Source organism: Pseudomonas sp. NMS19W (genome assembly GCF_051554255.1).
Lineage (GTDB): Bacteria > Pseudomonadota > Gammaproteobacteria > Pseudomonadales > Pseudomonadaceae > Aquipseudomonas > Aquipseudomonas kribbensis.
The window spans coordinates 4,759,530-4,873,038 of the sequence record NZ_CP136718.1 but is presented as its reverse complement, the minus strand read 5'-3'; the positions used below and the strand labels follow the sequence as shown (position 1 = coordinate 4,873,038).

The window sequence follows — 113,509 nt, the reverse complement described above, 5'->3', positions numbered from 1 at the left end:
AAGAATCTGGGGGAAGGCTGGCAAGGAATAGTATTGCCGGACAAGCCGCGGCCGAAGGCGGACAAGGCGGTTTACTGGCTGTATTTCTTGTACGAAGTTACAGGGCTCCTTCCTGGCGCGCACGGAACTGTCCGGATCACTGGCGCCGAGTCAGGCCAGACGAATCTCGAGCTCGTCAATTCACTCAGAGTGCCGACTGAAGAAGAACCTCAAGACGTCTATTTGAACAAGTGGGAGGAGAAGCTGAAGCTCGTCGAGAGTGAAACGCAACTCGAAGTCCGTGTCATGAGCCCTTCAAATGGAGGTATCGGGCCAGGTGCTGTACGTTTCACGCATGCAGAGGTGCTATTGCGGCTGGAGGATCTGGAGCTGTCGTCTTTGACGGTCGACGGAGTGACTCAGGTTCCGGGTGAGATCCCCCTGTGCATTGGTGGCATCCAGGAGCTCCGGTTTTCGGTGGCGGATGGAAACGCCTGGGAGGGGACAGAAGCAGGGCTGGTCTCGATCGCCGATACCGAGGACCTGTTACGGGCAGTCCCGGCGATGGAGCAGGAGCAATCCATCGACAATGCCTGGCAACTTTCCTGCAAGGATACGGAGGCTGATGCGCAAGTCACTGCAACTCTGGCCATACGCAGTAAATACACCGCTGAACTGTATGAGTTAACGGTGATTTGTGGTCATTTCTGGCTGGACGTCATTGCGGTGGAGGAACCTTGGTTTTTTCCGGTTATCGACCTGGCTCAGTCCGTTAATCTGATTGTGCAAGTGGTCAGCCACTTCACCCGGATGCCCTTGGCCCATCGCAAGGTCACTTTCAAACTGGATGATGCGGTGTTGCTGGAGCAGGACTCGGGTGCGGATGGCAAGGTTTCTTTGTCATGGCTGCCGACGACCTCGGGCAACCACGAAATCAAGGCATCGGTCGTTAGCTACTACCGGCCGGATGAGGCCCAGTACACGTTCAGAATCCACGCCATCCAGAGCGATCCTTGGAAAAGCTTCAAGATTCAACTGGACGAACTCCCTGAGGTGATCTGGGGGAGTGGCACAACCTACCTCAACCGTGGTGCAAGCCATGTGTTGAAAGCGATGTTTGCTGATCACGTCTTGGACGAAACATTGTTGACGATGGAGTTTCAGGGAGACGAGACGCCCGGGGACGTGGGCATCACGATCACCCCTGAGGTCCAACCTGTCGTCGGGGGTGAAGTGAAATTGAACGCGGTTTGTGAAAACCGCAGAAACGGTAAAGTCTCATTGTTGTTCAAGTGTTCGAAGTTGCTGCTGGCGTCTCCATTGCTGGAACTGGATCTGGGGCATCACTGGCTATCCATCGTCGATCCGAAGGTTTTAACGAAATTTCCTGTGGCGGGCGGGCCCGATGTACGGTTGTCTGCACGAATTGAATCGCGAGTGCCCGGTGTAGGTGGTGTTCAGAATGTCACCACGTATTGGAGTGACAATGGCGAACCGGAAACCACGGAGCCGACGGGGCCCGGCGGCAATCTTCAGACCTCGTTCGAGCCAGGTCCCGAAGGCGACTCCGAGGTCATTTTGAGAGTTGCCAATCCTTACGATGGAGTGGATGGCCGGCACGCGTACAAATTTCTGGTCTTTGGAGAAAGTCCTTGGGCCCGATTGGCGAAAGTGACGCTCGATGGGCGAGAGCAAGGGCGTGTGGGGCTGATCTGTTTTCGCAATGCCGAGGCAGTGCCACTGAAGATCGAACCGAAAGAAAATCTTCTGGTAGGCGAATTCATTTCCATAAAGGTTTCATCTGAGGATGGGCGTGATCTTGAGTTTCACGCTGAGCCTGATCTGACCACCCCACGTCAAGTGACCGAGGACGGCCTGATCTATAGAGTCCGTTCCACGTCGCCCATCGGTTCCTTTTTCCAACTGCAAGTACTCCACCACTCAGAAGATCCGGATTCCGGGCTTCCACCCAATGACCTTGAGGGGCGATTGTTATCCGCCATTCTGTCGGAGGAAGGGGAACTGAAATTCGATGACCGGCCGTTGGCTCCCGGGGAGTCGATACCGGCCTGCCTCGGAGCGCTCCATTCGCTGCGATTTACACCATTCGAGCAAAGCCCCATGGTCGGGCTTGCCATGTCGGCGACATTGCAGGATGGCGACGATCTGGGAATGAAACTGACGGCCAAAGATAACGAACCTGTCCCGATCTCCGGAAAAGAGTGGGCGCTCGATGCCCGTGCCAGCACCGAAAAGGGTGCGCAAGGCATTGTGTTTACCCTCAATGAAGCCGGGTTCAGCTACCCGTCGATAAAAGTCCCGTTGAATCACAATCGAATCCTGGCCGAGGCCGACGGGCCTGATGTCGATCTGGAAGTGGGGCAGTCAACACGGTTGTATCTGATGGCTCGTTCGTTTTACACCAACGCACCCGTTTCGACGCTGCCAGTGACCTTTGAAAATGCAGACGATGTAAAGACCGAGCTCACCGATGAGTCGGGTGAGGCCCGATATGTTTTCACGGCTACGGCACCCGGCATATTTCCGGTTACCGCTACTGCCGAGAGCCCCTACGACGCAGTTCCACAGGTCAAAACCTTCAGCGTATTGGTTATTGGCTCCCGCACTCGGGACGCCGATCAAATGGGTGAGTCATCCATTCCAACTTTACGGAAAAGGGACTGAATCATGTCTAACACAATCATGCAGACAACCGTGGCTGGCGAGATTGTCGAAGTAGAGGATGCCTCGTACGATCCGGAGGTTGGACAATCGGTGCGACTGGCCGTCCGGGTAGCTGTTGTTGGCACGGGTGTAGCCCTGGCCAACGCGAACGTTGTATTTGAAACCCTGCCTGGGCCGGAGCAGGTGCGAGTGGCGACAGACAGTGAGGGGTGGGCGCCGTTTGTCTACAAGGCCAGCGTGCAAGGGCGCGTTCAGATAACGGCAGTAGTCGAGGGGAGTCCGGCGAAAACGGCGTCACATACTTTCGATGTCGCGGTCGTGAAGGCTGGAGTCTGGGACGATGCCACGATGACTCTCAATAGCGTCGCCGAGAGCGACGCTCGCTGGGGGAAGGAAGCAAGTTTCCCCGAACCACTCCGGCAGCTCACACCATCACTTTGAAGGCTGCCGCCGGAAGCGCTTTGCTCAATCGTAATGTGCAACTGGGCGTCCTGAGCGAGTCATCTCTGGCTGAGCTGGGTATCACGGATGTGAGCCCGGCATTGGGTACCGCTCGGTTACTCACTGCCGCCGGACTCAGTTGGACATTCACCGCCCGTACAACGGCCGGGGGGTATTACTTCCTGGTTCTGGCGGCGAGCCGCCTGATCAATCAATCGGCAGAAAACCATATGTCGCTGGGTCCGAATCCACCGTCGCCGGGTTTGGCAACCTAAAAAACACCCGTCTTCTTCCAGGCAAGATACCGCGTTACGACCCCGGCCCCCAGTTCTTCGGGTCGGGCCTGCACTACTGCAACACCTTGGGTGCTCAAGCGCTCATGGTGTTGCGCGCTGGCGTTGAGGTAATCCACGGCCGCGCAATAGGTCAGCGCTTCATCCTGCGTTTGTACCGATCGATGGCGCAGCTCATCCAGCGTGGTTTCGCGCAGACTGGCGACCAGAACCCGGTGTTGGTGGCTCAAGCGCTGCACGGCATTCAGCAGTTCCTCATCAAATTCATCCCGCAAGTTGGTTACCAGCACCACCAGCGCCCGACGCTTCTGCCTCGCCAGCAACTGATTCACCGCCGCCGGATAATCCGCCGAATGTCGCGTGCTATTTAGATCGTAAACACCGTTGAGCAACACCTTGAGCTGCCCCGCACCTTTGACCGGTGCAATGAACCGCGGCTGATCGCTGGCAAAGGTCATCAATCCCACCGCATCTCCCTGTCGCAGCGCCACATAGCTCAACAGCAAACAAGCATTCAACGCATGATCAAAATGCGACAGCTCACCATCCTGACTGCGCATCTGCCGTCCGCAATCGAGCATGAAAATGATCTGCTGATCCCGTTCGTCTTCGTACTCCCGGGCAATCGGCGTGCGATGGCGGGCGGTGGCTTTCCAGTCGATCTGGCGAAGGCTGTCGCCTTCGCGAAATTCCCGCAGCTGATGGAATTCCATCCCCTGGCCACGGCGTTGGCGCTGGCGTACGCCGAGCTGACTGAGCCAGTTGTCCACCGCCAGCAACTGGCCGCCGTAGAGGCGCGCGAAGTCGGGGTAGACGCGGGTGTGGTCGGTGAGGTTCAGCAGGCGTTTGCCGGACCAAAGGCCCAAGGGGCTTGGCAGGTTGAGTTCGCAGGTGTCGAAGGTGAAGTGGCCGCGGTTGAGCGGACGCAGGCGATAGCCGATCAGGCTGCGCTGGCCGGGTTGAAGCTCGGTGTCGAGTGGCAGGTTTTCGTAGCTGAGGCCGTTGGGTACATGGTCGAAGAGTTGAATGGCCAGTGATTGGTCGAAATCGTGTTCGACCTCCAGCCGCACTTCACTCCAGCGACCGAGGGCCAGGCTGCCGGGCATCTGTCGTTGCACGCGGGGCGAGGGCAGGCGCCTGAGGCGCAGGGCGTCCAGCAGGCTCAATGCAAACAGCGCCAGCAGCAATCCCCAGTTGATCGACAACAGGCTCGAAGGCACTTCCACATCCAGCGCCTGCAACGTGCCCAGCACAATGCCGATGGCCAGCAGAATCGCCAGCCAGATCAACAACAGACGCGAGGGTTTCACAGGCGCGGCGCCGGGATCTGGTCAAGCAGTTGCTGGAGCACCTGATCGACCTGCAGCCCTTCGATGTCCAGCTCCGGTGCGAGGCGCACCCGGTGACGCAGCACCGCCAGCGCGCAACCCTTGATGTCGTCGGGGATTACGAATTCGCCACCGCGCAACAAGGCCCGGGCGCGGGCGCAGCGCACCAGTGCGATGGAAGCCCGTGGCCCGGCGCCGAGGCTCAGCCCCGGCCAGGTGCGGGTGCTGCGAGCGAGGCGCACGGCGTAATCGAGCACCTGATCGTCCAGCGGCAGATCGCTGGCGATGCGTTGCAGGGCTTGCACGTCCTTCGCCTGCAACACGGTGCGCAGTGGTTGCACGTCGAGCATGTCGGCGCGGGTCGAGCGGCTGACCTGGCGCACCATGTCCAGCTCCTGATCGGCGTCGGGGTAGTCCATGCGCACCTTGAGCATGAAGCGGTCGAGTTCGGCTTCGGGCAGCGGGTAAGTGCCTTCCTGTTCGATCGGGTTTTGCGTGGCGAGCACCATGAACGGTTGGGCAATCGGCAGGGCGCGGCCTTCGAGGGTGACCTGACGTTCCTGCATCGCTTCGAGCAATGCGGCTTGCGTCTTGGCCGGGGCGCGGTTGATCTCGTCGGCCAGCAGCAGGTTGGTGAACAGCGGGCCTTTGCGCAGTTTGAACTGCTCGGTCTGCAGGTCATAGACCGCGTGGCCGGTGACGTCGCTGGGCATCAGGTCCGGGGTGAACTGGATGCGCGCGAACTCGCCGCCGAAGCATTTGGCCAGGGCCCGTACTAGTAAAGTCTTGCCGAGGCCGGGAACGCCTTCGAGCAGCACGTGGCCGCCGGCGATCAGCGCGGTCAGCACATCGTCGATCACCGGGTTCTGGCCGATCAGCGCCTTTTGCAATTCACCGCGTACCGCTTGGGCCAACTGACTGGCTCGGTGGCGTTGCTGGGCGGCATGGCTGGGCGAGCCGGGTTCGATGTGTTCGGTCATAACGAGTTCCTCAGGGCTTGCAGGTGGGCGACCTGACGGCAGAATTCGGCGCTGGACAGGCGCCGCTTCGGTGCCGGGCTCAGGGCCTGGCTGATGGCACGGGTCGGCTGGCGGGTCAGGCGTGACAGGGCCAGCCATTGTTCGGCGACGTTCAATTGGTCGAAACCGGGATGACGGTGACGGGCGCGGCGCAGGACGTCTTGCTGCAAGGCTTGCAGCAAAGTCTGTTGACCGTTGTGACGCAGGATGAAATCGGCGCTGGCGCGCAGGTGTTCCATCAACTGACGACGACCGCTCGGGGCAGGAGCCTGCACCGGCCCGTGACGCACGCCGACATGCCACAACCACAGACCGATCAACGCAAGCAGGGCGACGATGGCTTGCGGGAAGTAGCGCCAGAGCAAGGTCAGCAGCCCGTCGTGTTCGGTGTTGTACAGCAGCGTCACGGCGGTGTCGGCGCTCAGATACCAGAGCAGCCACGCGTTGTCGTGTTGAGCGATGGCCGGGGTTTTCCACAGATCGGCATCGGTGACCACGGTGATCGTGCCGACGCCGTAGGGCAGTTGCATCATGTGCGTGGCGCGGGCGCTGTTGGCCCAGGCCTGGGCGAGGTTTTTCGGGTCGTCGAGGTGGAACGCGGTGTCGAACCCGGCGTAGGCGGGGGCGTCTTCGTCTTCCAGATAGAGCTTGGTCAGGTTGGGCCAGGGATCGTCGTCGGCATCCGGTGGCGGGTCTTTCAGATCCTTGCTCAGGGACTGATGCAGTTGCACACGGTCGAGTAGCAGGTCGTTGCTTTGGCCGGTCTTTTCATCCCACAGCGACTCGGCAACGAACACCAGCCGCCCGCCGGCCCGGGCCCAGTTCAAGACCTGATCGACCTGACGCGGCGTCATTTTCGAACGGTCGTTGAACAGCAGCAGCGTGTGTCGTCGAGGGTCGATTTCGGGCAGCACGGCGAGGCTTTCAGCATGGCCGACGGTAATCCCGTGACTGCGTAAAAACATCTCAGCCGCCAGATAAGGATTGGCTTGCGCGGCGGGGGAAGGGCCGTGATCGACCACGGCCTGGTAGGGCGTTGCCTTGAGGTACAGATAAACGCCCAGCGCACTCAGCAGGGCAACAATCAATGCGCCGATCAGCCAGAGTGCGCGCCGGTTCAACGGGCAGCTCCGTGGCCGAACAGAGACCGCCAGCCATCGCACAATTCCTGTTGCAGATGCGCCGCCGGAACGCGGTGCCCATAGGCTATGTTCTGCCAGTGGCCGGTGAGATGACGGCTGTAGGCGAGCAGGTCGGGACGCTGCAAATGTTCGATCCGCGCCAGTACTTCGCTTTCGGTATCGGCCGGTTTCAGGGTCAGGTTGAAGTCGTGCAGCAGATGACTGAGCAACGCCCGATACAGCAGGCCGAGCGCCGCACGGGGCTGGGTCTGCCAGAGCTGTTCGGCGCTGGCGGCGATGTCGTCGGGCAGGGTTTCCTTGCTCAGGTCGAGGCCGAAGGCTTGCTGTGGCACGGGGCGTTTCATCCGCTCGGGCAATCGCGGGCGACGGCTGACGAACGTTTGCAGAAACTCGCGGTAGCGCCAGATCAACCAGCCGACCGCCCCGATCACCACGGCCCACAGCAACACTTCAATGGCCTTGGCCAGCCCGTTGAGGTGTTGACCATTGAGCCAGCCCAGCAGGGTTTTCAGCCATTGTGGGGTTTTGCTGTCCTTGGTCTTTTCGACGGTGGCAGGATCTTCGCCGAAGCGATAACGGGTGACGGTTTCCTTGTTCTTGAACGGCGGTTGTTCCAGCAAGGCCTTGATGCTGTCGCGGGATGCCTGACTGGTCAGCGGCTGATTCAAAAGCCGGGGCGCATCCGGGGCGGTGGCAGGGTCGGCGGCCCATGCCGAGGGCAATCCGGGCAGCAGCAGACAGACCACCAGCAGCAAACCGAGTGCGCTGCTGTTCAGGCGTTGGCGCAAACGGCGGAACACCAGTTCGATGTCCCACGCTTCCAATACCGTGCGCCGGTTCAGATAGAGGCTGAAACCGCAGGCGACGTAGATCGGTTCCCAGATCACCAGTATCAGGGCATAGAAGGCATTGGTCAGGTGTTCGAGCCAGCGCCACTCGTGGTCGGCGGCGAAGATCAGGCTTTGCCAGTCCCAATCGGTTTCGACCTGTTGCGGCAGAAGCAGGTAGAACAACACCATCAGGCCGATCCACAGCGCCGTTTCCAGATGCACGCCAATGATCGTCAGCCACTGGGCCGCGCCGGCATTGCGCTGCAGCAGTACCCGCAAACGCTGCTGGCGTGGGAGACCGCCCAGCCCTTCGAGCTGCACCACCGGCATCAGGAAACTGCGACTAAAGCTCAGGCGTCGCCAGGTCAGACTCGCCAGCAGTTGAGGTTTGAGCAGTTTTGGCCATTGGCGCAATGCCTGTTTCAGCGTGGGTGTTTCGGCGAACAGCGCTTTGGACAGGATGTACAGCGGCAAGCGTTCGTACGCCGGTTTCAGCCACCAGAAGATGAACACCGCGAGCGACGGCGAATCCCAGAACAACAGGCTGAGCAGCACGAACAGCGGCAGGGTGACGATGGCCCAACTGGTCATCAACAGACGCCGGTGCTGCTGGCTCATGCGCACGCCCAGGTCCATGGCCTCCCAGGTGGTACGCGGGCGGATCACCACGGTGGCGTCACTCAGGCGCATGGCGGGTCCTTCCGGCAAACAGCAGATAGATCGCGACGCAGAGCCAGAGCCCGGCGCCGACCAGGTATTTGGACTGCGGCGTGACCCCGGTGCGTGATGACCAATAAGCCTCGATAAACGCGGCGATCAACAGGAACAGCATCACCCCGCAGATCAGCAAAACACTCTGGCGCGCGGCATGTCTCAAGGCCTCGCCGCGTGTCAGGCGACCCGGCGCAATCAACGCCCAACCCAGTTTCAGTCCTGCCGCACCGGCCAGGGCAATGGCGGTGAGTTCGAAGGCACCGTGCCCGATGACGAAGGACCAGAAGGTCTGGCCGTAGCCGATTTCACTCAAGTGCCCGGCCACTGTGCCGATCATCAAGCCGTTGTAGAACAGGAAAAACGCACTGCCCACCCCCAGCAGCAAACCGCTGGCAAAGGTCTGAAAGGCGATGCCGATGTTGTGCATGATGTAGTAGCCGAACATCACCCAGTCTTCGCTGGCTGCGCGTTCGGCGGAGCGCCCGAGGTGGCCGGCGGCGGGGTCGTACATGCTCTGCATCTCGCGCACTTGATCGGCGGGGATCAGGTTGTAGACCAGCTCCGGAAACAGGTACACCAGTAATCCGAACCCGATCAGGCTGCCGAAGAACAGCAGCCCGGCGGCCAGCACGAAACGCCATTCGGCACGTACCAGCTGTGGAAATCCGGCCAGGATGAAGCCCAGCACGTTAGCGCCGAGCTGGCTTCGGTGACGGTAAAGCTGTTGATGGCCGCGCAGTACCAACTGTTGCAACGAGTCGACGAGGAAACTGCTGTAACCACGTTCCTGCGCCAGGGCCAGATGCTGGCAGAGTCGCCGGTAGGCCTTGGGAAATTCAGCCACCTGCGAAGTGTCCTTGCCGCGTTCCAGACGTTCGAGGGCGAGCGTGAAGCGCTCCCATTCGGCCTTGTGACGGGTTTCGAAAAGGCTTTGCTTCATGTCGGCCCCAGCAGGCCGCGGGCGATGCCGTTGAGTTCACCGACGGCTTTCGGCGCGCTGATGTGCAGTGGCTGGGCGAGCAGCGCAGCGAGTTCATTGACCCGCGCCGTCGACAGTTCACCCTGACGTTCGGCGAAAGCGAGCAGGGCCCGTTGTTCCGTCAGGGTCAGCGGGATCGGTGAGCGGCGGGGTTCGGCATCGGGCAATTGCGGGCGCTTGAGCGGGCGTTCGCTGTAGATCACCAGCGTGCCGGCAGCGATGTCGCCGAGGCGTTTGAAGGTCGGATGTTGCAGACAACTGATGGCGCCAAGGAAATAGCCGAACGGCATCAGGTCAACGAAACGCAGCAGATTGCGCAGCAAGGAGGCCGACCAGCCAACCGGGGTTCCATCGTCGTGCACTACCCGCAGGCCCATCCATTGCTTGCCCGGCGAACGACCCTGACGCAGCACTTCGAACAGCACCATGTACCACCAGCTCACCGCAAACAGTAGCAGCGATCCCAGGCCGATGCCGAGCTTGCCGAGCAGCGCCAGCAGCATGAACAGCAGCCCGAGGATCATCCCGCGCAAAACCAAGTCGATGGTGAACGCCACGGCACGCACCATCAGGCCGGCGGGACGCAGCGGCAGGTCGATGCCTTCCGGCGTTTCGACCTGATGCCGTGTGTCCAGCGGCGGGGCCAGCGTTGCTTTCCTTGGCGGTGCTGTGGTCTCGAGCATGGGCTACCTGATGTTGCCGGATCGGGATGCGAGTGAATCCGATGCTAGCAGCCTCTCGGGGGAAAACGACATAACTATGTCATTCACATCCTTCAACCAAAGGTGACTGAATGATGCGGTGCTGGCCGCGACGGCGTTCGAGCGCCTAGACTTTGCCGATCTTCAGTTCAGGAACCGCCCGTGACTTCCATCTTCTGGTACGACTACGAAACCACCGGCATCAATCCGCGATGCGACCGCCCGTTACAGGTGGCCGGGATTCGCACCGACTACGATCTCAACGAAATCGACGAACCGGTCAACCTTTACTGCCAACCCAGCGAAGACATCCTGCCGCACCCGGCGGCGTGTGCAATTACCGGAATCACCCCGAGCCGCCTGGCCGAGCAGGGCTTGAGCGAAGCCGATTTCATGACCCGGGTCCACGCGCAGCTTGCGGCGCCCGGCACTTGCGGCGCGGGGTACAACACTTTGCGTTTCGATGACGAGATGACTCGTTACAGCCTGTACCGCAACTTTTTCGATCCTTATGCCCGGGAGTGGCAGGGCGGCAACAGCCGCTGGGATCTGATCGATGTGGTGCGCGCCGCTTATGCGTTGCGTCCCGATGGTCTGGTCTGGCCCACCGATGACGAAGGCAAGGTCACGCTGAAGCTCGAGCGCCTGACCGCCGCCAACGGCATCGATCACGGCAATGCCCACGAGGCGTTGTCGGACGTTCGCGCCACCATCGCCCTGGCCCGGTTGATCCGCGAGAAGCAGCCCAAGTTGTATGACTGGCTGTTCCAGTTGCGCAGCAAACCGAAGGTCCTTGACCAGATTCGCCTGTTGCAGCCAATGGTGCACATTTCCGGACGCTTCTCGGCGGCGCGCAGTTTTGTCGGTGTGGTGCTGCCGCTGGCCTGGCATCCGCGCAACAAGAACGCCTTGATCGTCTGTGATCTGCATCTGGACCCGCAGGGCCTGCTCGATCTGGATGCGCAGACCTTGCGTCAGCGCCTGTATACCCGTCGTGATGACCTGGCCGAAGGCGAATTGCCGGTGCCGCTCAAGCTCATCCACATCAACAAGTGCCCGGTGGTGGCGCCGATGTCAGTGCTACGGGCCGAGGACCAACAGCGTCTGGGCCTGGACATGGCGCTTTATCAGGCCCGCGCATTGCGACTAAGTGACGCACAACAAGTTTGGAAAGATAAAGTCTCGGCGATTTATGCCAGTGAAGATTTCACTCCGAGCGAAGATCCGGAACAACAGTTGTACGACGGATTTATCGGTGATCGCGACCGGCGACTATGTGAGCAAGTGAGGATGGCAGATCCTGCACAATTGGCGCGAGAGCAATGGCCGTTCGATGACGAACGTTTGCCCGAATTGTTGTTTCGATATCGAGCGCGTAACTTTCCGGATACGTTGAATTTCGAAGAGCAAGAACGCTGGCAAATCTTTTGCCGGCAACGCTTGTCCGACCCTGAATGGGGTGCACCTAATACCCTGGAATCTTTTGCAGAAACCGCAGAGCAGTGGTTGCTTAGTGCGACGCCGATGCAGAGTGAGGTGCTTGCTGAATGGCAGAACTATGTCCAGGCATTACGCAAACGTTTGAATCTTTGAAATCGAACATGTCTGCCACATGAATGACAGGCATAAAAAAACGCCAGCGGATGCTGGCGTTTCTTTTTGTCGCGGGTGGTCTGCGACGGGGATTGCGGCTTAGCCCAGCAGGGTCGCCCAGCCTTCAACCACGTCAGCGCCCCACTTGGCTTTCCACTCTTTCAGCGTTTTGTGGTTGCCACCTTTGGTTTCGATGACTTCACCGTTGTGCGGGTTTTTGTATTGTTTAACTTTGCGTGCACGCTTGGTGCCGGTAGTTTTTACTGCGCCGCCACGTGGAGCCTTGGTTTTGGATTCTGGATCCAGCAGCGCGATGATGTCACGCAGGGACTTGGAGTATTCGCCCATCAGGGTGCGCAGTTTGCCTTCGAATTCCAGCTCGGCTTGCAGTTTGTCGTCTTGCGACAGGTTCTTCAAACGGGCTTGCAGCTCTTTGATTGCTTCTTCGGTGGCACGATATTCGTTGATCAAGGACATGATTACTACCTTATGTGGGAGTGCGCGATGGCAGGGGACAGTGCGGCAATAATAGTCAGGCTGTTTCATCAAGTAAACATTTAACCGGGGTTTTTATTTGAATTAGTTACGGTGAAAAGCCCTGAATTGAATGTTCAGTTAAATAATGTGATGCAGTCTTCACAGATATTCATAGCCAGATGTTCGAACATGATCATTGCTGCGCCATCGTCCTGACGTTTGGCTGCGTCAAAAAAAACTCCAGCGAGGCGCGACGAGGCCCGCAGCTCATCATTACTGCAGTTTTGTGGCGCAGTCGCTAGAATGGCCGCCTTTGCGAAGTTCTGGAGTTTCCCCCTCATGCGCACTTTTCGGTTGGTGATTTCTTGCCCGGACCGCGTTGGCATCGTTGCCAAAGTCAGTAATTTTCTGGCAGCCCACAATGGCTGGATCACCGAAGCGAGCCACCACTCGGACAATCAGGTCGGCTGGTTCTTCATGCGTCACGAAATCCGTGCCGATTCCCTGCCTTTCGGTATCGAGGTATTGCGCGAGAAGTTTGCACCGATCGCCGAAGAGTTCTCGATGGACTGGCGCATCACCGACACGGAGCAGAAGAAGCGCGTGGTGTTGATGGCCAGCCGTGAATCCCACTGCCTCGCCGACCTGTTGCACCGCTGGCACAGCGATGAACTCGATTGCGAGATCTCCTGTGTGATTTCCAACCACGATGACCTGCGCAGCATGGTCGAGTGGCACGGCATTCCTTATTACCACGTCCCGGTCAATCCGCAAGACAAGCAACCGGCCTTCGACGAAGTGTCGCGCCTGGTCAAGCAGCACGATGCCGAAGTGGTGGTGCTGGCGCGCTACATGCAGATCCTGCCGCCGGACATGTGCCGCGAATACGCGCACAAGGTCATCAACATTCACCACAGCTTCCTGCCGTCGTTCGTCGGTGCCAAGCCGTATCACCAGGCGTCGCTGCGCGGCGTGAAGCTGATCGGCGCAACCTGCCACTATGTGACCGAAGAGCTGGATGCCGGCCCGATCATCGAGCAGGACGTAGTGCGCGTCAGCCACAGCGACAGCATCGAAGACATGGTGCGTTTCGGTCGTGACGTCGAGAAGATGGTGCTGGCCCGTGGCCTGCGTTATCACCTGGAAGACCGCGTGCTGGTGCACGGCAACAAGACCGTGGTGTTCTGATCGAACCTTTCGGTTGAAAAACCAAGGGCCTGGGCGTTCAATCGCTTCAGGCCCTTTTTTGTTTCAGCCCCCGGAGAAAACGCCCATGAGCGATCCACTGGACAAAGCCACCTCCAGAGCGCCCGCCACCCTGGGCGAGGGCTGCCTGAGCCGCTATGACCCGGATGACCTGAGTCCGGAGGATGGCACGGACTTCCCCGACGCCGCCGCGTTGTGGGAGCAGCTCAACGAAGAGAAGCCGGACGATACTAAGCCTGGCGCACCTTCATCAGCTTCCTGAGCAGCGGACGTCCGAGCATCAGCAGGAAAATCGGCCCGCCGACCAGCAGGTAGAAGTAGAACGTCATCGCCCGCCAGATCAGGATCGCCGCCGCAGCGGTCGAAGCCCCCACCATGGGCGCCAGCAGTGCCGCCGACGTCAGTTCCGCCGCCCCGGCACCACCCGGCAACAGGCTGAATTGTCCCGCCCCCAGCGACAGCATCTGAATCAGAAACGTCCAGGCCCACTGCACGTCCGCCCCCAGCCCGCGCAGCGCCAGATACAGCACGCTGTAACGCAGCGACCAATGCACGCAGGTCAGGGCAAACACCTTGAACAGCGTTTGTCGCGGCAGTTTCAAAGCATCGGTGAACGCCGCAAGAAAATGCAGCAGCTTGCGGGCCCAGCGCCATCCCGTGGCGGGTTGCACGTTCATGCGCGCCAGCAGCCGGCCACTCAGGCGAATCAGCGTCCGGTGATAACGCGCCACCAGCACACAACCGAACAGCCCGCCGAACAACGAAATGGCGCTGACGATCAGCAGCCACTCCATCCGGTCGCTCAGGTGCTGGAACAAGGCATAAATCAGAATCCCGCCCAGTGCGCAGAGAAAAAACAGCAAGTCGCTCAACTGATCCATTGCAAACACCGCGCTGCCCCGGGCCGGTCGCACCCCGCTGCGAGCCAGCAGCGCCATGATTGTCAACGGTCCGCCAGTGCCGCCGGGTGTGGCGCACCAGGCGAATTCGGCGGCCATGACCACGCCAAGGCTCTTCAGCGGCGTGACCCGTTCACGCTGATCGCCGAGCAGCAGTCGCAGGCGCAACGTATTGATGCCCCAGCACAGCAGAACCATGGCCAGCAGGATCGACAGCCAGTGCAGGGGAAAGGCTTGCAGGCGCGTCCAGGTTTCCCCGCCGCCCAGTAACGAAGGGATCAGCACGGCGGCCAGCAGACCGATCAGCAACAGAATGCCGCGACTCATGCGCGATGTCCGTGCTGGCGCGTCAGCGTGATTTCAGCGATATGCACAGTGAACGCCCCTTCGCTCGTTGATGTCCCGTGTTGACCTTACTCCAGAATAGATGTTCGGTCGGGATGTGCGGGGGGAGGTTTTGCGGCAGGTGAGATGTCTTCGCGGGCTGACCCGCGAAGACAATCGGGGAGGGCTTAAATACGGAAGCTGCCGACCAGTTGCTTCAAACGCGAAGCCTGTTGCTCAAGATCGGAACAGGCGCGTAAGGTCGCCTGCAAGTTCTCGACGCCTTCCTGGTTCAGCGTATTGATCTCGGTGATATCGACGTTGATCGACTCGACCACGGCAGTCTGTTCCTCGGTCGCGGTGGCCACCGACTGGTTCATCCCGTCGATCTCGCCGATGCGCTGGGTCACGCTGTTCAGGCGTTCGCCGGCGAGGTTGGCGATCTCTACGCTGTCCTGGCTGTGGCGCTGGCTGTCGCTCATGGTGCTGACCGATTCGCGGGCGCCGACTTGCAGCTCCTCGATCATGGTCTGCACCTGCTGCGCCGACTCTTGAGTGCGGTGGGCGAGGTTGCGCACCTCGTCCGCCACCACCGCAAAACCGCGACCGGCTTCACCGGCCCGCGCAGCTTCGATGGCGGCGTTGAGCGCCAGCAGGTTGGTCTGCTGGGAAATGCTGGTGATCACTTCGAGAATCTGGCCGATGTTCACGGTCTTGCTGTTCAGCGATTCGATGTTGCTGCTGGACGCGCTGAGCATGCTCGACAATTGATTCATCGCCTTGATGCTGCGATCCACCACTTGCTGGCCGTCTTCGGCCAGGCCACGGGCGTCGCTGGCCTGGGTCGAAGCTTGTGCGGCGTTACGGGCGATTTCCTGAGCGGCGGCACCGAGCTGGTTGATCGCGGCGGCCACGCTGTTGGTGCGCGAGGCCTGCTGGTCGGAGTTGTACATCGACGAGTTGGACGCCGCGACCACGCGCAGGGCGACTTCGTTGACTTGCCCGGTGGCGGACGACACTTCGCGGATCGAACCGTGAATCCGCTCGACGAAGCGGTTGAATGCCGTTCCCAGCACGCCGAATTCGTCCTGGTTCTGGATGGTCAGGCGTTTGGTCAGGTCGCCTTCGCCGTCGGCGATGTCTTCCATGGCGCGGGTCATGACGTGCAGCGGCTGGATCAGGATGCGGATCAGCATGCCGAGCAGGGCGATGATGATGGCCACGGCAATCACGGTCGCGATCACCGCCGAGGTGCGGAACTGGCTGAGCATCGAGAAGGCTTTGTCCTTGTCCACGGACAGGCCGATGTACCAGTTCACCGACGGCAGGCCCTTGATCGGGGCGAAGGTGACGATGCGGGTCTTGCCGTCGACAGTGATTTCACTGAAGTCGCTGCTGATGCGCGGGGTGTCCTGCGGATAGGCTTCCTTAAGTGACTTCATCACCAGCGCTTTGTCCGGGTGCACCAGGATCTTGCCGTCGGCGCTGACCAGGAATGCGTAGCCCATGCCGGAGAAGTCCCGGGCGCTGAGGGTGTCGATCAGGGTTTGCAGGCTCAGGTCACCGCCCACCACGCCGACGCTCTGGCCGGCCTTTTTCGCGGCGGTGGCGATGGAGATGATGGTCTGGCCGGTGGCCGCGTCGATGTACGGTTCGGTCAGGGTCGAGGTGCTGCTGCTTTCGGCACCTTTATACCAGGGGCGGACCCGCGGATCGAAACCGTCCGGCATCTTCGCATCCGGACGGATGGTGAAGTGCCCGGTGGCGTCGCCGAGGTAGGACGCCATGAAGGTCGACGTCAGGGCTTTCTGTTCCAGCAGGCTGGCGACGGCGGACGGCTCGGGGTTGATCGCAATGTTCTGTGCCGCGTTCTCGATCAGCAGGATGCGCCCGCTGAGCCAGGTCTGGATGTTGTCGGCAGTGACCTCGCCCATCTCGTTGAGGTAGTTGTTCAGGTCGTCGCGGATTGCATTGCGTTGCAGCCAGTCGTTGTACAGCGTGAACGAGGCGAAGGCGGCAATGACGATGAGGGCGGCGGCAAGCAAGATTTTATGGCTGAAGCGTAGATTTTTGTTCATGGCTTGGGGTTCCGCTAAGGTCTTAATGTCCAGGGCGTGCTTTTATAAAGGCGCGCAAAATGGGCAGGGGTGAAAGCTCACTGATATTTCCGTCTCTCCTTAGGGAAATCTCAGACCGGACTTTTGATCGGGTCTCTCACTCCTCTCTATCGGCCATGCTCGACAAAGATTAACTATTGGGTGACCAAATGCCTGACTCCTCGCAACTCGTTATCGGCGCCGACCTCGCCGGGCAACCGATCGCCCAGGCGATGCGCCTGGCCAACCGTCACGGACTGGTGGCCGGCGCGACCGGCACCGGCAAGACCGTCACTTTGCAGCGTCTGGCCGAAGCCTTCAGCGACGCCGGGGTCGCGGTGTTCGCCGCCGACATCAAGGGTGACCTGTGCGGCCTCGGCGCTACTGGCAATCCCCAGGGCAAGGTCGCCGAGCGCATCGCCGGCATGCCATGGCTCAATTACAAGCCCCAGGCTTATCCCGTGACCTTGTGGGACATTCACGGGGAGTCCGGTCATCCGTTGCGCACCACCCTGAGTGAAATGGGGCCGTTATTGATCGGTGCGTTGCTGGAGCTGACCGACAGCCAGCAGTCGGCGTTGTACGCGGCGTTCAAGGTCGCGGACCGTGAAGGGCTGTTGCTGCTGGACCTGAAAGACCTGAAAGCACTGCTCAATCACCTCAAGGACAACCCGCAGCTGCTCGGCGACGACGCGGCGTTGTTCACCACCGGCTCCAGCCAGGCACTGTTGCGGCGTCTGGCCATCCTCGAACAGCAGGGCGCTGAGGCCTTGTTCGGCGAACCGGCGTTGCAACTGGAAGACATCCTGCAACTGGCCGCCGACGGTCGCGGGCGCATTCATTTGCTGGATGCCAGTCGTCTGGTGCATGAAGCGCCGAAGGTCTACGCGACATTCCTGCTCTGGTTGCTCGCCGAGCTGTTCGAGCAACTGCCGGAGCGGGGCGATGCCGACAAGCCGTTGCTGGCGCTGTTCTTCGACGAAGCGCACTTGTTGTTCGGCGATACGCCCAAAGCCTTGCAGGAACGTCTGGAACAAGTGGTGCGCCTGATCCGTTCCAAGGGCGTCGGAGTGTATTTCGTCACCCAGTCGCCGGGCGATCTGCCGGACAACGTGCTGGCGCAACTGGGCTTGCGGGTGCAGCACGGTCTGCGGGCGTTCACCGCCAAGGAGCAGAAATCCCTGCGGGCGGTGGCGGATGGTTTCCGCCCGAATCCGGCGTTCGATACGTTGTCGGTGTTGACCGAACTCGGGATTGGCGAAGCGCTGGTCGGCACCTTGCAGGAAAAGGGCACGCCGGAAATGGTCCAGCGCGTTCTGGTGGCGCCGCCGCAGTCGCGGATCGGGCCGTTGACCGAGACTGAACGCACGGTGCTGATTGCCGGGTCGCCGTTCAAGGGGCGTTATGACAAGCCGATCGACCGCGAGTCGGCTTATGAAATCCTCACCGGGCGCAAGAACCTGGGTCCTGAAGCCGAGGCGATACCTGGCAAACCGGCGCCTGAAGAGCCAAGCCTGGCGGACAAGGCCGGGGAATTCCTCGGGACCGCGGCGGGGCAGGCGTTGAAATCGGCGATGCGTCAGGCGGCGAACCAGTTGGGCCGGCAGTTGGTGCGGGGATTGATGGGCTCATTGCTCGGTGGCAGCAAGCGCCGCTAAGAGTTGTGACGGGCGGGCCAGGGTCAGGATTTGGCCTTGGCGTGCGCTGCCAGACGCTCCAGCGCCGCCCGCAGGCTCGGATCGCTGATCCCGTCGGCGGTGGACTGAATGGTCGCTGCGGCATCCGTCGACAGATCCATCGTGTGCCCCGCTGCTCTTGGCGGGGTGACAGGTGGTCGCACCGAGAACTTGATCCGCGTCAGACCGGCGAACTCGTCGAACATCTGCAATTGCCGCAGCAGGCGTTTTTGCTGGTAACGCAGTCGCGTGGCCCAATGACCGTCGGTGACCACCAGCGACAGTTCGCCTTCGCGCCACTTGGCCACATGGCAGTGCTCGCGGGCGGCGGGTTGCAGCTGGCTGTCGAGCAGACGCTGCAGATGGGCCAGGCGTTGAGCATGGCCGAGGATGGCTTTCAACGGCCTGGCTTCGCGTAGCAGAACGGCGGGCGCTCTGGCTGTAAGAGGGCGAAATGCCATGATCCAACACCTGAAGTTGCAAAGGCGCCATGGTAGCAGATGGGCCCCATTTCACTCGCCCATTGCTTTTGTCCCTGCTTTGCCCATTAAATCAACGATTAACTTCTGCCGCCAACGGCTTGAAGTTGAGCAAAACGCCCCTATTTTAAGTGAGCCCCGTCAAAGCGCAGTGCCAGCATCGTGGAATATCCCCACTTTCCTCACCACCGTTTCCGGGTAGAATGCTCGTTCGCATGCGGCCATGAGGGCTGCACGGGCGACTCACGGGGCCGCCCTCCATCCCTTTAGTGTGGAAGATCCTGCCGATATGTTTGCGCCTTTGTTAAAGAAACTTTTTGGAAGCAAGAACGAGCGTGAAGTCAAACGCATGCTCAAGACGGTGCAGCTCGTCAATGCCTTCGAAGAGAAGATGGTCGCCCTCTCGGACGATCAACTGCGCGCCAAGACCGCAGAGTTCAAGGACCGCATTGCCAAGGGGGAGACCCTCGACAAGCTGTTGCCGGAAGCCTTTGCGGTCGCCCGCGAAGCCGGCAAGCGTGTCATGGGCATGCGCCACTTCGATGTCCAGCTGATCGGCGGCATGACCCTGCATGAAGGCCGGATCGCCGAAATGCGTACCGGTGAAGGCAAGACCCTGGTGGGTACCCTGGGCGTTTACCTCAACGCGCTGTCCGGCAAGGGCGTGCACGTTGTGACCGTGAACGACTACCTGGCCCGCCGTGACGCCAACTGGATGCGCCCGCTGTACGAATTCCTCGGTCTGACCGTCGGCATCGTGACGCCGTTCCAGCCGCCGGAAGAGAAGCGCGCCGCCTACGCCGCCGACATCACCTACGGCACCAACAACGAATTCGGCTTCGACTACCTGCGCGACAACATGGCGTTCAGCATGGAAGAGAAATTCCAGCGCGAACTCAACTTTGCCGTGATCGACGAAGTCGACTCCATCCTCATCGACGAAGCACGTACCCCGCTGATCATTTCCGGTCAGGCCGAGGACAGCTCCAAGCTGTATATCGAGATCAACAAGCTGATCCCGAAACTCAAGCTGCACGTTGAAGAAGTCGAAGGCGAAGTCACCCAGGAAGGTCACTTCACCGTCGACGAGAAGACCCGTCAGGTCGAACTCAACGAAGCCGGTCACCAGTTCATCGAAGACCAGCTGACCAGCATCGGTCTGCTGGCCGAGGGCGAGAGCCTGTACTCGGCGCACAACCTGAGCCTGCTGACTCACGTCTACGCCGGCCTGCGTGCGCACAAACTGTTCAACCGCAACGTCGAATACATCGTGCAGGACGGTCAGGTCGTACTGGTCGACGAACACACCGGTCGTACCATGCCGGGCCGTCGTCTGTCCGAAGGCCTGCACCAGGCCATCGAGGCCAAGGAAAACCTGAACATCCAGGCCGAAAGCCAGACCCTGGCATCGACCACGTTCCAGAACTACTTCCGTCTGTACGAAAAACTGTCCGGCATGACCGGTACTGCGGACACCGAAGCGTTCGAATTCCATCAGATCTACAACCTGCCGGTCATCGTGATCCCGACCAACAAGCCGTTGGCCCGTAAGGACTACAACGACCTGGTGTTCCTGACCGCCGAAGAGAAATACGCGGCGATCGTCAACGACATCAAGGAAAGCATGGCGGCCGGTCGTCCGGTGCTGGTGGGTACTGCGACCATCGAAACTTCCGAGCACATGTCCGCATTGCTCGTGAAGGAAGGTATCGAACACAAGGTTCTGAACGCCAAGTTCCACGAAAAAGAAGCCGAGATCATCGCGCAGGCCGGTCGTCCGGGCGCCCTGACCATCGCCACCAACATGGCCGGTCGTGGTACCGACATCCTGTTGGGCGGCAACTGGGAAGTTGAAGTGGCGTCGCTGGAAAACCCGACCCCTGAGCAGATCGCGCAGATCAAGGCCGACTGGCAGAAGCGTCACCAGCAAGTGCTGGAGTCCGGCGGTCTGCAGGTGATCGCGTCCGAGCGTCACGAATCCCGTCGTATCGACAACCAGCTGCGTGGCCGTGCCGGCCGTCAGGGTGATGCCGGTTCCAGCCGCTTCTACCTGTCGCTGGAAGACAGCCTGATGCGCATCTTCGCCTCCGACCGGGTGAAGAACTTCATGAAGGCCCTGGGCATGCAGCCTGGCGAAGCGATCGAGCACCGCATGGTGACCAACGCCATCGAAAAGGCCCAGCGCAAGGTTGAAGGTCGCAACTTCGACATCCGTAAACAACTGCTGGAGTTCGACGACGTCAACAACGAGCAGCGTAAAGTGATCTATCACATGCGCAACACGTTGCTGGCCGCAGACAACATCGGCGAAACCATCGCTGATTTCCGTCAGGACGTCCTGAACGCCACCGTCAGCGCGCACATTCCGCCACAATCGCTGCCTGAGCAGTGGGACGTGGCCGGTCTGGAAGCCGCGATTGCCAGCGACTTCGGCGTGAAGCTGCCGATCCAGCAATGGCTCGACGAAGACGATCACCTGTACGAAGAAACCCTGCGCGAGAAGCTGATGAACGAGCTGATCGCCGCGTACAACGAGAAAGAAGACCAGGCCGGTGCCGACGCACTGCGCTCCTTCGAGAAGCAAATCGTGCTGCGCGTGCTGGACGACCTGTGGAAAGACCACCTGTCGACCATGGATCACCTGCGTCACGGCATCCACCTGCGTGGTTATGCGCAGAAGAACCCGAAGCAGGAATACAAGCGCGAGTCCTTCACGCTGTTCTCCGAGCTGCTGGATTCGATCAAGCGCGACTCGATCCGTGTGCTGTCGCACGTTCAGGTTCGCCGCGAAGATCCGGCCGAGGAAGAGGCGCGTCTGCGTCAGGAAGCCGAGGCACTGGCCGCTCGCATGCAGTTCGAACACGCCGAAGCCCCGGGTCTGGAGCAGCCGGAAGCACTGGTCGGTGAAGAGGTCGATGTGGCCCTGGCCACCGCACCGGTTCGCAACGAGCAGAAGCTGGGCCGCAACGAACTGTGCTACTGCGGTTCGGGCAAGAAATTCAAGCATTGCCACGGGCAGATCCAGTAAACCCCGTTTCAATCGCTGAAATACCCGCGCCGCGACCGGCACCAGCCGTCGCGGCGTTTTGCCATTTACACCACCGCCACTACGCTTGGCGGTGCTGACATCATTGAGTAAGGAGCGCATTCATGGCTGTTGGTCTTGGTCCTTTGCCAACGTTGCACCCGGTTGCCGGTTTTGAACTCGGTATCGCTTCGGCCGGCATCAAGCGCCCTGGGCGCAAGGATGTCGTCGTGATGCGTTGCGCTGAAGGTTCGACCGTGGCGGGCGTGTTCACGTTGAACGCTTTCTGTGCAGCGCCGGTGATCCTGGCCAAGAAACGCGTGCAGAACGCTGTGCGCTACCTGCTGACCAACACCGGCAATGCCAACGCCGGCACTGGCGAACCGGGCCTGGCCGCCGCCGAGCGCACTACCGCCAGACTGGCTGAACTGACCGGCGTGGATGCCAGCCAGATCCTGCCGTACTCCACCGGTGTGATCGGCGAGCCGCTGCCGGTCGAGAAGATCGAAGGCGCCTTGCAGGCCGCGCTGGACGACTTGTCGGAAAACAACTGGGAAGCCGCCGCCACCGGCATCATGACCACCGACACTTTGCCAAAGGGTGCGAGCCGCCAGTTCCAGCATGACGGCGTGACCATCACCGTCACCGGCATCAGCAAGGGCGCGGGCATGATCCGTCCGAACATGGCCACCATGCTCGGCTACATCGCCACCGACGCCAAAGTCTCCCGCGAGGTGCTGCACAACCTGATGCTGGACGGCGCCAACAAGTCGTTCAACCGCATCACCATCGACGGCGACACCTCGACCAACGACTGCTGCATGCTGATCGCCACCGGCAAGGCTGCGCTGCCGGAAATCACCCGTGCCGAAGGCGAGCTGTTCGCCAAGCTGAAACAGGCCGTGTTCGAGGTGTGCATGGACGTGGCCCAGGCCATCGTGCGTGACGGCGAAGGTGCGACCAAGTTCGTGACCGTTGAAGTCAACGGCGGCGGCAATCACCGAGGAGTGCCTGGACGTCGGCTACACCGTGGCCCACTCGCCGCTGATCAAGACCGCACTGTTCGCCTCCGACCCGAACTGGGGCCGGATCCTCGCCGCTGTCGGCCGTGCCGGCGTGCCGGATCTGGACGTGAGCAAGATCGACGTGTTCCTCGGCGAAGTGTGCATCGCCAGCCGTGGCGCCCGCGCCGCGACCTACACCGAAGCACAGGGTTCGGCAGTGATGCAGCAGGAAGAAATCACCATCCGTATCGAGCTGGGTCGCGGCGATTGCAGCGAAACCATCTGGACCACCGACCTGTCCCACGAGTACGTGAAGATCAACGCCGAATACCGCACCTGATCCCTGCCGAAGAGGGAGGTCTGCGGACCTCCTCTTCTTCTGTCCCATGAAAGGACCCGAACATGAGCCTTCACCTGATCATCGGCGACAAACTGCTTTCCTCCTGGTCCCTGCGCGCGGCACTGGCGCTTGAGCTGACCGGCGCACCCTACACCGAAGAATTGATCAAGCTCGGCAAGCCCGACACCCGCGAGCGCCTGCTCAAGCATTCGCCCACCGGCAAGGTGCCGTTGCTGACCACCGCACGAGGCACCATCGCCGACTCTCTGGCGATTGCCGAATACCTGGCCGAACAGTTTCCATCCGAACAACTCTGGCCGACCGATATTGCGGCTCGCGCCCAGGCGCGTTCTGCCTGCGCGCAGATGCACAGCGGTTTTTTCGCCATGCGCAATCACATGCCGTTCAACCTGAGCCACGACGCACCGCTCAATCCGGTGCCGCCGGAAGTGAAGGTTGATGTCGAGCGTATGCTGGCGCTGTGGGCTGAATGCCGTGCCGTTGCCACCGAGCCGGGGCCGTTCCTGTTTGGTCGCGTGTCGTTGGCGGATGCGTTCTTCGCGCCGATTGCCGTGCGTCTGCGTACCTATCAGGTGCAGCTGCCGACCGAAGATGAAGCCTATGTTGAAACCGTCTACCAATGGCCGGCCTTCAAGGCCTGGCAAAAGGCCGGACTGGAGGAGTTGCAGTCGTGAAACGTGTACACGTCGCCGCTGCCGTCATTCGTGACGACAGCGGCAAGATTCTCATCGCCCGCCGGGCCGATACCCAGCATCAGGGTGGTCTCTGGGAGTTTCCCGGTGGCAAGGTCGAAGCCGATGAGTCGGTGCAAACCGCGCTGGCTCGTGAGCTGCACGAAGAATTAGGCATTGTCGTCGGCGCCGCCCGACCGCTTATCAAGGTGCGCCACGATTATCCGGACAAGCAGGTGTTGCTGGATGTCTGGGAAGTTTCGAGCTTCACCGGCGAACCCCACGGCGCCGAAGGCCAACCGTTGGCCTGGGTGTCGGCGAAGGAACTGACGAATTATGAGTTCCCGGCGGCCAACCAGCCGATCGTCGCGGCGGCGCGTCTGCCCGCTGAGTACCTCATCACCCCGGAAGATCTGGAAGCCCCGGCCTTGTTGCGCGGCATCCAGAAGGCGATTACCGGCGGCATCAAGCTGATTCAGCTGCGTGCGCCCAATGGCTATGACCCGAAATACCGCGATCTCGCGGTGGACGCGGTCGGCCTGTGTGCCGGCAAGGCTCAGCTGATGATCAAGGGCCCGTTCGAGTGGCTGGGGGATTTCCCGTCCGCCGGTTGGCACATCACCTCGGCGCAACTGCGCAAGTATGCGGCAGCGGGGCGTCCGCTACCGGCGGAGCGCTGGCTGGCGGCGTCCTGCCACAATGCGGAAGAACTGGCGCTGGCCGAGCAGATGGGCGTGGATTTCGTCACCCTGTCGCCGGTGCAGCCGACCCTGACTCACCCGGATGCGCAGCCGTTGGGCTGGGAGCAGGCTTCGACACTGATCGAAGGCTTCAGCAAGCCGGTGTTCCTGTTGGGCGGCGTCGGCCCCGCGGAGCGCGAGAAAGCGTGGAATGCCGGGGCTCAGGGTGTGGCGGGGATTCGGGCGTTCTGGCCTGAGGTCTGAATGGGTATCTGATCACTCCCGCGCCACGCGTGGGAGTGATCAGTTTTCGGGTTTCGCCGCCGGTTGCCACAGGATTTCGGCAATGCCCTGGCGCCGGGCAATCAACCTCGCCGCCACAAACAACAGATCCGACAAGCGATTGATATAAGCCAGGCCAACCCCGGCCAACGGTTCGATCGCATTTAAATGCTGACAACGACGCTCGGCACTGCGCGCCAGGCTGCGACAGACATGGGCCTGGGCAATCAACATCGAACCGCCGGGCAGAATGAAATTCTCCAGCGGCCCCAATTCCTCGTTCCACACATCGATGGCGGCTTCCAGCCGTTCGATTTCTGCCGCGTTCAGCGCCTGATATTCCGGCATCGCCAGTTCGCCGCCGAGATCGAACAAGCGGTGCTGGCAGGGCGCCAACACGTCGATCAATTCATTGAGTCCGGGGCAGTTCTCGCGTTCGGCGATCAGCCCCGCCAGCAACACGCCGACCTGGCTGTTCAGGGTGTCGACCTCGCCAATGGCCTCGATGCGGGGATGATCCTTGGGAACGCGGCGGCCATCGCCGAGGCCGGTTTCGCCTTTGTCGCCGGTGCGGGTGTAGATCTTCGACAAGCGAAAGCCCATGGTTTACCTCGGTAGTTGATTGGTTTCGGCGGCAATGGGTGCAGGTTGCGCGAGCGGCAGGCGCAGGGTGAAGCAGGTGCCTTGGCCCGGTGCCGACTGCACTTCCATCTGCCCTTTGTGATTGTTGGTGATGATGAAGTACGACACCGACAGCCCGAGCCCCGTACCCTGGCCGATTTCCTTGGTGGTGAAGAACGGCTCGAAGGTGCGTTTGCGCACGTTCTCGCTCATGCCGATGCCGTTGTCTTCAACCTGAATCTCGGCCCATGGCGGATTGAGTCTGGTGCGAAGGATGATTCGCCCCGGCTCGCTGTCGTCTTCGCGCAGATGGATCGCCTGCGCGGCGTTTTTCAGCAGATTGAGCAGTACTTGTTCAAGCTCGTTGGCGGTCCCTGGCACAGGTCCCAACGCCGGGTCGAACTGGCGGATGATCGCCTGACCCTTGAAGTCGAAGCCGATGGCCAGGTCGAAGTCGTTGCCGGCGATTTCCACGGCTTGATCGATCAGCGCTGGCAAGTCGCACGGCGCCATCTGGCGGGTGCTGCGGCGGCTGAAACTGAGCATGTGGGTGACGATTTTTGCCGCCCGGGCCCCGGCCTGCTGAATGCCGTCGAGCAGTTGCGGGACTTCCCGGCCTTGCAGGTAGCGATTCACGGTTTCCAGTTCGATCCCCAGTTGCTCGGCCTGTTCGAGGTTCTTCGGCAGGTCGGGCGACAGACGCCGGCGAATGTTCTGCACGTTGTGCAGGATCGCGCCCAGCGGGTTGTTGATCTCGTGGGCCATGCCGGCCGCGAGGCCGCCGACCGAGAGCATTTTTTCCGACTGCACCATCATGTCTTCCAGCGACAGGCGCTGAGTGATGTCGTCGATCCGGATCACCACACCACGTCCGGCACCGCCCATCAGCGGGTAAAAGGTCAGGGCGTAATGCTTGGGCTCGTCGTCCTTGAACCAGGTCACCCGCTCGATTTTCGCCACGGTGTGTTGTTCGACGGTCTGCTTGAGCTGCGGCAGGAACGGCTTGAGCGGTTCGAACGCGAGGAAGATCGGCTGATTCAGTGCTTCGTCCAGCCGGGTGCCGGAGAGGGCGCTGGCTTCCTGGTTCCATTGCGTGACGTAGAGCTGCTCGTCGAGGGCGATCAGCGCCGAGGGCATGGAGTCGATGATGCTGTTGAGGTAGTTCTGGAACCCCGTGAGCTTCTTCTCGATCTTGCTGCGCACCTGGACTTCCAGCTCCAGTTTACGGTTGGTGTGGCGGGTTTCTTCGGCCAGCCCCTGAGCCTGATCGTAGGCGGCTTGTGAGTCATCGCGGGCGCGCTTGAGCTGCTGCTCCCGGGCCTCGATGCGTGAAAGCATGGTGTTGAACGCCTCGGCCAGACTGCCGATTTCGTCGTGGTTGCCGCGCGAGGCACGCAGGGCGTAGTTCTCCTCGCGGGTGACCTGGCGGGACAGCTCTTCGAGTTCGTGGATCGGCCGGGTGATCAGGCGCTTGATCTGCCGGGCGATCACCAGCCACAACAGCACGCTGAAAATCAGGATCCCCAGACTCGCCGTCAGGGTGCCGGTGTAGAACGCCATCGGCAGTTCGCTGCTGGCCACCAACAGCAGATGACCCGGCGCAGTGCCGGGGCGGGGCAGGGTGATCAATTGATTGCTGCGAAACTCGGTGAGTTGCCAGGCTTCGATGTGCCGGTAACGCTCCGGCAGATTGAGCTTGTCGCCGCGTTGTACCTGAGCGATGCGGTCGCCCTTGCCGTCGTACAGCGCGGCGGCCCGCAGCGGCGAGTAGCTGTCGAGTTCCTTGAGCAGGCGTTCGGCGCTTTGCGGTGATTGCAGCGCTTCGGCAATCAGGCTCGGGTTCGCCACCAGACGGCCAATGGTCTGCAGCGCCTGAGGCGCCATGCTTTCCTGGGAAATGTAATAGGCGGCGCTGATGAAGGTCAGGTTGGCGACCAGTAACACGGTGGTCAACAGCACCAGCAGGGCGGCCAGCAGTTTCTGGCCGACCGGCAGGTTTTCGAGGCGCTGGCGCAATGGCATCGGGCTTATCGCAACAAAGGAACAAGTGGGCAGCGTAGCCGCTGCTCAGTCCACGGGCAATCCGAGACTGTGCAGATGGGCTGTCAGCCGTTGCTGCAATTGTTGCAGATGCGGCAGGTTGAGTTGATGCCGCTGCGCAGCCTTGCAGGCATGGCCCAACAGATAGCTGATTTCGGTGCGGCGCTTGCTGGCCACGTCCTGATACATGGACGAGAAATTGGCGGCGGTGGCCGAAATCACTCGTTCGACTTCCTGTTGCAGGTTGTCTGCCGCCGCAGGCTGGCCGCAACGCTCCAGCAACTCGGTCAGTTCGGCGCAAAGCGTGGCGACTTCGCAGTGATGGTCCTGCAATCCGCCGTTACGGCAGTCGTGCAACACAGTCAGCGGATTGATCGCACAGTTGAGCGCCAGTTTTCGCCACAGTCGGGTGAGGATGTCCGCGCTCCATTCATGGGGAATCTTTGCCGCTTCAAGATCATCCAGCCAGAACGGTGCCACGGGATGGCCGGCATCACCGAGCCAGGTGTAACCGTGGCCGGCAAAGACCACGCGCCAGTCGCCGTCGCGAAACGCGCCTTCGGTGCTGGAGGCGCTGATGCAGCGGGCCTGCGGGACTTGTGCGGCAACCGCTTCCTGACTGCCGAGGCCGTTCTGCAGAAGAATCAGTTCTGCGTCCGGCGCCAGACGATGCGCGACACCGGCCACGGCGCTTTCGGCATCGTAGGCCTTGCACGCCACCAGCAGGCGCCGGATCGGTTCGGGGCTGTCCGGCGTTTCGCCGGGGATGGCGTAACTGCTGGCCACGCCTTGTTCCACGAGCGTCAGGCCGCCCGCCGTCGCATAGTCATGCAAGCGGTCGATGTCGCGCAGGATCAGCCGGACCGGCAATCCGGCCCGGGCCAGACGCGTGGCCCAGAGGGTGCCGAGACTTCCGGCGCCGAGGATGTGCCAGGGGGTGGACATCAGTTTTTCACTCGGTAAGGTACAGGCATGCAAGGCTCGCCGTGTGGGTGGGAAAAGACCCGTTATAATGAGCCCGATTTTAACCGCAAGCCAAGCGCGCCGCGTCCTGAACGAGCGCGCCTTTTTATTGGAGAGATTACATGCCGTCGTTCGACGTGGTATCCGAACTGGACAAACACGAACTTACCAACGCGGTCGAGAACGCCGTGAAGGAACTCGATCGTCGTTATGACCTGAAAGGCAAGGGCAGCTTCGAATACAAGGAAAAGGACCTGACCGTCCACCTGACCGCTGAGGCCGATTTCCAGCTGGAAGCGATGATCGAGATCCTCAAGCTGGCCCTGGTCAAGCGCAAGATCGACGTGCAGTGCCTCGAGGTCAAAGACTCCTTCGCCTCGGGCAAGCTGATGAAGCAGGACGCCGTTCTCAAGGAAGGCATCGACAAGGAGCTGGCGAAGAAGATCGTCGGCCACATCAAGGAAGCCAAACTCAAGGTGCAGGCTGCCATTCAGGGCGAGCAGGTACGTGTCACCGGCAAGAAGCGTGACGATCTGCAGGAAGCCATTGCGGCGCTGCGTGCCAAGGAATTCGGCATGCCACTTCAGTTCAACAACTTCCGCGACTGAGCCATCCGAGTCGGGAACCTCTCGGCGTTTTCAGCGTCCGAGGGCCAAGCAGCGGCAGAAACGATTGAGCCCCAATGGGCTCGGTCTTTCTGCCGTTGATCTTTCATAGCCCGGGTAGCCGGAAATCAGGAGATAAAAGATGGATTTGAATGCAGAGGTGGACAACCTGGTCAAGGCGTCCCAGGCGTGGATTCCGATGATCATGGAATACGGCAGCCGTGTGCTGCTGGCGGTGATTACCCTGGCGATCGGCTGGTGGCTGATCAACAAGGTCACGCAAAAGCTCGGTGGCTTGCTGGCCCTGCGCAATGCCGACCTGGCGCTGCAGGGTTTCATCAGCAGCCTGGCCAACATCATTCTCAAGGTGCTATTGATCGTCAGCGTGGCGTCGATGATTGGTGTCGAAACCACTTCGTTCGTGGCGGCAATCGGTGCGGCCGGTCTGGCCATCGGTCTGGCGTTGCAGGGCAGCCTGGCGAACTTCGCCGGTGGCGTGCTGATTCTGCTGTTCCGTCCGTTCCGTATCGGCGACTGGATTGAAGCGCAAGGCGTGGCGGGTACTGTCGACAGCATCCAGATTTTCCACACAGTGCTGCGTACCGGTGACAACAAGACCATCATCGTGCCGAACGGCAATCTGTCGAACGGCATCATTACCAACACCAACCGTCAGCCAACCCGCAAGGTTGTGTTCGATGTGGGTGTCGATTACGAAGCCGATCTGCAAAAGGCCCGTCAGGTGCTGCTGGATCTGGCCAAGGATGATCGCGTTCTGCAGGATCCGGCGCCTCAGGCTGTCATTTCGACGCTGGGTGATAGTTCGATCACTGTTTCCCTTCGTGTATGGGTTAAAACCGCAGACTATTGGGATGTGATGTTCATGTTTAACGAACAGTCCCGTGATCGTTTGAAGACTGCCGGTATTGATATTCCGTTTCCACAACGCGTGATTCGTGTGGTTCAGGAGTCGGCGGTGTAATGATAGGTTGCTAATTAATTGCCTGACTTATCGGTCAGGCATTTATTACAAGTGACAGATAACAAAAAGGCCCATCCGAAGATGGGCCTTTTTCATTCAACCAAACTAACCACTGACGATTACAAGATGTTCAGTGGGTACTCGGTGATCAGACGGAACTCTTTAACGTCGCCTTCGCCTTGGTCGGCGTTGGCGGTGTGCCAGGCTTGACGAATGCGGAAGGACAGATCTTTCGCAGGGCCGGACTGAACTACGTATTTGGCTTCGAAGTTGGTTTCGTGGTGTTTGCCGTCTTCACCGTACAGCGGTGCACCAGTGCTGGTGCGGTATTGGCTGTTTGCAGCCAGACCGGTACCGTCGATATCCCAACCTTTAACGTAACGAACCATGAAGCTCAGGCCAGGAACACCGTACTCAGCCATCTTCAGGTCGTAACGAGCTTGCAGGGATTTCTCGCCTGGGCCGTTGAAGTCAGAGTACTGGATGGAGTTGGCGAGGAAGATCGAGTCGCCGCCACGGTTGTTCTTGCCCACGCCGACGTAGTCGAACGGAGTGTCACCGTTGACCTTCTGGAAGGCCAGGGTGAAGGTGTGTGCTTTCAGGAACGACAGCGCAGTTGCCAGGGAGAAGGCAGTGTTGCTGATGTCGCCAGCCAGCTTGTCACCGGTGTCGGTGGTGCGATAGATGTTGAAGTCAGTGTTCAACGAAGTGTCACCACCGAATGGAGTGGTGAGGTTCACGTTCGCGTAGTACTGGTTCCAGACGTCTTCCAGCTTGGCACCATAGAGCGAGGCGCTCAGGTTGTCGGTGATGCCGTACTTGCCACCGAAGTAGTCGATGGTTTTGGCTTCTACGCCGGCATAGTTCGCGAACAGGCCGCCATCACGGGCGTTCTTGTCCTGGCTGGTCGCCGAGTAGAAGTGACCGGCTTCGAGGTCAAGGTCTTTGACTTCGCTGCTCTGCAGCTGGAAGCCGCTGGCAGTTTGCGGAATGATACGGGAACCGCCGACAGCGAACACTGGAGCAGTGCTTGGCTGTTGGTCGCCGATTTTCAGCTCGGTTTTGGAAATGCGGAACTTGATGGCAGCGCCGGCTTTGCCTTGGCTGTTGTCAACGTCGTGGGCGTAACCGTTGGCCTTGACGACGTCGCTGCGGCTCATGTTGCCTGTGCCGGTGGTGCCATCGCCGCCATCCAGTTTGATGGCCAGGTAACCGAATGCATCGACACCAACGCCGACGGTGCCTTGGGTATAACCGGAGCTGAAGTTGCCGAGGAAGCCCTGGGTCCAGTCTTTCTGGTCGTGACCGCCGTTCTTGTTGTCGCGGTTGAAGTAGTAGTTCTTCAACGTCTCGGTCAGTTTTGCGTCTTCAACAAAGCCTTTGGCTTCAGATTGATCACTAACAAACGGTGCGGCCGTAGCCAACTGAGTACTGGCTGCTGTAACGGCCAGTGCGATCATGCTCCACTTCATCACGCGCATCGTGATTTGCTCCTTTGGTTTTAGAAGAGTACTGCCGTCCCACCTGTTTTATTATCTGGGCGGCTCTTTCTTTTTGTGTCGGCGCAAACTTATATCACGCCGACAATGTTGGCGATACTTGCACATACAACCTTTCATGTTCTTTACGACGCTGTCGCAAATGGCTTGGTCGATGTCGCAAATTCACAGTACCCACGCAGTCGGGCTGACAACTTTAACGCTGTTTCTGGGCCTTTTTGCATCGGTAAAAAAGAGTCCCTGGCAAAACACTTGAATCTCCATCGGGCAACCCTGCCACTGTTTTTTTCGGGGTTTGAGCCACCACTTCCCGTGGCGGGTTCATAGCCCATATGAGTACGAATGCAACAAGCGTGCACAAACCGCAAAATGGATGCGGTTATTTTTCCCGGGCCCCGCTTGTGGCTGTAAAAACCTTGTAAATGCGGGCTCGCGCGCCCCTTTTTGATCAGGGTTGACGCGCTTCCTCGCTTGGTGTTGCCTCGCTCGATTTTGCGCATGACAACCAAAAACGTTACCGGTTCACCCTGTCAGTGAGTATTTGGCGGATGCCCGAGCCATTGAGCGTAGACCCACTGTACGGTTTTGGTGCAAAAAATTTTTCCGGCTGTACTGAATTCAAACACTTGAGCCCTGTCATGACCCTGAACGCGGTAGTGAGTCATGGTCAATTCGGCGTGTTGCCTGGCACGGCGGGTCTCGTGCTGGTGCGCGATCGCCAGAAATGTTCCATGGCGGGGCGCCGCTTCATCGTGAAGGGCAGGGCATTCGAAGGTATGCTGCCGTCCTGTCGTTTAGTGCGCCGTCCACCGGGCTGGCCCACTAAGCTGAATATTGTCGATCAGCCGGGAGTACACCCAGTGTTTGCTTTAGATTCACGCCTTCAACAGGACACGCTGACCATCGGCGACTTCCCGCTCTGCCGGTTGCTGCTGTCCAACGACGCCAACTACCCGTGGTTCATCCTGGTGCCTCGTCGCGACGATATCAGCGAGTTGTTTCAATTGGATGTCGCCGATCAGCAGCGTCTTTGGCAGGAAACCACGGCCCTGGCGGAGGTGCTCAAGGACTCGTTCGATGCCGACAAGATGAACGTTGCCACGCTGGGTAACGTCGTCAGCCAGATGCACATGCATGTGATCGTGCGAAAGCGGGATGATGCCGCGTGGCCGGCGCCGGTATGGGGCAAGCACCCCGCCAAACCTTACAGCGCCGAACAGGTCGCCGCGATCCGCGAGCGGCTGCGTCTGGTGCTGGACGAAGATTTCAAGTTTCTGGAGGGCTGATCATGAGCCTGGAACAACGCGTTACCGATCTGGAGAGTCGTCTGGCATTTCAGGACGACACCATTCAGGCGTTGAACGATGTGCTGGTGGAGCAGCAGAGAGTTGTGGAGCGTCTGCAATTGCAGATGGCCGCGCTGCTCAAACGTCAGGAAGAAATGGTCGGCCAGTTCGGCTCCTTTGAGGAAGACGCACCGCCGCCGCACTACTGAGTTTGCGTATTTCGCAAGGGCAATAAAAAACCGCGAGCAGCCAGGCTGTTCGCGGTTTTTTCGTTCAGGATCAGCGACGCGGCAGGGCGGCGATCACGTCTTCGGCTTGCAGGCCTTTGTCACGGTTCATCACCGAGAACTCCACGCGCTGGCCTTCGACCAGAACGCGGTGGCCTTCACCACGGATGGCGCGAAAGTGCACGAAGATATCGTCGCCTGAGTCCCGGGAGATAAAACCGAAACCCTTGGAGGTGTTGAACCACTTGACGGTACCGGTATCGCGGTTGCTCATGTCGTAGCTGGTCGGTGCGGCAGCTGGAGAGGACTTGTAGAAGCTGACGGCCAGGTGCAGGACCACGGCAACCAGAGCGATCGCCAGGCTGAACAGTACCGCAGGCTGACCGGCGATGACCGGCATCGGTGCGATCAGGGTCAGGGTTTGCAGGACGACGGTCAGCACCAGCAATGCGCTGACCAGATTTTGCAGATGCTGGCGCGGGCCTTTGTTCCAGTAAGGGATCACCGGGGCAATGACCAGGTTCAGCAGGCCGAAAAAGGCCAGGTAAAGTGCATCGGGCTGTTGCAGGTAAGGAACGGCTTCGGATTTCAAGCTAGGTATGAACGACAGCAGCAACGCCGCTGCGCCCATTAGCAGGTGGACGATTTTCAACATTTTTATTGACTCACGTTATGACGGCTCACAAGGAAGAGCTGAAGGCGCACGGTTCGCTTCGAAACAATAAGAGGCGTTGGACACGTGCCCGGCATCAGCCTATGCGCAACACCCGGAAAACGGGGGCGTAGCGACACACTGCCTATTTAACAGCAAAGCCTGCAGCTACTCAAATCGCACCGGCCAGCGGCATGCGTGGGGCGATTTGTCGCCTCTATCGGGTCGATACGGGGGCTGCGAGGCGAGGGTGCCCTTGCTACAGTGAACCGACACCTGCTGGATGAGTTCAATCGTTGTTAGGGGGTAAACATGGCAATCGATATCGGTATCAGTGAAGCGGATCGCAAATCCATCGTCGAAGGACTGTCGCGTCTGCTGTCGGACACCTACGTGCTGTATCTGAAAACCCACAACTTCCACTGGAACGTCACCGGTCCGATGTTCCGCACTCTGCACTTGATGTTCGAAGAGCAATACAACGAACTGGCCCTGGCCGTGGACTCGATCGCCGAGCGTATCCGGGCCCTGGGTTTTCCGGCGCCCGGTGCCTATGCGACTTACGCGCGTCTTTCTTCCATCAAGGAAGAAGTGGGGGTGCCGAGTGCCGAAGACATGATCAGGCAATTGGTCGAAGGTCAGGAAGCGGTCACTCGCACCGCACGCGGCATTTTTCCGCTGCTGGATAAAGTCAGTGACGAGCCGACTGCGGACCTTCTGACCCAGCGCATGCAAGTCCATGAGAAAACCGCGTGGATGCTCAGGGCACTGCTCGAAGCCTGATCGCTTGAGGCGCACTGACACGGTTTGTGGGACGTGCGCCTGTTTTTGCCGAGAATGGGTGTTCGTTATTGTAGGAAGTCAGAAGAGGAACCTGCCGCTCCACGTTCCTCCTAGTTGTGTTGGCTTATCCTACGTGGACGGATAAAAAATCGTCTGGATATGCCTTTGCCCCTGCGCTTTTAATGAGGTGACAGGATGTTGCCTTTACAGGAGGCAGCGATGGCAAAGGAGTGTCAATGATATGGAAGATGGAGACAGGCGAGGTGATATCGCCATCGGCTCGCGGCAGTACAGGGCCCCGGCGCCGTTTCTGGAAGAGTTCGACATGGGGTTGATCCAGCCGCTGGCCCGTTCGGTGCGTCTGAACGGCTTTGCGACCTGCATGCGACTGGAGCAGGTCTACTGGAATATTCTGGGCCGTATGGCAGAGAGCAATGGCTGTTCGGTCGGTACTCTGTTGTCCCGTGTCGATCGCGAAGTGCACCTGCGCCACGGCGGGGTGAAAAACTTCAGCGGCCTTGTGCGGGTGGTCTGTGTCGTACATGGCCTGCGGGATGCCTCGGTGGCAGCCGGGGGTTGCCAATGACAGGGCGGCCTGTGCAGTCTTCCGGCTGCACAGGCCGCATTTAATGGATATAATCCCGCTCTTTCGCCACACCGCCCTGCGGGAGCTGGCAATCTGATCGCCGAGACAACTCCATGCCGATGTACGATTACCAATGTGCTTCCTGTGGTCATCAGTTGGAAGCCATTCAAAAGATCAGTGACTCACCGCTGGTCGATTGCCCTGCCTGTCAGGCACCAGAGCTCAGGAAACAGCTGTCCATGCCAGGCTTTCGCCTCAGCGGCAGCGGTTGGTACGAAACCGATTTCAAGACCGGCGCGAAGAAGAATCTGGCCGGTGGCGACAAATCTGACTAGGGTTCAGGCCCAGGTCTAACGACACGCGCGAGCATCCACCGGCCGCACAGAGCTTGAGTGCGGCGGATCTCCACCGAATTTCGAATTACGAGAAGCGAAACCACTACCATGATGCGCAGCCATTATTGCGGCCAACTGAACGAAAGCCTGGAAGGCCAGGAAATTACCCTTTGCGGATGGGTTCACCGTCGCCGCGACCACGGCGGGGTGATTTTCCTCGATATCCGTGATCGTGACGGTCTGGCCCAGGTGGTCTTCGATCCGGATCGCGCCGAGAGCTTCGCCGCCGCCGATCGCGTGCGCAGCGAATACGTCGTGAAGATCACCGGCAAGGTGCGTCTGCGTCCGGCCGGTGCCACCAACGCCAACATGGCGTCGGGCATGATCGAAGTCCTGGGCTACGAACTGGAAGTGCTGAACGAGTCGGAAACCCCGCCGTTCCCGCTGAACGAGTTCTCCGACGTCGGTGAAGAAACCCGCCTGCGCTATCGCTTCCTCGACCTGCGTCGTCCGGAAATGGCCGAGAAGCTGCGCCTGCGTTCGCGCATGACCACCAGCATCCGTCGTTACCTCGACGAGAATGGCTTCCTCGACGTGGAAACGCCGATCCTGACCCGCGCTACTCCGGAAGGCGCGCGTGACTATCTCGTGCCGAGCCGTACCCACGCCGGTTCGTTCTTCGCACTGCCGCAATCGCCACAGCTGTTCAAACAACTGCTGATGGTCGCCGGCTTCGACCGTTACTACCAGATTGCCAAGTGCTTCCGCGACGAAGACCTGCGTGCCGACCGTCAGCCTGAGTTCACTCAGATCGACATCGAGACCAGCTTCCTCGACGAAAAAGACATCATGGGTCTGACCGAAGGCATGATCCGCAACCTGTTCAAGGAAGTGCTGGATCTGGAATTCGGCGAGTTCCCGCACATGACGTTCGAAGAAGCCATGCGCCGTTACGGTTCCGACAAGCCGGACCTGCGTAACCCGCTGGAACTGGTCGACGTAGCCGATCAGCTGAAAGAAGTTGATTTCAAGGTGTTCAGCGGCCCGGCCAACGATCCGAAATGCCGTATCGCCGCACTGCGCGTTCCAGGCGGGGCGAGCATGCCGCGCAAGCAGATCGACGATTACACCAAGTTCGTCGGCATCTACGGTGCCAAGGGCCTGGCGTACATCAAGGTCAACGAGCGTGCTGCCGGTGTTGAAGGTCTGCAGTCGCCGATCGTGAAAAACATCCCTGAAGCCAACCTGAACGTGATCCTCGATCGCGTCGGTGCAGTCGACGGCGATATCGTGTTCTTCGGTGCCGACAAGGCCAAGATCGTCAGCGAAGCCCTGGGTGCGCTGCGTATCAAGCTCGGTCACGACCTGAAGCTGCTGACCTGTGAATGGGCTCCAATGTGGGTCGTCGACTTCCCGATGTTCGAAGAGAACGATGACGGTAGCTTCTCCGCCCTGCATCACCCGTTCACCGCGCCGAAGTGCACCCCGGAAGAGCTCGAAGCCAACCCGGCCGGCGCGCTCTCCCGTGCCTATGACATGGTGCTGAACGGCACCGAGCTGGGTGGCGGTTCGATTCGTATCCACCGCAAGGAGATGCAGCAAGCGGTATTCCGTCTGCTGGGCATCAACGAAGCGGAACAGGAAGAGAAGTTCGGCTTCCTGCTCGACGCGCTGAAGTACGGTGCACCGCCGCACGGTGGTCTGGCCTTCGGTCTGGACCGTCTGGTGATGCTGATGACCGGCGCCCAGTCGATCCGTGAAGTGATCGCCTTCCCGAAAACCCAGAGTGCTGCCGACGTGATGACGCAGGCGCCGGGTGTCGTGGATGCCAAGGCATTGCGCGAGCTGCACATTCGTTTGCGTGAAACACCAAAGGCTGAGTAAGACGGGCCTGAAGGCGCATCTTCGGATGCGCCTTTTTTCTTTCTATAGAGAGCAGGTCGAGATTTTTTTGTTTGCTGGCTGCGCGATGTGCGCGGCGGGCAACGTTTCAAAGAGAATTCGGAGCGAGATATGGCAGGTCATTCCAAGTGGGCGAACATCAAGCACCGCAAAGAACGTCAGGATGCCAAGCGAGGCAAGATCTTCACCAAGTGGATCCGTGAACTGACCGTTGCGGCCCGTCAGGGCGGTGGCGATCCGGGTTCCAACCCGCGTCTGCGTCTGGCCCTGGACAAGGCGCTGGGCGCCAACATGAGCCGCGACATCATCGATCGTGCGGTGGCTCGTGGTGCCGGCGCGACCGAAGCGGACAACGTTGAAGAGCTGACCTACGAAGGTTACGGCCCGGGCGGCGTGGCGGTGATGGTCGAGTGCATGACCGACAACCGCAACCGTACCGCCGCGGCCGTGCGCCATGCGTTCAGCAAATGTGGCGGTAACCTCGGAACTGACGGTTCGGTGGCCTACCTGTTCGAACGCAAGGGCCAGATCAGCTTCGCGCCGGGTGTCGACGAAGATGCGCTGACCGAAGCGGCGCTGGAAGCCGATGCCGACGACGTGGTCACTCATGAAGACGGCTCGATTGACGTGTTCACCTCGTTCACCAGCTTCTATGCCGTGCGAAACGCGCTGGAAGCGGCCGGTTTCAAGGGTGATGACGCGGAAGTCGTCATGCAGCCGACCACCAGCGCCGAACTGGATCTGGAAGGCGCGGAGAAGGTGCTCAAGCTGATCGACATGCTCGAGGATCTGGATGACGTGCAGAACGTCTACTCCAACGCGGACATTCCGGAAGACGTGGCGGCTCAGCTCGGCTGATAACGGCTAGGCTTCAATGTGGGAGATTCCAGGTTTGAGGGTTCATCTCGAACATGGAATCTCCCACATTTGTTTTTGTGTTTTTTCGAATCTGCAGGCTTATGACTTTAATTCTTGGTATCGATCCCGGTTCGCGCATCACCGGATATGGCGTGGTACGCGATACCGGGCGTGGTTGTGTCTACGTGGCTTCCGGGTGCATTCGTACAGGCGCCGGCGAGTTGCATGAGCGTCTGCAGATCGTCTATCGCGGCGTGCGGGAAATCATCCAGACCTACGGTCCGGTGACCATGGGCATCGAAAAGGTGTTCATGGCGAAAAACGCCGATTCGGCGCTGAAGCTCGGGCAGGCCCGTGGCGCCGCTATCGTGGCGGGTGCCGAAGAGAGCCTGGAGATCGCCGAGTACACAGCCACTCAGGTCAAACAGGCCGTAGTCGGTACAGGTGCCGCCAATAAGGAACAGGTGCAGATGATGGTCATGCACATGCTCAAGCTGACCAGCAAGCCGCAAATCGATGCCTCTGACGCCCTGGCCATTGCCATTTGCCATGCGCACACTCGCTCCAGTCTGTTGCCGCATGGTTTGGGTACCGCACGCAGTCGTGGCGGGCGCCTGCGTCTCTGATAGCATCAGCAATCAATTTTCCGGCATACGGATTTTGTGCCTGGGTCGTCGGCCCGAATCCGTATTCCGTTTTGTCGCCAGCCCACGGCTGGCCAACGCTCAAGGATCTGAAACGTGATTGGACGCTTGCGCGGCACCCTCGCTGAAAAACAGCCGCCGCACCTGATTCTGGATGTAAACGGCCTCGGGTATGAGCTGGAAGTGCCCATGACCACCCTGTATCGCCTGCCGTCGGTCGGTGAACCGCTGACCTTGCACACCCATTTGGTCGTACGCGAAGACGCGCAGTTACTCTATGGTTTTGCCGGCAAGCGCGAGCGAGACTTTTTTCGCGAATTGATCCGTCTCAATGGTGTGGGGCCGAAACTGGCCCTGGCCTTGATGTCGAGTCTGGAAGTCGATGAGCTGATCCGTTGCGTGCAGTCCCAGGACACTTCGGCGCTGACCAAAGTGCCGGGTGTGGGCAAGAAAACCGCCGAGCGTCTGCTGGTCGAACTCAAGGACCGCTTCAAGGCGTGGGAAACCTCGCCGGCCATGTTTGCGCTGGTACCGAACCAGCCGGACGGCCCGGCACCGGTCAATACCGCCGAGAACGACGCAGTCAGCGCGCTGATTTCCCTGGGCTACAAGCCACAGGAAGCGAGCAAGGCGATTTCCGCGATCAAGGAGAAAGGCTTGAGCAGTGAAGACATGATCCGACGCGCCCTGAAGGGAATGATTTAAGTGATTGAAGCTGATCGTCTGATCGCCGCCACGCACAGTCCGCGTGAGCGCGAAGAAGTCCAGGACCGGGCGATACGTCCCGTCAGTCTGGCCGAATACATTGGCCAGCCGACCGTTCGCGAGCAGATGGAACTGTTTATCCAGGCCGCCCGTGGCCGTAGCGAATCCCTCGACCACACCCTGATCTTCGGCCCGCCGGGGCTGGGCAAGACCACCCTGGCCAACATCATTGCCCAGGAAATGGGCGTGTCGATCAAGAGTACGTCGGGCCCGGTGCTCGAGCGGCCGGGGGATCTGGCCGCGCTGTTGACCAACCTTGAACCCCACGATGTGTTGTTCATCGATGAAATCCATCGTCTGTCACCGATCGTCGAAGAAGTGCTGTACCCGGCGATGGAAGACTTCCAGCTCGACATCATGATCGGTGAGGGGCCGGCAGCGCGTTCGATCAAACTCGATCTGCCACCGTTCACCCTCGTTGGCGCGACGACGCGGGCGGGGATGCTGACCAATCCGTTGCGTGACCGTTTCGGGATTGTCCAGCGTCTCGAGTTCTACAGCACCGCCGACCTGGCGACGATTGTCAGCCGTTCGGCGAACATCCTCGGCCTGCCGCTGGATCCGGAAGGCTCTTTCGAGATTGCCCGTCGTGCCCGTGGTACACCGCGAATCGCCAACCGGCTGCTGCGCCGGGTGCGGGATTTCGCCGAAGTCCGGGCAAAGGGGCATATCACCAAATCCGTTGCCGACCTGGCACTGAATCTGCTGGATGTCGATGAACACGGCTTCGATCATCAGGACCGGCGATTGCTGTTGACCATGATCGAGAAGTTCGATGGCGGCCCCGTCGGCATCGACAGTCTGGCGGCTGCGATCAGTGAAGAGCGCCACACCATCGAAGATGTGCTGGAGCCGTATCTGATTCAGCAGGGCTACATCATGCGTACGCCGCGGGGCAGGGTGGTGACCCGGCACGCGTATCTGCATTTTGGTTTAAACATTCCGTCACGAATGGGCGAAATGCCCGTGGCAGACGAGTTTCTCGATGCCGTGGACGATTGATACACATTTATTGGCGATTTATTCAGCGTTTGTACTGTCTCAGGACGGTACTTTTGCGGTAAAGCCTTCGAACTATGAAAAACAGTTGCCTGGCCGGATTGGCAACCCGAGGAGTAAGCACTAGAGTATGCGCGCGCAAAACGGGCTTGAGCCGTTCGCACATCGTTGTCGCGTTTATTACGAGGACACCGATGCGGGCGGCATCGTGTATTACGTTAATTACCTCAAGTTTATGGAACGGGCTCGAACCGAGCGGCTCCGGGAGCTGGGCTTTGCCCAGTCGGCGCTGGCAGGGGAGGACCTGTTGTTCGTCGTGCACTCCAGCGAAGCGCGTTATCACGCGCCGGCGCGACTGGACGACGAGCTGCTGGTAAGCGCTGATGTAATCGAATTGAACCGTGCCAGCCTGCGCTTTCGACAGCAGGTCAGGCGGGCAACGGATAATGTGCTGCTCTGTGAGGGGCAGTTTCTGGTGGCCTGTGTGCGCACTAACAGTTTGAAACCCCGGGCCCTTCCCGAAGACTTGCGTGCGGCTTTCGCCGACGCGGTCGGCACGGGTACACACTTGAAGCAGGAGATAAAGCGTGGAAGCTAACGTCGTCGACCATTCCTCCATGTGGAGCCTGGTCAGCAATGCCAGCATCGTGGTGCAGTTGGTAATGTTGACCCTGGTGGCCGCATCGGTGACCTCATGGATCATGATCTTTCAGCGCAGCAATCTGCTGCGCGCCGGTCGACGTGCCCTGGAGAGCTTCGAGGAGCGCTTCTGGTCGGGTATCGACCTGTCCAAACTGTACCGCCAGGCCGGCAGCAACCCGGATCCGGATTCGGGCGTCGAGCAGATCTTCCGTGCCGGCTTCAAGGAATTCTCGCGTCTGCGCCAGCAGCCGGGCGTTGACCCTGAAGCGGTCATGGAAGGCGTGGCCCGTGCCATGCGCGTAGCCATCTCCCGCGAGGAAGAGAAGCTCGAGCAAAGCCTGCCGTTCCTTGCCACCGTCGGTTCGGTCAGCCCGTACATCGGTCTGTTCGGTACCGTGTGGGGGATCATGAACTCCTTCCGTGGTCTGGCCAGCGCACAACAGGCCACCCTGGCCACTGTGGCCCCAGGTATCGCCGAAGCCCTGATCGCCACCGCGATCGGCCTGTTCGCCGCGATCCCGGCCGTTATCGCTTACAACCGTTTCTCTGCCCGCAGCGAAACCTTGCTGAGCCGCTACTACACCTTCGCCGATGAATTCCAGGCGATCCTGCACCGCAAAGTGCACACCAGCGAAGAATAAGCAGGTATTTCCCGATGGCTTTAATCACTCGAGCCCGACACAAGCGCAAGCCGGTCGCCGAGATGAACGTAGTGCCTTACATCGACGTGATGCTGGTGCTGCTGGTCATCTTCATGGTGACTGCGCCGATGCTCAATCAGGGCGTGAAGGTGGATCTGCCCAAGGTTTCCAGCGAAGCCTTGCCGCAGGACAACAACACCCAGGTGCTGACCATTTCGATCAAGGCTGACAAGACCTACTACTGGAACCTTGGCAGCGAAGTCGACACCGAGAAGCAACAGGACCGGGCCATGACCCTGCCACAGATGACCGACGCGGTGACCAAGATCATCCGCGCCGGCACTGAAGGCGGCAAGCGCACCCAGGTCTTCATCCGTGGCGACAAGTCCGTCGATTATGGCTCCGTCATGGGCGCCATGGGCGGGTTGCAGAAAGCCGGGGTCGGTAATGTTGGCTTGATCACCGAGGCCCCCTGATGCAGCAACAGCGAGAGCCGTCCGCCTCGGAAAGCTACTTCTGGCCCAGTGTCTGGGCGATTGGCTTGCACGTGCTGGTGTTCGGCATGCTGTTCGTCAGTTTCGCCATGACACCGGAGCTGCCGCCGGCCAAACCGATTGTCCAGGCAACCCTTTACCAGCTGAAATCGAAAAGTCAGGCAACCACCCAGACCAATCAGAAGATTGCGGGTGAGGCGAAGAAGTCCGCCGCGCGCCAGACCGAAGTCGAGCAGATGGAGCAGAAAAAGGTCGAGCAGGAAGCGGTGAAGGCTGCGGAACAAAAGAAAGAAGAAGCGGCTCAAAAGGCCGAGGAAGCCAAGAAGGCCGATGAGGCGAAGAAAGCGGAACAGGCGAAGAAGGCTGATGAAGCCAAGAAAGCCGAAGACGCGAAGAAAGCCGCCGAAGCCAAGAAGGCAGAAGAGAAACAATTGGCTGATATAGCCAAGAAGAAAGCTGAAGAAGAAGCCAAGAAGGCTGCTGAAGAAGAGGCCAAGAAAGAGGCCGCTGAAGAAGCCAAGAAGAAAATCGTCGAAGACGCGAAGAAGAAAGCCGCCGAAGACGCCAAGAAAAAAGCCGAAGCTGAAGAGGCGAAGAAGAAAGTCGCCGATGAAGCCAAGAAGAAAGCTGCTGCCGATGCTGCGAAGAAAAAAGCGCAGGACGCGGCACGCAAATCGGTCGAGGACAAGAAGGCCCAGGCTCTGGCCGACCTGCTGTCCGACAAGACCGAGCGTCAGCAGGCTTTGGCGGACGAACGTGGTGACGAAACCGCGGGCAGCTTCGATGACTTGATTCGTGCGCGGGCAGCGGAAGGCTGGGCTCGTCCTCCTTCGGCACGCAAAGGCATGACGGTTGTACTGCAGATCGGCATGTTGCCGGACGGCACGGTGACCACGGTCAGCGTGGCCAAGTCCAGTGGCGACGGTCCGTTCGATGCGTCGGCAGTGGCAGCGGTCAAGAATATTGGACGTTTGACGGAAATGCAGGGAATGAAGCCGAGCGATTTCGCTCCGTATCGTTCATTCAAGATGACATTCACACCTGAGGATCTAGCCTTGTGAGAAACCTTCTTCGAGGAATGCTGGTCGTGATCTGCTGCATGGCAGGGATCGCGATGGCGGATGAAAAGAACATTCTGGTCACCAGCGGCAGCGATCGGGCGACCCCGATCGCCGTCGTGCCGTTCGGTTTCCAGGGCGGTGCCGTCCTGCCGGATGACATGGCTGAAATCATTGGCAACGACCTGCGGAACTCGGGGTATTACTCGCCAATTCCAAAACAGAACATGATCAGCCAGCCAAGCCAGCCGAGCGAAATCATTTTCCGTGACTGGAAGGCGGTAGGTGCCCAGTACATGATGGTCGGCAGCATCGTGCCAGCGGGCGGCCGCTTGCAGGTGCAGTGGGCGTTGTTTAACGTCGCCACCGAGCAAAAAGTGGCGGACGGCAGTGTTTCCGGTACGACTGAACAACTGCGTGACATGGCGCACTACATCTCCGATCAGTCTTTCGAAAAACTGACCGGTATCAAGGGGGCGTTTTCGACTCGCCTGCTGTACGTGACGGCTGAACGCTTCTCCGAGAAGAACACTCGTTACACGCTGCAACGTTCGGACTACGACGGTGCCCGTGCCGTGACCCTGCTGCAATCGCGCGAGCCTATCCTGTCGCCGCGTTTCGCACCGGATGGCAAGCGCATCGCTTATGTGTCGTTCGAACAGAAGCGACCACGGATCTTCATGCAGAATATCGACACCGGTCGTCGTGAGCAGATCACCAACTTCGAGGGCCTGAACGGCGCTCCGGCCTGGTCGCCGGATGGCAATCGTCTGGCGTTCGTGCTGTCGAAAGACGGTAACCCGGATATCTACGTGATGAACCTCGGTTCGCGCCAGATCACCCGTGTGACTGCTGGCCCGGGCATCAACACCGAACCGTACTGGGGCAAGGATGGCTCGACCATCTACTTCACTTCCGACCGTGGCGGCAAGCCGCAGATCTACAAAACCAGCGCCAATGGCGGTGGTGCCGAGCGCGTGACGTTCGTGGGCAACTACAACGCCAACCCCAAGCTGTCGGCTGATGAAAAGACTTTGGTGATGATCCATCGTCAGGACGGTTTCACCAATTTCAAAGTGGCGGCTCAGGATTTGCAGCGCGGAAGTGTAAAAATCCTCACTGATAGCACTCTGGACGAGTCGCCTACTGTTGCGCCCAACGGCACCATGGTAATCTACGCCACCCGCCAGCAGGGCCGGGGAGTCTTGATGCTCGTGTCCATTAATGGACGCGTGAGGCTCCCGCTTCCTACCGCTCAAGGCGAAGTCAGAGAACCGTCCTGGTCCCCTTACCTGAACTGACGCGGCGCTTTACGTTTTACTTAACACACTGGGGTTCATTAGGAGTTTCACGATGGAAATGCTGAAGTTTGGTAAATTTGCTGCGCTGGCTCTGGCCATGGCTGTAGCTGTAGGTTGCTCGTCCAAAGGCGGCGACAACGCCGGTGAAGGCGCTGTTGATCCAAACGCTGGTTACGGCGCAAACACTGGTGCAGTTGACGGTTCCCTGAGCGAAGAAGCTGCTCTGCGCGCAATCACCACCTTCTACTTCGAATACGACAGCTCGGACCTGAAGCCAGAAGCCATGCGCGCTCTGGACGTTCACGCCAAAGACCTGAAAGCAAACGGCGCTCGCGTTGTTCTGGAAGGCAACACCGACGAACGTGGTACTCGTGAGTACAACATGGCACTGGGCGAGCGTCGTGCGAAAGCCGTTCAGCGCTACCTGGTACTGCAAGGTGTTTCCCCAGCTCAGCTGGAACTGGTTTCCTACGGCGAAGAGCGTCCAGTTGCTACCGGCAACGACGAGCAGTCCTGGGCTCAAAACCGTCGCGTCGAACTGCGTAAGTAATTCGATATGCGAACGTGCCGTCGTGCTGTAACTGTTCTGGCTCTCAGCCTCGCGCCGCTTGCGGCGTGGGCTGCGGTTCCTGTGGTCGATGACAACTCCGGTTATAACAATAGCGGGAGCAGTTATCCGCCTGCAGGTTACGGTACGAACGGCGCCTATGCCGGGGGAGCGGCTACGGCCCCTGCCTCGGCACAAGGCATGCTGTTCAACCAATTGCAACAGATGCAGGATCAGATATCGCGCCAGCAAGGCGTGATCGAAGAACTGCAGAATCAGGTTGCGCGTATGAAGCAGGAATCCCTGGAGCGATACCAGGATCTTGATCGGCGCATAGGATCCGGTGCTGCACCTGCCGCGACTCCCGAGAATTCTTCTGCCGGTGGCGATGCAAGTGCTGCTGCCGGTGCCGCTGCTGGAGCCGGGGCTGCTGCCCAGGCACCTGCCGCGAGTGGCGAACCGGCTGATCCGGCCAAGGAAAAGCTGTATTACGATGCAGCCTTCGACCTGATCAAGGCCAAGGATTTCGACAAGGCCAGCCAGGCTTTCGCCGCGTTCCTGCGTAAATACCCGAACAGCCAATACGCGGGCAATGCCCAGTACTGGTTGGGGGAAGTGAACCTGGCCAAAGGCGACCTGCAAGGTGCGGGTCAGGCTTTTGCCAAGGTTTCGCAGCTGTATCCCAAGCATGCCAAAGTGCCGGATTCGCTGTACAAGCTGGCTGACGTAGAGCGCCGCCTCGGTCACACCGACAAGGTCAAAGGCATTCTGCAACAAGTGGTGTCCCAGTATCCGGGTACCTCCGCTGCCCAGTTGGCCCAACGCGATCTGCAGCGCATGTAATACTGTTTGACCCGTTTGGAAGAAACCCGCGCTTGTCGCGGGTTTTTTCGTTAGAATTCACGCCCTTTTATGAAACACGCTTCTGGTGATCTACGCGTTGGCGGGGTTGCCTGAAGTGCCTGACGGAGGCGGACAGCCTGTTTAGCTGTTACGCCCGTGGCGACTATGCAAGACACATTGAGAATCACCGAAGTTTTCTACTCGTTGCAGGGGGAAACGCGGACTGCCGGGCTGCCCACGGTTTTTGTGCGCCTGACCGGTTGCCCATTGCGTTGCCAATACTGCGACAGTGCCTACGCGTTCAGCGGCGGCACCATTCGTACACTCGACGACATCCTCGAGCAAGTGGCCGGGTTTCGCCCGCGCTACGTTTGTGTCACTGGCGGTGAGCCGCTGGCACAACCCAATGCCATCCCTTTGCTCAAACAATTGTGTGATGCCGGCTACGAAGTCTCGCTGGAAACCAGCGGTGCCCTCGATATTTCGGCGGTTGATCCTCGGGTCAGCCGGGTTGTTGATTTGAAGACTCCTGATTCGAAGGAAGCTCATCGCAACCGTTACGAGAATATCGAACTGCTGACGCTCAACGATCAGGTGAAGTTTGTCATCTGTTCTCGGGAAGACTATGACTGGGCGGTTTCCAAGTTGATCCAGTACGGTCTTGAACAGCGTGCCGGAGAAGTGCTGTTTTCCCCGAGCCATCATGATCTGAATGCTCGGGATCTGGCGGATTGGGTGGTGGCCGACAATCTGCCGGTACGCCTGCAATTGCAACTGCACAAGTATCTGTGGAATGACGAGCCAGGGCGCTGAGATGACTGAACAACTGAACACTTCTGAAAAACGTGCGGTCATTTTGCTGTCCGGCGGCCTGGACTCGGCCACGGTCGTGGCCATGGCCCGCGCCGAAGGCTATCGCTGCTACACCATGAGCTTCGATTACGGTCAACGCTCCCACGCTGAATTGCACGCCGCTGCTCGCGTTGCCCGCGATCTGGGCGTGGTCGAGCACAAGGTAATCGGTCTGAACCTGAACGGCATGGGCGGTTCGGCCCTGACCGACAGCAGCATCGATATCCCGGAGGAGCTCGGTGACGGCATTCCGGTGACTTATGTTCCTGCGCGCAATACGGTGTTCCTGTCGCTTGCCCTGGGCTGGGCTGAAGTACTCGGTGCCCGTGACATCTTCATTGGTGTCAATGCGGTGGATTACTCCGGTTACCCGGATTGCCGCCCGGAGTTCATCGAGTCGTTCGAGCGTATGGCCAATCTGGCGACCAAGGCCGGTGTCGAAGGCCATGCTTTCCGTATCCAGGCACCGTTGCAGAACCTGAGCAAGGCGCAGATTGTCCAGGCGGGCGTGAAGCTCGGGGTCGATTACGGGCTGACTGTTTCCTGCTATCAGGCGGACGATGAAGGCCGTGCCTGTGGCAGGTGCGACAGCTGCCGACTGCGTGCGGAAGGCTTTGCAGCGGCCGGAATCAGCGACCCGACACGTTATTTTTGATTTTTTTCAAATTAGGTGTTGAATAGTCCTTAAAAATCAGTATTATACGCGCCACCACACAGCGGGTCGTTAGCTCAGTTGGTAGAGCAGTTGGCTTTTAACCAATTGGTCGTAGGTTCGAATCCCACACGACCCACCATTTTCACAGCGGTTCGTTATGTACTAGGAAGGGGGCTTGCCAGCCAGTTTCTAGTCTTGCAGCCGTCTGGAGCGAACCTTAGGCGCGCTTCAGCGTGATGTCAATATGGAATAGCCCGTCATTTATGGCGGGCTTTTCTATTTCCGGCCCAAACAACTCAATGACTTAGCGGATTTGCGGCTACTAAGGTCTACGAATTTTCGCCTTGAGTCGTCCTCAAAACCCGCGCAGCCAAAGGCATGGCGCCAGTTTCCTAGCACCAGAAATCTGGGACAGCTTTGCCTATCTGGCCTTCAACAGCCGTCGATGTAATGGCTTATTGCCATTCGTCGATTCATAGCTTCGGGGAGGCGCGTGCGTTGTAGACCGTGCCTGCGTCAGCTGAATGAGATCGAGCAAAGGGTGTAGACCCTGTTGTTGATGTCATCAGGCTGGATAGCAGGCTAGGTTGAAAGAGATCTTCGGGGGGAGCAACGCACTGGCACAGTCCTGCTTGAACTCAATCAGCAGATGTCCTGGTGCAGGGGCGCTACCTCCGTAATGATCATGTTCGTTCGTTCTTCGTTGGTCAGGCTCTATGCGTACTTGGTTTTCATTTGTCCGCGAGTTTGGTGCACCGCTGTCATCCACCCGCCGTACAAGACGTAATGCTCCCTGCTGCATGCTGCGCTCGTGCAATACGTCGCGCATGTGGTCATAGTCGGCCTCGATGTAACTCATCGTGGTAGCGATGTTCGAATGATTCAGCAGGTTCTTGGTCAGGTGAATGTTTCTTTCTGGCTGCTTCATCAGATCGGTTGCAAGCGTGTGCCTGAACCGGTGCGGAGTCATCCGAACCCCGAGCTTGACGATCAACTTCTTGTACATCGCTTCGACTTGGTCGGAGTTCATTTCATGCCGCTTGTAATAGCGGGAGAAGCGATTGACGTTGAAGAGTTGGTCTTCGGCGGCGAAGCCAGCTCGAGCGGCTTCATCCAACAACCGACGCATATGAGGCGCAAGGCCATCCATAATCGGGATTCGAAATTCCCGGTGGGTCTTCTCTGTTTCGCCTCTTACAAGGATGAGTTGGCGGTCCCAGTCGACATCCCGAAGACGAATGCACAGCAGTGCATTCAGCCTGATGCCCGTGTAGTAGAAGATTTCGAACGTAGCTAGCCAGAACCACCCTGGCGTGATCCTGGCGCGGCTGCCAGTCGATTCCTCTTGGTCAGCCAAGCTTCTGAGCCAGCGCCGCGCACGGAGGATCGCCTCGCCGTCAACGATTTTGCTCGGTCGCTTCGGAGCAATTACCGTCGTCTTCTTGAATGGGTTTACATCGGTGTTGGGAAGAATCCCGTACTCAATGCCATACCCCCATATGGTTCGGAGGTGATTGGAGTAGGTGTTCCAGCTGCGCTTCGATAGACCTCCGTCAATCAACTTGTTCCTCAATGCGAGAACGCCACGTCGATCGATGGACTCCACATCGACAGCTTTGCCGAAGTTCTTTTCCAGTTTCTTTATTGCCGCGCCGTAGATTTTCGCACTGGCCGGCCGGAGGTCGTGATCGACTAAGTATTCCCGGAGCAGATTTTCGGGCGTCATTCGCCGGCCCCTTCCGTCACCCGTCTCAAGCTTGGGTTATTCATGGGCTGCTCGGGAAATATCAGCCTCGGGTCAATAAGCAGGTAGCCCCTCAACTGCGTGGTCTTTCTTGGACCTATTACATCGTAGGTCCAGATGTTCAGCTGCTTGCTGGTCTTCTGGTGATTCTTCTCCTTTTCAAAGGCGCGTTGAACATACTGCCAGGCCGCTGTCCCCGGTTTACCGACAATCTTCTCAAGTTCCGGGTGCTCCAGCACATATCGCTTGAAGATCCCTGGGGTGACGAGCATTGCTGTGTCGTCGACGGTGTGAATCAGGGCCTTGGTGTCATTGATGATCAATTTATGGGAGGCGACACCTGCTTTTACCCAAGCGATGAAAGCCCCTCCCAGCGAACTACTCGTAGGCATTGTGGTTACATCTTTCTGTGCAGCATTCCTTGCTATGGCTGCTAGAGAATCGTCAGCCGGCCCTACCTCCTCTAGTCCTTGATGGGGAGGGGAGGCGGCTGCTGGGCCTTGGCTTGCTCTTAGCTCTTCTGATGGCGCGGTGATATTACTATACAGTGACAGTAGTTCTTCCCGCTCAGATGATTGGATTCCTTGGCCTGGAGCTGGCTGTACCAGAGCTCGGGGCCTCGCAGGGGGTTGTGGTGTGTCGCCATTGGAGTCGCCGGGCTGTTCCGGTACGGCGCAGACTGTTTCCTCACTCGTACTCGGCTGGGTGACGGCTTCCTGTTCCTGTTCCTGTTCCAGGGTGAGGGTACCTGCGTACTGGGGCGGGCGATCGTCTGGATTGGGCCAGACGAGTGCCGGCGAGATCTTCAGGAAGGTGAAGCTATTCTTCCAGCCGCGGCCATTATCGATGGTGGCTTTCCAGATCGCTTTATCCTGCGCGTTGGTCTGGATGATTGCCTGGTCCTGCAGCATGTTGAAGAACGGGGCATTGGAGGTTGGTACTCCATCAATACCCTGGGTCAGCAAGTATGCCCGGAGCTGATCTGCTGCAGGCTTACTCACCAGCCAAAGCGCATCCTGAGTCAGCCAGCCAGCCGCAGGTCCGTCCGGGTGATTGAGCTTGAGTTTCTCCCGCACCAGGAATCGCAGACCGTCGGCGAGTTGCCGCTGCAGTGATTGTTTGGGGGCTGTAAGCGCGCGCTCCGGATTTCCGCCCAGTTGCTGGGCAACTGAAGCTTTGTCTGCCTGGACTACAATTTCGCCGAGGATGCCGGCGTGCTCGTATTGACCTGCAAGGAGGTAGATCAGTTGCCTCCACAGTTCAGGAAAACTACTGAGCCAGTCGAGAATCCCGTTGTCCAGAATCTGCGTATACACCAGGGCTGAAGCAGCACCGTGTAGCTGGTACTCCCTGCCTTTGACGTACTTGAACCGATAGGGACGGCTGATCGGTCCGTGCCACGGATGCCACGCTCGGCCATCCTCGAGCTCCACGCGGAGGTCAACAGCGATCTTTCCCAAGTCATGCAGCAACGCACCGTACGCTGCTGCTGCTGTCCATGCCTCCGCTTGGGCCGACTGCGATTCCGGTGGCGCTCCGATCGGTAGAAGGTGTGTCTGACGGATCTTGAGGGCGTAAGCCATTATTTCCAGGCCATGGTCCAGAAGGCCTCCAAGGTGGGAATGGTGATGGTTTTCAGAGGCAGGGAGCAGTTGCACCAGCTCTGCGTAGCGCTCGAGCGGCTTGAGGTAGAGAGTGTTGAACTGAGCTCGTGAGAGCGAAGCCCGACGCCAGATATTCTCCAGGAGCTGCTGGCGAAGAGGTAACTGCAGCAGAGCAGTAGCCTTCGCCGGTAGATGGAAGCCTTGCGGTGAGGCTTCTGGTGTTGGTTTGGCCGAACGACGGCCTAACCAGGATAGGAGGTGCATAGGGTGCTCCATGGGTTTGCATGGAGCGGGCTTTTCTCCTAATGCCAAGATGGCATCAACGGAAAAGGGTATGTGAGAGGTTCTTGAATTCGTGGCAATGAGCCATCACTACATACCGGGAAGCCTGAATGATGGACTAGAGTTAGGGGCGTTATTCGGAGTAGGTGGGGCAGGGTTCAGTTCATGGTTATATTGTTCAAGGCTAAGGCTGCCAATAAGTTTTCCCGACGGCGAAACACCTAGCACCGTTAACATGCTTTCGGGTGAGACATGACCACTTCCGCCGCGCCCATCTGCATTCCTATAATATTGCAGTTGTTCAAGGTAGTTCATAAACTCAGGATGAGTTATGCCCATGGATAGAATATCAGTAACGTGTGTGCACCGAGCATTCTGGTCAAAGTATTTCTGGTTTCCGAGTCCTAATTTTTGCTCTTTTGTTAGACCTCCATACACAATCCAATGATGATTGTAATGATTCAGGTGGTTTGCGGCTGCGTGGTAGTCTGTGAAGATTGTCTTCTCTGCTGCGATCTCTGATTCGTCTCTCTTGAACTCTATAAGTACCAGTTTGTTATCTTTTCCGAAAATGCCATCGCCCGATGAGCGCTCATGTCGGCCTGCAATCGGCGCTGCGAAATCTAACCGGCCGGCTGCGCTCAGTGTAAGGATGAAACCATACTCGACTGTTTTTTCCCACCAAGTAGCTTGCATATTCAGCTCCTAATGTTGCCTTTTATCGGACTCCGTCCGCCCTTTCGGGTAGGGCTTTTACCCTTGAGATCCATTCCATTATCCATTCAAGCCCATTTGCTGTTGAGCCATTTACCCTTTACTGCTGATGCAGGTGTTTCAAATTCTGAGCGACCTCCATAGCATCGTGGAGGACTCGTAATATCTCAACGATTTGATCTGTCCCAGTTCGGTAGAAAACGATATGTCGAGGTCTAAGCGCGCGGCCATCAGTCATCTGCAGCATGTTGAATGACAGATGTAGGCTACGAAGGCCGGGGGACAGCTCATCACGCATTTTGCTACCTACCAGCGCTGGCTGCGCAGCTAAGGCGAGGAATGTTTCCTGTAGCACTTCTCGATACCGATTCCTGACGGACTCACCGAGCCTCACCTCAGTAAAGCGAAGGGTATCGGCGATGTCGATGCATGCCTGGGGTGACATGCGAACAATGACCCTACTCATGCTTTATCGCCCGTTAGCCTTCCAAAGTTGTCGAGGTAGGCTGCCAGATTGGCCGGATCGATTTCATGGTACTGACCCGCTTCAATCTCCATGATGCCTACTGATGTCGCGTTCCGCAGCGCTTCGAGACGGGCTGCCTCAGCTGCTTCATGCTCGAGCAGCATCCGGATGCCTGCCCGTACGACCTCGCTGAAGTTCTGGTATCGACCAGTGTTAACTAGATCATCAATGGACTGCTCCATCGGCTGTGGAACGACGACATTGTGGGTGGCCATAGATGAGAACCTGATGAGTGGAGATGGCGTTTTATGCCATAGCTCTTGCGAAAAAGCCAAAGGTGTCGTATATCTGATGGGAAGGTGCTCTCACAGAGCAAGGAGATGGATCATGACCACAGCCGCCAAACATTCGATTGCCTTCCGCTTGGGCCGGGCCTTTGGTGCGGTGGCACGCTTCTGCTTCTTCGACAAAAACACTCTCGTTCGTTGGGGCAAAAGAGTGGTTCTTTTGGGCACCCTGGCTCTGATCCTAACCAACTCGTTGAGCGCCATTATTGCCTCACTATTAACCGTTGGTTGTATTGGGTTGTTGGTCTGGGCGCTGTCAGCCGGGAAGTCCAATCTGCTTTCAGGCATGTTGAAGGAGGACGCTTATGTTCCCAGATCCGACGAAGATTCGTACAGGGCACCTTTCTATGGCGAGCACGAGCACCCTGATTACAACATGTACTTCAAAGATTGATCCAGTTTATGAAGTCACAGGTTATGGCCAGGTTTCTGGCCATATCCGTTTATGTTGAGGCAGATTTTATAGCGTCCTTAGCAATACTTGCCCCTTGCCCCCCAGCCTGTTGAATGTCCTTCGTTCCGTTGGTAAGTCCTCCGATAATATTCCCCGTTTGCACTCCCGCCCAGCCGAGAGCGACTATCCAGAATGTTGGGAGAATGATAAACATCGAACCCATGACGAAGTTTAGTATCGCGTCTTGAGTAGTGGTGTTTAAGCCCATCACTGGATCAAAGGATAAGTGCGGCGATCCCGAACCATACAGAACATCGATGATTGTGCTGTCGACCCATCTTGCCAACTGAAACCAGAAGTCTACAAATATTAAAGCGAACATCGTTACTGATATGGTCATTGCAACTTTCAGTTGATACGCCCCGATTATCAGTACCAGTGGAATACTGATAACCATGGCCATCTTGAGGAAGGCCACTACCATCGGTAAGGCTTGGCGCACCATGTCCATAGCCGGGAAGAAGGCCAGAGATCCAACGGCGACCCCCACTGTTCCCCCTGCACGAGCAAGGCCATTCCAGACGGTTCCATCGACCTGTCCGCCATAGTCGGTGTAGACGTCTCCGTTGACCTGGCTGGATGGCGAGACGAGCTGCCGAATCATTGAGTCGGTGATTTCCTCTTGGGACAGCCACTTTGCCCACCCCAGGAACTGGTTCAGTAGACTTGGGTCGACTTGGGCTTTCAGTCGGTCCCGTAGCCCGATGTTCCCGTCTGACCACCACTGCTTGCAGGTGGGGTAGCCACCACCACCGGTGACCTGGGGCATGCCGTCATCACGTTTCGTGTCATACGGCCAGGATGTACGGGGTGTTCTGGAGTAGTCCGTGTCGTAATACCCTGTTGTATTCAGCAGGTAGTGGGAGCCGATCCAGTTCAGGTCCTGCAGGGCTTTCTGGTCTTTCGCGATCGACCCAATGTCGGGTTGACGCATGAACAGGCGCGCGCGGGAAGGGCCGAAGCAATCATGGGTGAAGTCTGCTACCTCTTGCGCGAGCAGGGGTTGCCGATCCTCATTGCGTCCACCTCCATGCGCATTTGCCTGAGATCCGTACCGCAGGGGATTGCTGCAACAGCGCCGCTATTCAACCCCTTGGACAACGCATGTACGAGCGCCCACCACACCGGCACCTTCGCGCTCTTGCCGGCCAAAGAGCTGAAGGTCGTGTTCCACCCTGTCTCAGAGGGGGCTGGCGTCAGTACCTGGCACTGCTTCCCTCGCGATTGGTCGAATTGCAAAGTGTCAAAGCCAACGGATATGAATGGCACAGCGCACAGAGATACCACCACATATCCGACGTAGATCCGGGTTTCAATTCGAGCCAGGGATAGCACTCCCTTGTTGCCCTCGTCGGCGCCTTCACCTCGGACCTTAAGCCACTCCTGGGCCACAATGATGATGAAGGGCAGGGCGAACAGGCCCGTGTCCGAAATCATGTCCCAGATCCCGTTGTTGATGATCCATCCTACCAGGGTGAGGTAATACTCCAGATAGTCGTTCGTGTAGAGTGTCATAGCACCTCCGACCAGGTGATTGGTGCTTTAGAAATCTCGATGATCACGAACAGCAGGAGCACCAGGAACTCGACCCGCTGCGTCCCTTTTGATGGTTGCCCAGCCTCATTCCCGGGTAGGCGCGCTTTGAGTTTCAACCAGCCAAAGACGATGATGCCGTAGAGGGCAATTCGCCATAGCAGCAGTGGCAGGTAATTTCCCTCTCGCCACTTCAACCAGGCGTCGAACACGCCCAGGTGATTGATCGCGATGATGCCGAGCAAAACGCTCAGCAGCAGCATCACCACGCTGAGAACCACGCCTCCCAGCAGAACTTTCAGGGGGTGGGCTTTTTTCTCGACATCCTCGGACATATTCACTCCTTGCCTGCAGGCTTCTGCAGCTGTAACAGGCGATCCTGTTCAGGAGCCGCGTCATAGATCGAGCGGGAGCTTTCGGAGCGCGCCTTGCCTCGTTCGATGATCTTCATCGGGGAGTTGTTCGCGAGCTGCTGCCGCATGTCGAGCTCGGTCTTGAGGTTGGTGATGAGCTGCTGAAGCGAGTCGACCTGTCCGAGGGTGGCGTCAACGGCCAGCTTGTTAGCATTCACGTTGGGTTCCTTGCTGCCTGTAATCAGCATGCGTTGCAGTAGCAGCCCTTTCTCAAGGACATCTGCCAGGGCCACCTCGGACGCCAAACGTGAGGCCAGCACCGCCTGATCCCGCTCGTCACGAAGGGCTGTAACGACACCGCGGGTGATCGGGAGGGAGTCGCTGCTTGCTTCACGCAGCTTCTCGGAGGTGATCTGTGTGCCGGGCTTCAACAGCTCCTGCAGGGCAGCGAGCTTCTTGTCGTATGTTTCCTGGATCAGCGGGGTTAGGCCCACCCCCGGAGTGGAGGTCGTGGTGCAGCCTTCACAGGTCTGGATCTGCTGCTCACCCAGGACGCGGTTTGCGAACTGGGCGGCTTCGGCCGGTGATTCCCAGCTACCGCACACCAGTCCATTGGAGCAACTGGACTGCGGAATGCTCGAGGTGTCCTGCGCTGCGCGGTTGTTGAGAAGGTTATAGCCTGCCTTCGCGACGTCCCCTACCACCTTGATGGGCTGCTGCCCATTGCCCCCTGCCTGTTTGCCACCCACCCAGGTCACGCCATTGGTTCCGGGCGCTTCCTCGACCTTGTCGACCACTGCTACGGCGTCATTGCTGGATGCCAGGGCTTGCCCCATCTTCTGGCCCTCCGCAACCTTGCCCCATCCCATCTGGCCGCCTGCAATGTCAGCCATCCGTTCGGCCATTGCCCTGCAGGTTCCTTTTGATCGGTCGTAGTCGAGGCGTGCCTGCAGGATCCCGTTCGTGAGCAGATTGTAGAGGGCAGGATTGGCCCGCTGCAGGATCATTGCCGGCAGTGACGTGACAGCGCCGGTCGCGTTCTGAATGACGCTGCCCATGATCTGTTGGAAACCCTGCGTTGCGCCGTTCAGCTGGTTCTGCAGCGTGTTGCTGAGGTCCATGTTTCCGCAGACCAGGTTGTTCTGCCAGCCGGCACCGACGGTGATGCTCTCCATCTGGCCAGCGCTGCCCATCTGGACAGCACTCCCACCACCGATGCTGTAGAGCACGTCGTCTCCGATCACGCTGCCCTGGGATTCGACTTTGATCGGGTCGGCGGCCTCGGCCATGCACCAGGTGCCGGTCATGCCAACTGCGAGAATGATCGCGATGGTTAACTTATTCATTGAGCTCTCCAGTCATTTCTCATTGGAAGTCAGTGCTTCCCAGAAAGGTTTGGCCTTTACGCTGGCAGCAGGAGTAGGGCCGCCACAGGGCCCACGCATAGGCTTCGTCGACAGCGTCGGCATTAGGGCCGGGGAAGGGAATACGGCGCAGGTGGGGCTCATGGTTGGCGTGAGTTGTTGCCATTTTCCTGTGCTGGCATCGCCTTCTTTCAGCTCGCCGGCTGGCCAGTAACCTGGTTCTGCAAGACCGCGCATTGGCAGATACACGTGGGGTTGACCGACACGGGTGGTGACGTCGCCGGCGCGTTGGGCGATGACAGCACCGGCCTTAAAATCGTCCACCTGGTGGATGAAGCCGCTGCGTGGGTAAACGCTTCCCCACATGTCTGCTGATAGAAGGCCGCCGACTTCACGCATGCCCGGAATCAGGGCCTCCGGGTAAACGGACTCGGGTACTCCGTACCGCCATGCAAGGGTGTCCAGCGTGCTGAGCATGTATGGAACGTAGGGCGTTGTCGCGCCGTGGCAGGAATAGCCAAAAGAACTGGCGAACCGGCTGAACACCGCAGCTCCAGGATGGCCAATCACATCTGCCTCCTTGAACTTGGCGATGTTGTTCTCGGCGTTGTGGTTGGTTGTTCCATCATTACCGGCTTGCGCTGCCGCATTCGGCGCTCCCATGGGGCTCACCTCTGTCCAAGGGTTTTCCCCGGTATTGGCGTAGGCAGATACCACCGCGTCCGGGATGTAATGCCGGACTTTGGTGGAGGTTTTGACTGTGCAGCCAACTGGGGTGCAGAGCAGCCAGTAGCAGATGCCGACCACTTTGTACTCAAGGCAGGTAGGCGAACTGGTGGAGGCGATAATCGCCGCCGAGCTTATGGCCGCTGATGCTGAGAACGGGAGTGATGCTGTAAGAAGACCGGTCAGGGTGAGTCTGGAGATTCGCCTCATCATTGCCCCCTTGCACGGTTGATGGTCTGCATAGCTGCTGCCACGTCGGGTTGGCCGTACACCACATACCGGCGATCGATGACCACCGCCGGCACCTTCGAAACACCGACACTCCAGGCATCAGCATTTCCCTGCTGGGCGGTGGCCAGCTGTTGCATCAGTGCGGCCCCTGCCGGAGTGCTCATCAGCCGTCGTGCGGCGAGAGCGGCCTGGTGAGGGTTAGGTGGCAGCTCTCGGGACAACTGCTCCTCGATGCGCTGTTGGTCATCGAGCTTGATGACACGCACATCTGCTGGTACGGAGGTCAGTGGGTGCGCTGAGTCTGTTATGGCCCAGATCTCGGCATGGGCGGTGCCGGTGGCCAACGCGACAACGAGCAAGGGGACTGCTCGCCATGAGGGCGGGGGGATTGAACATGGGACTGCACCTGAAGTGGGGACCGATACAGGAAAACGGATCGGCCCACCAGGCGCAGTAGGAAATAGATATCTGAGGGTGCTTGGATTTATCGGGGGAGTTAGGTCGGGTGGAACAGACTGAGCGTTTTTGCCGTGGCAGCCTTCTGGATATGACTCATACTGTCTGGATTATCACTTACCCTGGAACGGGACATGCGCAACAGAGGTCAAATCTTCTGGGAGTGGGCAGATCCAGATCTGCACTTCAGAAACTTCGATGAGCGGATGGCGGATGGCTCCCTCATTAACATCCAGGTACGGGTCTCAAAGGCGAACCAGACTCAGCTGTTTCTCGGGATTTATGCCCAAGATGGTGAGTTGCTGCTCGAGGAGGGCTATTTGGACTGCAAAGAACAGACGATGACTACGGCAACGACATGGGCGCTTAAACGCGCTTATTCTTGGATGACAACGGGCAAGCTCTCCGACCGATAGACGGTTGGTGGCAGTTCAATTGCACTGGAGTATTTTGCAACATTGGTAAGGCGCAGGGAGGCAGGTTAGTGATGGACGACATACCCACCAACCCAGAAGTAGCGACCATTCTTGGCATAGATGAAGCATCGGTTGAAGAGTTTCGCCAGGAAACCCATCGGCTGAAGGATGGCGCGTGGCTAGTGCAGTTTGCCTACTGGATGCCTCAGGAGCTGCGACAAGGCCTCACCGGGAGTTTCACCCTGACCGTCACACCTCCCCGAGATCCTCTTGATCGCCGAGAGTCTGAGTGAGTTGTTGTCGGTCGCTCGGTGAGGACCTGTCGCGCTGCAGGTTTAGCTTGAGCACTGTCCCCGGCGCCGGCGCATACCAGTCGACGATCACGAAGCGTCCTTTGCCTGTGGCAGCGTCGTACTCCATGAGTACGCAGTCGTCATTCCAATCCTGGAGAGCCCAGCTTAGCTCAGAGTGTGAGGGTGACTCTTCCCCAGCCCCAGCCGGCTCAAGCTGGAACCATCCATGGCCAGAGCCTGCGCTGGGAAAGAACCTGCTTGGCAGGTTGCTTTCTTCTTCATTGTTGTCGTTGCGCAATACCGTGAGTTTGAACATTACCTGGACTAGTCCTTGCGCAGCGGGGCCTGGGCGGCGAGGGCATCGATGACCGACAACAGCGCGGCGCTGTCCACGGGGCCCTCCAGGCGCATACTGTGCCCCGTTAAACTGTCGGTGACCTCGATCGTAGGGGTAGCGCCAATGCCGCGGCTCTTGGCCACAGCAATCTGTCCCTCAACAACTCCACGGATGTCCATGCTTGCTCTAGCGCAACTGGAAAGGACCTCGGTGGACACACCGGGCACCTCCAGTTCCTCAGCGAGTCCTTGTCCATCACCCCGTGTGCGCAGCAGAACCAGTTCGATCGCCTGCCAGAATACCGCCGCCCCGCCTAAGTAGCCTGCGCATTGAACGAGTCGCGCCTCCGATTGTGCGGCAACTCCATGGATATCGAGGGGGAAATGGTGCCACGCGAGCTTCACGTTCTCTTGCCCGCTCACCCAGTGCTTCAGTTGCGGGGTGTATGCCCTGCAATAAGGGCATTCGAGGTCTGCATACTCAGTGATCACCCACCTGGCATTCGCGGGACCGAAATACCACGTTTCATCAGGGCTTCGGGCATTCGGAGTCGCTGCAAAGTTCCATATGACGCCTGCGCCCGCGATCGCCATGATGATGAACACGGAAAAAATCCTGAGATCAAACATTCGTACCCTCCGACTTACCAGGATGAGCTTCAGGTTGGCCGAGTTTCTGCAGGGCGATTTGGAGATCCTGGATTGCCCCGTCCGGTTGAGGATGCTGCTTCAGCCACTCATCCAACACGCACTGAACCAGGGGAATGATGTCGCGACGATCGAGGGCGTTATTTTTGATCTGTTGCAGCTCGTCAATGAGCACTGGTGCGCAAACCGACAGCGACTGGAGTGTGTCGTGTCCGGGGTCTTTGAGCAGCTGGGTCAGGTTATCAATGATGTTCTGGGTCAGGGTATTCATGACTCTCATGCCACGCGCTCCACGGCCTTCTTTTGTTCGGGAAAGGTGATGGGGAAGGGGGTGATACCGCGTTTGCGGTCCAGATCTGCGGCCACCTGCAGCGCGGCGTGTAATTCATCGCAGCCGAGTGCCTGCATGGTTTCGTAACGTTGGCGCTTTTCTTCAGGCTCGGTCATCGCCAGGGCAAGGCACAAGCTGGGCGGTACCACTCGGAACAGCATCTCGATCCGCTTGGCCAAGACGATGCCCTCGGTGAACTTGCCGTTCTCCTTCCTTGCCGAGAGCATCATCGTCTTCTGTGCCGGCGTGAGTTCACGGAAGCGCGCGATCTTCTCCACTTCGTCGGGCGGCATGTTCAAACAGATCCACCACTCGATCATGTTGAGCAGCGCGGATGCTTCTGGGGGGATATCGTCGACGTTTTGGGTTGCCATCCAGTACCAGGCACCCAACTTTCGCCACATCTTGGTGATCTTCACCGAGTACGGGGAGAGCAGTGGAACTTTCAATGGGATATGGCCTTCGTCGGTGAAAGCGATCAGTGGTCGACCTTTGAACTGGTCCCGCTCCGCGATGTTGTTGATGGTGTTCAGCAGTGAGATGTAAGCGATGGCCATCTGGGCCTGATAGCCCTCACGCGCGTAGGTAGCCAGGTCAACGATCGTGATGTCAGCTTCCGGCCAGGCGGTACCAGGGCGGTTGAACATCTCGGCTTCCGTACCCATGGTGAACATCCCCATGGCTTCGGCCATCTCCATGAATCGGTTGCGCCGGCTTTCAGGGAGTTTGTCGTCGCTGGCCATCACTTGCAGCGCTGCGCTGATATCTTCCGTGAGCACTGGACGATTCTCGCTGACACACAGCTCAGCCGCGTTGAGGATGCACTGGCGGATGGCACTGCGGTCAGCACGAGTGAGTCGAGCGTCTTCCTTGGCCTCGCCGCCTGTGATCATCAATCGGGCAGTGATCTCCAGCTCGCCCAAGATATCCCGCTGCTCGTCCTCCATCCCCGCCAGGGCGTCAGCCAGGTGTTTATCCGATGCATCCACGTCCGCCGCGTTCAGAACCTTGACCTGGTCCTTGTTTTTGACAAGTTGCACCGCATCGACGAACGGGGCGAGGCTCACGCCGCTGCCGGGGGCGAGCCGTACTCGGTTTACGGTCAGGCCGAGTCGCTTGGCGAAATCACCTAGCAGACCGAAGCTGTTGCCGGCCTCAATGATGAACAACCTTGGGCGATAAAGTGCAATGGCTTGCATGATCAGGTAGTTGGCTGTCGCAGACTTACCCGCGCCGGTGGGCCCGAACAAGAACAAGTGGGCGTTCATCTGGCGGTCGAGCTTGTTCAACGGGTCGAAGGTCAGTGTTGCCCCTCCCCTGTTGGACAGCGTGAAACCGGGGTTACCTGTTCCAGTGGAGCGTCCCCATATTGGGGCCAGGTTTGCGATGTGCTGGGTGAACATCAGCTGCGTGTACCAATCCAGGGCGCGGTTTTCATTCGGGTCGAAATTGCACGGTAACCACCGCAGGTAGCTGTTCAGAGGAGCTACCTCGTCCTGTGGTTGGACTGGCTGCATGCCTGCACCCAGCAGGACGTTGCACAAGCTTGTGGTGCGCTCCTCGAGCACGGCTGTATTCTGACCACGGAGGAAGAAAGCAACACTTCCCCTGTAAAGCTTGTGTTTGCGACCGAGGATGGAGCGTGCCGTTTGAACGTCATCCCGGGTGTGGCTCGAGGCCTGGGTGTCGCCGATGGCCTTCCTAGAGAGTTGTTCAAGATGTCCTTCCAGCAGATCCTGCGGCGTCGGGACCATGGTGATGCACAGCACGGTATCCTCTGGCAGGCGGTCGAATAGCGAGTTCAATGAATCTGCCTGCTTGGTCTCACCGGTCAGGTGTCCGGTGAGGGGAGCATTTTTGAGGCGATCGAGTACCACAACTCGGTGCGGCATACCGTCGAACGACCAAAGTCCCCTGTCGACATTCGAACGTGGCTCTCGGTAGAACAAGTTCTCCGAAAAATCGGTACCGCTGGCTACTGGAAGCTCATCCTCATCCAGTTCGCGGGGGGGTGGCAAACCGTGTCGTAAAATCGACGGATATCGCGATCAGTCGAGCCCAGGTGATCAGGGTGTGGGTTGAACCAGCCCACGAGCCAGCGCTTGATTGCGTGGCCATCCATGCGTCTGGTTGTAACGCCAGTGTTGGCCAGGGATCCTTTAAGGCGATCGCAGATTGACTTGAGGTAGGCGGCAGGATCCTGCCCGCGAACCACGAGGTCCTGTTTCATTACCCGGCGGTACACCACCAGGCGGACTTTTCGGGTCTGTCCACGCCATGGGAGATTGCTGACTGCCGTGTCGACGAACAATCCACCCGGCTTGGAGATGGACTCGAGGTGGTGGCGGAACAGCGCGAGGTACAACTTGGTGAAATCCGTGTTCTCAGCCCGTGGCTGGACGTAGGCCTGGAGTCTTTGCAGGTAGTCACCCCAGTCTGTTTCGTCCTGGGCGTAGAGCTGAACTACCCAGTGAGAGCTTTCCAGCTCGTCGAAGCTGTCCTGCAGGACACCCTGCAACGCATCTCGAGCTTGTTGAAGCCAGTTGTCGGAACGCCCCTCGGTGCCGATCGGAACCAGCTCGAAGAACGCGGCCCTGGAAATGCCATCCTCGAGGAGCATGGCTTCCTCCTCGGGCAGGTACTCTGCCCAGGGCAGCATATCCACGAATGAAGGGTTGACCTCGTATAGCCTCGACACGTCCGCTTTTGTCGCGGGGCGACGTTTGGGGTCCTGCCAGTCGATAGGGGACGGAATGCCCATTGATTCCAGGCGGGTGATGTACCGGTCAGTCGCAGCCTGGCGGTCCTCATCGCTGAAGGTCGTACTGGTCGCAGGAAGGTCGTCGACTGGCTCGTGCTCGGAAGTTGCCTGGTCAAGCACAGGCTTGATCTGTGTTACAGGGATTTTGCCCAGCCATTTGCTGATGAACTGCATCAGTACTCCTCCGTCCGCTCGCCTGGCATGGCGTACTGCACCCGTTGATACATCGGGAACACCGTGGTGTAGCCGGGGACCGGTACCGGGTCCGTTCCAGCCAGGTGCGGGAACACGTACATCACCAAGTCAGGATTCGGAAGGCGCTTGAACTGGTTGTAAATCTCGTTCTGGGGCGTGCGGGTGAAGGCGTCAGCCCCCGCCTGTTGGCGAACCACCTGCGCCTCATCGAGCGGCCGACGAAGTTCTTGGCGCGCATCGAGCAGCATTCTGCTGTTGGAGCTGCCAGAGCTTCCCCCAGACGTGCCGTGTTGCCATACGTCCATCATGTTGGCTTCCCCGTGGGGCAACAGTTCGTCTTTGTCAGTCGTGCATCCGCCGAGAATGAGGGCGAGCACGAGCCAGGCCCCGGTCCGTAGGTGGGGCTTAGTCCAGGTTTGCGGATACATGGTTGGCTCCGGCGTTGTAATCGACCTTGCGGCCTTTGATCTCGTAGTCGATGGCGAGCTGCTGGTCCAGATGGACGGCGACCTTTGCCCCGGGCTGGACGTACACGGCGGCGAATGCTTCGCCGTAGAGCTTGTTCATCCAAGAGCGGATGTCGCTGACCCCGCCGGTGAGGATGGCGCCCATGGCGGAGTTCCCCGAGGAGCCCGTAGTCCCGAAGGACGTTCCTCCGCTGCTGAAGCTCGTCGAGCTGTTTTGCTCATCAGCCTTCAACAGTTTCGCGATGCCGGCGCCTGCGGCCGTCACCAGGGATTGGTTGGTCAAGTACTCCTTGGCGTTGGATCGGCGCTCGCCGGAGATGCAAGGGATCCCGTAGGAGTCGCTGATCCAGCCGAGTCCGCCCTGGATTGCAGGTTGCCCGTTCCCGTTACTACTGTTCTGGTTGTTGTTCTGGCTGCCGTTGGCCTCCTCTGCTGGGGCAGGGAACGAACGGACTGTGCCGTCGGCGAACACGAAGGTCAGACTCCGGACTTGCCCGCGCACGCAAGACAACGTCCAGTCGCCCGAGGCGGTACCGCTGGCGACGGCGCCAACGACGTCAGGAAGCTCGATGCCGTTCGCGGTTAGGTTGTCCGGGCCGATCATGACCTTAAATGGGAAGGGATCATTGACCGTTCCATCGATCGGGACGCGACCAATGAGCGCCGACATGGCCACCGACCCCATCAAGGTTGAGTTCTGGGGTAGGGTATAGGCTTTGCGCACTTGCTTGCGGATATCCTGGGGGGCCATCTCCGCGCCGACGTTCTGCGCCGTCGCGGCGAGAACTGTCTGGCCTTTGTCCAGGGTGTTGCCAAAGCTGGTGGGAAAATTGAAACCGCTGGCCGCCTGTGCGGAGCCGGGCTGAAGTGGTTTACCGCTCGCGTCAACGGCAGTGGCGTCGGTCGGCTCAACCCACACGAGCCCATTGGGCTTCGTACCCTTGTCGAAACCTGCGCCATCACCAGGTTGCACGCCAAGTCCGATAGGCAGGTCCTGCCCAGCGGCATTGGAATTTTGTGACAGGTTATCCAATTGATGCTGGAACTGGTCCAGCAGGCCCAGGCTCTGGTTTTTAACCTGCTCCTGCAGCTCGCCCTTCGCATTATTCAGCTTGCTGTCGACATTCTGATCTATGCGCGAAAGCCGAACCTGGAGCTCTGCGTTCTGGTCCTTGAGTTCTTTGTTATCGGTCAGCACCTTCGCGATCTGGTCTTTCACCTCCCGACTTTCAGCCACCACTGTGCGCAGGGTGTCGGCCGGGGTATCACCGTCCACCCCTAGCTTGCGAGCGGTGTCCCCGCCGATGATGATTGGCTTATCTTCAGGAGACTTCACCTCTTCTTTTTTACTCCCGCCCTTGAACAGGATGATGAGTACGACGATCAGCACCGGAATGAGCAGGTACTTGAGGAGTGGATTACTTTTCAGGCTGCCCACGGCGCCCTCCTGCTTTCGGATCAATTTGGCTGACCGAGGACGGCAGCAGAGCTTCTTTAAGCCCTTTGCCTTGGGTGACCAGATAAAGCGTGGTGGTATCGCTGGCGTCTCCGCGAGCCCCAAGGTACGGGTGCTGGAATGTTGCTGTAGAGAAGTTACCCATTAGCTCTGTTGCGTTCATCGTCAGTTGCTGGGCGCTCAGGTTCCTTAGCTTGACCGCAGTGACGTAACTGTTGTCGAGGCGCCAAGCCCCCAGGATTGATGCCTCCACCGGCAACACGGGCAATAAGGTGCTCAGGTCCAGGGCCCGGTCAACACGCACCTGGCTGATGCCGGCGACAGGCTCAACGGTCCGAAGAGGTGCGTACAGCATTTGTGCCGCATAGCGGGTCAGGGCCACCGGCGCCGGAGTCTCATGGCGAGGTGCCGGCGGAATATCCTCTTCCTCCCCAGTCGTCGCGGATCGCTTCGTCGGAGGTCGTGCGGAGGAAGTATCGCCATAGTAGGTGGAAGGGGCCGCACCAGCGACGATCTTGGCGGGTTCGAGCTTGGCTTGGCCCTCTGAGGCCGGTGTCGCGGCAATATCCACCAGCATGATCTCGCCGGTGGCCACGTTCTGCAGTTGGAGCCGGGTCGGTGGAATTTCTTGGGTGGCCAAGAGGTAGACCGCGCCACCGGTGCTCTGTACGCGCAGCATGCCAACAAGCTGGGGAGGCATCCCTACGCGCACGTTTTGGTCGACGAATACAATGCGCTCTTGTCCGACAATCAGCGGGATTGCCATGGGGATACGGTCCCACTGTAGTAGCTCTATCGCTTTTACATCGGCAGTTGCTATGAGGCCCAGAGCAAGGACCCAGGCGCGCAGATTCATGGCTTCACCCCGGCGGCTTGCAGATCAACCTCAATGCGTTGCGGGTTGGAGGCGTAGCAGTTCCACATCAACCCGAACGGATTTTTCTCTGGGTTGACGTCGGCACGGACAATGGACAGGGGGTAGCGTGTCATGGCGCGCTTGACCCGCTCCCCGTTCACCGACTCGTCAGCGAGCAAATCCAAGTTGACTGTCCAATCGTTGATCCCGATCTCTTCTACGCGCTGCACGCCAGGGTCGGTCAGCCCGTGACCCGGGATTTCCGAGACGTTCCGTTCACGGCGACGCAGCTCACCGGCGTTACGGCGCATCTCGTAGTCTTTCTTCAAGTATTCCTGGCAGCCAGGGGTAACGTAGGAAGCCAGGCGTTCGATGTTGTCTTGGTAGTCGTCGTCCCCATTTTTCTCCCAGCGCTGCATCTGTTGGAAGATATAGAACCCGAAGGCATACACGTTCTCTGGCGGCACCTCCCACCATTTGCGAGTGCTGCCGGAGCGGAGGTCCGGCGGCACATGCACGGTCAGGTCTTCGGGGGCTTTGTGCCAGCCGTAGAATGCAAACAGACTAACTGCGCCCAGCACGATGACCGCGATTCGCAAGCTGAGGATGTGTGCCTGCTGAGCATCCACTCGTTTTCGAAAACTCATGAAGATCCCTACTTTCCTGTACGACGGCATGTCCACGCCCCCTCCCGGATGACCAACTGGTGGCCACCGAGAAAGGGGAGGTGTTGAGCCTTGTAGAACTGGAGCTGGCGGTAAAACCATGTGTCCGGCCGGCCGCGCTTCATCTTCCGGAGGATTCGGCTTGCCACGGTCAAGCCGAGAGCTCCACCTACAAGCGCGCAAGCGATAAAGAGAGCTGGGTTGCCGAACAAGAACGACACAGGGATGCCCAGAATCACGCCGGCCCCCCCACAAACGCCGACCGTTCCCCACATTTCATCAGCAGTGAGGCCGCCCATGACGATGGGCTGCCTGTTGAGGTTGTGTGGTAGGAAGTCAAGCGTTCCATCCTTCAGGTAAGTGGTCTCAGCCATTTCGCATCACCTGTTAGAGGACACTAGTAGCCTTGGTGACCATGAAGATGCCAACGCCTATCAGGCAGATCCCGACCACGGCGGTGAGTCCCAGGTCCCGCCACTTTTTCTTGCCCTCATGGATCTCGTGGTAAACCCCATAGGCATGTGACGCGACCCCCACCATCATGGCTCCCAACAGGATAAGTCCGAGCAGCATGAATCCGTCATACCCATAGTTCTGGATAGTTTGTAGCCAACTGGTGCCTTCACCCCGGGTTGGCGCCTGGGATCCTGGAAGAGCTGCAGCCGCGTGCCCTGGTAGCAAGACCAATGCAGCTGAGGCAGCGCTGATTAGTGATTGAATGGTTTTTCGAAGGGACATCGGTTAGCTCCTTGGTAACTAGCTGAGAACAAATGTGGAAAGGATCAGCAGCAAGACGAGGACCTTGACGGTCGACGAAACTGCAATGTTTCTGTCGATGTTCTGGGTGGCCCATCCGCGGTAAATGCTGTACAACGCCCAGGCACCCCAGAGGGTCGACAGTGCGATGACGGTCCCTACAAACAGCACGGTGCTGGCCTGAGGGGTGACGCCGCTTGCAGCGTTGAACGCTGCGACTTGAGTACCACTCATGCTCATGGCATCCGGCCACCGGTGAGGGTGTATTTTCCAGCCAGCTCTGCCGGATCTCGCGGCTGCGCTCGACTTGGGGTCAGGTATTCTTGCAGGCCTTGGCGAACGCGCTGGATATCGCCGGCCAGACGCTCATAGTCGAAGTAGTAGCGCTGGCCAGGTTCGCTGGCGATCGTGGCGCTGCGCCGCGCCGAGTCCTCTAGCGCATTCAACTGGCGGATCATCACCTCGATGTTGGCCTGTTCTGATGCACCGGCCGCCTGAGCGCAGGGTATTAGTGAAAAGCCGCCGCTGACGCTGATCAGCGCGCCAAGCAGGATTCTGCGAGGAGATACAAGGAGTAGAGATGGCTTGTTCACGGCTGGGCTCTGGGACGACTGACTGTGAGCGTCAGAATGCCGAGACCATGTGGGGGGCGCCTCAAGAAATACTTATCTGGGAGCCGTAGAATTTTTTCTCGAAGCCAGTCAGGCTTTGAAACCATACAATTGACCTGGCTCGATAAGGCAGCTGATCAACCCAGTTCGGCCTGAGCCTGCTGTATCGATTACGATGAGCCGGAGTCAAGCCAGGGAGTTGGCGAACTGGAATATTGATCTGTGGGGAGTCGTATGCCGCAGCAAAAAACTTATTCGCCAGCGTTTAATGCTTGGATCTCGGACTTTCTCTGTGTCCATTTCCGAGATGAGGGTTGCTACGAAAAGGCGGTCTTGGCCGCAGAGCTGTTGCACCACTGTCGGGCAGTCAGCTCGTCGGAGCTGATCGAGATGATCAGAAGAGCCAATGCCATGTTGGCCCTTCTTCCTGGTTACGATCATGAAGGCTAGGCAGCGGGCAGGGTCAGGCTGGTGACTCGCCGCTCTAGGCCTCGCGCTTGAAAAAGAGCAGATATCCGACCGGCATGGGAAACCCGTACGACCAGGCCTGGGCATTTTGATTGCCCACCTTGATCTCCCCTCGGCACACTGGCTGCGTGCTGACGAGTTCCCAGCCATCGGCGCCGAGCTCGAGCATCTTCCTCTGCAGAGGCTCGTCTTCGGACAGGAGAGACACAACATCGGGTTCCAACGTCTGCTCCGTGCTCTTGAAGATCCAAGCGCCGCTAGTCGCGTTCTTGAACGGTATAGCGACAAACTCAGCGTGGTGTTCGAATTTCTTGCTCATGGTTCCTCCTTTAGTTAATCAGCCGCGCGCTGACGTGCCCCCGGGGGCAAGCGCGTCGACGTAGCGCTCCATAATGGACAGCACCAGACTGTTGATCGCCAGGATCTTCATCGCTCGGGTGACGGCCACATATAGAAGGTTCAGCTCATCATCTCGCCGGCCTGGATCGATATCGGGTGAGAGCGGGTCTGACGTGAAGTCGTCGAAGAGCCCGACAAAATCCCACTCCAGGCCTTTCGACTTGTGGGCAGAGGTCAGGGTGATAGTTGCGTCAAGCTCCTTGTCCACCGTGCATGAGCGTAGAGCCAAGATTCGCTGGGGCAGATCCGGATACATGTTGATGATCTTGATCGAGCGGATCATCTCGCTGTCCTGGCTCACCTCGGCGATTTCTACGTACTGGGCATAGTCCCGGTAGTCACGGAGCAGTTTTTTGTTCTGGACCAGATCACGCTGCTGTCGACTGAAATAGAACAGGTCCTCGAGGTCGCGCACGGAGTAGCTGTCGATGCCGCCAACCCAGTAGATCTTGGGTTTCTCGGTGACCAGGTACAGAGCGTTTTCAATTACCCCAATGACGGTTCGATGAATGTATGTCCTGTGCGGCAGACCGGTCGGCAGCACCTTCTTTACCAAGGTCTTCTCGCCGAGTCCCTGTAGCTTCCTGGTTTCACCTTTGTAGGACAGGATGATGTTGGCGACATGGGCGACTGCCGGCCCAAACCTGAAGCTCTGGGTCAGGTAGTGTTTCTCAGCCCCGGCCATCCAGCTGGCATTGAGAGCATCTTCCGCCCCTCGAAAGCGATAGATCTGCTGATGACGATCACCCACTGCCACCTTGCGAACGCTCTGAATGCGCACAATGTCTGCGATCACTGGGTTTACGTCCTGCCCCTCATCGAGCAGAACACAGTCAAAGCGCTGGCTCAGATCGGGTTTGCTCAACTGGTACAGCTTCAGGTAACCGTCATGCGTGATCTGCACCGCTGTGTCCTGCAGGTCAGTCATTCGCTTCCAGATGCCCATCGCTGCTGCGAGCGCTTGTTTCAGGTACCGCTCCTGGGCGGAGGTAAGCATCGGCCGGTCACGGAACCGCGGAAAGTGGCAGCGTTCGATAAGATCGTCGGCGCTGGCCATGTAGTTGTTGAGAGTAGTCAGCACGTCTCTGACCAACTCCCAGTCCTGCGTATCGATCGCACGCGCGATGTCGGTCAGCCGCAAGTTGTTGGTCTGTTTATGGCTGAACTGCGTGCCATAGACGGCGTAGGCCAGGCCGTGTGCGGTTTTGTTCACCACGTTGCGCGGGAAGCGTCCCCGTGCGGCGATCTCCACCGACTTGTTGTAGCAGAGATAGAGGATCCGTAGTCGGGAGTGATGTTGAGCGTACCCCATCAGCGTGGTGGTCTTTCCACTGCCGGCGCCGGCCTGGATGAGGAGTTTCGTTGCCTCCGATTGGATGATCGGCGACTGTTCGTGGGTCCATTGCATCGTGCTCTTCCTCACAAATACTTCTTGAAGCTCGCGGCCGTAATGCTCACCGACACACCGAGCAGGGCGGCGCAGGGGAGCAGCACCAGCATGGGACTGATGCTGATCGGGAGCGCCAAGTAGAAGGTCCACGGGAAAATAGCCAATGGCATAATCGTTGCGCGGGCCTTGTGATAGAGGTAGCTGGATTCGCGACCTGCGCCAAATTTGCGTAGATCTCGGCGCACAAGGCCATCGACCAGGCCTGTGAGTGCCGCCATTGCGAACAGCGGTATGGTCATTAGCAGTACGACCAGGCGGACGCAAAACACCAGAACGGTGAAAAGAGCCGCCAGGGCATAGTTCTGGACCGTAGTGATGCTTTGAGCAGCCCAATAGCGCATGTCCAGCTCGTTGCGTGGGCCGGCCTGAGCGATCGACTCCATCCCCTGACCCAGCTAAGCATTCCGGTCTTCACGACCAGCCAGTCATAGGCTTCGGTGACCAGCCATGTCGCAGTGCGTCCCGGCTCTTGGACAATGGCACTGTGGACCAGACCTTTGGATAACCAGCCAACCTCGCTGACCAGCATTTGCTGACCATGTCGCCACCCGGCTTCTGGCCAGAAGAAATAAAGGCATACCCAGTCGACCAAGATGGCGACGATCAGCGAGCCAAACATCACTCCGATGAAGTTGAACGGGAACCAGAATATCTTGCTGAACAGCGATTCCTGTCGGTCCTGCTGCTGTTCGGCCTTCTTTGAAACTTCATCTGCCATGGGCTACACCTCAAGCTGCATCATCGGTGGCCACCTGGCGGAAATCCTCAACCAGGTCTTCAGGCAAGGCTGATTTCAGTTCTTGATATCCCGGAGCTTCCCACCAATCGCTTGAGGAGGCTGCCGAACGCCGCATGCCCGCAGCCAGATCCTGCAAGTTGCCGGGCATGACTTCGTCGGGGTCGTTCGCGGGAAGCGGCATGCGGACCTTCCAGAGGTTCCCACCCTCAATGAGCGCGAAGGCTTGTCCCTTGGGAAGCGCGACCACGTGGGCGGGCTCAATCATCGGCACGCTCGCCAGTTGCACCTGGTCATGTGAGCTCGAAGTGAATGCTGTTTTCCCGTTGACCGAGTCGTTCGCACTGCTCGCCGGGGTGCTGTTGTAGATCTGTACCTTGGGCAACTGGTTGGTCAGCAGCTCGGCGGTCGCAGTTTCACGGACGCGCAGCATGAAAAGGTTGTTGAAGTTACCGATCACCTGGCCGGCCTTGGCTTTCGAGCCAATCTTCGCCTCGATGTCACTCATGGTCTGGGTGTAGGCGGTGACCTGCATGCCCGCGCCGCCGGCTTTGTTTACCATGGGGATGAACTCGTCCCCGATCAGTTCGTTGAACTCGTCAGCGTGGAGGTTGATACGAACCTTGCCACCGGCCATATGGCCGGGCAGACCATCATCGATGCCATGCTTGTAAATATGGCCGGCGACGGAGACCAGATCGCTGAACATCGAGTTGCCCACCGCCGCAGCGACCTCAGTGTCGGACAGCGCATCGAGGCCGATGTATACGACCGCGCGCTTCCGAATCACTTGCATCCAGTCGAAAATCGGTCGCTGGTCAGCGAGATCCAGGTAATCGGGCGCGAGTAGTTCAGCGATACGCCCAGTGGTGAGTTTCTCCAGAAGCGGCAGCAGAGACGCGACGATCTTGTCGAAGTAGGTCTTGTCGTAGCGCACGGCACTGCGCAGGCCATCCATGACGGAGTCGTTGATGCGTTTCTGGGTCAAGTACATGTCGATGGCCACGACGCGCAGCGGACGGTCCTTCATGGCGAATGACAGGTTCTTCCGATCGATCTTGCCTTCAACTTCAACGATGGTTTGCCAGGCCTTCGGATCATGTTCCGCGAAGTACTTCTGTGCGTACTCGATGAACAGCTCGTCGATGTTGATAACGTGCCGGCGGATCTGTTCGTAGTCAGGGCGGCGGCCGAGAGCGACCAACGACTGCGCGATGATATTGACGAATCGCCAGGCGAACTCACGGAACGCAGCAGAGTTGCCCTCGCCGGAGAGCTGGCCAGCGATACGGGTGGCGACCTCGCTGATCCGACCAAACCGGCCGATGGCGTTGTAGCGCGCGGAAATGTCCGGCCAGCCCAGGTGAAACACATAAAACTCGTCGAGGCGTCCGGCGCGCTTGCATTCGATATACATGCGTTTGAGCAGATCCGCATCACCTTTCGGATCGAAGACGATCACAACTTCATGGTCGGCCTGTGCCTCTGGACGCCGACGCCGGCTCCAGCGATGGGAGGTTTGGCTCCGGCGCCCCATACGGACTCGCGGCCCGCGTCGATGCGTTCGGCGAATGTCCTGCGTGATGAAGACTTCAGCCAGGCGAGTCTTTCCTACTCGTGTGGTCCCCAGCACCAATGTGTGGCCCACGCGCTCACCTAGAGGCAGGCTGACGTTCTGCTCATCAGGCTCGATCCCATGCAGTCTGGGCAGGCCACCCACGGGTGGCAGCGGCCTAGCAGGGTTCCAGTTGGAGTCCCACCCAGTGACCTTGGTGATCAACTTCAGCGGGAAGGGGGCGAACTCCAGACGTTCTTCCAGCCAGCGCGCACGCGCATAAAGGTTTGTCGGCTCGACATAGGCCGCGAACTGGGGAAGGTAAGTGTCTGCCAGGCGTTGCGTATGCTTCTGTGTCCACCGGAATCCACGACCGATGAACAGGCGCTCGTTGCTGATCGGCATTTCAGCGCTGGTCATGGTGTAGTGGGGAAGCCGCCGAAGATTCGCCTGGTAGCGTAGGACCCTCCGCGCCTGCAGGAGCCGAATGGTTCCCAGGTAGATAAAGCCCAGGGCGGCGACAATCCCGAACAGCGGTGTTAGGGCGAAAGCCCAGGGTGCGCCAATGCAGAGCGCAGCCGCTACGTAGCAGACTGCAGTGGTGAACAGTTCGACCGGGGGGCGGAGCAGAGATTCAAGGGTGTATGTCGCCATCTCACGTCCTCGAGGTGTGGGTGAGGGCGTCGGCTTCAGCGCGCGCTGCCTCGACTTGGTCCGGTGTCAGCCGTTCTGCTAGGCGCTGGGCGAATGCATGTTCGTTGAACTCGGAGATCCCGGTTAAGCGCGCACCGTAGAGCTCGCTCACGTGGCGGACCTGCTCGATCATTTGCTCCCGGCCAGGGCGGTGCAGGGGATGGCTGATGATCAGCGTGAACACCGGCGATACAGGTCGTGTTGGGCGCATACCGGGTCTCACTGCTGAAGGGTTGTGGCTGTGATCAGCACCGGGTAGTGCTGCAACCCCAGGCGACCAGCAATATCGCTGGCAGGAACGGGCATCACCTGCAACCCAGAGGCCCAGCGGCGGATCTCTTGCAGGCGTGCAGCGTTGCCGACATTCACAGCGAGTCCCACTGCCTGCATGCCTTGAAGTGCCGGTAATTTCTGCTTGAGCCAGGCCTGCGACATTGGATCATCCCCGACGATGAACATCGGCTGCAGACCAGCTGCATTGATGACCCGCCCCTCTACTGGCCCCGGGCTCAGTTCTGGAGTCGACACCGGGAACGCTCCCCCAGCCCGGACGCCATTCACAACCGGGGGAGTGTGCGCAGGCTCGGGGGCAATGTCCTGGTAGTAGGACAGTGCAGATGCTCCGCCGCGGTCCTCCACTACTCTAAGCACCGCTTGCTGGTCAGCATAGGCGGGCAGGACCAGGCTGGTGACTATCGCGAAGGCTAGGGTCTGCGCGATGTTTGACCGCCAGGTGTGGTGATATGTCATGGGGTCCGTACCTCGAAATTGATGCCGGTGACCCGGCTGAGATGTTTTGCGAAGTAGCCACGGTACTTTGCTGCCGGCGCGCCGCCGGCCGGGCGGTGATACCGCCCAGCAGCATCGATCCAGGTTCCCCCTTGGCCTTTTGTTCAGCCAGTATCTGGGCTGTCACCGCCAAGTTCTTGTAGGGGTCCAACCCTTCGCAGGGAAAGCTATAGCGATGCCCGTTCGAGCGAATATTGGTTTGTCCCAGTCCCACGTCGACTCGAGCGGGCCCAGCCGTCGAGATTGCGATCAACAGCGCTCGGCAAGCATCGGAACGGGTGGCGAAGCGATAGCCGGTGCCCGCAACGTTTAACGTCCACGGCCAGGGCACAAGCTGACCCCGAAGTCGGGTGCCGCTCTCCTGCAGCGCCACTGAATAGAGCACGACCGGTGGAACCCCATGACTTATGGCGATCGCCTTGTAAGCTGGCGGCGGATCCTCCACGCCCCACGCATTGCTGGCGAGCAGTAGTACCGGCAGAAGGCAGAGCTGCCACCAACTCATTGACGGCGCCATGATCCATTCACCTGCGTCACGGCTGCTGGCAGCGAGCCGCCGAGACCGAGGCGAATCCAACGGCCCTGGTCATGATTGAGTGTGATCAGTCGGCTTTTGACGCTGGATGGGTCAACACCTGCGAGAATTGCCCAGCGGCGGATCCGCTCATCGTCGTTTTGGCTGCCGACGAAATAGAGGTCAAACGGCGTCTGAGACGCTTGCAGGCGTTTGACCTGGTCGATGCAGGGCAGGCAGTCGTCTTTGACGAAGAGTGCCATTCGTCCGTTGCCTTCAAGAGATGGGCCGCTTCTGGATCCGGCTCGGGCAGAAGGGGAGGCCGAAATCTCAATGGCATTGACGCCTGGGAACAGGCGCTGGTACGCCTCATCGTAGGCTCGCTGATATGCGAGCTCTCTGTCGACTCGTTGACTCTCTGCCTGAACCTGGAGCTCGGCAAACCGGCGCCGCTCGCTATCCGATCGGGCTTCAATTCCGAGTGCAGTAAGCGGGTCAAGCCCCGGCGAATATACCCCCCGAGGCCCTTGCATCACCTCTTGATATCGCTCGTATTCCTTGGAGGTCAGGCCCCACTCCTGCGCTGCCTTATCATTAAGCTTGTTCTGCGACAGGGTGCTTTCGCTGGTGAGCTGTTGAACACTGGGGGCCGCTCCTCCTGCAGCGGAAGGAAGCGGCGCCGCCTCAATGCTTGCAGCAATAAATACGCAGGCGCAGGCAATGGCTCGAACGATCGGTAGATTCATGATGCTGTTCTCATGGCTGGATGCTCAGGGTTCGGGTTGTACCGCCGGCGTCGAAGGTTGCAGTTCGTTCATCTACAGCCTTGAGTTTCCAGGTGCTGCCACTGACCATTTCGCCTGGCCGAAGCAGGTAGATCTGGCTCAGTCGCGTGCTGCCGGTGGGAGCAACAGACAGAAAGCGCTCGCCGCCTCGGTATTCGAGACCGACCATCTGAAACGGCGGAGGCTCTTGCGGGATGGGCGTGGCTTTAACCGGTGCGGGCTTCGCCTTCGGTTTGGAAGTGGAGACTTTAGGAGCTGGTGCAGTTGCTTGGGCCTGTGGCCTGCTCATTCTCTGCAGTTTGCCGTCAAGCGATTCAAGGTCGGCTTTCAGTACCAGGAGATCGCCCGCAGTCGCGGATGAGCGAGTGGTTTCCGCTGCGGCTTCGTGAGCCTGCTTTGCCGTGGTTTGCACAGCATCGATCCGGCTCGAGAGTGCTTGCTGGCTAGCACGGAAGTCCTCCATCGTGACCATGGGTTTGCCTGAGACATTGTCGAGACGATCGTCGATCGCGCTCATCCTGCTCTGGAGTGCATCGATGGAAATTTTCTCTGCTGCTCCGTTCACAGCGCGAGATAGGGTTGACAGCTGGTATTGCTGGAACGCGATGATGCCGCCCAGGATCAGCAGTCCTACGGCGATGGGCAGATATTTTCGGATCGGCAGTTTCATGGGTGTCCTCTCGAAGCCGAGTACACCCTCGCGCAACCATGACGCTGTTTCAGCAGAAAATACTTAGCCCGCCCGTGTGGAATTTATTGATCGATGCCGAAGGGCCGCCATCTGCTGGTGAGCGTCGCGGCTCAAAACCCACTCTTGCAGCCCAAGTCGCTCAGGACGAGCGTGCTGGACAAGCGGCTTTTTCGGCTGACGGCCAGTGAACAATTACTCCGAATGTTCAAACCTATTTATGCATACCTGAGATTGCAATCTGATCAGTAGACACGCCATAGCTGATCCAACCGGGTTGTGAACGACTGGCTCAGAAGTTCACGACGCATGCCCCACTCAGGACTGCTTGGAACGTTGGCAGACCTCAGTGTGCCTTTGCCGTACCGCTGGTTTATGCCATCCATTACCGACATTAGGCGATCACAGGCAACTGGCTGCGTCGCCGCAAACAGATCATCGGTGAACTCGCCCGGTTGCCGCAGATCGAGCAGTAGCACCTCGGCTTTGCTGTAGCGGTAACCGTCCAGGTAGACCTTCTCCACAGCCTCAGTCGCCGCCCGCGTGAGCAATAAGGTGTCGTTCGTGGGGTAAGGTAGCTCAACCATCGCTCCTTTCGCCAAATGCTGCTCGTTGGGATTGAACATGCCGGTGCGGATCGACACTCGCATGCGTTTGCACACCGATCCCTGGGCCCGCAGCTTTTCGGCTGCTCGTGCTGCATAGGTGGCCACCGCCTGCTTGATTGGCGTCAGTTCTGTCATTCTCTTGCCGAACATCCGGCTGCAGCAGATTTCCTGCTTCGGCGGGTCGGCCTCATCCAGTTCGAGGCATGGCGTGCCGGCGAGCTCACGCGCGGTCTTCTCCACCACCACACTGAACTTCTCGCGCAACATGCGCGGATCTGCCTTGGCCAGATCCATCGCCGTAAGGATACCCAGAGCCTCTAAGTGCACCGTCATCTTCCTACCGATGCCCCACACCTCTTTCACCTCGGTGTTACGAAGTACCCAATCGCGTTTGAATTCATCGGTGATGTCGACCACCCCACCCGTGTGCGCCTGTAATCGTTTCGCGGTGTGGTTGGCAAGCTTCGCCAGGGTCTTCGTGCGAGCGATCCCAACCCCGACTGGGATCCCGGTACACCGCAGCACCTTGGCACGCACATCACGGCCGAGCTGTGTCAGACTTCCTGGTACACCTGTTAGGTCGGCAAAACACTCGTCAATCGAGTAGACCTCGGTCGCCGGCACCATAGACTCGATCAGCGACATGACCCGCTCACTCATGTCACCGTACAGCGCGTAGTTCGACGAGAACGCCACGATGCCGTGACGACGCAGCTTTTCACGGCATTGGAAGTAGGGTTCGCCCATTTTTACGAACGGTTTGGCGTCGTATGACCGGGCTATCACACACCCATCATTGTTACTCAGCACCACGATCGGCGTCTTTGCGAGATCCGGCCGGAACACGCGCTCGCAACTCGCATAGAAGGAGTTGCAGTCGATCAGCGCGAACACCTGCTCACTACTGGGCATGGTCGCGCACGCTGTAACGAACCACACCCCAGATGACTAAGTCGTCGCCCTCCAAGATGTGTCGCGGCGGGTAGGCTGAATTCTCGGACTGAAGGACCACCATCCCGTTGCGCCGGTACAGTCGCTTGCACACCGGCTCGGCGTTGATTGCAGCGATCACGATGTCGCCATGCTCGGCTTCCTTGCTCCGGTCTACGATAAGCAGGTCACCCGAATAAATGCCGGCACCCTGCATACTGTTGCCATCCACTTGCACGAGATAAACGTGAGGCGCGCGCAAATCGAATAGCTCGTCGAGCGAGATGTGGCGTTCCAGGTGATCCGCCGCTGGAGAGGGGAAACCCGCCGGCACACGAAACGAATACACCGGCAGCAATGTTGGGCCGCCAGTCGGCGTGCCAAGGAAAGTAAGGGTCATGACGGGTCAATCCAAATGATGGTCTGTATATTCATACAGTAAACTGTCAGGCCGCTGTTACGTCAATGCGCGGATGCGATGCATCCGACAAACGAGCGAGGTGGGTTATGTGCGGGCGATACTCAATCTACGAGAGCATGGACGACTACTTGAAACAATTGGCGCTCGATCTGATGGTGATCAATGGGTATGACCACGAGCGGATCAACCGGTACAACGTCGCGCCCTCTACCCGAGTTGAAGTGATAAGGCCTGCGCCTGGAGGACTGAGTATCGAACGGGTGAGGTGGGGATGGTCGCCGTTTTGGGCTAAAGGAAAGCGTCCTGACCCGATCAATGCGCGGGCCGAGACAGTGATGACCGGAAAATTCTTCAAATCGCTATGGCCGAGTGGTCGAGCCTTGGCGCCGGCCAATGGGTGGTTCGAGTGGGTCGCCGAGCCCAAGGACCCGAAGCGCAAGCAGCCTTACTACATCCAGGCGGCCGACGGTACGCCTTTGTTCTTCGCGGCGTTGGCCGAAGTTCATCCAGGACTGGAGCCGGATGAGCGCAACGGCTTCGTAATCGTAACTGCAGCTGCTGATGAAGGCTTGGTGGATATCCATGATCGTAAGCCCCTAGTACTTACCCCTGAGCTTGCCCGAGAATGGATAGATCCAAACACAACGACTAAGCGGTTGGAAGAGATCGTCCAAACAGGCTGCCGGCCCGCGGTCGACTTCCGCTGGTTCCCTGTCAGCAAACAGGTGGGAAATGTCCGCAATCAAGGAGAAGATTTAATTCAGCCCGTATCGTCACAATAGGGCTATATGGAAATTACGGAAAATTAGACCGAAGCATCCAGCAAAGAAACTACAATGGTGTTCGGCTTCAAGTCCGTTCCATATTGAACAGATAGGCTTGCTGCAGAATGAAGATTCTGAGCGAGCTGGAACGTGTCTCGGGCAGGTATTTTATTGTTGAGGTCTGCCTCGCCACTGTAGAGGGGGTCTCCTAGACAATTGTAGGCGTCATGTCGATCACTGATGAGATCAAGCGGGTTAGGCAGTTGATCGGAATAAGTAGGAAGGCTGTAGTTTTGGTCATTCCTTAAGCGGATGTATATGGTCTCAAACCTACAGTTATTCGGCTCAAAAACTAGTTCGAGGCCTGGGATACTTTCGATTTCAAGTGAGTCGCTATCTTCATACTCAGACAAACGGATGGAGTGCTCGTCAACTAGCCCAAGTCTCACGAGAGTGTGATATGAGTTGCCCAAGTTGTTGATCAGAAGTTCAAGTTGTCCTTTCATCGGCATTTCCATTGATGGTCAAACTCGTCAAAGTGTCATATTCGCAGGTGGAAAAAAAAGGCCACCCGAGGGTGGCCATATGCTATGCCGCGATGAGCTGTCTAGCTAGCGCCATCTCAACCGAGTCGCCGTCTTGGTTCAGGGAGTCGAGTCCGGATTCCGGTACATCACCCGAAGTGCTCTGCGCCACTGCGATCTTCTTGGCCATCAACTGCAGGCAGGTGATCTGCGAGCTGCCGGCGTAGCCGAAGAACACTACGCGGACCGGGTGTTTCTGTCCGATCCTCCACGACCGTCGCGCGGCCTGCTGTAGGGTGTACACGTTGTACCCCGTCTGCAGGAACGCGATGGTTGGGAAGTCCAGTAGGTCCAGCCCGGTCTTAACCAGCTCCGGGTTGGTGAGCAGCACGTCGACACCGCGGTCGACCTGGTCGAGGATCCAGTCCTCGCGCCGAGCCGTTTCAACCGTGGCCCGCAGTACCGCAACGCGGAGGCCTGCCTGCTCGAGGACCTTCTTCAGCCTGGACGTGGTGTCGCGCGTCCCGCTGTAGACGGTATATGCAAGGACCTTACGGTCTTTCGCTTTCTCCTCGAGGCATAGGTTCAGCAGCGCCTGTTCCTTGGGCATCAGTTCATCGTCGCCGAAGAGCCCCGGCACAAAGGCCAGCGTGTCTCGGGTCCGCGGATGTTTGACCATCTCCGATCGGAAGCAGCAATCCGGCCAAGCCAGTAGCACATTGAGCACCACTCCCAGAAGGGTGGTGTCTCTCCGGGCCAGGGCCTGGCGGAGCTCAGCGGTCAACGTGGCCGCCAAGCGCTGGTAGGCTGAGGCCTGCTCCGGCGCCATGGGCACGTCGATGAACTCCTCCTGGTAGCTGGGCAGCACGTTGCCACCGATATCCTTGAGCTTCAGGAACACGGTGAATGGCAGCACGAACCGGTGGATGCCTTTAGGGCCGAAGCCTGGGGCCTTCACGGTGCGTACCGACAGCTTCTTGCCCTTGGCGGTTTTGTGCGAATCGCCATCGCGCTCGGTGTAGATGTCCTTGAGCACGCCGTGATCGCGCATGAACGACATGGCTGCAGGAGCCATACTGCCGCGTGCGTTGGGTCGGTAGCCGTCCTCGATCATGCGCTGGGTGAGGATGCGGAACAGCAGGTAGAACAGGTCGTCGGCGTAGCCACCCATCAAGGTCCCGGTGAGGAGCACGGTTTTACGCGCCTTCGCGGCCAATACCCCCATGGCCTGGCCCTGGGCCGAACCGCTGTTCTTGTACTCATGCCCCTCATCGACAACCAGCAGATCGAAAAAACTATCGGGTAGGTAGCGTTTGATGAACTCTGTCGGCTGGTAACCGCCTTCGCCGAATCCGAACTCGATGTTGGCCATCGCTCGCTCCATGCGCTTGGCCTGGCGGTCGCTGAAGACGAAATTGCCCTTCGCGTCCATCAGATTGATGAACTCTGAGACGTTGTCGACCAGCATCGAGGCCAGGAAGTCCTCGCCGAAGTCATTCAGCAGCCGTTCCGCCCGAACCGGGCCGATCGTCGGGATCCGGCACATCGACTTGAGGATCGTCGAGCGTCGATCGCCACCATCGGCTTTGCCTGGGCGCATCAGTGTCCAGAGGGCGGCGTTGCAGGCGGTGCAGTTACGACGGCGGTCTCCGCGCTTGAACTCGTCCACGGTGACCAGGTTACCTTCCAGGTCCTCTAGGGCCTGGCCACAGTCCGGGCATGCCGCCAACAGCTGGCCGCCTGCAGTTCGTCGCTTCCAGCAGGCGAGCCGCCAGTGGAAGCCCATCCGCATCCGTACACGGCCGAGGATGAAGAACTCCGGCCGGCCGTCGTAGGCTTGCCGCGATTGGTCACGCAGCTTGAGCAGTTTGACCAGCGTATCCGGGCCGTTGAGTACCCAGACGCGGGCGCCAGGCGTCGTTTCTAGAATTTCGCGCCGCCACTTGTAGACCAGGTGGGGTGGCGAGATGACGAGGGTACGACGATAGCCTGCCGCGTGTAGCACGGCAGCAACTGCGATGGCCATCATCGTTTTCCCGGTACCCATCTCGGCGTTGATGATCGCGGCTTGCTCGTTGCGATCGAGCAGTAGCGCCGTGATGGCTTGGACAACCTCAGCTTGCGCCAAGAATGGCGTGCGCTTGAGATTCGCCATCACGGCCTGGCGCTGTTCGTTGACGTTACCGGTATAAACCGGAGGGTTGGAGCGATTGAGTGACTCCAAGAGCTCGTCGCCGAACTCTTCGATGAAATCGGTCAGGTTGATGTTCAGTGGTGAGTTGGCCGAGCCGGCCGGTTGGGTCAATGCGTTCATTTGCATCTCCTGCAGGTAACGCAGGGCATGCACAAACCCGGGCGGGTATGGGCATACCCTGCGGGTCTATGTGGTGTATTCGCCGTTGCGGCGTGGGTCAGTAGTCGCTGGGAAGTAGCAGGGTGGTTGAGCTACGGTCGGCTTCGGTGATGATCCAAAGTCTGGACTCGTCGCCGGCGTCGATGTCGTAGCTTGAGAACAAGCGGTCTCCGTGGGTAAGTGCGAGCTGGTTGGAGGCTCTGTCGTCGTCGCACAGTTCCCCCCAATCGCCTGCCAGATGGCGTTTCAGTGCAGAGGTGGGATTGAGCTGCCTGCTTTCAACCAGGTGGCTGATCGCGGCGGTCATCACAATTTGTCCAGGGTTAAACAGTGACGTTGCAACTGGCTTATCCGCTGCAGGCGATTCGTCGATGCTCGGCGGCGAAGAGCTGATGATCAGTACCTGGCCGTGGTTCATTGAGGAGGGCGTCATCTCCCAAGCGCGGATGATCGGGATGAAGCGGTCTGTGAGGATCCTGACTTCTGAAACGTTACCCTTCTCGTCCTCGGTGAATTCGGTCTTGCGCGCCTTGTCCTTGTAGGTATCACCTTTCACGACCAAGATCCGTCCCGACTTCGAACGTACAACACCGGAAATTGCGCCGGCGGCCAGGGCCAGAGCGAGGTGCCAGCGAGAAAGCTCGCGAACAGGGGCTCGCGGTTGAAGGCCGGCTTGCCCGAAGTGCAAGTTGAAGTCGGGCCAGAGTCCTCGCAACCGCAGAATCTCGGCGGCGAATTGCTCCGGCTCCAGGGTAATGCGGTAGAAGTGCTCCAGCTCGCTAACAACTGACGGGACGAGGTACGGCTCCCATGGCCAGGTGGCCGGGATCTCCTCGGCCTGTTCCTGCCCCGCGCCGATCGCCTGCAGGCGAGTTTTCACCTGGTTGGTGGAAGCCCGGGCTAGGTCCTGCCGGCGTACACGGATGCCGAAGATCACCACCTGTTTGAAAGTGGGATCTGCAGCACCGTACACCCGCAGGTCGGCGAAGTGATTGCTCAGCCATCCAGTCAACTCGTCGTCCAGCAGGTAGTGAGGGACGATGAGCACCATCACGCCGCCGTACTGCAGAAGCGGGAGGCAGCGCTGATAAAAGGCTTTCTCCAGGCGCCGGCGGCCGCTGCCTTGGTACTGGGATGCACCGGAGTGATCCGAGACCAGGTCACCGTAGGGGGGTTGAGCCAGAGCAAACCGAACGACTGGCGGCTGATTAAGGTGTCGAACAGGTCGCTGTGCAGGACCCTGTCGAGCAGACCACGCGCGTGATTCGCGCGTTCGCGATCGTACTCGACGGCTAGCGCTTGGACCTGTTCGCGGCCCAGAAAGTGAGCCGCTTCAGCAAGGGCAACACCCTCACCAGCACAGGGGTCGCAGATCCTCATTTTGCCCGAAGTGGCGGGAGTGAGTGCCTGCAGTGTTCGTTCAAGAGTGATTTCATCGGTGGGGTAGTAGCCGTTGCGGGCAAAGTTGCGCGCCAGGCGCGGAAACATGAGGGCCATAGGGCGTCCTTTGAGTTGGTGAATGAGCTCAGGCAGGCGCCTGAGCTTCAGTGGTAAGCAAGCCCTGGCGAATCAGCTCTCCGAGAGCAGGCTCGAGTACCTCGAGCTTCATGGCGAGTCGCCAGGCGCAGATATTGCCGATTGCTCCAGGGAGGGCGATTAGCATCTGGTGCTGGGTCAGCACTTCCATCACGGGCTCGCGCCAGTGGGATAGAAGGGGAAGGGGGCAGGTCTCAATCACAAGTGGCCAGAGCCGATGGTGTGGGGTTTCATTGCGTTCGAGGAGGGCGAATGCGAAGTGATTGGCTTGGTCGGGCACCGAGGCGCGTCGATCGAACAGCCAGAGGTGCAACATGCTGCCGAACAAAGTGCCGCGGAATTGCCGTGTAGTGCGCTTTTCCAGCTGGTCCTGGTTAGGGAAGACGGGGATGCTCCGCCCGTCGACGAGAATGTGAAACTGCTCGAGGCCGTTATCTTCCCGGCCAAGCGTGAGCCTGGCCAGAAACTCCTGCAGGGCGGTGTCACGACCCCAGGCCGACATGAACACCAGGTTGCGCTGTTCGTCGCACACGCAGGCGTCGACGTACAGGTCTGGGCATTCCTCGATCTGGAACAAAGGGGATGGGTGCATGATGGCCTCCATTGGGGAGGCGCCCCTCCCAGAGGGCGGAAACGCCCCCGGGGTGGTCTGGTGGTTAATTGAATGTTCTGGTGGTTGGATCAAACGCCACACTATCTGATTGGTGCAACGGCCCGTGACCTACGAGGAATATTTGGATTCGGTACTGATCGCGGAGACGCACAGCAGCCTCAGCCTGGTCCAGCGTTAGTCCTAAATCTTCGATGAACAGGTCGATGAGTTCCTCATCAGTGGACACCTCGTTGTTGGACAGATGGTCCTCGACATTGGCGAGGGTCTTTGCACTCAAGTTGTTGAAGATGACATTCATGGTGTTGCTCCGGTAGAGAAATGGAGCCCCCTGAGGAGGCCCCTCAGGGTGTGTGATGCAGGTTGATTACGGCATTGGCTTGGAAGGGGCGAGTTAACGCGAGGCCTTGGTCCAAGTTTGAGTTTTGAAGTCCATGGTGAAACCGAGCTGGTCCAGTCGCGTGCATTGGGCGCGCAGTCGTTGTCGGTCTACGGTGGTGTCGAGCCTTACGGTTTTGCTCAATGGCCAGACTGTGCCGAACAGCTCGGCGTCTGGGTCAGCAGCCGTTGATGGTGCCGGCTGATCCATCCCAAATGGCTCATTCGAGGTCAGAGCATCGGTTTGAGGTGGTGGGGTGGGGGCAACTGGAGTGCGTCGGGGCGGTTCCAGCTGCGGCGCCGGCCCATCTTCCTCCAGAGGGTCGGGGACATTGGTCGGCAGGTGCTCCTCGTCCTCGCGGCTGAGGCCTGTTACGTCCTCTAGAGTCATGCCCTCGAGTTCAGCCCTGATCTCGACAACGAGTCGGCCGCCGTGGGAGTAGTACGAGGGGCGTATCTGCTTGATAGCGAAGTCACCTCTGTACTTGCCCTCTCGGTATTGGTCTAGGAGGGCATCCTTGATAGTGAATTCACCGATCGAGGTGCTGAGGCGCCCGACGTTGAAGAGTCCAAGCCGGCCGGAGATAGTGCGTATGGCCAACTGGCCAGTGATGGAGATCATGTGTGCTCCCCGTAAAGCATGGGGAACACCCGGCGGGCGTTCCCCGCGAGGGTGGAAGGTGGTCAGCAGTCGAACAGAGGCAAACCGTTGAGAACATTGCTGTTGGGATCGATGACCAAGAACCTCACTGCAGCTTGAGCGGCAAGAGTGAGCACTCGGATGGTCTCCTCGCTGAAGCCCTCGGCGGCTTGCAGAGCTTGAAGTGTCGACAGGTCATACCCCCAGTACTCTCCCAGATGTTGGTCTGTCCAGGGGGTGCTGAGGATCTTGAAGCCAATGGCGTCACTGTCAGGCAGGATGTAGCACTCGAATTGAAGCAGCGATGTGTCAGCACTTTCAGCAAGTGCTTGTAGGTCCATCCAGTCTTCTTCGGGCAAGTGTGCAGAGGCGATTTCGAACGAAGGGCTGCAGCAGGGATGGGTCAGAGAGTGATCGCTGATAGCGATGTTGAAGGGGTTGGGTGATTGTGCCATGTGGCGTGCTCCTGGTTGAGAAGAAGCCACCCCAGAGGGTGACCCCTCTGGGTGAGTAAAAATGGCTGTGTCAGGCAGGGTCTGCAGCAGGCTGCAGTTGGATCTGGATGTAGGCAGGCTCGTTCTCGGGAGTGACGACTCGCAAAGCGAGGGCAACCCAGTCACGCTGTCGGCCAGTGTGGAGCTTTGTGTAAACGCCGAAGGTGAATGCCTTGGCCAGGGGTTGCTGCTTGAGCTCCTGCCACGCCGTTTGTACGACGGTGGCGAGGCGTTGGCTCATTTCGGCTACCCTGTCTGGGTTTTCGAGATAGACCGCGCGCATCCACGCAGCGTTGTCCAAGACAACCGGAAGGGTGAGGTAGGACGGTATGGACATCAGAGGTCTCCAAAGTGAGCGAGGCCTCAGTCCGCGAGGATGAGATCCCCGCAGGTAAGTTATGTAGAAAGCACTCCATCACTAGGTGATGTGATCGCGCCACCGAGTGCTAGGCGATCTTGGGCGGGTTGGCGCAACGCGCTGGAGCCTTAAACCCTGGCTCCGGGAGGCACTGTCTACGACAGTGAACCAATACCGAATTCGATGGGCCGGGCAGTAGGCAGAGGCCCTCTCAGTCGCCCGTATACTGCGTTTAAGTTCCACCCGAAGGGATGCCCTTCGGGGTGGACAACAGGAGAAACACGGTGGGTCAGATCATATCCTCGTAGATATCTTCCCAGAGGTTGGAAGCTGCTTCCTGTACAGCGCGGTAGTGCTCATTATCAAGCAGGAAGCCTTGCCGTTCTGCCTCACGTTTGAACAACTGATCGTGAGGAAAGGTGAGGGCGGTGTATTGTTCACGCAAGGAACTCAACAGGCCTAGTTCATACAGCTCGAAGTGTTGACCACATCGGTCGGAAGCTGATTCTGAGATCGCTTTGATTGTGTCAGCGTAACGCCGCTCGAGAACGTCCACACGTATGAAAGCTCGAGGCACTGAGGGGTTTGTGATGAACATGACGCCATTGAAGGATTGGGTGGCATGGATCATGGTGATTCTCCGATGGGGGTCACCAGCCCACTCGGGTGATGTACCCGAAAAGGTTAAGTTAGATGCTACAGCTCATTAGGATCCATAAGATCCTGCAAGACGCGAAGAAGGTGTGTCTTTACAAGGAGGTGATCAGGGAACTCTTCGCCTCGGGTATAACGCATATCTGCCAAGTGAAAGGTATGGCCGTTCAATAGAACAAAGACGTCCACAAAGCGATAGGCAGAATTCAATAAATCATCATCCTCGATTGACCAAGCAGAGTCGAAGTTCGGGAGCAAGTTGGCAAAATCGCTCCAGGCTGTATGTGTATAGTCCGGGATTCGCTCTCCGACATCGTCGATCTCACAGCCCAAGCATTCAAACGTGGTCGAAACATACAGCCTAGGCTTATGTCCTTGGCTTCGCAGTTCCAGCACATCTGAACGAGCAGTTTCGAAGTCAGGGAAACAGTGATGAATGTTTCCAGCGATTGTGATGCTGTACGGCATGGCGGCTCCTTTGATAAGGAAAACGCCTCCCGCTGGGGATAGGCGTCCCCTGCATCTTTGCGGTAAGAGAAGGCGCTGATGTCAGCGCCTTGATAGGGGTTATGCGGCCTGGTGGGCCTCTTGGGAAAGATCATCACCGAAGGCAGGTTCAGGCTGTTCACCGAACTGGCCGGCGACTGATTGCTCCTGATTGACGGGTTGCTCCAGAACAGGTTGTTCCTGATTCATAGATTGCTCCAGAACAGGTTGTTCCTGATTCATGGATTGCTCCAGAACAGGTTGTTCCTGATTCATGGATGGCTCCAGAACAGGTTGTTCCTGATTCATGGATTGCTCCAGAACAGGTTGTTCCTGATTCAACGGTTGATCCACACCAGGTTTTCCCTGATTGTCAGCTGGTGGGGTTGCGTTTTTCGGCTTCGCTTCGTACACCAGCTTGCCGTCAACTTTGATCCAACCGATGAAGAGCAGACGGCCTTTGAGGCTTGCGCCGGCCTGACCTTTCTTCTCGCCTTTGTCATAGGTGAAAGCATCAGCCCAGATGTCGCCGATACGGAAAGAGACGAGCACCTTCTTGTTGGCTTCAACAGCTTGCTGGCAACGCTTAACCAGCAATTCGGCCTCGGCACCGACAACGTTGCAGTCGATGTAGGAGTACTCGGCTTTATCAGTTGCACCGTGCAATGCTGCAACGGTGACACAGGTGAAGGGTTTGCCCTTGCGAGGACTGACTTCACGGATACGGTTGAGGTAGCCGATGCCAGTGGTGTGCAGGTCGAAAAATTTGGTTTCGTTGGATTGGTTGCTCATGGTGATTCTCCAGTTTCAATAGCGAAAGCGGAGAAACACTTCGCCCATGGGGGAAAGTATTCCCCGCGTGGGTTGGGATGTAGCAAGTTGGGTAGGCTTCCATCAATCATGAGACTGATCAATCGCGCTTCCGGAAGCTTTGCGATTTTGGGGAGATCAACACCGCGATGGGTGCAGCAGTCTTTCAGATCATAACTGCTCGGGCTTGGGTTACTGACAACGTCAGCAGCTCACGGGGCCAAGGATGGAAACGGAGAAGCGTCTTGTCAAGCCCTGAAAGAAAAAACCCTCCGGATGGAGGGTTGTGAAGGGTAAAACAACGATCAATGGGTTCGAAGAATCTTCTGGCACCGGCGTTTGATGTTAGGCCAATCAGCCCAAACCGCCATGCCGACGCAGATGAAGAGCAGGGTGGTGAGCATGAGGATGCCGAATGTGGTTTGGCTCATGTCATTCCTCCGGGGTGAGGTAGATGCCGGTGATCCAGATTACAACACCTACCACGAGGGCGAAAGCAGTCAGGAGACGACTAGTGCTGAGGAAGATACCTACGAGAGCGGCAGCGACGGCAGTCGTCCCGATTTTGCGAAGGTCGTCTGCTACAGCCGCGCGTTTTTTTGATGCCATGGCGTTCCTTTGATAGCCAGGCCCTCACCTTGCCAGGTGGGGGGCCTGGCACAGGTTGAGGTGGGAAAGAGTTAGATCGCAACTGGAGCTATGAGATTGTCCAGCGGACCCATAACGAGCTCAGAAGCCTCAGTGTTTTTCGGTTTGCGCTGACGGGGGCGGCGCTTGGCTGGTGGTACCGCTTTGGTATTGGCATCGAACCATTGGTTCAGATCAACGCCGCGGCGAGCAAGGGTAGGGATGCGGCAGAGCTCCTCCCAGTCGTTTCGGGTGGGAGTTATGCTCGCGAGATGAACAACAGGCTGGGCCTGGGTTGGAGCAACTGGTGTTGTCCGTTTCATGGAGCGTATGAAATCTCGGGCAAAGGTGCCGAGCGCGTAGCCAAAACGGAAGCTGGTCGATGGTACGGATGCTGCGGTCATGGTGGTTCTCCTGCGGTTTGAAATGCGGAGAAACACTGACCCCAGGGGGAGTAGTTTCCCCGATGGGTTTACAACGTGTGGAACACTGGGTAATTGAGATGCGCTTTCAGTCGACCTCAAAGCAGCCACAAGGACAGGTCAGCAAAGTCAGACCGTGGGAGCAGATGCCGTTGTTACGGTCTACGGTTTCAATCGCGAGCAGCTCAGCCTCAGATACATAGTCGTATGCATACCTGGCAAAAGCGAACGCATACTGGACCTCAGCATTGGGGTTTTCATCGTTGCCGAAGGTTTCTCGCATTTTTTTGCAAAAGTGCGAGCGAACTACTGCCTCATAAGTTGGGTAGCGTTGAACCGCCTCGCCGTATAGCTTGCCGACGGTGTCTTCAATAGATTCCGGTGAAGCTGTGCCTTGGTAAACAGGCGCGTCTTCGTCTAGATCAAGTTCAGAAAGTTGGGTCATGAGTGTTTCCTGCTTAGAGAATTGCAGAGAAACACTTGCCTTGCAGGGAAGTGATTCCCCACTGGGTTTGCGGAAGGAGCTTCTATCGACGGTTGTCGATCGGTCGTGCCACCAGAAGCTGAACGACCTTGGGGAGGATCACACGATTGACGTGCTGCAGCATTGCGGATCCGAGCTGCATGGGGCATGTTGCTGACGACGTCAGCAGATCACGGCTTAATAATCGGAGTGGGGAGGAGTTGTGTCAAGCGGGAGGGGATGGAAAGGGCGAGAGGGGAGGGAGAAGGCCGGCTGGATCAGATCTCGAAAGGTGATCCAGCCGTGAATTGAAAAAAGTTGAAGGAGCCACCTGTGTCGGAATCGTCGATCCCTGGGCATTGATCGTCTCGATTCTCATCACCTGGCCATTCTCGTGGCTTTGGCCAGCAAACGTGAGGCACGCATCCGCGCACAAAAGGAGCCCGGCTTATCGCCGGCGGGCCACCGGCAGGGGGAGGGTACCCATTGGGTAGCCTGATGGACCTAAGACAAGTCAATCAGGCTACCCAAAGGGAGGGAAGAGGAGGGGTCACATTACCAATGTGACCCTTGGATCAAAGAAGCACCGAACCTCTTGAAACTCTATGTGCCTTTGAACTCGATCATCACGAGTTAGACGGCTGCGCGACTAGAGAGAGCAGGGAGACACAGGGAGAGCTATCAACCAGATCCGCACGCCCTTCCCGGAGCTATAGCGTGCTTACGGTTTGGTGTTGAGGCGAACCCCAACACCTGGGCGCTACTGATGACCGTCAGTAGCCAGCGGGGTTGAACCAGAACTGATGTCATTATGGGTTGTACCATGGCCGAGATGCAAGGCTCGTAGGCATTTTGCCAAGGCGTCCACGGTCAATAGACCGCAACGACTGCTCCCTCGGGGACTGGCGCTGGAACAGCGATCGCCATGTTTCCACCCTTAGGTGAGAACAGCTGTCCAGACCTCTTCACGCCAACGTTTGTTGACTCCGTCCGTTCAGTTAGTGCGGAAGGAAGCCCGGCAGGAACCGTTCCGGCGATGTAGGTGTAGGAAATACCACCGACGACGTACGTGGCGATCCCGCTCTGCTTTATGTACCAGCTCGGAAGGTTCAGCGATGTGTCCGCCGGCGCTCCAGTGAATCCAGGATTGGCCCGGGCATATTCTGCTGCGGCCGAGCGGTAGATCAACATACTTCGACTTATTGCATCTAGAGTTGCTTGCTCAGCCATGGCCTCGTCATCATGCTGCACCTGAGAAAAGATGCCTCCTGCAACGATGAGAAGGGTGATTGCGGTCCAGTAGATGTACATAAAGGTGCCCTGGGCGATGAGCGTTGTGGCAGTTTTCGAGCTGCCTCGGCCTTTTCAGATTTCCTTGAAGAGCTCGTCAAACAACCCGCGTAGCTGCTCATTTCCCGAGTCAACCAGATGATTGTCATCAAAATAAAGTGGAATACCGTTTTTTGACCCCATGCATTTCCCGTTCGGGCAAAGGTATGGGACCGGGTCGATGATCTTCGCCTGGCAGGCAAGAGCTGCTGCTTCGATTGCCGCATTGGCGAGTTTGTTGCGCTCGATGTAGCTAGATAGGGGGATGGAAATATCTGACTTTGTTCCCAAGATGCGCGACTGCAAGTTTAAGCCCTTATAGACGCTAAAAGGCATTTCGGGGATCGGCTTCACGATGTACACCGGGTGCTTTTCTGCTATCGCGCAGACTGTTTTCGTGTACTCGGTGGTGTACGACTTGCCAAACGCATGAGCATCCTGCTTCTTGTCGCCGTTGAAATAGACGCTGAACCCGTTTTCGCGACGATGATCTGAGTAAAGGCCCGCCCGGCTGAATAGGACCACAGGAACGCCTTGGAGCGAATTAGCCAGTTCTGCAAGTTTTGTGTTGTTGAACCCGCGGCATTTGCTCTCCAAGTCCTTATCCTGCATCTCGAAATTTAGCAGTGTCGGGCACCCGCCCCGGGCCCAACCCAAAGCGGCCTCTTTGTTGTCCATCTGCAGTGCAGCAGCAGTGGATTGTGCGTGGCTGTCGCCAAATAGGATCACCGATACTTTCCCAGATCCTAGCTTGCAGTCCGCTGCTCCAAAGGCGTTGGGCGAACAATCTTGGATGTAGAGTTTGCTGGTGTATTGGGGCTGCGCCTGATCAGAGAAGGCAAAACGAACCCCAGGATGGTCTTTTACGACCGATGCTAAAATCGCGGCGATTCCCACGAACAGCACAGCAGTACCACAGTATTTGAAGAGGGCAGACCCTGCCGTGCGAATCTTGGCTGTCCTGCGTTCCACTAACTGATACGACAACGATCCCAAGGCTATAGACAACAGTATTCCGCAAGCAACAGGGCCAGCGCTATCGAGCAGCCCACAGGTGTACAGGAAGACCACGATTGGCCAGTGCCAGAGGTAGACAGAGTACGAAATGCTGCCAGTGAACTGGAGGACGGCATTTCGGGAGAATACTGAATTGGTGTTGGCGTATATCACCAGCGCTGTGCCAATAACGGGTACCACTGCCAAGTAGCCGGGCCAGTAATCGACTTCAGAAAATGCGTAGATGCTGCCTACAATAAGTGTTAGCCCCGACATCTCGAACGCGATGCGGTTAGCGCGAGACAAAGCCAGGGGAAAGAGGAATACCATGCCTCCAGCGATCATTTCCCAGGCCCGGGTCGGCAACATGTAGAAAGCGAACACCGGATGAGTCGAGGTGACCAGAGCTGAGACCAGCAACGAGCCGACGCCAATGAGGACCAGCACTACCCGAGTGCTGCGGTCACCAAAAAGCTTGAACAGCCCGAGCACGATGATCGGGTACAGCATGTAGAACTGCCACTCCACCGATAACGACCATGTATGCAGCAGCCAGTTCTCTTGCAGAGGTGCGTCGAAGTAGCTCCCCCTTTAGCAAACGTGATGTTAGATGAGAAGAGCAGGCTATCCTTCACCGTTCTAAGCAAATCGCGGTAGTCGTCCAGGGACAAATATGCGAAGCCGAATAGAGTAAGCACGATACACACAACTGCGAGGGCGGGGATGATCCGCCTGGCCCGAGATGCGTAGAACGAAAGGAGGGAAAACTCCCCATTTCGCAAACCATTGAAAATGATGCCCGTCATTAGGAAGCCGGAGATGACGAAGAATACGTCAACACCCGTGAAGCCGCCGGTAAAGCCGCTCACCTTGAAGTGATAGAGCATGACGGCCAGTACAGCCACGGCCCGCAACGCATTGATGTTCTTATGAAACTGCATTTTTTTGAATTCCTATTCGATCCCATGGGCAATGACAACCCAGTTCCTGTGAAGCCGGTCCCACGGGCCGTGAGGACTTAGCCGAGTGCATCTTGAAATCCCTGTTCACTGCTGAGGCCTGTAATTGCAATCGATGCTGCACAGGCATATAGCCATCATTTTAGAGGGGGTGCGAAGATTACCACGTACTTCCAGGACGCGAGCGATAACCCTTGCCAGTGCTATCGCCACAATTTAAAGCCCGTCGACTAACAGATTGGTAAACCTGTTAGGGCTTGCTGCATGAGTAAGATAGGCATGGATTACAGCCGCCTATCTGGACGCCTCCTATCAGGTTTGGAACCAGTCCCGCCGGGCAGCTGTATCCACCTGTCAATCTGTTCTTGTATTGACCGGCTATTCCAGTCATGAAACCGGTACCTACACCATCTACATCACCGCCGACTGAGCGCCACACACCCGATTGGCAGGTCAGGGGGACGCCCAGGTTGTTTTTGGACTGGAGACCGATCTTCGGGCAGGCCTGTCCTTCGACTGCGGTGCTGTCGATGTCCAGGTATTCCCCGACTGTCACACGTCCATCCGCCTGGAGCGTGCCGCCGCGGATCTTCCCGCCCGTATACAGGCCCTTGTTGTTAAGGACCCTGACCCAGTCAGCGTCGGACTGATAGATGCCGCCCCCCACTTATCGTTCACCCAGCCGGTGTCGTTCTGGCTTCTGAACCAGCCGTCCTTACTGATGACGTCGTTGGTCGCTGTGACAACGCGGGCATTGTTGATGTCGTTGCCACCCATATCGATCGCCGTGTTCATCCGGTTGTACTCTGGGTGTCCTGGAACAGCGTTGCGATAGAGGTAGTCGTTGGCAAGGTCGCCATCCATGAGGAACAGAGCACTCGCGGTATGACCCTGCCCTGGACTGATACCGTAGTTGCTCAAGGCGAGCTCCCAGCCGCCACGGACTCCCTGGATTACCCCTGGTTTTAGCGCCGAAATGAAGCCGCCCGGCCCGCCCAGATGCTCCGCGATCGTACGAATGCCCAACTCAGGGATCGCCTGGCCACCGGTTGTCACCACAATGGCCTCCAGTTGGTTGGCATTCAGGCGCCTGGCCAGACCCACGATGGTCTGGCCGAAGCTATTGGTTGAGCTGAAGCCCGCCGGCAGATATTTGGTGTTCTGCATCATGTCCACGGTAACCTGGACGGGCGTTGTCGGGCCGGCGTTGGAGAGCACCACGGCATAGTTGTCTTTCAGGTACTTGGCAAAGGCATCTGCCACGGTCCGCTGCTGTTCGGCGGCGATTCTGTAGTCCTGTTGATTCCCCAAGCTGAACATCCACCAGCCTGCGAGAGAGAGCATGATGCTCAGCACGATCAGGCCGAACAGCGCATCGATGGTAAAAAAGCCAGCTTGTCGGCGTTTACTGGCCATGCCAGAGACTCCTGTTCGATTGTGTGACGATGTCTTGTTCGATCATCTGGAGGTGCCCGTTGCGGATCTTCTCCCGGATGGAAGGGGCGTCATCTTGGGACAGAGACAGGCATTGGAGAGTGAGTCGTGGCTGACCGTGGTCAGGACGGTGGAGTGCCTGGTGGATCACTGCCGTAAGGCCCTGCGACAGAACCTCGAGGGCGTTCGGCATAACGGGTTGTGCCAGGACTGCCAGACGCTTAATTCCGTTGGGGACGTCGAGGCCGTGCCCCGTCGAAAATATCAGATGCCCGTTGATTGAGGCTTTAATCACCTCCACTGCTGTGGGTGTATCTCGAACTTCGCCGACGAGGATGAGATCGGCTCTGGTACGCAGTGCTCGTATCAGCGTTTCTGAGTAACCTCCCTGGGCCCGGGAAACTGGTAGCTGGACGCAGCGTCCCGGCCCGTGCTCCCCCTGCAGTAAGGTTTCTGGCGGGTCTTCAACCGTAAGTCCGAGTCCCCCTAGAGAGGTTAGGCGGGCCTTGACTGCCGAGGCGGCAGTGCTGGTTTTTCCTGCATCCATCGCTCCGACGACGTACACCAGCCCTCTAGTGTGTTCATTCATGAGGCAATCGTGGATATGGTCCGGTAGCCCAAGATCGTCGAGCGAAAGGATGGTTGCCCGAGAGCGGTTTAGTACAAAAAAAGGCTTCGCAAAGACGTCGAGTATGTACGTCACCCGCAAGAGCACACGCTCCTCCAGCACGAGAGCGAACTCAGGTTCACGTGTCGTCTCGTACTGATGCAGACACTGCGCTCGTAGCTCCTGAATTTCGGTCAACCAGCCCGTAGGGACGGCGGCCTGGCGGGGCTGGCCGGCCAGCCCCTTCACATCGGCAAAGTCGTGGCCGAGGTAGAGGTCCACGAAATCAGCATCTGCAATCAAGCTCACTCTGTCGGCCTTTAGTAGGTGGTCCAGGAGATCGAGTTCATGTCGTTGGAACAACTTGTTGTTGCGGCGGCGGGGAGGACCTCGCCGCTGGTTGCCGAGCCACCGTTGATGCCGGTGGTGGTCTGCTTGTCCTTGGCGATCTTGGTGGTCAGCGTGATGCATGCCGCTTTGGGGACGTTGCTCTCGGAGAGAGTGAAGGTCATCCCATTGCTCACAAGCGTGACGGCGCCATTCCACTGATTCGTCAGGGTGGTGCCCGAAACTCCCATGGCGCCGGTGCCTTCAATGGCGATCAGCGAAGGGACCAGGTTGGTCCCAGAGGTGCCGTATCCAGAAGACCCCTTGAGTTTCTTGGTGTTGGTGATGATGGTGGTGATGTTGCTTTGTTCCACCGCAGCATCAGAGCTGCCGAGCATCTTGTAACCAATCCAGGCGATGAAGCCCAAAGCGATGGTGATGAGCATGATCCACATCACGCCATCGATGGACAGGAAGCCACGTTGGTTTTTTGGAGTAGAGATTGTCATTGGTTGCCTCTGAGCTGTGTGCTTAGTGTTGGATTGAGTCCATCAGGCCGATGGCGAGCTGGAAAATGCCGACCATCACGAAAATCATGAGCAGGCCCATGATTACTGCGGATATGGCTGTAAGGGACTTTGAGATCGTTTCCACGCGCTTGAGCATTTGCTCGAGCCAGCGATTGGCAAACCGCTCCATCGACGTGGCAAAGCTCTGTCGAGTGGCCAGGACCTGCAGGAAGTGGATGGCCATCTGGTCAGGAAATTGATGCCCGGCCAACTTGAGCGCAGTGCCGAAATCTTTACCCGAGCTGACGCCGTAATTGATCGCGTCGATCCTTTCTCGCAGCCAGGGGGAGGCGCTGCGGCTGAGGATCGTGAGTGCGCTCAGCTGGCCGACGCCGGCGCGGAGCATTACCGACATGTTCAGCAGAAAAATCGAGCCATGCAGCACCTTGTAGATTGACCAGGGTGGAATGCTCTCGAGACGCATCCGGGTAGTCTTCAGTACCAGGCTGAGCTGTGTTTTCCAAAACGGGCTGTTGGGTCGAACCTGTAAGCCGCAAAAATACGGAAGCGTCACGAACGAGACGACGATCAAGGTCAGCAAAACCCCAACAATCACCAGGCCGTAGTGCGTGACCAGGTTGGAAAGGGCGTACAGCAGACTGGGTATGCCAGTCCACAGCTCAGGGTTTTGGCGCTGAGCCATCGATGGCACCATCCAGGTGGCGATGACATACAGCAGTGCCCCCATGAGGCTCCAGGTGATCGAAGGGAGCGCTACGACGGATATGACCAAGCGAGCTATTCGTTGGCGGGCCTCGATGAGCCGGACACAATCCCGGAAAGCTCCGACCAGATTGCCGGTCTTCTCACCGGTCTCGACCAGGGAAGCCTCGTCATACGGCAAGTGGCTCCTGCAGGCATCCGCGAGAGATTTACCACCGCGCACGAGCATCGCCACTTGACCGCAGATGACCGATACAGGGTGCATCGTTTTTCCATCGCTGCTAAATGCCTTCGCAACGGTCTCCAGCGCTTCTTCGATCGCAATCCCGTCCTCGAGCACGCCCATCAGGCTCTCGTAGAACTGGATTCGTTCGTTCTTCCCAAACTGCTTGGCGTAGAAAGTGACCACCCATCCTTGGGCGGCCTCCCGTACGCCTGTCCAGAAGTCCCGAAGCAACTCAATCATCAGACTGCTCCATCAACTGCCTGTCGAAGTCGAGCGGCCCTGCGAAGAGCTCAGCATCGCGTGGGTCCACTACCCCGCTGGTGACTTTCATGATTCCGTGGGCGATCTTGGTGATGCCGCCCATCTCGTTGATCCAGTACCTGCGCGCAGCGCTTGCGCCGCGCTTGGTGAACGTATCCATGAGCTTGACGTTGGTCAGTAAGGTTTCGGCGATAACGGTGCGATCGACGACCCCGAGGTGCCTGCACTTGCTGCAGCCTTCACCGACGAGGTTGACTTGGTCGACGATCTGCAGTTGCTTCAGACGGGCGAAGAGATCGCTGCTGATGCCGTCTATATGGTCCCGCAGCGGGATGCGACAGGCGGGACAAAGAACTGGCACCAGGGACTGGTTCGCGATCCCAGTGGTCAATAGTGGATCGGTGACCAGGTAATGAGCCACGCCCATATCAATCAAGCGCTGGATGGTGGCGATCACGTTGTTGGTATGCAGTGTCGTCCAGCCTTGGTGGCCCGTCATGGCGCCGGTATATGCTGCCTGGGCCGACGCCAGATCGCGCAGCTCACCGTACATGAGGACATCCGGGTCAAGACGTACAGCATTGGTGATCCCGTCACCCCACGTCTCGCCGGCGTAGATCGGTGATTGGTTAGCCTTGAGCGGATACTCAGGAGGATGCTCGAGCGTAAGAATGTGTCGGGAGCCACCGGTCTCATCGTACAGCGCGTTGAGGTTGACCTGCAGGGTCTTGGATTTGCCGGAGCCTGTTGGTCCAGTGATCAGGTTCAGCCCAAAGGGAAGACGTCGCAGCCTCCTGAAGTGCTCAGTCTGCTCAGGCAGAAAGCCGAGCTCCTCAAAGCTCTGCTTGGACGTGTCGTCGTACAGCAAGCGCATCACCATCAACGGGCCATCCACCAGCGGCCGAGTTGCAACCCGTGCTCCGTACAGCCCGAGCTGGTCGACGAATTTGCGGCTGACGCGGGCATCCTGAGCGATATGAGGCTGATAGTAATCGCCGGAGACATCGCACATGCTGTTGTACAGAGCAGCGCAGAATTCACGACCTACGTCGCTCTTTTCCTGACGTACCTCTTGAAGGATCCCGTACAGCCGATATTTGATCTGAGTGACATCGTGCGAAACGACGATGTGAACATCACTGGCGCCGCGGCGATGAGCGTCTCCCATCAATTCCACCACCTGGGCTTGACGCTGAGTCTCGACAAGAGCCTTCATGCCCGTCGACACCGAGGCCTGATACAGAGCTTTGATCTCCGTCATCGACGCGGAGGTGACCTCGAAGTTGATTCCCTTGTGGTCCAGCTGGTCCATGAAGGACATGACGTAGGGGTCGCGGACATGCTGGGGGGAGATGTACAACTTCCCATCGGCGGTCAGCGCAAGGACCTGTCGCAGGTCGTCTTTTATTGGATGAGGGCCGCCTGGTGCAGTCAGCACCGCCACTGGCAACGGTGCCAATGCCAGGTCGACAGGCTCAAGGTCGACGGGCTCTGCGGATAGCTCGGTCATGGTCAGTGCTCCTCAGGGTTGGCCGGGCATGAGGCCAGGCAGGCTCTGTTGTGGTTGAGATACCACCCGGTTTCCGAACCCCAACGGGAACCGCTTCCCCTCTTTGCTCAGTACCACCCCATCGAGCGTGATCTGTTGGACTCGGAAACCGTTGGGTACCTCGCTTCCCGGCTTGGCATCGACCTCGCTGCCGTCGCTGTAGATCAGGCTTGCTCGCAGTTTCTGTCCTGAGCCGCTGATTTCTTTCACTACCGGCAAGAACGACTGGCGCGGTGCAGGAGAGGTAGGGGTCATGGTGGGAGTGAACCCAGGAGCAGGAAACTGCGCCACCGGCTGAGGGGAGCTAGGGAGTGTGCCGTTTGCTTCAAGTTCGGCCTTGCTGCGCTCGGCCTTAGCCTTAAACAGAATGGTTTCGCTCTGCACCTTGCCGAGCTCGCCGACGTTGATGCCCGAGAGGTCCGGGACGGCAGCAAGGGCATTGGTGATCGGCAGCCAGCAGGCCAGGAAGAAAAGGCTGAGATTATTTCGCATACAGGACTCCTGTGACCGACCAGATCAGGTGGTCAGCCTTGTACTCGGTCTTGATCTCCTGAAGGCGCAGTCCCTGGGTCGGCGCGCCATTGAAGGAGTCGTAAGGCAGAACGCCGGTTGTGTAGGAAAGCTTGTACTGCTTCCACTGAGGTGGTGGGGGCGGCGGCGGTGCTGGCTGGCCCGGCAGAGCTGGCTCCTGAGGGATAACCACCGGCATGGATTTCAACTCTGGCTCCTGAGAGAAACTGTGGAACCAGCTGGTCAAATTATCGAGAGCGTCCTTGGCCTCGACCAATGCGTCGTCTCCCGCAGCGTCAATGGCAATATCGAACCTCAGGATCCCGGACTTTGCCTGGTCGGTGAATTCCGGGTGTATGGAGAAAAGCTCTCTGACGGCCGTCGTGAAATCTTGAGCAGTGCTGTTACCAGCCCGGTCGTAGGTCGCGATGATTTGAGAACCGTTGCACTCGGCTTTGTTGATGGGCCAGCCCTGAATATTCAGAGGCAACTGGTACATCACATGGCTGCAGGCCGCTACGAAGTCGGTGACGGAGGGTTGTTTCGCCCAGGGATGTTCCAGCGCTTGGAGAGGTTGCTCTGTACCTGTTTGGCGCTGCAGTTCGGCCAGCTCCTCGAGGCGCTTTTTCTCCGCCTCGATGGCAGCCTGGCGCGCGATCTCTGCTTGGTGAGATTTCCATTGTGACCAGGCCAGCAGGCCGCCACCGATCAAGATGACCACTAGGAGCAGCTGGGCCAATTCAGGCTTGGACATACCAAACACGAGAGGACGTAGCCGATACTCACGCTTGAGCCGAGATGGTTGGAGCAGCTCGTCGATGTCGATGAGCTCGCCACCCATGGCAAACTCGGTCGGCAGGAACTCTCGCTCGAACTGGATGCCGCGGCTACGTTGCTGCAACACCCGTTTGCGGACCTCTGATGCCGTGGCAATCAAGTCGCAACCCGGGATGATCCTGCCCTCATGGACAGCCACGATGGCATAGCGATCTTGATCGGCGTCGACGGCCCAGGCAGCAATCCACGAATCACCCAGCTGGCCAGCCAAGGTCGCAGCCAACGAGTACATGCCTTTGTGAACGTCAGAGGAGCGAGAGACAAAGCCCGCCTGGATCATCAGCGGCGTTCTTCGAATAGCCACGATGTCCAGGCCGTGCTCATGGCCATACTGACGGGCTTCCTTCATGTAGCTGGTCATGTTGCCCAGGGGCGTCCAAAGCATGCCAGTAACGAAGACGCGCCCTCGATGCTGGATGGTCTGCACCCGGCTCGACGGTTTGGGAGTGTCGCTGTTCATGAGCGCCGCCACTTACAAATTGTCCGGGAGGACAATTGGCGTCACCAGCACCACCAGGGCGCTGTGGGTCGTCGAGCGGGTTCGCCCTCCGCCCAGGCCAAAAAAGCTGGGGCTGCCAACGCCGGATTTACGCGCGTCGTCCCCGTTCTCGTCGAACCCGGTGAGAATCAAGGTCTCGCCGCTGCGCAGGCGGACCTTTGGCGCGACGTTCTTGGTGTCGTAATCCGTGGTCTGGACCTTGGATTCGTTGCTCTCGAAATCCTTGAAGATCGGCTTGCTGCTGATGCTGAGAGTGATCATCAGCAGCATGTTTTCTTTGTCCAGGAGCTTGGGCAGCAACATCATGTTGAAGCCACTGGTGATGGTCGCCGGAGTCAGCGCGGTGCTGGAGCCGACCGATGCAGTGGTGGTGGTCGAACTGGAGGCGACATAGCTTTGGACGTTGCCGATCTGGATCGGTGCAGGCTGCAGGTTCAGCGTGGTCACCGATGGCGAACGCACTTCGGAGACCCGCCCTTGTTCTGACAGTGCTTGAACGACGGCCTTGGAGCCGGCCCACGGTGAGCTGGATGTATCGAGAATGCTGCCGCTGGCCGAGATCGCCTCGGAGCTGATGCCGGCGACGGTGTTGCTCAGGCCGAAGCCCCATTTTCCGGAGATGGACTTGTAGACGGCGCTCCAGTTGACCGCCGTCTGGTCGCTGTCGCTGAAGTTCACCTCGTAGACCTTGACGTTGAACAGCACTTGTCGAGTGATGCTGCGGTTGGTCTCCTTCAGGTAGGCCGAGATGCGATTCAGCACCTCCGGCCGATCGCTAACGGTGAGAGTGCCGGTGGAGCGAGAGAGGTACAGCCGCCCTGGGGGTTGCAGGCTGAGCATGGCTTTGACGTTGCTCTCGATATCGCTCATCAGCGAGGTCTTGTAGGTGGACTTGGTGCTCTGGTTGCTGCCGGACTCGCCCGAGGCTCCCCCCGAAGAGGTCGAGGATCCAGAATCGCCATTGCCCGTGGAGGTCAGCAGGCCAGATTTGACGGTGCTTTCGATCTCCAGCTCATCACCGAACGTCCATACGTCGAAGGTTCGGGTATCGAAGTACGTGATGCGTACGCCCTGGAGTTCAGGGTCGAAGTGCCAAGAAAGCCCCAGGCGGGATGTGGCCTGGTTCAGCAACCCCGAAACGTTGCCGTTATAGTTGAGGCCAGAGATTTGCCCACCACCGCTGAATCCGAGGTCGAACGAACTGGCGCTACCCGGCATTGCTCCTGCGATGCCGGTTGGCATGAGACCAGCCAGGCTATCTGCATCGGGTCCAGCCTGAGCGGCGCCTCGTGCTGCAGTGCTGGCAGGCTTCGATGAGAGGATCCCGGGGTTCAAGGCGTCAGGCGCTACGATGACCTGGAGACCAGTTTCCTTGGTGATCATCTGAGCCACGTCGGTAATCGACACCGAGCCAGCAGGCCGGTAGGCAATGTTACGGTCCAGGGTGAATGGAAGCCCGCGTCTGGTCACCAGCGGTTCCGTAGAGACCCACGGCTTATTGCTGAAAACGACCGTGTCGCGGTTCTGTTGTGGCTGCTGGTTCTGCAGGAACTTGTTGTACTGGCTAGCGGTGTTGCCCTGGTACTCTGCTCGATCGAACGACTCATTCACCCGTTGCACGGCACAACTGCTCAGCAGGGCCAGGGCAATTGGAGTCAGTGCCCAGCGGGCCCAACGAAATTTGATCATTTCTTCTTCCTCTCAGCGACGTACAAGACGCTCTGGGAGCCTTCGCTACCATCGACTACGAAGGATCGCGGGGCATTGTCGTAGAGCGGGAACAACTGCTTGACGGCTTCCTGGAACGAACCCTCGAAGTGCAGCGGTGCCTCGATCGGATAGTTGAGGTCCTCCTGAGCCCAGATCACGCGCCACCGGGCTTTTTGGCCCATTCCTCAACGCTTTCGCGCAGGGTTGATCCAACTTCGGCCGTCCATACTTGGGGCAGCGGCCGGGGTGGGGTGGCGGGCTTGACCTCGATGGTCGTGGCCACCAACGCTGTAGCGGTCGCGCCGGCCGCTGGCTTGGCTGCTGTAAGTTGGTCGGGCGCTTTCGATGCTGGGGACGCAGGTGTTGAAGGTTTAGCTGCGGTGATTACCATCGCAGCCGGGATAGAGCCATCCTTGGCGGGTGCCACTGGGGGAGCGTGGCCACTGCCGCTGGGACTGCGGCAGCGGACGTTGTCGTGGAGATGGGGGCGGGAGTGGGCACAGCGGCGACGACTACGCCTGACGTCGATGCCGGTGGGGCGGAGCTGGTTCCAGAAACCTGCGCTTTGTCGGCATAGAGCTGGCCTGCCGGCGTCGACGGGGTTGGCAATTGGTAACCGGGGCGTAGCACGAAGCACACCTGACGGTTCACTTCATCGATTTTCACTTGCCAGGCCGGGCCAGCGAGGACTTGGAGGGTATTGCGCAGCGTCATCGGGCCAAGTTTGTACTGGGCTGCCGGCAACGGTCGGGTGTACAGGATGTTGACGTGCTGCGAGCTGGGAGGGCAGAGGGCGTAACCTGATCGGTCGACCACGTAGAGCATGGCATCCCGAACACTTGGGTTCATGCTGGACGGGATTGTCACATCGATGATCTGTGCCATCAGGTCGCGCTGGCTCGCATCGGGTTGGGTGCTCACCAAGGTGTAGCGGCCATACCGAACGACCGGTTCCTTCTCCGGACTGGCACCGTTCGGGTAGATGTCCGGAGACAGCCATTCGGGATTACGGCTGCTATCGAATGCCGGCTTCGGCTGCTGCTCAGCCTTCTGAATCGCACAACCAGCGACGAGTGCGGCGAGCGAGAGAGTGGTCAACTGCCTGATCATGAGGCCCCCTGTAGTCATTAAGGGCACGGTGACAGCCAGCAGATTCTCGTGCAGCAGGAAATCAATATCACACGGAGCTAGAATTTCCGGCGCGCTTGATGAAACGCAAGCAAGTTACCGGTTGAAGACGCCGAGGTTGGCCTGACCTCGAACTGGAGAAGATCAACGGAGGTGATAATGCTCGACAGTCGAATTGCCGCTTTCGAACACCTGATGGGCTGGGCGAACAGTCTCAGCGCTGAACGCAATCGGCGCGGCTTGGAAGATCTCATAAAAATTGTGCTTAGGCCCGTTCAGGCCATCCATTTACGAGACGCACTGCTTCGACCTCGGCATGCGGGCCCTCAGTCGTTGCACTGGATGAACTCACTTGGTGGGCTGTGGGATGGTTCTGCCGACCATGGGACTTGGGCAGCATTTCTGCTGAAGAATTGCCGTCGGCCAGTAGATCAGAGCTTCAGTATCCGGTTAGCCAGTGACATGGTAATCCCGACTTTGTGGTCGGAAAGCAGCATACTCAATAGCCTCGGAATGATCGGGGAGGGGCGTGAGCTTGGCGCGTTCGTGCAGGATCCGAACCACAGCGTGACCCTGATGCAGCCGTTGAACATAGCTTGGGTCAACGGCGGTAACCATTCGATTGCCCAAGGCATTCTGGGTGGGGAAGGGGTCCTCGTACCTGATGATGTTTATGACGTTACCGAGATCATCAGGGGGTGCGATTTGATGGCGAATGCTGGGGCTGTCGGAAGACCGGCGAGAAATATGGTTCACCAGTCTACGTTGAATTCGGATGGGCCTGGGAGATCGCACGCTTGCTGGTCGACCTCCCACGCGAAACTACTGGCTGATGGTCGCGGCGAGCATAGCCTTGGCCAAGGCGTCCTGCTGCTCTTCCGGCTCAATGAGCTCCAAGCTGACTTGGCGCTTCGCTAAGAGCATCTGCCAGAGCTGCTGATCGATGCTGTTCTCCACCAGGGGGATCTTCACGATCACCGTCCTGAGCTGACCATTCCGGTACGCCCGGTCCTCAGCCTGATCCTGTTGTCCGGGTGTCCAGGGCAGGCCCAGGAAAAAGACGTAGTTGGCGGCCGTGAGGTTGTTGCCGGTACCGGCGGCTTGGGTGGTGCAGATGAAAGCCCTGCAGTCGGGATCGCCCTGGAACTTGTCGATCGCCTTCTGGCGCTTGGTGATTGAGTCATTGCCGACCAGGGTGACGTTCCCGATACCGGCTGCATCGAACAGCTCCTTGAGGCGCGCGACGGTGGGTTTGAACTCGCAGAACAGGATGACCTTGTCTTCGGGGTCCAACTCGCCCTGCAGGTCCATAGCGACTCTGACCTTCACCTGTTCCAGGTAATGGCGAAGCGCGCCGAGCCTGGCAAAGATGGGCCTGTCCTCGAGGCGAATGCTGTCGTACTTCTTCCGCTCCTCCACCCCCATCGCCACGGGTAGCAACTGCCGGTGCTTACCCTTGAGCCCGGGCAGAACGTCTTTACGCCGGCGAAGCATCCAGTCGCCCAGTTCTGCCCGGAGGTTTTGCCGGAACTCTGGGCTGCCGGCGAAGCGTTCGCAGAAATCGCTGAGGGGCAACTGGCCGACCGGGTGGCCGGACAGACGTAGCAGGGTGTGCAGCTCCGTCTCGCGATTGAGGACAGGCGTGCCTGTCAGCAGATAGCGATTCGGCACCTTGGCTGCGATATCGAAGCCATGGCGTGTACGCTCGGCAGTCGGCTCCTTCAACTGGTGCGCCTCATCGACCACTAGAACGTGGAAATGCTCAGCCAGCAGCACGTAGTCGCCAAGGCGCTCGTAGTTGATCAGCATCCATTGGACTAGCGGATCGTGCTTCTGCACAGCGACTGTCGCATCGGGGTAGACCGCCAGGATTTCGCGCTGCCAGTTGATCAGCAACGAGGAAAGGGTCACCACCAGGATCGGGCGACCGGCTGCACTGATATGTGCCGCGATGATGGCCTGGCGCGTCTTGCCGAGGCCCATATCATCAGCCAGCAGTGCGCTGGTGCGCTGGAGCAGGTGAGCGATGCCAGCAGGCTGGTGATCGAGCAGGGAATAACCGACGAGGGCCTGGGCGATTGTGGCATCTGAGAACTCGGTGCGTTCGATCGGCGAGACGGCAGCGAGGTAGATGTCGTTGGAGCTCTCCTCACCGCTGGCGGCTGTCGAGGGTTCCTGAGGAGCACCGCCCAGGCTGATGCGAGGGATGTCTGCTGCTGGAGTCACAGAGCCATCGCCCAAAAGCTCCTGTACAACGTCCAGGATCTCGAATTGATCCTCTACAAGACCGAGCTCCAGGACCAGGTTGCTGCGCAGGATCTCGGCGGTGGCGTTGACTCGCCACGAGCTGGATTTGCCCAGGAACACTCCCCGCATCCGACGGGCAACTGCAACGACTCCAGGATGATAATCTCCGGACAGCAGCACACCGCCGTCGGCTAGCGGAGCAATTCGCAGCAGCATTCCGGAGATGAAAGCGTCTCGGCGTGGGTTTGCCAGCGCGCTCTCGATCTTCTGGCGGAATGCCTGCCATGATTCAGTGACCTTGCCTCCGGCCAGCTCGATCAGCTGGTGGTACACCAGGTCCAGCTCGTCGATGAACTTGGCCTTGGGCACGCGCCAATAACGGCAGAGCGGGTGATCGCCGCGGCGAATGAAGAACCCGCTACGGGCGAACATGACCTTGTTTGCGCCCTCAATGTAGGGCATGAGGATGCCCATGTCGTAGCCGTCGAATACGGCGGCTTCGAGCAACACTGGCTGGCTGTTTAGGAGGCGTGGTCGTTTCAATTGGCGTCCGCGCTCTTGGGCATCATCGGCACCGTTTGGTCGAGGTGGTAGGCCGCGACCCAACGTGTTAAGAGCACTGAGCCGTGAAGTGATCCTCCCTGGCCACTGATTACATACGCAGCTGGTTCTGCGCCCGTCGGCACACGTCTGCGTTCCTGCTTCCAGTACCCGACGGTCTTGATGTCTTCAGGTTGTAACGGCCAGCAAGACTCACCTGGCCGGGACTCATAATGGGGGATCTTCGGATTGTTCGCCTGCTCGGCCTTCAGCCGATCAATTACTTTTTTGGAACGAGCCACAAGCACCTCCGGGAGGATGAGTAGTCAACACGTCATCATTCAAGGTGCGCCTGCCCGCACCCATATGAGCGAGCAGATTGGCAGCTGGAGGAGAGCGGCTACAGGAGAAATGGATTACCGCCCCCGAAGCATTTCGGCTACATGCCCCTGGGCTTGGACATATCCGGCTTGCCGCTCACCGAGGGGTAGCTCACACGGCAGTTGTTCACCTTGTACCCGGTGCATCCCCAGAAGTCGTAACCCCCATCACCGCGCTTCTGGCGGCGCGTTAGTGGCATCCCGCACTTGCCGCAGGAATGGCCGCCCTGGGTGCCTGATGAAGCTTCAGGCGAACGCGCCTTCATCGCCACTGTGGGCGCCTGGCGGAGGGATGCGAGCTCAGTCTGGAGATGATGAAAGAACTTGGCGACCACCGAGCCATACTGCTCCTCCCCCGTGAGATTCGATCCAGGTCCTTCTCCAGCGTGCTGGTGAACGCCAGCTCGACGAAGCTGAAACGGCCCTCCAACTGGTCGATGGTGCTCACCCCCAACGGGCCAGGGACCAATTTGCGCTTCTCCTCAACCACCAGGCCTTTGCCGGTGATGTTCTTGATGATCGATGCAAACGTGCTGGGGCGTCCGATCCCCAGTCGCTCTAGCTCCTTGATCAGGCTGGCCTTGGTGAACCGTGCAGGCGCCTTCGTCTTCTGGTTCAGTACCTCACCCTGAAGCACGCTGAGGATCTGCTTGGGCTCGAGCACGGGTACCGGATTCTTGGGGATGTCGGTCGACTCTTCATCCGTCTCGTCCTTCTGCAAAAGCTTCATCCAGCCGAGATAGGCGACAGTGCTGCCAGTCGCGGCGAAGCGCAGAGGCCTCTGATCCGGCCCCTGGCCAGCAGTTTGGCCATGCGCACGTTGTAGAGAGCGTCTGCGAGCTGGCTGGCCAGCGCCCTGACCCGGATGAGCTTGTACAGCGCTTGCTCATCAGCAGACTCGCCTGCAACTTCATCCTCCCAAGCGGTTGGCGCAATTGCGGGGTGACCTTCCTGGGCGCTATCCGCAGCCTTGAACGTCCGGCGCTCGTCAACAACGTCGAGGCCTTGTCTGCGAGCCACTGCCTGGATATCTGGCATGGCTTCATCGGCCAAGTTGGGGTTATCCGTCCGGTGATAGGTGATCACGCCCTGCTCGTACAGGCGCTGCGCGACCTGCATGGTTTTGTCCGGGTCCCATTTCAGCGCTACGCTGGCCGCCTGCTGCAACGTGGATGAAATGAATGGTGGGGGGGCGGGCGCCGCTTCTTGCCGTCTTCACATGACTCGACAATAACCGCGCGCGTTGCGGCAACCCTTGCCGCGAGTGTGCCGTCCTGAATGTAGGGGTTTTCTTTGCTCGCGAAGTCAGGGATCGGTTGCCATATGGCAGTCCAGTCCATACCGGTGGTTTCATCCTTGAAGGTCAGCTCTACCCCGAAATGGTGGACCACCTTGAAGTTCCTGATTTCTCGTTCGCGCAACACCACCAGATAGAGGGCAGGTGACTGAACTCGACCTGCGGAGGTAGGTTGGCCCAGGACTCTCCGAAGCTCCTGCGTGACCAGGTAGCCCACCAGGCGGTCCAGCACTCGCCGGCACTCTTGTGAGGCAACGAGTTGCCCATCAATTCTCCGTGCGTTGGCCAGGCCCTCTCGCACTCTGGCTTGGGTGATCTCATTGAATGTGACTCGCTTGTATTCCCGGATCCCCAGCGCCTGTTGTATATGCCAGGCGATACTTTCCCCCTCACGGTCCGGGTCGGTGGCTATATACACCTCCGTGGCGTCCTTGAGCGCTTTGCGAATGGTGCTGACGTTGCGGGCACTCTTGGACAGGATCTCGTAGACCGGACGGAGGGTCTTCAAAACGCCGGTTGTGATCATCGTGTCATCCTGACCCGACTGGGGGAGATCACGGATGTGGCCTCCAGATGCCACCACTACCCAGTGCTCGCCAGGGCGGATCTTCTTCATCATGGGCCCAAGCTTCTTCAGCTTGCCCGGTGCCTCGATGATCATGAGTTTCATAGGGTGCCCCTGCACAGATAAATCAAGGAGCACTCTTGCCGCCGACTGGGGAGGGCACAACGCGAAATGGTCAACTGGAAGGAGGGAATTCGGTAGGGCTCAGGCCTTCTGAGGCAGGGTCAAAAATTGAGGGTTAGCTGCTGGGCGCGCTTGTACCCTTTCAGCCAGGAGGCAAGCATGGCAGGGTGCTTGTAGGGGCAGGCATATATGGGCAGCCCTTTCTCGGCGGCTTCAACCCCAGCAGCCTCCACCGCAGGATGGGGGTTATTGAACTGGCGCCTATCCGCTTTTCGCTCCTGGGCATCTTCGTTCTGCATCGATTGTTCCTCATCGGCACTGTTCACTCCGGGCGAGTCACGCTTCAAACGAGCTTGGCCACCAGCAATTCCCCGACAAGGGCGCTTTTTTGCGACCCTGTGACTCACTTCGATACAAATTAGCAGCCGTAGAGCGGAGATACCTTCAAGAAATGGTAATTTGCCAACCCTGGCATTTCAAATGTGCCCCTGAGCTGGGCAAGCGCTGCTTGCAGCGCCCCTTCAACTACGACTTACCGTCCTGGTTGCGGGAGTTTCACGAGGTGCGCCGCCCCTGGACAGCAGGTCTTTGTCGCCAGGAGTTGCGTAGTCTTAGACGCTAGGTCAAGAATGGTCGGTCGCGACGATCTGTCCTTGCCCCCAGAAGCCTCACGAATGGCGCCCGAAAATTCGGCCCCTCGCCAATGCCCGAATGCCACGGCTAGTGGGGAATCATGCTGGAGAGGTAGAGGGCCGACCAAGCCAGCAGCGTAGCGCTTGGGTCCTCCAGTGCGGCATGCACCATCACCTCAGCGTCCTGGCCCGCGATGCCGCAAACTGCCTGTCCAAGTCGAAGGAGCTCAGCTTTCACCCCTGCATCACGTGCCTTGGTCGCAAACTCATACTCTTCGGCCTGCCCGTACTGAAGAGTTGCCTTGAACCGGGAGCGCAGCATTTCGATGGCCTCCACTTCGGCCTCCGGCAGCAGGATGGTTTCGCCATCGCAAAAGACCTGGCGAACGCCAACGAGAGCTTGTAGGGCATCCATGTAGCGCGAGGAGTCTACCGTCGCCTTGACGGATGGATATTCTGGGTAGTCGTGGTGCATGGGGCGTTACCTCGAAGCGGAAAGGTGGCGCGGGTCCGTCCTTGCCACCAGTGCCTTCACGAACGACGCCTGTAAAAATGCCTGCCAGAGTGTGGTCAGAATGCTATGGACAGGCTTCATCGAAGGGAGGGAAAACTCGAAGTGACGTCCTTGTCACCAAGAGCTTCGCGATGTGGCGCGCCAAATTAAGGGGGGGGGGTTACAGGGGAATGTCGTCGTCAAAACCGTCGTTGTAGTGGCGCATGTCTTCGGGGGTTGGCTGAGGAACGTTTTGAGCCTGTCCGCCGGTTCCTTGACCGCGTGGCTGACCCTGCGGTTGATTGTTCGGACGCTGACCTCCGCCGGCAGAGAGAGTGAGCTGTTCGATTCGGTGTGGAAGAATCGAGATCCGGCTGGCCTCGACCTTGAGCGCAGACACCTCCTGGCCGGTTTGTTTATCCGTCCAGCTATCCATGATCGCGCGTCCAACCACCACTACGCGCATACCCTTCTGGAACAGAGCGGCAAACCTCTCGGCATCCTGGTGCCACCATTCGACGTTGGCCCAGAAGCCGCCCCGATCTTTGTAGCCACCCTGGCCGTCAGGGATCGAGTTGTCGAACATCACATTGAGTCGCAGCATGTGCCGCGGATCCTTGTTGCCGTTGGGGAATGATTTGTACTCAGCGGCGTTACCAACGTTGCCTTCCCAAACTACTGGTGTACCCATGGTGTATCTCCCGTTCAGTGTTGAGGTGGGTTCATGACCTGCTGCAGTCGAGCCTGATATTCGGCCTCGGCCTGCCCCATCTTTTTCCGCGCACTCAGCGGCCTGTTTGCCGATGGAGTGGATGAGGCTGATCTGCATATTCAGGGTGATTCGGTGTTGCTCCAGGGCAAACAGGTCCTGCAGCAAGTGGATTGGTGTTCTGGGGGCGTGGACCATCTGAGCCCATACGCCGAAACCCATGCGCCGCTCCTGCACGCTTTGCCAGCGAAGAAAGGTTGTGCCAGCTGCTGTGTTTTGCTCAATGAGCCTGACGGGCAGCAGAGCGAATGGATGTTGGCGAACCTGGGCCAGCACTTCCTGGGTAAGGGTGCGCAGGCCCGCCTCCAGCGATGCGCAATGCTCCGCCAACTGGACCAGCTCCCCCTTACCTTTAAAGGGCTTTAAAAGGCCTTTTAGTGAGGCACTCTGTTGCAGCCCCTGATAGGCACCCTGTTGCAGCGGTTTGAAGGCACTCTGTTGCAGTGCCTCCTTTGGTCGGGTGTCCGATCGCATGAGTGTCATGCCTCGCCTTCGAAATCTTCATCCCCATCCTCGACCGGTCCTGCTGAACCACGGCGGATGGGCGGGGCGAAGTTCGAACGGCGGATGCCTTCCAGGATGTCCTGGGGGATATCGCCGTAGCGTTTGTACATTTCACGTGCGTTTTCAGCCCTGGCATTGTTGGCGGCGAAGTCGTCACGCGAGGCGCCGGAGAAACGATGGAGCTGGGCCAGCCCAAAAAGACTGCGTAGCAGGTGAGCGCCTTCATCGATCCAGATCTCGCCATCGCGGCGACCGATCATGGCCACGTGCTGAGCCAGCAGGATGCGACGGACGACTTCGTCGTACTGCGTCAGCAAATGGACGCCCTTGAAACCCAGCGGGTTGGAGATGAAGAGCGGCAGCTTCAGCGGCTGGATGGAGAGGTTTTCACCGATTTCGAGGGTCTTGGGAAGCTGGGCCATCACCCCATCCAGGCGGCTGTCGATGGCCTTGAGGGCATCGTCTACTTCCTGGATCTTCTCCTCGATTCTGATCATCCACCAGTCGGAGTATGGGTCGTCCTGGGCCGCTCCCCGGTCGATCTGGTTGATCTTGGAGCAGAAGCCCGCCAGGCCGAGGATGCTGTGCTTCTCATCGCTCTTCTGGCGGCCCAGCCAAATTCGAGCAGCATGGTGGGTGTGGAGAGTCAGCTGGACCTGGCTCCTGAGGGAGCCGATGTTGAGCTGATAGTTGTCAGCCATGGACATGGTTTCCTTATATAAGGTGGGTGAACGATGTCCATGCTGCTGTCGGGCCGTTAGTGGCGCAGTAATAAATGAAGAATCCGGGCTGCTGGATTTGTCATTGGTTTAACTGTGCCTTGGTGATGTGGCCTGCACCACCGTGAAGTGTTGCCAGTGGCAACAGTGGGTAAAGCGTCGGCGCCGATGAAGGCTATCTGGTGGACGACGGTGCAAAGTGTTGCCACTGGCAACACTTTGAATGGCGCTCACTGGTGATCACCTGTTTGCTTTGAGCGTTGGGACTGCTTGGAGGTGTTGCCAGTGGCAACAGTGGAGAGGTTGTCCGGGCCGATGAGTGACGGGCTGTTATCCCGCGAGAGCACCGCTCAGATAGGCGGCATCGGTGGATGGTGTTGCCCGTGGCAGTACGCCCTACCATTGATGTGGCAGCAAGAGGCCTGTCCAGCCAGCCATCGCCAGGAACGGCCCCAAAGGAATTTTCGAGGTGCTGGACAGAGCTTTTTGCAGCTTGAGGTATCCGCATGCCAGGGCTGCAAGTACTAAGGTACAACCTACTGTCCAGGGAAGTGCCTGCCAGCCAGTCCATGCTCCAATTAGGGCCAGCATCTTGAAGTCGCCAGCGCCCAGGCTTTCTATGCCGGTAATGAATTTGACCAGGTGGAAAACTGACCAAAGGCTCAGATAGCCCATGGCACAGCCCCAAAGTGCCTCGTGCAGTGTTGTGAAAACTCCAAAGGAATTGAGCGCGAGACCGATCCAGAGGATGGGTATTACCAGCGCATCCGGCAGCATATGGTGCTCACTGTCGATCAAGCTTAAAGCCAGAAGACACCAAGTGAACACCAGGGCAAAGAATGCCTGCATGGTTGGTCCATAATGCACCGTCACCACGGACGACAAGACAGCGCAGCCGATTTGCGCGGCCCAGGTTCCACGCACCGGAGATCCGGTCGTTTGAAGCTCGCAAGGCTTATCGAGATCCAGCCCGAGTAGTTCCCGAGCATCCCGCTGCCATTGGTGCTCAAGGAATGCAGGCAGCCAGCAGGCAACCCAAGTACTCAGGCGACCGGCCAGCATGCCCAAACCGATGGAGCCAAGCCCTAGGGTGATCTCAAGCCCCATCCAATCATTCATCGATGGACTCCTCGCGGCGACGTGGGTCAAGCAGGGCTTGGAGCGAAGTCAGGGCGGAGTTCGCTGTCTGCATCGCGGTCGCTGTCGGTGCCGGCTTCTGGGCGGGGGACTGGGCAGCGCGTGCCACCGTCCGTGCCGGTGGAGGCGTTGGCGTCGGAGTTGCGGCGGGCGCTGAAGGGTTCCACTCGGCGTTGAAGTCGCCCCGGATGGCCTTGCCAGCAAGGGTCGTCAGGTAAGCAAGTGGCTTGGCCACGCCCCCAGTTGTACATCGATGTTTCCACTGGTTGATCACCGCCTCTCGGACATGCTCCGGTACAGGCCCCATGATCTCTCGTGCTTTCACACGGTCCTCTGGCTTGAGAAGATCCAGAGCAAGCAACCAATTCACACCTGCACTCTCGCGCGGTTGTACAAAGCTTTTAGATACAGACTTGTCTGTATTTGTATACGTACTGTCAGAGTTCGGATTCCGAACTGAGGGTGTACTCAGTGGTTTTAGGCTGAGTTCGGATTCCGAACTGAGGGGAGATCCCCCTGTTTCGCTGAGTTCGTACTGAGTTCGGATTCCGAACTCAGTCCTTCTGGGGCTAAATCTTGCTGAGTTCGGATTCCGAACTCAGGTGCGGGCAGCGCGTTGTGCTTGGTCTCTACAGCCCAGGTCTGGGCATTCAGCCGATCGCTAATCGTGTCTATGCGCGAGGGAAGGCGTCGGCCCACGTCGGGATCGCTGGTGAATTCGCGCCAGGTGATCGCTGCGATGTCCTTGATCGCTTTGTTCTGATGCTCCATGGATTGCATCAGCAAGGTCATGTAGTCCTTGTCGAACTCCAGACCCTCTGCCGGTGTTACTGGCTCGTCGTGGAGCAGATAGACGTTCCCCTGAACCTGTCCGTTGATCTCATTGCGGACGGTCCTACCCAAGCTCAACCAACGAGTTAGACGGAGCACGGTTAGCGCCTTTGCCACTGTTTCTCGAGAGGCATGTTTCCCTGGGTTCATGCCCAGGTATGGCCGTAGCTGGTCATAGGTGGGGAAGGCAGTGATGCCATCTTCGTTGACAAGTAATCGGAATACTTGCCAGCAATTGCGTTCCAAGGGGGTGAGGCGATTGTCGAGCAGGAGTTTACGCGGGACCGTTTCATGCGGATTACCGCTGAATATGATCCCGGAGTAGGGGGTAGCAGGTGCAGCAGTAGGGGCGGTGTCCTCAGCTCTCTTCTTCTGTACATGGGCCTCGAGTTGCCCCGAGGCCGAATCTAGGAGCGTGGAAATCGGGAACCGTGCGAGCTTCATTTTCTATGTTCGCCTTCTCCAAAGTGGGCGGAGGCGGGGCAGCACTCTTCGACACGCCGTATGCCACCCTCGTCCAGCAGAGTGAGTTGTCGACGTTCAGATACTCGGGACTTTTCCTTGTTGCTGGGATACAGGCCTTGTTCGATCCACTGAGTGATACGAGACCAGATCTGCGCAAGCGTTAAGCCATCAGTGCTCAGTTCTTCTGCAACCAGCATGGCAACGTCGAGCATGGCCAGGCTGTCCTCGAGCTCCACTCGGTTTTCATCCATCAACTTGGTCCAGCGGTGCCAAATATGATGATCTTGATCCTCGGAAAGCTCGGGCCACCGTCCGCGCG

General features: G+C 58.6%; 108 protein-coding genes, 1 tRNA gene and 14 pseudogenes (2 of these 123 only partly in view). 36 read left to right on the top strand and 87 right to left on the bottom strand.

The window, feature by feature from the left end; translation table 11 throughout:
- Positions 1–2,664 carry the 3' portion of a hypothetical protein gene (locus R1A29_RS22365; RefSeq protein WP_438299615.1) on the top strand. It extends 129 nt beyond the left edge of the window, so 2,664 of the gene's 2,793 nt are visible here — the last part of the coding sequence; its start codon lies beyond the left edge, outside the window; its stop codon occupies positions 2,662–2,664.
- 3 nt (positions 2,665–2,667) lie between these two features.
- On the top strand, positions 2,668–3,105 hold the full coding sequence (locus R1A29_RS22360) for a hypothetical protein (RefSeq protein ID WP_438299614.1): 438 nt from the start codon (positions 2,668–2,670) through the stop codon (positions 3,103–3,105).
- A gap of 271 nt (positions 3,106–3,376) precedes the next feature.
- Here R1A29_RS22360 and R1A29_RS22355 read toward each other — a convergent pair whose 3' ends face one another.
- The 6 genes from R1A29_RS22355 to R1A29_RS22330 are packed head-to-tail and all read right to left on the bottom strand — an operon-like array spanning position 3,377 to position 10,093.
- Positions 3,377–4,708 carry a DUF58 domain-containing protein gene (locus R1A29_RS22355; RefSeq protein WP_438299613.1) on the bottom strand — a complete coding sequence of 444 codons (1,332 nt, stop codon included), beginning with the start codon at positions 4,706–4,708 and terminating at the stop codon, positions 3,377–3,379.
- Positions 4,705–5,706 carry an AAA family ATPase gene (locus R1A29_RS22350; RefSeq protein ID WP_085689472.1) on the bottom strand — a complete coding sequence of 334 codons (1,002 nt, stop codon included), beginning with the start codon at positions 5,704–5,706 and terminating at the stop codon, positions 4,705–4,707. The genes R1A29_RS22355 and R1A29_RS22350 overlap by 4 nt, the downstream gene beginning before the upstream one ends.
- On the bottom strand, positions 5,703–6,866 hold the full coding sequence (locus R1A29_RS22345) for a DUF4350 domain-containing protein (protein WP_438299612.1): 1,164 nt from the start codon (positions 6,864–6,866) through the stop codon (positions 5,703–5,705). Before R1A29_RS22345 ends, R1A29_RS22350 begins: the two co-directional genes overlap by 4 nt.
- Positions 6,863–8,407: a DUF4129 domain-containing protein gene (locus R1A29_RS22340; RefSeq protein ID WP_438299611.1), complete on the bottom strand. Its 1,545-nt coding sequence runs from the start codon at positions 8,405–8,407 to the stop codon at positions 6,863–6,865. Before R1A29_RS22340 ends, R1A29_RS22345 begins: the two co-directional genes overlap by 4 nt.
- Positions 8,394–9,371 (bottom strand): stage II sporulation protein M, encoded by a 978-nt coding sequence (locus tag R1A29_RS22335; protein WP_438299610.1) that lies wholly within the window; start codon positions 9,369–9,371, stop codon positions 8,394–8,396. The genes R1A29_RS22340 and R1A29_RS22335 overlap by 14 nt, the downstream gene beginning before the upstream one ends.
- Positions 9,368–10,093, bottom strand: coding sequence for an RDD family protein (locus tag R1A29_RS22330; protein ID WP_438299609.1), 726 nt, complete (start codon positions 10,091–10,093; stop codon positions 9,368–9,370). The genes R1A29_RS22335 and R1A29_RS22330 overlap by 4 nt, the downstream gene beginning before the upstream one ends.
- Positions 10,094–10,273: 180 nt before the next feature.
- Between R1A29_RS22330 and sbcB the strand changes: the two genes are divergently transcribed.
- Entirely contained in the window at positions 10,274–11,704 is a 1,431-nt protein-coding gene (gene sbcB, locus R1A29_RS22325; protein ID WP_438299608.1) for an exodeoxyribonuclease I, read from the top strand.
- 99 nt (positions 11,705–11,803) lie between these two features.
- Here the strand turns inward: sbcB and mvaT are convergent, their stop codons facing one another.
- Positions 11,804–12,181: a histone-like nucleoid-structuring protein MvaT gene (gene mvaT, locus R1A29_RS22320; protein ID WP_438299607.1), complete on the bottom strand. Its 378-nt coding sequence runs from the start codon at positions 12,179–12,181 to the stop codon at positions 11,804–11,806.
- A 339-nt stretch (positions 12,182–12,520) separates the two neighbouring features.
- Between mvaT and purU the strand changes: the two genes are divergently transcribed.
- Positions 12,521–13,369, top strand: coding sequence for a formyltetrahydrofolate deformylase (gene purU / locus R1A29_RS22315; RefSeq protein ID WP_007912774.1), 849 nt, complete (start codon positions 12,521–12,523; stop codon positions 13,367–13,369).
- Between the two features lie 85 nt (positions 13,370–13,454).
- Positions 13,455–13,649, top strand: a complete 195-nt coding sequence (locus tag R1A29_RS22310; protein ID WP_438299606.1) for a hypothetical protein — start codon at positions 13,455–13,457, stop codon at positions 13,647–13,649.
- Here R1A29_RS22310 and R1A29_RS22305 read toward each other — a convergent pair.
- From R1A29_RS22305 to R1A29_RS22295, 3 genes and pseudogenes are all read right to left on the bottom strand, one after another.
- Positions 13,618–14,613, bottom strand: coding sequence for a lysylphosphatidylglycerol synthase transmembrane domain-containing protein (locus R1A29_RS22305; protein ID WP_438299605.1), 996 nt, complete (start codon positions 14,611–14,613; stop codon positions 13,618–13,620). The genes R1A29_RS22310 and R1A29_RS22305 overlap by 32 nt on opposite strands.
- Positions 14,614–14,798: 185 nt before the next feature.
- The gene (locus tag R1A29_RS22300) at positions 14,799–15,563 is read right to left on the bottom strand and encodes a methyl-accepting chemotaxis protein (RefSeq protein WP_371320922.1); all 765 of its coding nucleotides are present in this window, start codon (positions 15,561–15,563) and stop codon (positions 14,799–14,801) included.
- 93 nt (positions 15,564–15,656) lie between these two features.
- Positions 15,657–16,688, bottom strand: a pseudogene (locus R1A29_RS22295) (HAMP domain-containing protein); the annotation flags it as partial.
- 188 nt (positions 16,689–16,876) lie between these two features.
- Between R1A29_RS22295 and R1A29_RS22290 the strand changes: the two are divergent.
- A complete protein-coding gene (locus R1A29_RS22290) occupies positions 16,877–18,364 on the top strand; it encodes a helicase HerA-like domain-containing protein (RefSeq protein ID WP_438299604.1) in 1,488 nt (495 codons plus the stop codon).
- A gap of 23 nt (positions 18,365–18,387) precedes the next feature.
- Here R1A29_RS22290 and R1A29_RS22285 read toward each other — a convergent pair whose 3' ends face one another.
- Positions 18,388–18,843 carry a DUF721 domain-containing protein gene (locus tag R1A29_RS22285; protein ID WP_438299603.1) on the bottom strand — a complete coding sequence of 152 codons (456 nt, stop codon included), beginning with the start codon at positions 18,841–18,843 and terminating at the stop codon, positions 18,388–18,390.
- Between the two features lie 307 nt (positions 18,844–19,150).
- Here R1A29_RS22285 and secA point away from each other — a divergent pair, with 307 nt between their 5' ends.
- The 4 genes and pseudogenes from secA to R1A29_RS22265 all read left to right on the top strand — a co-directional run bounded on the left by secA (position 19,151) and on the right by R1A29_RS22265 (position 24,866).
- Positions 19,151–21,889, top strand: coding sequence for a preprotein translocase subunit SecA (gene secA, locus R1A29_RS22280; protein WP_085709609.1), 2,739 nt, complete (start codon positions 19,151–19,153; stop codon positions 21,887–21,889).
- Positions 21,890–22,011: 122 nt separating this feature from the next.
- Positions 22,012–23,230: pseudogene (gene argJ / locus R1A29_RS22275) on the top strand (bifunctional glutamate N-acetyltransferase/amino-acid acetyltransferase ArgJ).
- A gap of 62 nt (positions 23,231–23,292) precedes the next feature.
- Positions 23,293–23,925, top strand: coding sequence for a glutathione S-transferase family protein (locus tag R1A29_RS22270; protein WP_438299602.1), 633 nt, complete (start codon positions 23,293–23,295; stop codon positions 23,923–23,925).
- Complete coding sequence (locus R1A29_RS22265; RefSeq protein WP_438299601.1) at positions 23,922–24,866, top strand: Nudix family hydrolase; 945 nt, start codon at positions 23,922–23,924, stop codon at positions 24,864–24,866. The genes R1A29_RS22270 and R1A29_RS22265 overlap by 4 nt, the downstream gene beginning before the upstream one ends.
- Before the next feature lie 39 nt (positions 24,867–24,905).
- On the opposite strand, the gene R1A29_RS22260 is transcribed toward R1A29_RS22265, so the two are convergent.
- Genes R1A29_RS22260 through R1A29_RS22250 form a run of 3 tightly spaced genes read right to left on the bottom strand, consistent with a single transcriptional unit; the run spans position 24,906 to position 28,490 of the window.
- Positions 24,906–25,487: a cob(I)yrinic acid a,c-diamide adenosyltransferase gene (locus R1A29_RS22260; protein WP_438299600.1), complete on the bottom strand. Its 582-nt coding sequence runs from the start codon at positions 25,485–25,487 to the stop codon at positions 24,906–24,908.
- Between the two features lie 3 nt (positions 25,488–25,490).
- Positions 25,491–27,527 (bottom strand): sensor histidine kinase, encoded by a 2,037-nt coding sequence (locus tag R1A29_RS22255; RefSeq protein ID WP_438299599.1) that lies wholly within the window; start codon positions 27,525–27,527, stop codon positions 25,491–25,493.
- 45 nt (positions 27,528–27,572) lie between these two features.
- On the bottom strand, positions 27,573–28,490 hold the full coding sequence (locus tag R1A29_RS22250) for a putative 2-dehydropantoate 2-reductase (protein WP_438299598.1): 918 nt from the start codon (positions 28,488–28,490) through the stop codon (positions 27,573–27,575).
- Between the two features lie 140 nt (positions 28,491–28,630).
- Between R1A29_RS22250 and R1A29_RS22245 the strand changes: the two genes are divergently transcribed.
- On the top strand, positions 28,631–29,116 hold the full coding sequence (locus R1A29_RS22245; protein WP_011335651.1) for a YajQ family cyclic di-GMP-binding protein: 486 nt from the start codon (positions 28,631–28,633) through the stop codon (positions 29,114–29,116).
- Positions 29,117–29,255: 139 nt separating this feature from the next.
- A complete protein-coding gene (locus tag R1A29_RS22240) occupies positions 29,256–30,095 on the top strand; it encodes a mechanosensitive ion channel family protein (RefSeq protein WP_007951217.1) in 840 nt (279 codons plus the stop codon).
- A 119-nt stretch (positions 30,096–30,214) separates the two neighbouring features.
- Here R1A29_RS22240 and R1A29_RS22235 read toward each other — a convergent pair whose 3' ends face one another.
- Positions 30,215–31,576 carry an OprD family porin gene (locus tag R1A29_RS22235; protein ID WP_438299597.1) on the bottom strand — a complete coding sequence of 454 codons (1,362 nt, stop codon included), beginning with the start codon at positions 31,574–31,576 and terminating at the stop codon, positions 30,215–30,217.
- A gap of 878 nt (positions 31,577–32,454) precedes the next feature.
- On the opposite strand from R1A29_RS22235, the gene R1A29_RS22230 reads away from it, so the two are divergent.
- Positions 32,455–32,880, top strand: coding sequence for an HIT family protein (locus R1A29_RS22230; RefSeq protein ID WP_085709617.1), 426 nt, complete (start codon positions 32,455–32,457; stop codon positions 32,878–32,880).
- 2 nt (positions 32,881–32,882) lie between these two features.
- Positions 32,883–33,089, top strand: a complete 207-nt coding sequence (locus R1A29_RS22225; protein ID WP_085709618.1) for a SlyX family protein — start codon at positions 32,883–32,885, stop codon at positions 33,087–33,089.
- A 70-nt stretch (positions 33,090–33,159) separates the two neighbouring features.
- Here R1A29_RS22225 and R1A29_RS22220 read toward each other — a convergent pair whose 3' ends face one another.
- Positions 33,160–33,762, bottom strand: coding sequence for a cold shock domain-containing protein membrane protein (locus R1A29_RS22220; RefSeq protein ID WP_438299596.1), 603 nt, complete (start codon positions 33,760–33,762; stop codon positions 33,160–33,162).
- A gap of 309 nt (positions 33,763–34,071) precedes the next feature.
- Here R1A29_RS22220 and R1A29_RS22215 point away from each other — a divergent pair, with 309 nt between their 5' ends.
- The 18 genes from R1A29_RS22215 to R1A29_RS22130 all read left to right on the top strand — a co-directional run bounded on the left by R1A29_RS22215 (position 34,072) and on the right by R1A29_RS22130 (position 47,803).
- Positions 34,072–34,542: a Dps family protein gene (locus R1A29_RS22215; protein WP_438299595.1), complete on the top strand. Its 471-nt coding sequence runs from the start codon at positions 34,072–34,074 to the stop codon at positions 34,540–34,542.
- 241 nt (positions 34,543–34,783) lie between these two features.
- On the top strand, positions 34,784–35,128 hold the full coding sequence (locus R1A29_RS22210; RefSeq protein WP_438299594.1) for a ribbon-helix-helix domain-containing protein: 345 nt from the start codon (positions 34,784–34,786) through the stop codon (positions 35,126–35,128).
- A gap of 113 nt (positions 35,129–35,241) precedes the next feature.
- The gene (locus R1A29_RS22205; protein ID WP_438299593.1) at positions 35,242–35,463 is read left to right on the top strand and encodes an FmdB family zinc ribbon protein; all 222 of its coding nucleotides are present in this window, start codon (positions 35,242–35,244) and stop codon (positions 35,461–35,463) included.
- Between the two features lie 108 nt (positions 35,464–35,571).
- Complete coding sequence (gene aspS / locus R1A29_RS22200; RefSeq protein WP_085709621.1) at positions 35,572–37,347, top strand: aspartate--tRNA ligase; 1,776 nt, start codon at positions 35,572–35,574, stop codon at positions 37,345–37,347.
- A 129-nt stretch (positions 37,348–37,476) separates the two neighbouring features.
- Positions 37,477–38,223 (top strand): YebC/PmpR family DNA-binding transcriptional regulator, encoded by a 747-nt coding sequence (locus R1A29_RS22195; RefSeq protein WP_438299592.1) that lies wholly within the window; start codon positions 37,477–37,479, stop codon positions 38,221–38,223.
- A gap of 101 nt (positions 38,224–38,324) precedes the next feature.
- The gene (ruvC, locus tag R1A29_RS22190) at positions 38,325–38,849 is read left to right on the top strand and encodes a crossover junction endodeoxyribonuclease RuvC (RefSeq protein ID WP_065258525.1); all 525 of its coding nucleotides are present in this window, start codon (positions 38,325–38,327) and stop codon (positions 38,847–38,849) included.
- A gap of 114 nt (positions 38,850–38,963) precedes the next feature.
- Entirely contained in the window at positions 38,964–39,572 is a 609-nt protein-coding gene (gene ruvA, locus R1A29_RS22185; protein WP_007951205.1) for a Holliday junction branch migration protein RuvA, read from the top strand.
- The gene (gene ruvB / locus R1A29_RS22180; RefSeq protein ID WP_085709623.1) at positions 39,573–40,634 is read left to right on the top strand and encodes a Holliday junction branch migration DNA helicase RuvB; all 1,062 of its coding nucleotides are present in this window, start codon (positions 39,573–39,575) and stop codon (positions 40,632–40,634) included.
- Between the two features lie 127 nt (positions 40,635–40,761).
- The gene (gene ybgC / locus R1A29_RS22175) at positions 40,762–41,229 is read left to right on the top strand and encodes a tol-pal system-associated acyl-CoA thioesterase (protein ID WP_085709624.1); all 468 of its coding nucleotides are present in this window, start codon (positions 40,762–40,764) and stop codon (positions 41,227–41,229) included.
- Positions 41,219–41,914, top strand: a complete 696-nt coding sequence (tolQ, locus tag R1A29_RS22170) for a protein TolQ (protein WP_007912733.1) — start codon at positions 41,219–41,221, stop codon at positions 41,912–41,914. Before ybgC ends, tolQ begins: the two co-directional genes overlap by 11 nt.
- A gap of 23 nt (positions 41,915–41,937) precedes the next feature.
- Positions 41,938–42,390: a protein TolR gene (gene tolR, locus R1A29_RS22165; RefSeq protein WP_162803534.1), complete on the top strand. Its 453-nt coding sequence runs from the start codon at positions 41,938–41,940 to the stop codon at positions 42,388–42,390.
- Positions 42,390–43,469 (top strand): cell envelope integrity protein TolA, encoded by a 1,080-nt coding sequence (gene tolA, locus R1A29_RS22160; RefSeq protein ID WP_085709625.1) that lies wholly within the window; start codon positions 42,390–42,392, stop codon positions 43,467–43,469. Before tolR ends, tolA begins: the two co-directional genes overlap by 1 nt.
- Positions 43,470–43,486: 17 nt before the next feature.
- On the top strand, positions 43,487–44,767 hold the full coding sequence (tolB, locus tag R1A29_RS22155; RefSeq protein ID WP_408986127.1) for a Tol-Pal system beta propeller repeat protein TolB: 1,281 nt from the start codon (positions 43,487–43,489) through the stop codon (positions 44,765–44,767).
- Positions 44,768–44,819: 52 nt separating this feature from the next.
- Positions 44,820–45,317 carry a peptidoglycan-associated lipoprotein Pal gene (gene pal / locus R1A29_RS22150; protein ID WP_003178634.1) on the top strand — a complete coding sequence of 166 codons (498 nt, stop codon included), beginning with the start codon at positions 44,820–44,822 and terminating at the stop codon, positions 45,315–45,317.
- 6 nt (positions 45,318–45,323) lie between these two features.
- Positions 45,324–46,157 (top strand): tol-pal system protein YbgF, encoded by an 834-nt coding sequence (gene ybgF / locus R1A29_RS22145; RefSeq protein WP_438299591.1) that lies wholly within the window; start codon positions 45,324–45,326, stop codon positions 46,155–46,157.
- Between the two features lie 165 nt (positions 46,158–46,322).
- On the top strand, positions 46,323–46,970 hold the full coding sequence (gene queE / locus R1A29_RS22140; RefSeq protein WP_438299590.1) for a 7-carboxy-7-deazaguanine synthase QueE: 648 nt from the start codon (positions 46,323–46,325) through the stop codon (positions 46,968–46,970).
- 1 nt (position 46,971) lies between these two features.
- Positions 46,972–47,664: a 7-cyano-7-deazaguanine synthase QueC gene (queC, locus tag R1A29_RS22135; protein WP_438299589.1), complete on the top strand. Its 693-nt coding sequence runs from the start codon at positions 46,972–46,974 to the stop codon at positions 47,662–47,664.
- Positions 47,665–47,727: 63 nt separating this feature from the next.
- Positions 47,728–47,803 (top strand) — tRNA-Lys (locus tag R1A29_RS22130).
- Between the two features lie 426 nt (positions 47,804–48,229).
- Here R1A29_RS22130 and R1A29_RS22125 read toward each other — a convergent pair.
- From R1A29_RS22125 to R1A29_RS22105, 5 genes are all read right to left on the bottom strand, one after another.
- Positions 48,230–49,390, bottom strand: coding sequence for a site-specific integrase (locus R1A29_RS22125; RefSeq protein WP_438299588.1), 1,161 nt, complete (start codon positions 49,388–49,390; stop codon positions 48,230–48,232).
- Complete coding sequence (gene mobH / locus R1A29_RS22120) at positions 49,387–51,276, bottom strand: MobH family relaxase (protein ID WP_438299587.1); 1,890 nt, start codon at positions 51,274–51,276, stop codon at positions 49,387–49,389. The genes R1A29_RS22125 and mobH overlap by 4 nt, the downstream gene beginning before the upstream one ends.
- A 108-nt stretch (positions 51,277–51,384) precedes the next feature.
- Positions 51,385–51,990, bottom strand: a complete 606-nt coding sequence (locus R1A29_RS22115) for a hypothetical protein (protein WP_438299586.1) — start codon at positions 51,988–51,990, stop codon at positions 51,385–51,387.
- Between the two features lie 118 nt (positions 51,991–52,108).
- Entirely contained in the window at positions 52,109–52,453 is a 345-nt protein-coding gene (locus tag R1A29_RS22110) for a type II toxin-antitoxin system RelE/ParE family toxin (protein ID WP_438302079.1), read from the bottom strand.
- Positions 52,454–52,470: 17 nt separating this feature from the next.
- Positions 52,471–52,749 (bottom strand): type II toxin-antitoxin system ParD family antitoxin, encoded by a 279-nt coding sequence (locus R1A29_RS22105; protein ID WP_438299585.1) that lies wholly within the window; start codon positions 52,747–52,749, stop codon positions 52,471–52,473.
- Between the two features lie 112 nt (positions 52,750–52,861).
- On the opposite strand from R1A29_RS22105, the gene R1A29_RS22100 reads away from it, so the two are divergent.
- A complete protein-coding gene (locus tag R1A29_RS22100) occupies positions 52,862–53,215 on the top strand; it encodes a hypothetical protein (protein WP_438299584.1) in 354 nt (117 codons plus the stop codon).
- A gap of 49 nt (positions 53,216–53,264) precedes the next feature.
- Here the strand turns inward: R1A29_RS22100 and R1A29_RS22095 are convergent.
- The 5 genes and pseudogenes from R1A29_RS22095 to R1A29_RS22075 form a co-directional block, all read right to left on the bottom strand.
- A pseudogene (locus R1A29_RS22095) lies at positions 53,265–54,790 on the bottom strand (conjugal transfer protein TraG N-terminal domain-containing protein).
- A complete protein-coding gene (locus R1A29_RS22090) occupies positions 54,787–55,143 on the bottom strand; it encodes a hypothetical protein (protein WP_438299583.1) in 357 nt (118 codons plus the stop codon). Before R1A29_RS22090 ends, R1A29_RS22095 begins: the two are co-directional and overlap by 4 nt.
- A gap of 2 nt (positions 55,144–55,145) precedes the next feature.
- A complete protein-coding gene (locus R1A29_RS22085) occupies positions 55,146–56,507 on the bottom strand; it encodes an integrating conjugative element protein (RefSeq protein ID WP_438299582.1) in 1,362 nt (453 codons plus the stop codon).
- Between the two features lie 19 nt (positions 56,508–56,526).
- Positions 56,527–57,461: pseudogene (locus tag R1A29_RS22080) on the bottom strand (TIGR03756 family integrating conjugative element protein).
- Positions 57,461–57,748, bottom strand: coding sequence for a TIGR03757 family integrating conjugative element protein (locus R1A29_RS22075; RefSeq protein ID WP_438299581.1), 288 nt, complete (start codon positions 57,746–57,748; stop codon positions 57,461–57,463). The pseudogene R1A29_RS22080 and the gene R1A29_RS22075 overlap by 1 nt, the downstream one beginning before the upstream one ends.
- Positions 57,749–58,072: 324 nt before the next feature.
- Between R1A29_RS22075 and R1A29_RS22070 the strand changes: the two genes are divergently transcribed.
- On the top strand, positions 58,073–58,354 hold the full coding sequence (locus R1A29_RS22070) for a hypothetical protein (protein ID WP_438299580.1): 282 nt from the start codon (positions 58,073–58,075) through the stop codon (positions 58,352–58,354).
- Between the two features lie 249 nt (positions 58,355–58,603).
- On the opposite strand, the gene R1A29_RS22065 is transcribed toward R1A29_RS22070, so the two are convergent.
- The 23 genes and pseudogenes from R1A29_RS22065 to R1A29_RS21955 form a co-directional block, all read right to left on the bottom strand.
- Positions 58,604–58,963: a hypothetical protein gene (locus R1A29_RS22065; RefSeq protein WP_438299579.1), complete on the bottom strand. Its 360-nt coding sequence runs from the start codon at positions 58,961–58,963 to the stop codon at positions 58,604–58,606.
- A gap of 8 nt (positions 58,964–58,971) precedes the next feature.
- Complete coding sequence (locus R1A29_RS22060; protein WP_438299578.1) at positions 58,972–59,613, bottom strand: DsbA family protein; 642 nt, start codon at positions 59,611–59,613, stop codon at positions 58,972–58,974.
- Positions 59,606–59,911: a hypothetical protein gene (locus R1A29_RS22055; RefSeq protein WP_438299577.1), complete on the bottom strand. Its 306-nt coding sequence runs from the start codon at positions 59,909–59,911 to the stop codon at positions 59,606–59,608. Before R1A29_RS22055 ends, R1A29_RS22060 begins: the two co-directional genes overlap by 8 nt.
- Positions 59,908–62,897 (bottom strand): annotated as a pseudogene (locus R1A29_RS22050) (conjugative transfer ATPase). Before R1A29_RS22050 ends, R1A29_RS22055 begins: the two are co-directional and overlap by 4 nt.
- The gene (locus R1A29_RS22045) at positions 62,897–63,346 is read right to left on the bottom strand and encodes a TIGR03751 family conjugal transfer lipoprotein (protein WP_438299576.1); all 450 of its coding nucleotides are present in this window, start codon (positions 63,344–63,346) and stop codon (positions 62,897–62,899) included. The pseudogene R1A29_RS22050 and the gene R1A29_RS22045 overlap by 1 nt, the downstream one beginning before the upstream one ends.
- Positions 63,324–64,823, bottom strand: a complete 1,500-nt coding sequence (locus R1A29_RS22040) for a TIGR03752 family integrating conjugative element protein (protein WP_438299575.1) — start codon at positions 64,821–64,823, stop codon at positions 63,324–63,326. Before R1A29_RS22040 ends, R1A29_RS22045 begins: the two co-directional genes overlap by 23 nt.
- Complete coding sequence (locus R1A29_RS22035; protein WP_438299574.1) at positions 64,804–65,697, bottom strand: TIGR03749 family integrating conjugative element protein; 894 nt, start codon at positions 65,695–65,697, stop codon at positions 64,804–64,806. Before R1A29_RS22035 ends, R1A29_RS22040 begins: the two co-directional genes overlap by 20 nt.
- A complete protein-coding gene (locus R1A29_RS22030) occupies positions 65,694–66,344 on the bottom strand; it encodes a PFL_4703 family integrating conjugative element protein (RefSeq protein ID WP_438302078.1) in 651 nt (216 codons plus the stop codon). The genes R1A29_RS22035 and R1A29_RS22030 overlap by 4 nt, the downstream gene beginning before the upstream one ends.
- An 8-nt stretch (positions 66,345–66,352) precedes the next feature.
- Entirely contained in the window at positions 66,353–66,736 is a 384-nt protein-coding gene (locus tag R1A29_RS22025) for a TIGR03750 family conjugal transfer protein (protein ID WP_438299573.1), read from the bottom strand.
- A gap of 13 nt (positions 66,737–66,749) precedes the next feature.
- On the bottom strand, positions 66,750–67,100 hold the full coding sequence (locus tag R1A29_RS22020; RefSeq protein ID WP_438299572.1) for a TIGR03745 family integrating conjugative element membrane protein: 351 nt from the start codon (positions 67,098–67,100) through the stop codon (positions 66,750–66,752).
- Positions 67,101–67,118: 18 nt separating this feature from the next.
- On the bottom strand, positions 67,119–67,352 hold the full coding sequence (locus tag R1A29_RS22015) for a TIGR03758 family integrating conjugative element protein (protein WP_371263128.1): 234 nt from the start codon (positions 67,350–67,352) through the stop codon (positions 67,119–67,121).
- Positions 67,353–67,354: 2 nt separating this feature from the next.
- Positions 67,355–67,672 (bottom strand): RAQPRD family integrative conjugative element protein, encoded by a 318-nt coding sequence (locus R1A29_RS22010; RefSeq protein ID WP_438302077.1) that lies wholly within the window; start codon positions 67,670–67,672, stop codon positions 67,355–67,357.
- A gap of 541 nt (positions 67,673–68,213) precedes the next feature.
- Positions 68,214–68,516 carry a hypothetical protein gene (locus tag R1A29_RS22005; protein ID WP_438299571.1) on the bottom strand — a complete coding sequence of 101 codons (303 nt, stop codon included), beginning with the start codon at positions 68,514–68,516 and terminating at the stop codon, positions 68,214–68,216.
- Between the two features lie 18 nt (positions 68,517–68,534).
- Entirely contained in the window at positions 68,535–70,004 is a 1,470-nt protein-coding gene (locus R1A29_RS22000) for a UvrD-helicase domain-containing protein (RefSeq protein ID WP_438299570.1), read from the bottom strand.
- Positions 70,005–70,015: 11 nt separating this feature from the next.
- Positions 70,016–70,764: pseudogene (locus tag R1A29_RS21995) on the bottom strand (TIGR03747 family integrating conjugative element membrane protein).
- A 10-nt stretch (positions 70,765–70,774) separates the two neighbouring features.
- Positions 70,775–72,991 carry a type IV conjugative transfer system coupling protein TraD gene (gene traD, locus R1A29_RS21990; RefSeq protein WP_438299569.1) on the bottom strand — a complete coding sequence of 739 codons (2,217 nt, stop codon included), beginning with the start codon at positions 72,989–72,991 and terminating at the stop codon, positions 70,775–70,777.
- Position 72,992: 1 nt separating this feature from the next.
- Positions 72,993–73,214 (bottom strand): hypothetical protein, encoded by a 222-nt coding sequence (locus R1A29_RS21985; RefSeq protein WP_438299568.1) that lies wholly within the window; start codon positions 73,212–73,214, stop codon positions 72,993–72,995.
- A gap of 35 nt (positions 73,215–73,249) precedes the next feature.
- Positions 73,250–73,780, bottom strand: coding sequence for an integrating conjugative element protein (locus tag R1A29_RS21980; RefSeq protein WP_438299567.1), 531 nt, complete (start codon positions 73,778–73,780; stop codon positions 73,250–73,252).
- Positions 73,777–74,336: pseudogene (locus tag R1A29_RS21975) on the bottom strand (lytic transglycosylase domain-containing protein). The gene R1A29_RS21980 and the pseudogene R1A29_RS21975 overlap by 4 nt, the downstream one beginning before the upstream one ends.
- Positions 74,321–75,079 (bottom strand): TIGR03759 family integrating conjugative element protein, encoded by a 759-nt coding sequence (locus R1A29_RS21970; RefSeq protein WP_438299566.1) that lies wholly within the window; start codon positions 75,077–75,079, stop codon positions 74,321–74,323. Before R1A29_RS21970 ends, R1A29_RS21975 begins: the two are co-directional and overlap by 16 nt.
- Before the next feature lie 10 nt (positions 75,080–75,089).
- Positions 75,090–75,788: a methyl-accepting chemotaxis protein gene (locus R1A29_RS21965; RefSeq protein ID WP_438299565.1), complete on the bottom strand. Its 699-nt coding sequence runs from the start codon at positions 75,786–75,788 to the stop codon at positions 75,090–75,092.
- A gap of 263 nt (positions 75,789–76,051) precedes the next feature.
- A complete protein-coding gene (gene umuC, locus R1A29_RS21960) occupies positions 76,052–77,326 on the bottom strand; it encodes a translesion error-prone DNA polymerase V subunit UmuC (protein WP_438299564.1) in 1,275 nt (424 codons plus the stop codon).
- A complete protein-coding gene (locus R1A29_RS21955) occupies positions 77,316–77,744 on the bottom strand; it encodes a LexA family protein (RefSeq protein ID WP_438299563.1) in 429 nt (142 codons plus the stop codon). The genes umuC and R1A29_RS21955 overlap by 11 nt, the downstream gene beginning before the upstream one ends.
- 107 nt (positions 77,745–77,851) lie before the next feature.
- Here R1A29_RS21955 and R1A29_RS21950 point away from each other — a divergent pair, with 107 nt between their 5' ends.
- Entirely contained in the window at positions 77,852–78,547 is a 696-nt protein-coding gene (locus R1A29_RS21950; protein WP_438299562.1) for an SOS response-associated peptidase family protein, read from the top strand.
- 23 nt (positions 78,548–78,570) lie between these two features.
- Here R1A29_RS21950 and R1A29_RS21945 read toward each other — a convergent pair whose 3' ends face one another.
- The 26 genes and pseudogenes from R1A29_RS21945 to R1A29_RS21820 form a co-directional block, all read right to left on the bottom strand.
- Positions 78,571–79,035, bottom strand: a complete 465-nt coding sequence (locus R1A29_RS21945; protein WP_438299561.1) for a DUF6392 family protein — start codon at positions 79,033–79,035, stop codon at positions 78,571–78,573.
- Positions 79,036–79,117: 82 nt separating this feature from the next.
- A complete protein-coding gene (locus R1A29_RS21940; RefSeq protein WP_438299560.1) occupies positions 79,118–81,367 on the bottom strand; it encodes an SNF2-related protein in 2,250 nt (749 codons plus the stop codon).
- A gap of 97 nt (positions 81,368–81,464) precedes the next feature.
- A pseudogene (locus R1A29_RS21935) lies at positions 81,465–82,903 on the bottom strand (DUF6094 domain-containing protein).
- Between the two features lie 28 nt (positions 82,904–82,931).
- Complete coding sequence (locus tag R1A29_RS21930; RefSeq protein WP_438299559.1) at positions 82,932–83,534, bottom strand: hypothetical protein; 603 nt, start codon at positions 83,532–83,534, stop codon at positions 82,932–82,934.
- 64 nt (positions 83,535–83,598) lie between these two features.
- Positions 83,599–83,853 (bottom strand): hypothetical protein, encoded by a 255-nt coding sequence (locus R1A29_RS21925; protein ID WP_438299558.1) that lies wholly within the window; start codon positions 83,851–83,853, stop codon positions 83,599–83,601.
- A gap of 93 nt (positions 83,854–83,946) precedes the next feature.
- Complete coding sequence (locus R1A29_RS21920; protein WP_438299557.1) at positions 83,947–84,552, bottom strand: DUF3275 family protein; 606 nt, start codon at positions 84,550–84,552, stop codon at positions 83,947–83,949.
- A gap of 62 nt (positions 84,553–84,614) precedes the next feature.
- Positions 84,615–85,025, bottom strand: coding sequence for a hypothetical protein (locus R1A29_RS21915; protein WP_438299556.1), 411 nt, complete (start codon positions 85,023–85,025; stop codon positions 84,615–84,617).
- 70 nt (positions 85,026–85,095) lie between these two features.
- On the bottom strand, positions 85,096–85,401 hold the full coding sequence (locus R1A29_RS21910) for a hypothetical protein (protein WP_438299555.1): 306 nt from the start codon (positions 85,399–85,401) through the stop codon (positions 85,096–85,098).
- 310 nt (positions 85,402–85,711) lie between these two features.
- Positions 85,712–86,053, bottom strand: coding sequence for a hypothetical protein (locus tag R1A29_RS21905; RefSeq protein WP_438299554.1), 342 nt, complete (start codon positions 86,051–86,053; stop codon positions 85,712–85,714).
- A 65-nt stretch (positions 86,054–86,118) separates the two neighbouring features.
- Positions 86,119–86,544 carry a hypothetical protein gene (locus R1A29_RS21900; RefSeq protein WP_438299553.1) on the bottom strand — a complete coding sequence of 142 codons (426 nt, stop codon included), beginning with the start codon at positions 86,542–86,544 and terminating at the stop codon, positions 86,119–86,121.
- Positions 86,545–86,960: 416 nt separating this feature from the next.
- Positions 86,961–87,354 (bottom strand): annotated as a pseudogene (locus R1A29_RS21895) (STY4534 family ICE replication protein); the annotation flags it as partial.
- Positions 87,355–87,677: 323 nt separating this feature from the next.
- Positions 87,678–87,803: a hypothetical protein gene (locus R1A29_RS21890; protein ID WP_438299552.1), complete on the bottom strand. Its 126-nt coding sequence runs from the start codon at positions 87,801–87,803 to the stop codon at positions 87,678–87,680.
- 249 nt (positions 87,804–88,052) lie between these two features.
- Positions 88,053–88,403: a hypothetical protein gene (locus R1A29_RS21885; RefSeq protein ID WP_438299551.1), complete on the bottom strand. Its 351-nt coding sequence runs from the start codon at positions 88,401–88,403 to the stop codon at positions 88,053–88,055.
- Between the two features lie 106 nt (positions 88,404–88,509).
- A complete protein-coding gene (locus tag R1A29_RS21880; protein WP_438299550.1) occupies positions 88,510–88,866 on the bottom strand; it encodes a hypothetical protein in 357 nt (118 codons plus the stop codon).
- Positions 88,867–89,754: 888 nt separating this feature from the next.
- Positions 89,755–90,195, bottom strand: coding sequence for a type IV pilus biogenesis protein PilM (gene pilM / locus R1A29_RS21875; protein ID WP_438299549.1), 441 nt, complete (start codon positions 90,193–90,195; stop codon positions 89,755–89,757).
- A 54-nt stretch (positions 90,196–90,249) separates the two neighbouring features.
- Entirely contained in the window at positions 90,250–91,719 is a 1,470-nt protein-coding gene (locus R1A29_RS21870) for an acyltransferase family protein (RefSeq protein ID WP_438299548.1), read from the bottom strand.
- Entirely contained in the window at positions 91,656–92,096 is a 441-nt protein-coding gene (locus R1A29_RS21865) for an acyltransferase family protein (protein WP_438302076.1), read from the bottom strand. Before R1A29_RS21865 ends, R1A29_RS21870 begins: the two co-directional genes overlap by 64 nt.
- A gap of 322 nt (positions 92,097–92,418) precedes the next feature.
- Positions 92,419–93,584, bottom strand: a pseudogene (pilV, locus tag R1A29_RS21860) (shufflon system plasmid conjugative transfer pilus tip adhesin PilV).
- A complete protein-coding gene (locus tag R1A29_RS21855; protein WP_438299547.1) occupies positions 93,574–94,518 on the bottom strand; it encodes an ATPase, T2SS/T4P/T4SS family in 945 nt (314 codons plus the stop codon). The pseudogene pilV and the gene R1A29_RS21855 overlap by 11 nt, the downstream one beginning before the upstream one ends.
- An 11-nt stretch (positions 94,519–94,529) precedes the next feature.
- Positions 94,530–95,045, bottom strand: coding sequence for a type 4 pilus major pilin (locus tag R1A29_RS21850; protein WP_438299546.1), 516 nt, complete (start codon positions 95,043–95,045; stop codon positions 94,530–94,532).
- Between the two features lie 22 nt (positions 95,046–95,067).
- Positions 95,068–96,234, bottom strand: a complete 1,167-nt coding sequence (locus R1A29_RS21845; RefSeq protein ID WP_438299545.1) for a type II secretion system F family protein — start codon at positions 96,232–96,234, stop codon at positions 95,068–95,070.
- Positions 96,227–97,765 (bottom strand): GspE/PulE family protein, encoded by a 1,539-nt coding sequence (locus R1A29_RS21840; RefSeq protein WP_438299544.1) that lies wholly within the window; start codon positions 97,763–97,765, stop codon positions 96,227–96,229. Before R1A29_RS21840 ends, R1A29_RS21845 begins: the two co-directional genes overlap by 8 nt.
- Before the next feature lie 12 nt (positions 97,766–97,777).
- A complete protein-coding gene (gene pilP / locus R1A29_RS21835) occupies positions 97,778–98,296 on the bottom strand; it encodes a type IV pilus biogenesis protein PilP (RefSeq protein WP_438299542.1) in 519 nt (172 codons plus the stop codon).
- On the bottom strand, positions 98,286–99,611 hold the full coding sequence (gene pilO2, locus R1A29_RS21830; RefSeq protein ID WP_438299539.1) for a type 4b pilus protein PilO2: 1,326 nt from the start codon (positions 99,609–99,611) through the stop codon (positions 98,286–98,288). The genes pilP and pilO2 overlap by 11 nt, the downstream gene beginning before the upstream one ends.
- Positions 99,612–99,623: 12 nt before the next feature.
- Positions 99,624–101,339 carry a PilN family type IVB pilus formation outer membrane protein gene (locus R1A29_RS21825; RefSeq protein ID WP_438299538.1) on the bottom strand — a complete coding sequence of 572 codons (1,716 nt, stop codon included), beginning with the start codon at positions 101,337–101,339 and terminating at the stop codon, positions 99,624–99,626.
- Positions 101,336–102,470, bottom strand: a pseudogene (locus R1A29_RS21820) (TcpQ domain-containing protein). The gene R1A29_RS21825 and the pseudogene R1A29_RS21820 overlap by 4 nt, the downstream one beginning before the upstream one ends.
- Before the next feature lie 177 nt (positions 102,471–102,647).
- On the opposite strand from R1A29_RS21820, the gene R1A29_RS21815 reads away from it, so the two are divergent.
- Positions 102,648–103,406, top strand: a complete 759-nt coding sequence (locus tag R1A29_RS21815) for a DUF6710 family protein (protein WP_438299537.1) — start codon at positions 102,648–102,650, stop codon at positions 103,404–103,406.
- Here R1A29_RS21815 and R1A29_RS21810 read toward each other — a convergent pair.
- The 12 genes and pseudogenes from R1A29_RS21810 to R1A29_RS21755 all read right to left on the bottom strand — a co-directional run.
- A complete protein-coding gene (locus R1A29_RS21810) occupies positions 103,311–105,278 on the bottom strand; it encodes a DEAD/DEAH box helicase (protein ID WP_438299536.1) in 1,968 nt (655 codons plus the stop codon). The two genes, R1A29_RS21815 and R1A29_RS21810, sit on opposite strands and share 96 nt — an antisense overlap.
- A complete protein-coding gene (locus tag R1A29_RS21805) occupies positions 105,275–105,577 on the bottom strand; it encodes a hypothetical protein (protein WP_438299535.1) in 303 nt (100 codons plus the stop codon). Before R1A29_RS21805 ends, R1A29_RS21810 begins: the two co-directional genes overlap by 4 nt.
- 340 nt (positions 105,578–105,917) lie before the next feature.
- The gene (locus tag R1A29_RS21800; RefSeq protein ID WP_438299534.1) at positions 105,918–106,376 is read right to left on the bottom strand and encodes a DNA topoisomerase; all 459 of its coding nucleotides are present in this window, start codon (positions 106,374–106,376) and stop codon (positions 105,918–105,920) included.
- A gap of 5 nt (positions 106,377–106,381) precedes the next feature.
- Positions 106,382–107,613: pseudogene (locus tag R1A29_RS21795) on the bottom strand (type IA DNA topoisomerase).
- 128 nt (positions 107,614–107,741) lie between these two features.
- Entirely contained in the window at positions 107,742–107,939 is a 198-nt protein-coding gene (locus tag R1A29_RS21790) for a CrpP family ICE-associated protein (RefSeq protein ID WP_023660706.1), read from the bottom strand.
- Between the two features lie 421 nt (positions 107,940–108,360).
- Positions 108,361–108,747 (bottom strand): hypothetical protein, encoded by a 387-nt coding sequence (locus tag R1A29_RS21785; RefSeq protein WP_438299533.1) that lies wholly within the window; start codon positions 108,745–108,747, stop codon positions 108,361–108,363.
- Between the two features lie 199 nt (positions 108,748–108,946).
- Positions 108,947–109,456, bottom strand: coding sequence for a single-stranded DNA-binding protein (locus R1A29_RS21780; protein ID WP_438299532.1), 510 nt, complete (start codon positions 109,454–109,456; stop codon positions 108,947–108,949).
- Between the two features lie 14 nt (positions 109,457–109,470).
- Positions 109,471–110,017, bottom strand: a pseudogene (locus R1A29_RS21775) (DUF3158 family protein).
- Entirely contained in the window at positions 110,014–110,739 is a 726-nt protein-coding gene (locus R1A29_RS21770; protein ID WP_438299531.1) for a PFL_4669 family integrating conjugative element protein, read from the bottom strand. Before R1A29_RS21770 ends, R1A29_RS21775 begins: the two are co-directional and overlap by 4 nt.
- A 414-nt stretch (positions 110,740–111,153) precedes the next feature.
- The gene (locus tag R1A29_RS21765; protein WP_438299530.1) at positions 111,154–111,876 is read right to left on the bottom strand and encodes a prepilin peptidase; all 723 of its coding nucleotides are present in this window, start codon (positions 111,874–111,876) and stop codon (positions 111,154–111,156) included.
- Positions 111,869–113,169: pseudogene (locus R1A29_RS21760) on the bottom strand (STY4528 family pathogenicity island replication protein). Before R1A29_RS21760 ends, R1A29_RS21765 begins: the two are co-directional and overlap by 8 nt.
- Positions 113,166–113,509, bottom strand: the 3' portion of a protein-coding gene (locus R1A29_RS21755) for a DUF2857 domain-containing protein (RefSeq protein ID WP_438299529.1). It continues 352 nt past the right edge of the window; 344 of the gene's 696 nt are visible here — the last part of the coding sequence; its start codon lies off the right edge, out of view; the stop codon is at positions 113,166–113,168. Before R1A29_RS21755 ends, R1A29_RS21760 begins: the two are co-directional and overlap by 4 nt.

Bases quoted from the DNA above. Each gene is read 5' to 3' on its own strand.
- R1A29_RS22360 (WP_438299614.1), top strand. From the start codon at position 2,668: ATGTCTAACACAATCATGCAGACAACCGTGGCTGGCGAGATTGTCGAA.
- R1A29_RS22350 (WP_085689472.1), bottom strand. From the start codon at position 5,706: ATGACCGAACACATCGAACCCGGCTCGCCCAGCCATGCCGCCCAGCAA.
- R1A29_RS22340 (WP_438299611.1), bottom strand. From the start codon at position 8,407: ATGCGCCTGAGTGACGCCACCGTGGTGATCCGCCCGCGTACCACCTGG.
- R1A29_RS22335 (WP_438299610.1), bottom strand. From the start codon at position 9,371: ATGAAGCAAAGCCTTTTCGAAACCCGTCACAAGGCCGAATGGGAGCGC.
- R1A29_RS22330 (WP_438299609.1), bottom strand. From the start codon at position 10,093: ATGCTCGAGACCACAGCACCGCCAAGGAAAGCAACGCTGGCCCCGCCG.
- mvaT (WP_438299607.1), bottom strand. From the start codon at position 12,181: ATGTCCTTGATCAACGAATATCGTGCCACCGAAGAAGCAATCAAAGAG.
- purU (WP_007912774.1), top strand. From the start codon at position 12,521: ATGCGCACTTTTCGGTTGGTGATTTCTTGCCCGGACCGCGTTGGCATC.
- R1A29_RS22310 (WP_438299606.1), top strand. From the start codon at position 13,455: ATGAGCGATCCACTGGACAAAGCCACCTCCAGAGCGCCCGCCACCCTG.
- R1A29_RS22305 (WP_438299605.1), bottom strand. From the start codon at position 14,613: ATGAGTCGCGGCATTCTGTTGCTGATCGGTCTGCTGGCCGCCGTGCTG.
- R1A29_RS22300 (WP_371320922.1), bottom strand. From the start codon at position 15,563: ATGTACAACTCCGACCAGCAGGCCTCGCGCACCAACAGCGTGGCCGCC.
- R1A29_RS22290 (WP_438299604.1), top strand. From the start codon at position 16,877: ATGCCTGACTCCTCGCAACTCGTTATCGGCGCCGACCTCGCCGGGCAA.
- R1A29_RS22285 (WP_438299603.1), bottom strand. From the start codon at position 18,843: ATGGCATTTCGCCCTCTTACAGCCAGAGCGCCCGCCGTTCTGCTACGC.
- secA (WP_085709609.1), top strand. From the start codon at position 19,151: ATGTTTGCGCCTTTGTTAAAGAAACTTTTTGGAAGCAAGAACGAGCGT.
- R1A29_RS22270 (WP_438299602.1), top strand. From the start codon at position 23,293: ATGAGCCTTCACCTGATCATCGGCGACAAACTGCTTTCCTCCTGGTCC.
- R1A29_RS22260 (WP_438299600.1), bottom strand. From the start codon at position 25,487: ATGGGCTTTCGCTTGTCGAAGATCTACACCCGCACCGGCGACAAAGGC.
- R1A29_RS22255 (WP_438299599.1), bottom strand. From the start codon at position 27,527: ATGCCATTGCGCCAGCGCCTCGAAAACCTGCCGGTCGGCCAGAAACTG.
- R1A29_RS22250 (WP_438299598.1), bottom strand. From the start codon at position 28,490: ATGTCCACCCCCTGGCACATCCTCGGCGCCGGAAGTCTCGGCACCCTC.
- R1A29_RS22245 (WP_011335651.1), top strand. From the start codon at position 28,631: ATGCCGTCGTTCGACGTGGTATCCGAACTGGACAAACACGAACTTACC.
- R1A29_RS22240 (WP_007951217.1), top strand. From the start codon at position 29,256: ATGGATTTGAATGCAGAGGTGGACAACCTGGTCAAGGCGTCCCAGGCG.
- R1A29_RS22235 (WP_438299597.1), bottom strand. From the start codon at position 31,576: ATGCGCGTGATGAAGTGGAGCATGATCGCACTGGCCGTTACAGCAGCC.
- R1A29_RS22225 (WP_085709618.1), top strand. From the start codon at position 32,883: ATGAGCCTGGAACAACGCGTTACCGATCTGGAGAGTCGTCTGGCATTT.
- R1A29_RS22220 (WP_438299596.1), bottom strand. From the start codon at position 33,762: ATGTTGAAAATCGTCCACCTGCTAATGGGCGCAGCGGCGTTGCTGCTG.
- R1A29_RS22215 (WP_438299595.1), top strand. From the start codon at position 34,072: ATGGCAATCGATATCGGTATCAGTGAAGCGGATCGCAAATCCATCGTC.
- R1A29_RS22210 (WP_438299594.1), top strand. From the start codon at position 34,784: ATGGAAGATGGAGACAGGCGAGGTGATATCGCCATCGGCTCGCGGCAG.
- R1A29_RS22205 (WP_438299593.1), top strand. From the start codon at position 35,242: ATGCCGATGTACGATTACCAATGTGCTTCCTGTGGTCATCAGTTGGAA.
- aspS (WP_085709621.1), top strand. From the start codon at position 35,572: ATGATGCGCAGCCATTATTGCGGCCAACTGAACGAAAGCCTGGAAGGC.
- R1A29_RS22195 (WP_438299592.1), top strand. From the start codon at position 37,477: ATGGCAGGTCATTCCAAGTGGGCGAACATCAAGCACCGCAAAGAACGT.
- ruvC (WP_065258525.1), top strand. From the start codon at position 38,325: ATGACTTTAATTCTTGGTATCGATCCCGGTTCGCGCATCACCGGATAT.
- ybgC (WP_085709624.1), top strand. From the start codon at position 40,762: ATGCGCGCGCAAAACGGGCTTGAGCCGTTCGCACATCGTTGTCGCGTT.
- tolA (WP_085709625.1), top strand. From the start codon at position 42,390: ATGCAGCAACAGCGAGAGCCGTCCGCCTCGGAAAGCTACTTCTGGCCC.
- tolB (WP_408986127.1), top strand. From the start codon at position 43,487: ATGCTGGTCGTGATCTGCTGCATGGCAGGGATCGCGATGGCGGATGAA.
- pal (WP_003178634.1), top strand. From the start codon at position 44,820: ATGGAAATGCTGAAGTTTGGTAAATTTGCTGCGCTGGCTCTGGCCATG.
- ybgF (WP_438299591.1), top strand. From the start codon at position 45,324: ATGCGAACGTGCCGTCGTGCTGTAACTGTTCTGGCTCTCAGCCTCGCG.
- queE (WP_438299590.1), top strand. From the start codon at position 46,323: ATGCAAGACACATTGAGAATCACCGAAGTTTTCTACTCGTTGCAGGGG.
- queC (WP_438299589.1), top strand. From the start codon at position 46,972: ATGACTGAACAACTGAACACTTCTGAAAAACGTGCGGTCATTTTGCTG.
- R1A29_RS22125 (WP_438299588.1), bottom strand. From the start codon at position 49,390: ATGACGCCCGAAAATCTGCTCCGGGAATACTTAGTCGATCACGACCTC.
- mobH (WP_438299587.1), bottom strand. From the start codon at position 51,276: ATGCACCTCCTATCCTGGTTAGGCCGTCGTTCGGCCAAACCAACACCA.
- R1A29_RS22115 (WP_438299586.1), bottom strand. From the start codon at position 51,990: ATGCAAGCTACTTGGTGGGAAAAAACAGTCGAGTATGGTTTCATCCTT.
- R1A29_RS22110 (WP_438302079.1), bottom strand. From the start codon at position 52,453: ATGTCACCCCAGGCATGCATCGACATCGCCGATACCCTTCGCTTTACT.
- R1A29_RS22105 (WP_438299585.1), bottom strand. From the start codon at position 52,749: ATGGCCACCCACAATGTCGTCGTTCCACAGCCGATGGAGCAGTCCATT.
- R1A29_RS22100 (WP_438299584.1), top strand. From the start codon at position 52,862: ATGACCACAGCCGCCAAACATTCGATTGCCTTCCGCTTGGGCCGGGCC.
- R1A29_RS22090 (WP_438299583.1), bottom strand. From the start codon at position 55,143: ATGTCCGAGGATGTCGAGAAAAAAGCCCACCCCCTGAAAGTTCTGCTG.
- R1A29_RS22085 (WP_438299582.1), bottom strand. From the start codon at position 56,507: ATGAATAAGTTAACCATCGCGATCATTCTCGCAGTTGGCATGACCGGC.
- R1A29_RS22070 (WP_438299580.1), top strand. From the start codon at position 58,073: ATGCGCAACAGAGGTCAAATCTTCTGGGAGTGGGCAGATCCAGATCTG.
- R1A29_RS22065 (WP_438299579.1), bottom strand. From the start codon at position 58,963: ATGTTCAAACTCACGGTATTGCGCAACGACAACAATGAAGAAGAAAGC.
- R1A29_RS22060 (WP_438299578.1), bottom strand. From the start codon at position 59,613: ATGTTTGATCTCAGGATTTTTTCCGTGTTCATCATCATGGCGATCGCG.
- R1A29_RS22055 (WP_438299577.1), bottom strand. From the start codon at position 59,911: ATGAGAGTCATGAATACCCTGACCCAGAACATCATTGATAACCTGACC.
- R1A29_RS22045 (WP_438299576.1), bottom strand. From the start codon at position 63,346: ATGTATCCGCAAACCTGGACTAAGCCCCACCTACGGACCGGGGCCTGG.
- R1A29_RS22035 (WP_438299574.1), bottom strand. From the start codon at position 65,697: ATGAATCTGCGCGCCTGGGTCCTTGCTCTGGGCCTCATAGCAACTGCC.
- R1A29_RS22030 (WP_438302078.1), bottom strand. From the start codon at position 66,344: ATGAGTTTTCGAAAACGAGTGGATGCTCAGCAGGCACACATCCTCAGC.
- R1A29_RS22025 (WP_438299573.1), bottom strand. From the start codon at position 66,736: ATGGCTGAGACCACTTACCTGAAGGATGGAACGCTTGACTTCCTACCA.
- R1A29_RS22020 (WP_438299572.1), bottom strand. From the start codon at position 67,100: ATGTCCCTTCGAAAAACCATTCAATCACTAATCAGCGCTGCCTCAGCT.
- R1A29_RS22015 (WP_371263128.1), bottom strand. From the start codon at position 67,352: ATGAGTGGTACTCAAGTCGCAGCGTTCAACGCTGCAAGCGGCGTCACC.
- R1A29_RS22005 (WP_438299571.1), bottom strand. From the start codon at position 68,516: ATGAGCAAGAAATTCGAACACCACGCTGAGTTTGTCGCTATACCGTTC.
- R1A29_RS22000 (WP_438299570.1), bottom strand. From the start codon at position 70,004: ATGCAATGGACCCACGAACAGTCGCCGATCATCCAATCGGAGGCAACG.
- traD (WP_438299569.1), bottom strand. From the start codon at position 72,991: ATGGCGACATACACCCTTGAATCTCTGCTCCGCCCCCCGGTCGAACTG.
- R1A29_RS21980 (WP_438299567.1), bottom strand. From the start codon at position 73,780: ATGACATATCACCACACCTGGCGGTCAAACATCGCGCAGACCCTAGCC.
- R1A29_RS21970 (WP_438299566.1), bottom strand. From the start codon at position 75,079: ATGAATCTACCGATCGTTCGAGCCATTGCCTGCGCCTGCGTATTTATT.
- R1A29_RS21965 (WP_438299565.1), bottom strand. From the start codon at position 75,788: ATGAAACTGCCGATCCGAAAATATCTGCCCATCGCCGTAGGACTGCTG.
- umuC (WP_438299564.1), bottom strand. From the start codon at position 77,326: ATGCCCAGTAGTGAGCAGGTGTTCGCGCTGATCGACTGCAACTCCTTC.
- R1A29_RS21955 (WP_438299563.1), bottom strand. From the start codon at position 77,744: ATGACCCTTACTTTCCTTGGCACGCCGACTGGCGGCCCAACATTGCTG.
- R1A29_RS21950 (WP_438299562.1), top strand. From the start codon at position 77,852: ATGTGCGGGCGATACTCAATCTACGAGAGCATGGACGACTACTTGAAA.
- R1A29_RS21945 (WP_438299561.1), bottom strand. From the start codon at position 79,035: ATGAAAGGACAACTTGAACTTCTGATCAACAACTTGGGCAACTCATAT.
- R1A29_RS21940 (WP_438299560.1), bottom strand. From the start codon at position 81,367: ATGAACGCATTGACCCAACCGGCCGGCTCGGCCAACTCACCACTGAAC.
- R1A29_RS21930 (WP_438299559.1), bottom strand. From the start codon at position 83,534: ATGCACCCATCCCCTTTGTTCCAGATCGAGGAATGCCCAGACCTGTAC.
- R1A29_RS21925 (WP_438299558.1), bottom strand. From the start codon at position 83,853: ATGAATGTCATCTTCAACAACTTGAGTGCAAAGACCCTCGCCAATGTC.
- R1A29_RS21920 (WP_438299557.1), bottom strand. From the start codon at position 84,552: ATGATCTCCATCACTGGCCAGTTGGCCATACGCACTATCTCCGGCCGG.
- R1A29_RS21915 (WP_438299556.1), bottom strand. From the start codon at position 85,025: ATGGCACAATCACCCAACCCCTTCAACATCGCTATCAGCGATCACTCT.
- R1A29_RS21910 (WP_438299555.1), bottom strand. From the start codon at position 85,401: ATGTCCATACCGTCCTACCTCACCCTTCCGGTTGTCTTGGACAACGCT.
- R1A29_RS21905 (WP_438299554.1), bottom strand. From the start codon at position 86,053: ATGATCCATGCCACCCAATCCTTCAATGGCGTCATGTTCATCACAAAC.
- R1A29_RS21900 (WP_438299553.1), bottom strand. From the start codon at position 86,544: ATGCCGTACAGCATCACAATCGCTGGAAACATTCATCACTGTTTCCCT.
- R1A29_RS21890 (WP_438299552.1), bottom strand. From the start codon at position 87,803: ATGAGCCAAACCACATTCGGCATCCTCATGCTCACCACCCTGCTCTTC.
- R1A29_RS21885 (WP_438299551.1), bottom strand. From the start codon at position 88,403: ATGACCGCAGCATCCGTACCATCGACCAGCTTCCGTTTTGGCTACGCG.
- R1A29_RS21880 (WP_438299550.1), bottom strand. From the start codon at position 88,866: ATGACCCAACTTTCTGAACTTGATCTAGACGAAGACGCGCCTGTTTAC.
- pilM (WP_438299549.1), bottom strand. From the start codon at position 90,195: ATGTACATCTACTGGACCGCAATCACCCTTCTCATCGTTGCAGGAGGC.
- R1A29_RS21870 (WP_438299548.1), bottom strand. From the start codon at position 91,719: ATGCTGTACCCGATCATCGTGCTCGGGCTGTTCAAGCTTTTTGGTGAC.
- R1A29_RS21865 (WP_438302076.1), bottom strand. From the start codon at position 92,096: ATGCTCTATCACTTCAAGGTGAGCGGCTTTACCGGCGGCTTCACGGGT.
- R1A29_RS21850 (WP_438299546.1), bottom strand. From the start codon at position 95,045: ATGACAATCTCTACTCCAAAAAACCAACGTGGCTTCCTGTCCATCGAT.
- R1A29_RS21845 (WP_438299545.1), bottom strand. From the start codon at position 96,234: ATGATTGAGTTGCTTCGGGACTTCTGGACAGGCGTACGGGAGGCCGCC.
- R1A29_RS21840 (WP_438299544.1), bottom strand. From the start codon at position 97,765: ATGACCGAGCTATCCGCAGAGCCCGTCGACCTTGAGCCTGTCGACCTG.
- pilP (WP_438299542.1), bottom strand. From the start codon at position 98,296: ATGCGAAATAATCTCAGCCTTTTCTTCCTGGCCTGCTGGCTGCCGATC.
- pilO2 (WP_438299539.1), bottom strand. From the start codon at position 99,611: ATGAACAGCGACACTCCCAAACCGTCGAGCCGGGTGCAGACCATCCAG.
- R1A29_RS21825 (WP_438299538.1), bottom strand. From the start codon at position 101,339: ATGATCAAATTTCGTTGGGCCCGCTGGGCACTGACTCCAATTGCCCTG.
- R1A29_RS21815 (WP_438299537.1), top strand. From the start codon at position 102,648: ATGCTCGACAGTCGAATTGCCGCTTTCGAACACCTGATGGGCTGGGCG.
- R1A29_RS21790 (WP_023660706.1), bottom strand. From the start codon at position 107,939: ATGCAGAACGAAGATGCCCAGGAGCGAAAAGCGGATAGGCGCCAGTTC.
- R1A29_RS21785 (WP_438299533.1), bottom strand. From the start codon at position 108,747: ATGCACCACGACTACCCAGAATATCCATCCGTCAAGGCGACGGTAGAC.
- R1A29_RS21780 (WP_438299532.1), bottom strand. From the start codon at position 109,456: ATGGGTACACCAGTAGTTTGGGAAGGCAACGTTGGTAACGCCGCTGAG.
- R1A29_RS21770 (WP_438299531.1), bottom strand. From the start codon at position 110,739: ATGGCTGACAACTATCAGCTCAACATCGGCTCCCTCAGGAGCCAGGTC.
- R1A29_RS21765 (WP_438299530.1), bottom strand. From the start codon at position 111,876: ATGAATGATTGGATGGGGCTTGAGATCACCCTAGGGCTTGGCTCCATC.